Below are 115,343 nucleotides of genomic sequence, written 5' to 3' on the forward strand. Positions count from 1 at the left end.
GTCGGCGTGGAATCCGTCGGCGTGGAATCCGTCGGCGTGGAATCCGTCGGCGTGGAATCCGTCGGCGTGGAATCCGTTGCCGTGGAATCCGTCGTCGCGGGTTCGTCCGGTGGTGCGGCGGTCATGCCGGGCCTTCCTGTGCGGTGGGTTCGGGTCGCAGGGGCATCACCAGGGTGGTGAGGTCACCGTCGTCGGCGGAGCGGACCACGACCGGCTGGTCCGGTCCCGCGAGGTCGAGCATCACCTCGGGACCGACGGCCGTGCTGATCGCCGGGTGCAGCGTGGAGAGGGCGAAGTCGATCCCGATCGGGGGGCCGGTGACGGTGGCGGGGAGCGCCTCCCCCGACGAGACGGTCACCGCGGCCCCGGCCACGTCCAGCCGGACCCGGTGGTCGTGCTGCCCCTCCAGGCTGCGCACCAGCGCGTTGCGGGAGACCAGGACCCGGGTCAGCACCGGGGGCAGCGCCGCCAGCACCAGCCGGTGGTCGGGGAAGGGCTCGGCCAGGGTCCGGCACTCGCGGGCGTCGGCGTCGCCCAGGAGCAGGACGCTCCCGGGCCCCGCGCCCAGCCCCAGCCCGTGCTGGCGACGCGTCCACGGCAGCACCGGCCGCAGGTCGTCGGCGTCGAGCGTGGCCGACCAGTCGGACCCGCTCGGCCGCACCGGGACCAGCGTGCGGGTCGACAGCCGGTACCGGTCGGTCGCGGTGAGCACGACGCCGTCGGCGGAGACCTCGACGTGCACGCCGTTGAGCACGGGCAGGCCCGGCTCGTGGGTCGTCGCGGTGAGGACCTGCTCGACCGCCGTGGTGAACACCGACCCGTTCACCCGCACCGACGGGGCCGGCGGGGACGGCCGCAGGAGGGCCTTGACCGCCGCGGCCGTCTCCCGCGCCCGGTGGGCCCGGTGCGCCAGGCCGGCCACGTGGTCGTCGACGATCCGGGCGGCCTCGCGGCACCCCGGGTCGAGGACCTCGGCGATCAGCTCCAGGGGCATGTCGATCTCGCGCAGCCGGCGGATCATCACCGCGCGTTCGACCTGGTCCGGCGCGTAGTAGCGGTAGCCGGACGCCTGGTCGACGCTGGCCGGCTCGACCAGGCCCGAGTCGGCGTAGAAGCGCAGCGCGCTGGTGGTCAGCCCACTGGAGCGGGCGAAGCCGCCGATGGTGAGCAGTTCGGACTTCGGCACCCGGTCATCATCGGGTTTCAGCCAACCTGAAGGTCAAGCCCCTCCCGGTCCCGAGGCCGGTTCACCGGGCCAGGGTCTCCTCGGTCACCGCCCACAGCCGGGTCGCGGCATCCGGGTCCAGCGCGTGGGCCGCGACCCCGTGCCGGGGGTCGCCGACACCCGGCAGCGCCTCGTTACAGTCCTCGAAGTACCGCCCGCCGACGCCCTCCACCAGCGGCGAGGTGGCCAGCAGCACCGAGGTCGCCGCGCCCTGCTCCGGGGTCTTCCACCTGAAGTCGGTTGCGCCGACCTGCGCCCGCAGCCGGGTCATCTCCTCCTCGGTGACGTGCCGCTGGAGGTTGGTCATGATGCCGCCGGGCATCAGGGCGTTCGCGGTGATCCCGTCGGCGGCCCACCTCCGGGTCGCCTCGATCGCGAACAGCACGTTCGCGCTCTTGCTCTGGCCGTAGGCGGACCAGGGCTCGTAGGGGCGCCGCTCGAAGTGGATGTCGTCGAACACCACGCCGGACCGGTGGTGGGCGCTGGAGCTGACCTGCACGACCCGGGCGCCCCCGGCGGCCAGGTACCGGTGCAGCCCGGTGGTCAGCGCGAAGTGCCCGAGGTGGTTGGTGGCGAACTGGAGTTCCCAGCCCTCCGGCGTGCGGGTCTCCGGCGTCGCCATGACCCCCGCGTTGTTGACCAGCAGGTGCAGCGGGCCGTCCCAGCCGGCGACGAACGCGGCCACGGACGCCTGGTCGGCCAGGTCCAGCCGCGCCACGCGCACGTCCCCGCCGATCTCGCCGGCCACCCGCTGCCCGGCGGCGGTGTCGCGCACCGCCAGGGTGACCTCCGCGCCCGTGCCCGCCAGCGCCCGCGCCGTCTCGACGCCGATGCCGGAGGAGCCGCCGGTGACCACGGCCCGCCGGCCGCCCAGGTCGATGCCCGAGACGACCTCCGCCGCGGTCGATTCCGCACTGAACGGTGTGGTGATGCGCTCGCTCATGTTCTGCTCCGTTGTCGTCCGTTGTCGTTCGTTGTCGTACGTGGCCTTACACTGAAGCGGAGGGCCCTCCGGTACTTCCAACCTAACCGGAGGCTCCTCCGTTTTCATGGTGATCCACGTCACCCCGAGCACGAGGAGGCACCGTGTCGCGTCCGTTGCGCGCCGACGCCCGGCGCAACCGGGACCGCCTGCTGGCCACCGCGCTGGAGGCGTTCTCGACCGAGGGCGCGGACGTGGCGCTGGAGTCGGTCGCCAAGCGCGCCGGTGTGGGCATCGGCACCCTCTACCGCCACTTCCCCACCCGCGAGGCGCTGGTGGAGGCGGTCTACCGCAACGAGCTGGGCAAGCTGTGCGACGCCGTGCCCGAGCTGCTCGACACCCTGCCCCCGGACCGGGCGACCAGGGTGTGGATGGACCGGTTCGTCGACTACACGGCCACCAAGCACGGCATGGCCGACGCCCTGCGCGCGGTCATCGCCTCCGGCTCGGACCCGTACTCGGAGAGCCGTGACCTCCTGGTCGGCGCCATGGGCAGGCTGCTGGCGGCGATGGGCCGGACCGACCTGGAGCCGACCGACGTGCTGGTCACGATCAGCGGCATCGCCGGCGCGGCGACCCAGCTGGGCGCCCCCGGCAGGATGCTCGACCTGGTCCTGGACGGCCTCCGCTACCGCCCCTGACCGGCGCTCCACCTCCAACCCCCACACCCACCCCCACCACCCCGCCACACTGGTGCGGACCACGACCGAAGGAGGCCGCATGTCCAAGCTCCCCCCTCACCGGTTCGCCGGCGGGACCGCCGTCCTCACGGGCGCGGCGAGCGGCATGGGCGAGCAGATGGCGTACGGCCTGGCCAGGCGGGGCAGCCACCTCGTCCTGATCGACCGGGACGCCGAGCGGCTGGCCGAGGTCGCCGGCCGGATCCGGGGCGTCCGGGTCGACCCGGTGGTGGCCGACCTGTCCGACGTGTCCGGGTTGGACGCCCTCGCCGCCGACGTGCTCGCCCGGCACCCGCGCCCCACCCTGCTGATCAACAACGCCGGTGTCGCCCTGGGCGGCACCTTCGACCAGGTCGGCGCCGAGGAGTTCGACTGGGTGCTGGACGTCAACTTCCGCGCCCCGGTCGCGCTCACCCGGCTGTTCCTGCCCAGCCTGCTGGAGTCGCCGGGCAGCCACGTGGTGAACGTCTCCAGCCTGTTCGGGCTGATCGCCCCGCCCGGCCAGACCGCGTACTCCGCCAGCAAGTTCGCGCTGCGCGGCTTCACCGAGGCGCTGCGGCACGAGCTGGCCGACCGGGGCGTCGGCGTGACCAGCGTCCACCCCGGCGGCATCCGCACCCGGATCGCCGAGACCGCGCGCGTGGCGAGCGGCGCGAACGCGGCCGAGGCGGCGGAGGGCAGGGCGAGCTTCGCCAAGCTGCTCACCTACCCCGCCGACAAGGCGGCCGAGCAGATCCTCACCGGCGTGCGGAAGCGCAAAGGACGCGTGCTGATCGCGTGGAGCGCCGTGGCCCCGGACGTCCTGGCCCGCCTGTTCCCCACCTCGTACATGACCGTGGTCAACCGCTTCAAGCGTTGACCAACCGCGCGAGTCGTACCTCCAGACCCCGCGAGTCGTACGTCCAGACCCCCCGAGTTACACGTTCAGAACACGTCCAGCCCGCGCGAGTCGAACACTCACGCCCACCGTGTCGAACGTTCAGCCCGCGCGAGTCGAACGCTCACGACCCCCGAGTTCCACGTTCAGGTCAGCCGACGGCCCCCCGCGTGCCGGACCCACTCCCGGTGGAACCCCCGGACGTGCCGGGTCACCCGCTCCGCCGCCAGCTCGGCGTCCCCCGCCCGCAGCGCCCGCAGGATGCCCCGGTGCTCGCGGCGCAGCCGCACGGCCGTGCGCGACCAGTCCGGCAACGCCCGCACCGCGTCCAGCACCGTTCGGTGGATCGCGTCGCGCAGGGCGGCCATGACGGCGGTGTTGACGGCGTTGCCCGCCGCCGCCGTGAGCGCCACGTGGAAGTCCGCGTCCAGCAGGTGGAACGCGTCCGCGTCGAGGTCCGGCGCGTCCATGCGCACCAGCAGGTCGGCGGCCCGCACCAGCTCGGGGTGGTCGGGCGTCGCGGCCGCGGCCCGCACCGCGTGGCTCTCGATCATCACCCGCGTGTCCACCAGGTCCGCCATGGGCAACCGGCGCGTGGCCAGGTGCAGCCGCAGCGCCGACCCGAGGCCGCCCGCCGGGTCCGCGATCACCGTCGTCCCCGCGTCGGGCCCCGAGCCGACGCCGCTGCGCACCACGCCCATCGCCTGGAGCACCCGGATCGCCTCGCGCACGGTCGCCCGGCTGACCCCCAGCCCCTCGGCCAGCCGACGCTCCCCGGGCAGCTGCTGCCCGACGCCGAGCCGGCCCGCGGTCAGCTCCGACTCCACGTGCCGCAGCACCGCGTCGTACCCGGACACCGCACACCTCCTGTGGTCAGACCACACCCTGGTGTGGTCTGACCACAGAGCCTAGACTCCGCGGACGTGAGAGTCGCGCTGTTCGTCACGTGCCTGGTCGACGGCCTGTTCCCGGACGTCGGCAAGGCCACCGTCCGGCTGCTGGAACGGCTCGGCCACGAGGTGGTCGTGCCGCCGGCCCAGGCGTGCTGCGGCCAGATGCACATCAACACCGGCTACGCGGGCCAGGCGCTGCCGATCGTGCGCAACCACGTGAAAGCCTTCGAGCACGCCGAGGTGGTCGTCGTGCCGTCAGGTTCGTGCGCGGGTTCGGTGCGCCACCAGCACGCCGCGGTCGCCCGCGAGCACGGTGACGCGGGGCTCGCCGACGCCGCCGAGGACACCGCGAGGCGCACCTACGAGCTGTCGGAGTTCCTGGTGGACGTCCTGGGCGTCACCGACGTCGGCGCGTACTTCCCGCACCGCGTCACCTACCACCCCACGTGCCACTCGCTGCGCGTGCTGAGGGTGGGCGACCGCCCGCTGCGGTTGCTGGAGGCCGTGGAGGGCATCGACCTGGTCGAGCTGCCCGCCGCGGAGACGTGCTGCGGCTTCGGCGGCACGTTCGCGCTGAAGAACGCCGACACCTCCACCGCCATGCTGGCCGACAAGATGAGCAACGTCATCAGCACCCGCGCGGGCGTCCTCACCGCCGGCGACTCGTCCTGCCTGATGCACATCGGCGGCGGCCTGAGCAGGCTGCGCGGCGGCGTCCGCCCGCTGCACCTCGCCCAGATCCTGGAGCACACGCGATGAGCACGTTCCTGGGCCTGCCCACCGGCCGCGGCAACCTGACCGGCCCACCGTTCCCCGAGGCCGCCCGCGAGGCGCTCGGCAACGCGCAGCTGCGCCGCAACCTCGCCAAGGCCACCTCCACGATCCGGGCCAAGCGCGCGGCCGTCGTGGGCGAGCTGCCGGACTGGGCCGAGCTGCGCGCGGCGGGCGCGGCGATCAAGGACGACGTGCTGGCCAACCTGGACGAGTACCTCGTGCGGTTCGAGGAGGCGCTGACCGCGCGCGGCACCCACGTGCACTGGGCGCGCGACGCCGACGAGGCCAACCGGATCGTCACCGACCTCGTCACCGCGACCGGCACCCGCGAGGTGATCAAGGTCAAGTCCATGGCCACCGCCGAGATCGGCCTCAACGAGGCCCTGGCGGAGGCGGGCGTGCACGCCGTCGAGACCGACCTGGCGGAGCTGATCGTGCAGCTGGGTCACGACCGGCCGAGCCACATCCTGGTGCCCGCGATCCACCGGGGCCGGGCGGAGATCCGGGAGATCTTCCGGCGCGAGATGCCCGGCGTGGACCCGGACCTGACCGCCGACCCGCGGGCCCTGGCCGAGGCGGCGCGCGCGCACCTGCGGCGGAAGTTCCTCACGGTGGACGTGGCCGTCTCGGGCGCGAACTTCGGCATCGCGGACACCGGGTCGCTGGTGGTGGTCGAGTCCGAGGGCAACGGCCGGATGTGCCTGACGCTGCCGCGGACGCTGATCAGCGTGGTCGGCATCGAGAAGCTGCTGCCGTCGTGGCGGGACCTGGAGGTGTTCCTCCAGCTGCTGCCCCGGTCGTCCACGGGCGAGCGGATGAACCCCTACACGTCGGTGTGGACCGGGCCCACCGAGGGGCAGACGAGCCACGTGGTGCTGGTGGACAACGGCCGCACGGCCACGCTCGCCGACCCCGGGGGGCGGGCGGCGCTGCGGTGCATCCGCTGCTCGGCGTGCCTGAACTCCTGCCCGGTGTACGAGCGCACGGGCGGTCACGCGTACGGCTCGACCTACCCCGGTCCGATCGGCGCGGTGCTGTCGCCGCAGCTGACCGGCGTGGCGCGGAACCCGACGCTGCCGTTCGCCTCGTCGCTGTGCGGGGTCTGCTACGACGTGTGCCCGGTGGCGATCGACATCCCGTCGATGCTGGTGCACCTGCGGGGCAGGGTGGTCGAGTCCCGGCGCGCCACGCCCGAGTCGACCGCGATGCGCGCCCTGGCGTGGGCGATGTCGGACGGGCGGCGGTGGCGTCGGTTCGCGCGGCTGGGGCGGTTCGGGCGGGCGGCGAGCAGGCACGTGCCGCTGCCGGGGTGGTCGACGGCCCGCGACCTGCCGCAGCCGCCGCGGCAGACGTTCCGCGACTGGTGGGAGGACCGGTGAACGCGCGTGACGAGGTGCTGGCCCGGGTCCGGCGGGCCAAGGGCGGCGCGGCCGGCCCGGTGCCCCGCGCGTACCGGGCGGCGGGCTCGCGGGGGCCCGGTGACGTGGACCTGTTCGCCGAGCGCCTGCGGGACTACCGGGCGCGGGTGCGCGTGGTGCCCGCGGCGGAGCTGGGCGAGGCCGTCGCGACCGCCCTGCGCGACCGCGGCGCGCGGCGGGTCGTGGCCGCGCCCGGCGTGCCCCTGGACTGGGCGCCCGGCGCCACCCGCGCGCCGGTGGACGTGGACGCCCTCGAACGCGCCGACGCCGTGCTCACCGCGTGCCACGTCGCCGTCGCCGAGACCGGCACGATCGTCCTGGACCACGCCGCCGCCGACCAGGGGCCCCGCGCGCTGACCCTGGTGCCCGACTACCACCTGGTGGTGGTCCGGGCCGACCAGGTGGTGGCCGGTGTTCCCGACGCGGTGGCCGCCCTGGCGGGTGTGGCCACCCAGACGTGGATCAGCGGGCCGTCGGCGACCAGCGACATCGAGCTGGAGCGCGTCGAGGGCGTCCACGGGCCCCGCACCCTCGAAGTGGTGATCGCCCTGTGATCACGGTGCGTGACGGTGCGCGAATGTGGAACTCGGGGGTCCTGGACGTACGACACGGTCGGTCTGAGCGTACGACTCGCGTGGATGGGCTGGGATGTTCCAGGGGGTGGGAGGAAGTGTCCGGAATCGTGAGGAGCGCTACCATCGCACGTGCGGTCGAGAGGCGCTGCAACGGGTGACGAGCCCGCCACGCTCGGTCGCGAGCAACGGTGAAGGGCGCCTCCCAGGAGACCACGGGAGGCTTCGTGTCGGAAAACGCCCTGCGGGAGTTGCTGGACCAGCGCGTCGCCGTGCTCGACGGCGCGTGGGGCACGATGCTCCAGTCCGCCGGCCTCTCCCCCGCCGACTACCGCGGTGACCTGCTCGGCGACCACCCGCACGACGTCACCGGCGACCCGGACCTGCTCAACATCACCCGCCCGGACGTCATCCTCGACGTGCACCGCCGCTACCTGGCCGCGGGCGCGGACATCACCACCACCAACACCTTCACCGCGACGGGCATCGCCCAGGCCGACTACGGCCTGGAGGAGCACGTTCGCGAGATGAACCTGAGCGGCGCGCGGCTGGCCCGCCAGGCCGCCGACGAGGTCGGCGGCCGGTTCGTCGCCGGCTCCGTCGGCCCGCTCAACGTCACCCTCTCGCTCTCGCCGCGCGTCGACGACCCGGCCTTCCGCACGGTCGACTTCGACCGGGTCCAGGCCACCTACGCCGAGCAGATCGGCGCGCTCGCCGAGGGCGGCGTGGACCTGCTGCTCATCGAGACGATCTTCGACACGCTCAACGCCAAGGCCGCCGTGGCCGCCGCCCGCGAGGTCGCGCCCCACCTGCCGCTGTGGATCTCGGTCACCATCGTCGACCTGAGCGGTCGCACGCTGTCCGGTCAGACGGTCGAGGCGTTCTGGAACTCCGTCGCCCACGCCGACCCGCTGGTGGTGGGCGTGAACTGCTCGCTGGGCGCGGCCGAGATGCGCCCGCACGTCATGGAACTGGCCCGCCTCGCGGGCACCTACACCGCCAGCCACCCCAACGCGGGCCTGCCCAACGCGTTCGGCGGCTACGACCAGACCCCGGAGGAGACCGCCGAGCTGCTGCGCGGCTTCGCCGAGGAGGGCGCGGTCAACGTCGTCGGCGGGTGCTGCGGCACCACCCCCGAGCACGTCGCGGAGATCGCGCGGGCGGTCCGGGGCGCGGCGCCGCGCCCGGTGCCCCGCATCGGGGACCGCACCCGGTTCAGCGGTCTGGAGCCGTTCGAGATCGGTCCGGACACCGGGTTCGTGATGATCGGCGAGCGCACCAACGTGACGGGCTCGGCGAAGTTCCGCAGGCTGATCGAGTCCGACGACCACCAGGGCGCGGTGACCGTGGCGCTGGAGCAGGTGCGCGGCGGCGCGAACCTGCTGGACGTCAACATGGACGCCGACCTGCTCGACAGCGAGCGGGCGATGACCACGTTCCTCAACCTGATCGCCACCGAGCCCGAGATCGCCCGCGTGCCGGTGATGGTCGACAGCTCGCGGTGGAGCGTGCTGGAAGCCGGGCTGAAGTGCGTGCAGGGCAAGGGCGTGGTCAACTCGATCAGCCTCAAGGAGGGCGAGGAGCCGTTCCTCGCCCAGGCGCGCCGCATCCGCGACTTCGGCGCGGGCGTGGTGGTGATGGCGTTCGACGAGAAGGGCCAGGCCGACACCGCCGAGCGCAAGGTGGAGATCTGCGCCCGCGCCTACGACCTGCTCACCCGGGAGGCCGGTTTCCCGGCCGAGGACATCATCTTCGACCCGAACGTGCTGGCGGTCGCCACCGGCATCCCCGAGCACAACGGCTACGCCAGGGCGTTCCTGGACGCGATCCCGCGGATCAAGGAGCGCTGCCCGGGGGCGCGGATCAGCGGCGGCATCTCGAACCTGTCGTTCTCCTTCCGCGGCAACGACACCGTGCGCGAGGCCATGCACTCGGCGTTCCTGTTCCACGGCGTGCGCGCGGGCCTGGACATGGGCATCGTCAACGCCGGTCAGCTCGCGGTCTACCAGGACATCCCGGCCGAGCTGCTGGAACTGGTCGAGGACGTGCTGTTCGACCGCCGCCCCGACGCCACCGACCGGCTGGTGTCCTTCGCCGAGGGGGTGGCGGGCAAGGGCACCAAGCGCACCGTGGACCTGTCGTGGCGCGAGGGCCCGGTGGCCGAGCGCCTGTCGCACGCCCTGGTGCACGGCATCGTGGACTTCATCGTGGACGACACCGAGGAGGCGCGCCTCCAGGCGAAGCGCCCGCTGGACGTCATCGAGGGCCCGCTGATGGACGGGATGAAGGTCGTCGGCGACCTGTTCGGCTCGGGCCGGATGTTCCTGCCGCAGGTGGTCAAGAGCGCGCGCGTGATGAAGCGGGCGGTCGCGCACCTGGAGCCGTTCATGGACGCGGAGAGGGAGGCCGCGGGGGGCGACCCCGGCGCGCCGCGCGGCAACGGCAAGGTCGTGCTGGCCACGGTCAAGGGCGACGTGCACGACATCGGCAAGAACATCGTCGGCGTGGTGCTGGGCTGCAACAACTACGAGGTCGTCGACCTGGGCGTGATGGTGCCCGCGGCGAAGATCCTGGACACCGCGGTCATCGAGGGCGCGGACGTGGTGGGCCTGTCCGGCCTGATCACGCCGTCGCTGGACGAGATGGTGGCGGTGGCGGCGGAGATGCAGCGGCGCGGGCTGAAGCTGCCGCTGCTGATCGGCGGCGCGACCACGTCCCGGCAGCACACCGCGGTCCGCATCGCCCCCGCCTACGACGAGCCCACGGTGCACGTGCTCGACGCGTCGCGGGTGACCGGCGTGGTGTCGGCGCTGCTGGACCGGGACCGGGCCGAGGAGCTGGCCGCGGCCAACCGGGTCGAGCAGCAGCGGCTGCGCGAGGAGCACGAGACCCGGCACAGCACGCCCCTGCTGACCGTCGAGCAGGCCCGCGCCAACGCCGAGGACGTGCCGTTCGACGAGCTGCCGACGCCGGCGTTCACCGGGGTGCGCGTGGTCGAGCCGAGCCTGGCCGAGCTGCGCGGGATGATCGACTGGACGTTCTTCTTCCTGGCCTGGGAGCTCAAGGGCAAGTACCCGAGGGTGTTGGAGAACCCGGCCGCGCGGGAGCTGTTCGACGACGCCAACGCGATGCTGGACCAGATCGTCGCGGACGGCTCGCTGCGGGCCCGGGGCGTGTACGGCTTCTGGCCCGCGCACGCCGAGGGCGACGACGTCGTGGTGGACGGCGTCCGGCTGCCGATGCTGCGCCAGCAGACGCGCAAGCCGCCGAGCCGCCCCAACCGCTGCCTGGCCGACTACGTGGCGCCGGAGGGCGACCACCTGGGCGGGTTCGCCGTGTCGATCCACGGCGCGGAGGAGCTGGCGGCGACGTACGAGGCCGAGTACGACGACTACCGGTCGATCATGGTCAAGGCGCTGGCCGACCGGCTGGCCGAGGCGTTCGCCGAGCACGTCCACCTGCGGGTCCGGCGCGAGTGGTTCGAGCCGGACGCCGACCCGGCGCTGGAGGACCTGCACGCGGAGCGCTTCCGCGGCATCCGGCCCGCGTTCGGCTACCCGGCCAGCCCGGACCACAGCGAGAAGCGGGAGCTGTTCGCGCTGCTGGGTGCCGAGGAGCAGGGCACCGGGTTGACCGACTCGTTCGCCATGACGCCGGCGGCCAGCGTGAGCGGGTTGATCTTCGCGCACCCGGACTCCCGGTACTTCACGGTGGGCCGGATCGGGCGCGACCAGGTCGAGGACTACGCGCGCCGGCGGGGTCTACCGCTGTCGGAGGCCGAGCGCTGGCTGCGCCCGAACCTGGCCTACGAGCCGGAGGTCGAGGCGAAGGTTTGAGGCGAAGGTCTGAGGCGGCGGCCTGAGCCTGGGCTCTGAGGCGGCCTGAACCCGAGGTTGAGCCGGCGGTCTGAGGCGGCGCGCCGGCCCGCGCAGCAACGGGTCCTGCCTGGGGTAAATCGTTTTCCACGGCCCTGATCAGCGGTTTCCACCGCCTTGGTAAATCGTTTTCCACGGCGACGGGCCCCGCCCGGTTACCCGGGCGGGGCCCGTCGTCGGACTGCCTCAGACGGTGACCGGCTCGCGCTCGTCCACCCGGGGCTCCGCCCGCTTCGCCGCCTTGCGCTCCTTGCGCCCCTCGACCATCGAGTACAGCGTGGGCACCAGCACGAGCGTCAGCAGCGTGGAGCTGATCAGGCCGCCGATCACCACGATCGCCAGCGGCTTGCCGATGAACGCGCCCTCGCCGGTGATGCCCAGGGCCATCGGCAGCAGCGCGAAGATCGTCGCCGCGGCGGTCATCAGGATCGGTCGCAACCGCCGCCGACCGCCCTCGACCACGGCCTCGCGCACCGGCATCCCGTCCCGCCGGTACTGGTTGACCAGGTCGATCAGCACGATCGCGTTGGTCACCACGATGCCGACGAGCATCAGCATCCCGATCAGCGCGGGCAGGCCGAGCGGCGTGCCGGTGAGCAGCAGCAGGCCGATCGCGCCGGTCGCCGCGAACGGGATCGACACCAGCAGGATCAGCGGCTGCACCAGGCTGCGGAACGTGGCCACCATGATCAGGAACACGATCGCGATGGCCGCGAGCATGGCCAGGCCCAGGTCGGCGAACGTCTCGGCCTGGTCGGCGCTCACGCCGCCGATCCGGTAGGACGCGCCGCCGGGCAGGTCGAGCCCCTCCAGCCGCGAGGTCAGGTCGGCGGTCACCGCGCCCAGGTCGGACCCGGTGGCCTTGGCCGACACGGTGGTGCTGCGCGCGCCGTCGGTGCGCCGCACCTGCACCGGACCGTCCACCACGGACACCTCGGCGACCTGGCCGAGCGCGACGCCGCCGGGCAGAGGCAGGGCGCGCAGCGCCTCCACGTCGCCCGGCGCGGCGCCGGTGCGCAGCACGACCCGCTGCGGCCGCCCGTCGACCGGCAGCTCGGCCACCGGCACGCCGCGCAGCGCCTGCGCCGCGAACTGGCCGATGCTCTGGCTGCTCAGACCGCGCGCGGCGGCCGCGTCCTGGTTGACGGTGACCTGCACGCGCGGCGCGCTGACGCCCAGGTCGTTGGTCACCTCGCCCACGCCCGAGACGCCCGAGACGGCCGCCTGGACCCGGTCGGCCGCGTCGCGCAGGGTGTCCGCGTCGGACGCGGTGACCAGCACGTCGATGCTGTCGGAGGCGAACCCGGCGGCGGCCGCGCCGAAGGTGACCTCACCGGTGCCCGGCGTGCCCGCCAACCGCTCGGTGAGCCGGTCCTGCAACGCCTCCAGGTCGGTGCCCTCGCGCACGGTGGCGTTCACCGAGGTGTCACCGCTGCCGCCGAACCCGAACGCGGCCAGGCTGTTGTCCGTGCCGATGGTGACCTGGTAGGTCTCGACCTCGTCGGTCTCGGCGAGCACGCCCTCCAGCTTGCGGGCGGCGTCGTCGCGGGCGGCCAGGCTGGTGCCGGGCGGCATCTTCTGGCTGCCCTGGAGCGCGGTGCCGCCGGAGTTGTCGATGAAGTTGGTCTCCAGCGTCCCGGCCAGGCCGAGCGTGCCGCCGAAGATGAACACCGCGAGCACCAGCGTGAGCCAGCGGCGGGTGGTGGCGAACCGCAGCACCGGCACGTAGGCGCGTTGCAGCGGGCTGCGCCGCTCCTTGTCCAGCGCCGCCTGCCGGGCCCGCTCGGCGGCCTCGGGGTCCTCCGGCACGGCGGGGGGCTTGAGGAACCAGAACGCGAGCACCGGCACGATCGTCAGCGACACCAGCAGCGAGGCCAGCAGCGCCACGGTGACCGTGATGGAGAACGGTCCGAACAGCTCGCCGGCGATGCCGCCGACGAACGCGATCGGCAGGAACACCGCGACCGTGGTGAGCGTGGACGCGGTCACCGCGCCCGCCACCTCGCGCGTGCCGTCGAGCACGGCGCGCTGCTTGTCCTCGCCGTAGCCGAGGTGGCGCTTGATGTTCTCCAGCACCACGATCGAGTCGTCGACCACCCGGCCCACCGCGATGGTCAGCGCGCCGAGGGTGAGCAGGTTCAGCGACAGGTCGCCGGTGTAGAGGGCGATCAGCGCGACCACCACGGACAGCGGGATGGACACCGCCGTGACCAGGGTGGACCGCACGGACAGCAGGAACAGCAGGATCACCAGGACCGCGAACAGCAGGCCCAGCAGACCCTCGGTGGTCAGGCCGCTGATGGCCTTCTCCACCTCCGGCCCCTGGTCGAAGGCGACGGTGAGCCGCGAGCCCGCGGCCTCGCCCAGCTCGTCGAGCCGGTCGCGCACGGCGCGGGAGATCTCGACCGCGTTGCCGTCGGCGTTCATGGTGACGGTGACGCCGAGGGTGGGCTCGCCGTCGGTGCGGGTCAGCACGGTCGCGGCGGCGGGCGCGGACTCCACGCGCGCCACGTCGCCGAGCGCGACCGGACCGCCGGGCGAGGTCAGGGGCAGTCTCCGCAGGTCGTCGACCGAGGTGACGGGGCCGCCGACCTGCACGGTCAGCGTCTTGTCGGCCTCGGGCACGGTGCCCGCCGGCACCGCGGCGCCGGCCGAGGCCAGGGCGGCGGTCAGGGCCTGCGGGTCGACGCGGGCGGCGCCCAGGCGGGCGTAGTCGACGGTGACGGTGATCTCGCGCTCGCGCTCGCCGCTGACGGCGGCCTCGCGGACGCCGGGAACGGCCTCCAGCTCGGGCACGACCTCGGCGCGCAGGCGCGCGGCGGTGGCGATGTCGTCGTCACCGGAGGTCGCGGCGAGCGCGACGACGGGGATGTCGTCGGTGCCGCCCTGGGCCACGGTGGGGTCGACGCCCTCGGGCAGGCGCGGCCCGAGCCGGTTGACCGCCTGCTGCATCTGCGCGACGGCGGCGTCGATGTCGGTGCCGTAGGTGAACATCACCTGGACGGTGGCGGAGCTCTCCTGCGAGCGGGTGATCACCTCCTCGACCCCGTCGACGCCGCGCACGGCGGCCTGGATCGGCTCCGCGACCTGGCTGTCCACCAGGTCCGGGGAGGCACCCGGGTACGGCGCGACGACCACCGCGGCGGGCAGTTCGATGGAGGGGAACAGCTGCTGCTTGATCGAGGGCAGCGTCAGCACGCCGAAACCGATGACGACGAGGCTGAGCAGCCCGACGAGACCTCGGTTGGCCAGGCTGAGCCGAGCCAGCACGGACATCTTGGGCATCTCCTTGGTGGGCGGACCGGCCGGCGCGTCCTCGCGCGCGGTCCGCGGGTCGGTGCGCGAACGCTCGCACACCCCGGCTGAGAACGGGCTCAGGGTCGAACCGTTCCCATCCTCGTGACCTGCGGGAATTCCCGTCACCCAATCGTGCGCACGCACGAGTGATCTTCATCACGGAGGCCGGGGACGCGAGCGCGTCCCCGACCCCGTGGTCCGCGGCGGTGTGCCCTGCCAGACACCCGAGGTCGATTTCGGCCCCGCCGCGGACCCGCCGGCCGAGGTCCGGCCCCCGACCGCCGACTGCATTACGCGGGCGACCCGGGATCGGTTCAGCGCGTCCGGTTCAGCGCGTCCGGTCGGTGTGCCGCAGCCACAGCAGGCCCAGGACGGGCAGCACGAGCGGGACGAACAGGTAACCGCTGCCGAAGCCCGACCAGACCGTGGCGTCCGGGAACGCGTCCCGGAACACCAGGCTCGCCGCGCCGACCAGCAGCACCCCGGCCAGCTCGACCCCGCAGGCGAGGTAGGCCAGCCGCCGGGGCACCGCGCCCGCCAGCGCGACCGTCGCCACCACGTAGACCACGGCCGCGAACGCCGACAGCAGGTAGGCCAGCGGCGCCTGGTCGAAGCGCGTGGCCAGCTGCACGGCCGAGCGCGAGGTGGCCGCCAGCGCGAAGATCCCGTACACCGCGATCAGCATCCGGCCCGGACCCGACCGCGTGGTCTCCGCCAGCGCGTCACCCATGGCCGGCCCACAGCTGGTTGAGCCGCAGCACCATCACCGGCACGCTCAGGCACGCGACGGCCAGCACCCCCGCGCCCCACCGCGACCGCTCGGCCAGGGACCAGAACGCGCCCAGCGGCAGCACCACCGCCACGCCGACCAGGTAGCCGAGGAAGGTGGGCACGTCGAGCTCCCGGTCGGTGCCGACCACGTTCACGACGCCCGCGACGAGCTGCGCCAGCAGGCCGACCTCCAGCAGCACGACCACGCCGGCCAGGCCGAGGGTGGGCTTGGTGGCGAGCGTGATCGGCCGGTCGGCGACGGCCAGCACGAGCGACCACACGGCCGCGACGAGGGCCACGACCACCAGCGCGGTCGCGAGGACTTCGATCATCGGGTCTTCCCGGGGTGGTGGACCACCCGGGCAACCTACCCCGCGCGGGAGAGGGCCCCGCCGGGGCCTTCCCGCACTACGGGCTCAGCGCCTTGAGCACCTCGGCCTCGCGCCGCTCCACCACCGCCTCCGCCACCCGGGCCACCACCTCGTCGAACACCGGGTCCCGGTAGTAGTCGCCGTGCCCGCGCAGCGGCGAGGCGACCATGTCCGGGTCGGGGTCGAGGAACTCCGGGTCGCGCAACCGCACGTCGTACCCGCACCGCACGCCCCACAGCTTGTCCCCCGCGCACACCCGCTCGTCCTCGGTCGCCTCCCACGCCTCCACGGGCCCGCCCAGCGGGTCGGTCAACCGGTGCACGTTCCACCACCGGCCCTCCAGCTCCCGGTGCAGGGAGCACAGCTCGGCGTGCCCCAGGTAGTGCGGGAACAGCCGCGAGTACGCCCACTGCAACTGCGACCCGTAGGTCACCAGGCCCACCCGGCGCAGCGCCTCCGCCGCCTCGGCCTGCCCGATGTAGCGCCGCCCGTCGGCCGGGTCGGGCCGCTCGGCCTCCCGCCTCAGCAGCGCCAGCGCGGCGAAGCACACCACGCTGCCCTGGCTGTGCCCGGACAGCACGACCGCCTCCACCCCGTGGTGCCCGGCCAGCCGCACCGCCCGCGAGGTCAGCTCGATGGTCGCCCGCCCGCCGTACGGGGGCGGGCAGATCGGGTGCGCCGCGCGCGGCCAGAACGCCACCAGGTCCCACACCACGCCGACCGCCGTGCGCATCTTGCCGCTCTGCCACGACCGCAGCCCCAGCACCGCCAGCAGCACCACGAACCCGGACACCGCGAGGCTGCCCAGCCCGCCCAGCTCCTGCGCCGGCCGCGACGACAGCCAGTCGGCCAGGCCGGGCGGCGGCGTGGCCCGCCAGCCGGGGTGCGCCAGCCGCGCCAGCGCGATTCCACCGCTCGCCACCACCAGCACCCCGCCCAGCACGGCCAGGGCGCCGAGCACCCAGTGGTAGCGGAACTTCGCCGAGGCCAGCCGCCTGCTCAGGGCGACCTTGGTGACGCCGGGCCGGGTGGGCGGGCCGGGGTAGTCCTCGCACACCCCGGCGCGGACCGCCTCGCCCACCGCGTGGTGCACGCCCGACCACACGCCCACCGCGTACAGCACGGTCGCGCCGGCCAGGCCGCCCCAGACCGCCCAGCCGGGCGCGGAGGCCCACCGCAGCACCACCGCCGCGCAGGCCAGCGCGGACCCGGTCGCGAGCACGAGCGCGCTGGACACCTGCCCCACCATCGCCGCCACGACCGGGCCGAGCAGCAGCGCGAACCCGATCGCCAGCACGCCCCACAGCCCGGCCCCGAACAGGTAGCTCGTGCTCAGCCCCAGGCCCGGCCGCCCGGTCGGGGCCGGGTCGCCCAGCCACTCGACCACCCGGTAGGCCAGGCCGCCGCTGAACCCGACCGCCAGCGTGGTCGCCAGCGCCGCGACCACCGCGGCCCCGTACCCGTGCCACATCGGCCGGAACCGCGCGTCGACCGCCATCAGCTCGACCCCGCGCGGGGAGCGCCGCATCCGCGCGCACGCCGCGAACAGCGCCACCAGCAGCAGCATCGCCAGCGCGGCCAGCACGTTGGTCACCGCCTCGAACCCCGCCAGCGGCGGCGCGGGATCGGTGGGCAGCCGCCACAGGAACACGGCCGCCAACCCGGCCGTGAGCAGCAGGTAGACCGCCGCCGCCCACTTCAGCGGCCGCGTGTTGGCGGCGCGCCGGTCCGGGGAGGTGGTCACGCAGCCGACCACCCACGCCAGCAGCGGCACGGCCAGGCCGATCACCGACCACGACAGCGCGCCGTCGGGCAGCGCGGTCCGCAGCGCGCCCGCGTGCAGCACGCCCAGCACCACGCAGGACGCGGCCACGTGCGCGTCGCGCAGCACCGGCGTGCGCGGCGAGGTGTGCCAGAACGCGTAGTCGCCGAGGCTGCCGGTGTGGGTCTCCCACCGGTGGTGCGTGCCGCGCGGCTCGTACAGGAAGGTCTGCCGGCCGAACCACCACAGCACCGCGACCACCAGCGCCGGCGGCGCCGTCCCGAGCAGCAGCAGCGCCCCGAACGGCCAGTCGGCGAAGGAGTCGAGCCAGGTGTGCTCGGCCCGGCACGCCGCGGCGGCCGCGCACTGCCGCACCACCAGCTCCAGCGACACGTACCCGACGGTCGTGACGAACATGCAGGTCAGCACCAGGCCGAGGAGCCGGAGCACCGCCTCGGCGAACCGGCCCGCGCCCAGCAGCGCGTACCGGGCGAGGTTGAGCACCGCGAACGGGGCCATCAGCAGCCACAGCGCCCGGCTCGCGCCGCCCGAGGTGAACCGGCCCCAGTGGAACGCCTCGACCACCCGCTCCCGCGCCGGCCGCTCGCCGGGCAGGGTGGCGGCGGGCCGGCCCGCCCGCAGGAACCTGGCCACGTCGTCCCCCGCCACGGGGGTGGGGAACGGATCGCCCAGCACGTGCTCCGGCGGCGTGCCGGAGACGCCGTGGACCCGCAGTTCGACGACTTCCTCTGGCTTCATGCGGACACCTCCCGGCTGTTGCCTACCGGATCGCCCCCTCCGGCGAGGGCGTTTCCCCCGGGAGGCACTCGGCCGGGTGAACGGGTGACGATGAGAGCATGCCCGTGCGCGTCCGTTCGCCGATCGGGACCGGACGAGTGACGAGCCCCCACCCCGAAAGGTTGCCGACCGTGACCAAACCCGCCCGCCGCGACCCGAGCAACCTCGTCGACGCCCGGGGGTTCCGCGAGTTCGTCCGGGACGGCTGGGGCCCGGCCGACCGGACCGCGCGCGTCGCGCCCGGCGCCGCCGGTGCCGCCGCCGCGCACCGCGCCCGGCTCAGCGCCGCGCTGCCCGGCGCGCGCATCGCCGTGGCGGCCGGCTGGGCGCCGGTGCGGTCCAACGACACCGACTTCGGGTTCCGCCCCGACAGCGACTTCTCCTGGCTGACCGGCTGCTCCGCCGAGGGCGCCGTGCTGGTCATGCACCCGGTGGGCGACGGGCACGAGGCGGAGCTGTTCCTGCGCCCGCCCGCGGGCCCCGACGAGCCCGACTTCTTCGCCAACGCCCGCGACGGCGAGCTGTGGATCGGCCCGGTGCCGGACCTGGGCGCGTGGTCCGGGGCGCTGGGCGTGCGGTGCCGCCCGCTGCACGAGCTGCCCTCGGCGCTGCGCGGCAGGCTGCCCGCGGTGCACGCGACGGTGGGCGTGGACCCGCTGCTGGACGCCCTGGCCGGCGCGGACCACACGGCCGCGCTGCGGACCACGCTGGCCGAGCTGCGGCGGGTCAAGGACGACTGGGAGATCGGCCAGCTCCAAGCCGCCGTGGACGCCACGGTCCTGGGCTTCGCCGACGTCGCCGCCGAGCTGGGTACCGCGGTCAAGGGCGGTGGCGAGCGCTGGTTGCAGGGCACGTTCGACCGGCGGGCGCGGACCGCGGGCAACGGCCCCGGCTACGCCTCGATCGTGGCGGCCGGGCCGCACGCGCCGGTGCTGCACTGGGTGCGCAACGACGGTCCGGTGCCGGAGGACGCGGTGCTGCTGCTGGACGCGGGCGTGGAGCTGGACACGCTCTACACCGCCGACATCACCCGCACGCTGCCGGTGTCCGGCGCCTACAGCCCGGCGCAGCGGCGGGTGCACGAGCTGATCGAGCGCGCGTCGGTGGCCGCGCTGGCCGCCGTCCGGCCGGGCGCGGAGTACCGGGACTTCCACCGCGCGGCCATGCGCGTGCTGGCCGAGGGCCTCCACGACTGGGGCCTGCTGCCCGTGTCGGTGGACGAGGCGCTGGACCCGGACGGCCAGCACCACCGCCGCTACATCGCCTGTGGCGTGGGGCACTTCCTGGGCCTGGACGTGCACGACTGCGCGAACTCTCGCGCCGAGGCGTACCACGACGGGACGCTGGAGGTCGGCATGGCGCTGGCCGTCGAGCCGGGCCTGTACTTCCACCCGAACGACGAGACCGTGCCGCCGGAGCTGCGCGGCATCGGCGTGCGGCTGGAGGAGAACGTGGTGGTGACCCCGGAGGGCAACCGGGTGCTGTCCGCGGCCCTGCCGTCCGACGCCGCCGGGCTGGAGGCGTGGGTGGCGGCCGCCGGGCGCTGACCCGGGGTCCTACCGGCCGGGCCCGTCCTCCGGGGCGGGCCCGGCCCCTTCGCCGGGCTCTTCCGCTCCGGACTCCTCCCCACTCGGCTTTTCCGCGCCGGACTCCTCCGCGCCGGACTCCTGGCGGCGCAGCCGGACCGACGTGATGGCGTGGTGCTCCACGGCCAGCACCTCGGCGGTCCAGCCGGACACCGACACCCGGTCGCCGGGCGCCTCCGGGATGCGCCCGAGCAGCACCAGCACCAGGCCAGCGATGGTGGCGTAGTCGCCGGCCGGCGCGTCGGGCAGCTCCACCCCGATGTCGCCCAGGTCGTGCACGGGGAACGTGCCGGGCAGCACCATCGACCCGTCCGCGCCGTTGCGCACGGCCATCACGTCCCGGTCGGTCTCGTCCAGGATCTCGCCGACGATCTCCTCCAGCAGGTCCTCCAGCGCGATGATGCCGTCCACCGCGCCGTGCTCGTCGACCACCAGGCCCAGCTGCTCGCGCTCGGCCTTGAACCGGCGCAGCGCGTCGGACACCTTCACCGAGTCGGGGAACACCACCGGCGGCCTGGCCAGGTCGACCAGCTCCGCGTCGTCGTCGAGCAGGTCGCGCAGGTGCACCACGCCCACCACGTCGTCGAGGTGGCCGCCGCGGGCCACCGGGGCGCGGGAGTGGCCGGAGGCGGCCAGCTCGGCGCGGGCGGACGGCACGTCCAGCGCGGCGTCCAGGGTGACCACCGACCGGCGCGGCACCAGGACCTCGCGCAGCCGGCGCTCGTTGATCTCCAGCGCGCCGGTCATGATCATCCGCTGCTCGGCGTTGAGACCGCGCTGGGCGTGCACCAGCTCGCGCAGCTCCTCGGCCGACATCTCCTCGGACTCGGCGTCGGGCTTGCCGCCGAACACGCGCACCACCAGGTTCGTGGAGGAGCTCAGCAGCCACACCGCGGGCCGGGAGATCGTGGAGAGCACGTGCAGCGGGCGCGCCACCAGCAGTGCCCAGCGCAGCGCGTACTGCATGGCCAGCCGCTTGGGCGCCAGCTCGCCGAAGACCAGGGTCAGGAACGTCAGCACCACCGTGACCAGGGCGATCGCCACCGCGTCGGCGGCGGTGCCCAGGAACGACAGCGCCGGCACGATCGGCCGGGCCAGCGACACCGCCGCCGTCGCCGAGGCCAGGAACCCGGCCAGGGTGATGCCGATCTGGATGGTGGCGAGGAACCGGTTGGGGTCGCGCGCCAGCCGCACGAGGGTCTTCGCGCTGGGTTTCCCGTCGCGCTCCAACCCCCGCAGCTGCCCCTCCCGCAGCGAGATCAGGGCCATCTCCGACCCGGCGAACAACGCGTTGAGCAGCACCAGCACCGCGACCAGCGCGAGCGTGAATCCGTACCCGTCCACCCCCACCCTTTACCCAAACCCGGCCGAACCAGACCACCCCGGGCGCAACGTCGCTCGCGCGTTGGTCATTTCGAGTGGCACGGCTGCCGCGACGCGCCCCCGGTGGGCTACAACAAGCACGGGGAGGTCCCATGGGGTCAGGCGCGGTCCACCGGTCGTTCGTCGTCGTGGACGTCGAGAGCTACGGGGACCTGGCGCGCACGACCCACGACCGCCTCGTGCTGCGCGAGGGCATGTACCGGGTGCTGCGCGAGGCGTTCGCCGAGTGCGGGGTGCCGTGGTCGGAGGACGACGTCGACGACGCGGGCGACAGCCTGCTGGTGGTCGTGCCGCCGGAGGTGCGGAAGACCGTCCTGGCCGACCACCTGCCGACCAGGCTGGCGGCCGGGCTGCGCCGCTACAACGCCGCCCACTCCACCGGCGCGCGGATGCGGATGCGGATGGCGCTGCACGCGGACGAACTGGCCTACGACGCGCGCGGCAAGACCGCTCCGGGGCTGGTCCTGGTGCACCGGATCCTCGACGCGGCGGAGGCCAAGCGGGCGCTGCGCGACTCCACCGCGTCCCTGGTGCTGATCGTCTCCCGGTGGTTCTACGAGGCGGTGGTCAGCCAGGACCCGGCCGCCCACCCGGACGAGTACGAGCCCGTGGCGGTGGAGGTCAAGGAGATCAACGACCGGGCGTGGGTGCGCCTGGTGGACGGCCGGCCGCTCACCCCCGCCGCCCCGCCGACCACCCCGGCCGCCCCCCGGCCCCTCACCCTGACCGAGCTGGGCCCGCTGGTGACCGTGCTGCTGAAGACCACCGGCTTCGACACCAGGGAGGGCCGCGACCTGGTGCTGCGCGAGCTGCCGTTCGCCGGGGCCGTCCCGCGCCACGGCGCGGACCGGCCGGACACGGTGAGCATCGTCCGGACGTGCGCGCACTACCCGCGCGGGCTCAAGGCGCTGGTCGAGGCGATCCGCTTCTACGCCGCCGGCACCACCGAAATGGCCGAACTGGACACCCTGATGGGGGAACGGGACGACGACGTCTAGTTGTCACCGGCAGCACCGAATACCGCCATACGCACCTCTTCCGCTCCGTTTCAACGACATTACACTGAGTCATGCCGTCGAGGGTGAATCCCCCACCCGCACGGGGGACGCCCTACCTGGTGGCCAAGTCGGGAGGCTCGCTGGTGGATGAATCCACAATTCGGATCGACTCCGGTCTGGTGGACCTGACGAACGTTCCCCTCGACGCCCTGGAGGCATTCGACGACGAGGCGCTGGCGGCGTCGGCGGAGCGTTTCCTCAGACAGGTCGACCACGCCAGCAGCAGCGTGGGCGGCTACGACTCCTGACCGGCGGACCCACGCCCACGACGAGGAGCGACCACGAGGTGGCAGGCCGGAACCCCGAGCACGTGACGCCGTCGCCGACCAACCACGCGATCACCCTGGCCCAACTGGACGCCGTGGCGTCCACCGGGACGGACGACGGCACGGCGTCGCTGCTGCGCGACGTCGAGCGCACCAGGCGGTTGCTCGCACTGCGGTTGGTGCTGCGCCACGCCCGGGAGCACCCCGCCGCCGAGGGTCCGCTGCCGCCCGTCGCGGAGGCGTGGGAGTTGCTGGTCACGGCGGAGCGGGCTCGGCCGCACGCCGTCGCCGACCTCCTGTCGCGCCCGCAGGTCGGCATGTGGTCGGCGCACGTCCTGCGCCGCCTGCGCGGCCGGGTCCCCGACACCACGCCCCTCTGGTTCCACGTCGGACAGCTCCACTCCCTGGCGGTCGCGGCCGGGGCAACCGCAGAATTGCGCTTCGCGATGACCGTCCCGCTGTGGGAGGGCACGGCCGTGCTGCCCGGTCTGGGTTCCGCGCGATTATCACCTTCGTCCGGATGGGGCCACGGCACGGTGATGTCGGACGCCTCGGGACTCACCGCGAAAAGGGACGACGGCTCGGTCCACGCCGTGGAATTGATTCCCATCCGCGTTTTTCCGGATGGGGGTGGTGCGGCGACGCCGCGCATCCACCTGGACGACACCGGGCCATACCGGGGATTGGCGGTGCCCGAACCCCCCGACGCATTGTCCGGGCCGTCGTTGGAGAGGTGGCGTGAGGTGCTCGCGGAGGCGTGGGCGCTGTTGGGGCGCGACCACCCGCACCGGGCGCGGGAGCTGTCCGCGGGCCTGTCGGTGATCACCCCGCGCCCGGCGGCGTACCGCTTCCGGCCGCACAGCGGGTCGGTCGGCGACGGCTACGGCGCCGCCATCATCTCCGAGCCGCACGACGCCGTGCAGCTGGCCGTGACGATGGTGCACGAGTACCAGCACAGCAAGCTGAACGCGATCGGTCACCTCGTCCCGCTGACCGGCGTCGACCCGGCCACCACCTGCTACGCGCCCTGGCGCGACGACCCCCGCCCCGTCTCGGGCCTCTACCAGGGAGTTCACGCATTCCTGGCGGTGGCGGAGTTCTGGGCGCGGCAGCGCGAGCAGGCGAGCGGGGCGGACGCCGCCCTGGCGCACTTCGAGTTCGCCCTGGTCCGGGCGCAGGTGACCGGGGCGCTGGACGACCTGCGCCGCCGCCCCTCGCTGACCGACCTCGCCAGGCGGTTCGCGGACCGCCTGGCGGAGCGGCTGTGGGCGCTGCGCGACGCCGACGTCCCCGCCGGGCTGCTGGCCGCCGCGGAGACGGCGATCCTGGACCACCGGGCCGCGTGGCGCGCCACCCACCTCCACCCGGTGCGCGACCACGTGCTGGGGTGCGTCGAGCGGTGGTCCGCCGGCGCACCCGCGCCGGCCTCGGCGCCGCCCTCCCCCGTCGTGCCGGACCGGGCGCCGCCCAGGCTGGACGCCAAGGCGATCCTGACCCGGGTCCTGATCTCCGGCCGGGCGGCGTTCGACGCGATGCGCGCGGACCCGACGGGCGACGTGCGGAAGGTCGGCACGGACGTGACCGACGCGGATTTCGCCCTGGTGACCGGGGACCACGGCGGAGCACGCGCCGCGTACGAGGTGGAGCTCTCCGCCGGACCCGGCAGGCCGGGCGCGTGGTCGGGGTACGGGCTCGCGCTGCGCGCCCTGTCCCCCGGTCCGGCGCCACGGGTGCTGCTCGAACAGCCGCACGTCGTGCGCGCGGTGCGCGCCGAGCTGGCCGCGCGCGGGGAAGCGCCCGACGTGGCGCGCCTGGCCGCATGGCTGGGGAACGGGGACGACCCGGTCGCGTGACCACCCCGCGCCCGATCCCGTTCCTCTCAAGCGGAATTGGTATCGTCGGACCGGGCGAGGTCGGACGACGCGCTTCGCGGCGCGCCGCCCGACCGTTCACCTGAGCAGCAGGTCGATGATCAGCCCGATCACCGTGACGACCTGCGCTGTGACACCCAGCAGGACGACGGCGCGGTCAGAGCGGCTACTCCGGCCGCGTCGTCGTTTCCTACCTCGCCCAGGGCGTTTTCCGCCCGCCTGAGCCACTGCGACCTCCGCCGACGGTCCTGTGCGGGGGGTGTCGGCCATTCCCCACCCGATCGTCGTGGAGAAGGGTCGACAGCGCCTCGGTGCCGGGGCACCGCACGGTCGGCGCGGTGGTGACCGCGGTACTTCCTCTTGTCCGCGGGGACGAGCCGGACCGGCGCCCGCCCCTGGTGCACCTCGTCGATCACGCCATGGCGCTCACAACGGCATCGGGTCGATGTCGCAGTTGGCCCGTGCCCGGCGCTCGTCCAGGTGGGCGATCACCGGGTGGCGGTCGCCCAGCCGGTCGCGCAGGGCGTCCAGGGTCCGCTGGTGCAGGGCGTCCGCCTCCTCCTCCCGCCCGAGCGAGCGGAGGTCCTGGGCGAGGTTCGCCTGGCAGGTCAGCGTGGTCGGGTGGTCCGCGCCGAACACCTCGACCGCCCGGCGCAGCACCTCGCCGCCCAGCTCGAACGCCCGCTGCGCGTCACCCGCGTCGTGCAGGTCGCTCGCCAGGTTGATCGTGGTGATCAGGGTGAACGGGTGGTCGGGCCCCAAGCGGGCGCGGAAGCTCTCCAGGGTGGTCTCGTCGAGTTCCCGCGCGCCCTGCGGATCGCCCGCCAGCCGCCGCAGGATCGCCACGTTGACCGCGGCGGCCAGGGTGTGCGGGTGCTCGGGACCCAGCGTCTTCGCGTACCGGATCAGGGTTTCCTGGGCCAGCTGCGCGGCCTTCCCGTGCCGACCGAGGTGGCGCATCTCGATGGACTTGGCCAGCGCGGCCGCGAGCGTGTCCGCGTGGTCGAGGCCGTACCGCAGCTTCAGGCCCTCGAAGGCGGTGTCCGCCGCCGCCATCGCGCCCTCGTGGTCGCCCGCCTTGCGGCGCATCGCCGCGAGGTGGCGCACCGCGCGCAGCTCCATCGGGTTGAGCGGCCGCTCCTCGCTCTGGCGCTGGTAGGCGCGCACGATCTCCTCGTGCTCGACGCGGGCCTCGTGGTAGTCGCCCAGCTCGCGCTTGTCGAGGGTGAGGCTGATCTGGGTGATGAGCGCCATCTCGTGCTCCTGGCCGTACATCTGGACCTTGCGGTCCCAGGTGTCGACGTCCAGCGCGTAGGCCGACCGGTAGTCGCCCGCGAGGCGGAGGCTCACCCCGAGGTTGTGCGCCTCGACCAAGGTCACCGGGTCGTCGTCGCCCAGGTAGCGGACGCAGAGTTCGTAGTTGCCCCGGGAGAGCTCCAGCGCGCCGGGGAAGTCGCCCTTGGCCCGCTTGTCCGCGCCCACGGCGCGGATCGCCGCGATGGTCTCCTCGTGCTCCTCGCCGAAGACGTCGCGGTGCCGCTCCACGAGGACCTGGTTGAGGGACGCCGCTTCGGCGTAGAGCCCCTGCACCCACAGCATGAAGCCGTACCAGCGACCCATCCGCAGGGTGTCCTGGTGCTCCTCGCCCAGGCGCTCGACCCAGATCCGGTAGATCCGCTCGGACAGCTCCAGACTCCGGTTGTGCTCGCCCCAGCGGTAGAGGAACTGCACCTGGTTGTAGAGCAGCGCCCGAACCCCTTCGGACTCGCACTCGTAGGCGTCGGACGCGGCCAGGTGGGCGCTCAGGTCGGCGTACTTGCGCCAGCTGTCCGGCTCGTTGGGCGACTCCGGGTCGTTCGCGGCCAGCATCTGGTGGGCGGCGTGGCGCATGGTGGCCCGCTCGTCCTCGTTCATCTGGCTGATGAGCACCGCCTGGACCAGGCGGTGCAGCTCGATCGAGTTCGTCCGGTGGTCGACGCGCACGAGGGCGAAGCGGTGGATGTCGCGGATCGCCTCGCTGAGCCGCAGGCGGTCGCGCAGGACGCGCGACAGCTCCGGCGGCACGTCGACGATGTTGCGGCTGTTGTAGGTGAACATCGTGCGGTTGATCGGTTCCGGGGCCAGGAACGCGCACATCTGGAGCAGCCGCAGCGCGGAGGGGTTCTTGCGCTTGAGCTCGCTGAGGGAGAGGTCCCACATCGCCGCGACCGACTTGGGGTAGTCGAGCGTCGTGGTGACGTCGAGCAGCTCCAGCTGCTTCTCCGCCAGGAGCTCCAGGTACTCGGCGGCGGGCATGCCGGTCTCCACGCGCCACGCGGCCGCCTGCGCGACGGCCAGCGGCAGGTCGCCCAGCGCCTCGGCCAGCCGGCCGGCGTCCACCTCGGTGAGGTCGGGGTCGCGGCGGCGCAGCAGCTGCACGCTCTCGGCGCGCCGGAAGACGTCGACCTCCAGGGGGCGGGCGACGCTGAGCCACTGGGAGTTGCGCGAGGTGACCAGGATGCGTCCGGTGCCGCCGGTCGGCAGGTAGCGCTGGACGGCGCCGGGGCTGTCGGCGTTGTCGAAGATGAGCAGCCAGTTGGCGGGGACCTTGGGGTGGCTGCCGCTGCGCAGGGCGTCGAGCACCTGCTGCACGGCGACGTTGGCCTCGGAGCCGACGTTGAGCTCCAGCCGCTGGCCCAGCTCCACCAGCGAGTCCACGATCTTGACCGAGCGCTCCGCCGGGATCCACCACACGACGTCGAACTTGGCGCGGTTGCGGTAGGCGTACTCGATCGCCAGCTGCGACTTGCCGACACCGCCCATGCCGTGCAGCGCCTCCGGGAGCACCGCGGCGGTCGAGCCGCGGACCAGCCGCCGCCCGAGCTCCTCCAGGAGGTCCGTCCGCCCGGTGAAATTCGGGTTCCGGGGTGGCAGGCCACCAAAAACGGGCGCGGTGAGGCTCTTGCTCCTTTCTTCGCGGTCGACGGTCGAGGTCACGTCTACTCCTCCTGCGTTTCGCTGGTCACCATCAGCCCCCGTTCGAACAAGTGTTCGATCACGCTCATCCGAATGCAAGACTCCAGTGCCGTCTTTTTTACCGCGATCACCGCGGGCCGGGAACGCCGGGTCCATCGGAGTGGAATAGCGCAGGTAAATACCCGACAGGGCCCGGTGCACCGCCCGGTCCACCTCGACCACGTGGCGGGGCGCCGCGATGACGGTACCCACGGCCCGCACCAATTCCTCGTCCGCGGACAAGGGCGTCGCGGCGATTTCCGGCTCGTGCTCGTGCAGGTATTCGCGCACGAGTCGGAACACCCGTTCGGTCTCGCTGCGGCGGCCGTGCGCCAGCAACTCCTCGCGGACCCCCTCGACCGCGAAGTCGAACCTCGCCCGGCCCGGGTCGACGCGGGCGTCCCGGGCCGGCGGCACCACCAGGGGACCGCCCAGGAACTCGGCGACGGCGGCCGGGCCGGCGTCGGGGAGCAGGTGCTCCTGGATGCGCGCCAGCAGCGCCACCTCCAGCGGGGCCGTGGCGAAGTGCACGGCCAGGGCGGCCGCGGACCTCGACGCGGACGCCCGGTAGGCCGCGACCAGCCGCACGGCGGTGAGCGGCTCGCCGCGGCGGGCCGGTTCGACCCCGGCCGGGTCCGCCCCGGCGGGCACGAGGGCCGCGCCCGCGTCCGTCCAGCCCGTCGCGGCGGTGAGCTCGGCCCACCTCCGCAGCCCCGGCAGGTCGAGCCCGGTGAAGCAGACGGGCACCACGTCGCCGAGGTCGTCGTACAGGCCGGGCACGTCCGCCTGGGGTGCCCACTCCTGGGTGGTGTTCGGCGCTCCCGGCTCGGGGGCCCTCAACCGCACCCGGTGCAGGTCGAGGCCGGTCCGGCGGGCCATCGACCAGGACAGCGGGCTGGCCACGGCCACCGAGTGCGCGGCGCCCAGCTCGCGCAGGCCCGCCCACGCCGGGCCGGACCGCCAGCCGGGGTCGACGGCGTCGGTGAACACGAGCACCAGGGGCCGGCCGGCGGGCTCCAGGACGTGGCCCGCGTCGGGGTCGCGCAGCGCCACCCGTCCCGTCTCGTCGGGGCCGAAGGCGCACGTGGTGACGGAGCCGAACACGCCCGACCCGCGCAGGGCCCCGACGACGTCGTCGACGGTGGGGGCCCAGATCGCCATGGCGGGACCGTCGTCGACCGCCACCACCAGCCCGTGCGCGCGGCCGACGAGCGGCGCGAGCGCCTCCCGCACCCGGTCGGGGGTCCACCCGGGGGCGCCCGGACCGGTCGCCGCTCTGCCGTCGGCGCCCTGATCGAGCGCGCCCACGGTCACCGCCTCCCGGATCGACGGGGCGATTGACGCGAATATTCACCTGAATCAGTCATCATCGACCGCGGCGAGCCGCACACCCCGCAAATCCGCATCGAACAGGCTGTCGTCCCACCGCGCTCGCGGCTCGTCCGCGCGGGCGGTCGCGGTGAATAGGCGACCGATAAATCCCCGGTATCCGCCGCGCGTCGGTGGGACATGCCTCAGATCCCTCCCTGCGAACCCCACCCGTAGGTCAGCGGTTCCGGTAGACGCTCTGCGTCATCCCACAATACGGCAAGACTGCGACCCGCGTGGGGCTCAACCGCGTTACGCGAACGCAACGCCTCGGTGCGCAACTCGGCCAACCGGTGGGGCAGCCCGTGCACCCCGCCCGCCTCGAACATCTCGGTCACGGCTTCCCGAAAACGCGGGTTCGAGCAATCCTCGCGGTCCCAGATGATGATCGGGATACCCGCGCGGAACGCCAGCGCCGCCTCCTGCCAGGCCCGGCTCCGGCGGTCGCCCGGGGGTTCGCTGAGCACGAGCGACACGATCGAGGTGTCCTTCAGCTCCACCGCCATGCCGGTGAGGTCCCAGCCGCCGTTGGCGTCGCTCCAGTACAGCCTCGGCGGGACCTGCTCGCCCGACATCGTGCTCCAGCGCTGCTTCCACGCCAGCCAGTAGCGCTGGGCGCGCATCCGGTCCAGGCTGCGCACCACCACCGGGTGATCCATCGCCAGGGGGACGGCGATGTCGGACAGCGACGCCTTCCGCCAGAACTCCACCGGGGTGTTGATCATCTCCCACGGCAGGGTGAACTCGACCACGATCGCGCTGACCCGCGCGCCCGCGGCCGTGGTGCCCAGCTCGACCTCCAGCTCCGCGATCACGGTGTCGACCTCGGCCTCCAGGTCCGCCCGGTGGACCTGGGCGTCACCGCGGCGGGCGGTGTTCCCGCCGGGGCCGCTCCCGTCGGACCCGGCCCAGTACCGCCAGTGCGAGAACACGACCTTCTCCGGGTCGTCCGGGGCGGGGTCGACCTCGAACACCAGGTGCACCACGTCGGCTTGCCGGGCACCGGGCTCGGCGCGCCAGTCCGCCCGCTCCACCAGGTCCGTCACCTCGAACCGCTCCGCCCACCGCCAGTTGTACCGCCGCAGCTCGTCGGCCAGCGCGCTGTCCCCGACCCGGCCGGCGAGGCAGTCCACGAACACCATGGCGGGCGGCAGCGCGTCCGGGCCGGCGTTGTGGTCGGCGAGGTGGAGGAACACCGACCACACCGACCGGCACCGCGCCGGCATGTCGTCGCAGCGGCCGGCGCTGGCGACGGCGGCCAGCCGGCGCAGCAGGCGCAGCTCCTCGGCCGGGTCGTCGGCCAGCCGCACGGACCGCAGCACCTGCGCGAACCGGTCCCAGTCCCGTGCGGGCAGCGCCCGGCAGGCCGTCCACTCGTCGCCGAGGTCGAGGATCAGGGCGATCTCCGGCGCGTGGGGCTCCAGCACCGACAGGCAGTCGACCAGGGCGGCCAGGCCGCCACCGCGGCGGCAGCACCAGCGGACGAGGCCCAGCAGCTGGAGGTGGGCCTCCTGCCCCTCCAGGGGCACCGACTCGCCGAAGAGGTCCGAGAGCAGACCCACCAGCATCGCCCGCCCGCGTTCGGTGCGCAGGCACTCGCAGCGCTCCAGCGCGGAGACCAGGTCGCCCTGCAAGCGCAGCTGGGCGGTGCCCGCACCGAGATCCGTGACCATGCGACCATCCCCCGTCCACCGCAGAAGCCGGATCGCGACGAGCGTCGACGAAGGAGGGATCGTCGCCCCCCGCTCACCGCAGGAGCAACTGTTCCACACCGAACAGGGGCCATTTCCGCAAAATGCGGTCACACCGCCGCCGGGTGCCGGGCCGACAGGGCGCGGCCCGTGGTGGTCAGCTCGGTCGCCACGCGGTCCACCGCCGCGGTGAACCCGGGTGCGTCGCAGTTCCAGTCGTCCAGCCTGACCAGCAGCCAGCACCGCCAGGCGTCCACCAACCGGGCGAACACCTCGGTTCCCTGCGGGGTGAAGCGGTACCGACCGCCGTCCTCGACCACGTAGCCGCGGGTCTGGAGCTGGCGCGCCACCGGTTCGAACACCCCCGCCGGCACCCCGGTCTCCTCGGCGAGGCGGTCGAGGTCGGCCGCGCCGCCGGCCACGCTCTGCCGGAACACCCGGACCACCAGCCACGCCTGCGCGTGGGTGAGCGGGACGTCCGACGCGGTGAGCACGTCGGGCGTGGGGTCGCGCCGCTCCCGGCCGACGACCAGGGCGACGAGCTTCTCCAGCTCCCGCTCGGAGTTCCAGGTCCGGGGCTCGCCGAAGTTGTCGCCGACCTCGTTCGCGGCGGCGCGCGCGGTGTCCCGCAGCGGCACCTCCCGCAGGAACAGGGCCACCACGAACGCGACCGCGGCCACGGGCGCGGCGGACAGGAACACCGTGTGCAGGGTGTCGGCGTAGGCGGCGATGATCGGGGCCTTCTGCTCGACCGGCAGGGCGTGCAGGGCCTGGACGTCGGTCGCGACGCGCGGGTCGACGCCGGGCGGGACCGCGGTGGCCAGGCGGTCCGGCAGGTTGCCCGCGTAGATCGTGCCGAAGACCGCCACGCCGAACGAGCTGCCCAGGGTGCGCAGGAAGCTGACCCCGGACGTGGCCACGCCCAGGTCCTCGTAGCTGCTGGTGCTCTGCACGACCACCATGGTCACCGGCATGCACATGCCCACGCCCAGGCCGAGCACGAGCATGGAGACCGACGCCTCCCAGAACGTCGTGCCGACGCCCAACCGGGACAGCAGGAGCATCCCGGCGACCATGAGCAGGCTGCCGACCAGCGGGAACACCCGGTAGCGGCCGGTCTTGCCGATGATGGTGCCGGTGGTGACCGACGCCGCCAGCAGGCCGACGACCAGCGGCAGCATCTCCAGGCCCGACCGGGTGGCCGACGCGCCGTGCACGTACTGGAGGTATGTCGGCAGGAACGTGACGCCGCCCAGCATGGCGAAGCCGACGACGAAGCTGAGGATCGTGCACACGGTGAACACGCGGCTGCGGAACAGCCGCATGGGCAGCATCGGCTCCTCGGCGCGCAGTTCGACGAGCACGAACGCCACCAGCGCGGCCACCGAGCCCACGACCATCCACAGGATCGTCGGGGAGGACCACGGGTACTCGACCCCGCCCCACGAGGTGACCAGCGTGAGGCCGGTGGCGGCCAGGGCGATCAGCAGGATGCCGGCGTAGTCGACGCGCGGGCGGGCGGTGGTGCGACCGGTCGGCAGCGCGACCGCGGCGACCGCGAGCACCACCAGGCCGAGCGGCAGGTTGACGTAGAACGCCCAGCGCCAGCTCAGGTGGTCCACGAACAGACCGCCGAGCAGCGGCCCGACGACCGTGGCCACGCCGAACACCGCGCCGATGAACCCCTGGTACTTGCCGCGCTGGGCGAGCGGCACCACGTCCGCGATGACGGCCGCGGAGGTCACCATCAGCCCGCCCGCGCCCAGGCCCTGCACCGCGCGCGCCAGGATCAGCCACGTCATCGAGTCGGCCCAGCCGCACAGGAACGAGCCGACCAGGAACAGCGCGACGCTCGCCAGGAACGCCGGTTTGCGCCCGAACAGGTCGCCGAACTTGCCGATCAGCGCGGTCATGATCGTCTCGGCGAGCAGGTAGGAGGTGACCACCCACGACAGGTGGCCACCGCCGCCCAGGTCGCCGACGATGGTCGGCAGCGCGGTCGCCACGATGGTCTGGTCCAGCGCGGCGAGCAGCATGCCGAGCATGATCACCGCGACGACGGCGTTGCGCGCGCCCCGGCGGACCCCGGTTCGTTCGGCCTGGTGGACCACGGCGGACCTCCCGGGTGGACCATAGGGCGCTCACCCGGCCGCCGCCCGCGCACGTTCACCCGGCCGGGTGAGACCCTCCCGGCTCAGTAGGCCATGAACAGGATCTCGTCGCGCGAGTAGTCGTGCCCCGGGTGGTTCTCCTTGAGGTGCTGCTGGGTCTTCGCCACGAGGTCGTCCTCGTCCTGGCCGATGATGCGCTCACCGCACGGACAGGTGATGTTCGTCTTCATCGCTTCCTCCGCTGGAGATCACGTCACCCCGGACTCTACTGACGGCGGGCCGGGGACGACGGCGGTTCCGCACTTGCCGCCCCACCCAAACCCCCCAAACCGCGCGAGTCGTACGCCCAGGACCACCGTGTCGTACGTCCAGGACCCCCGAGTTCTACGTTCGCGCACACCGTCGTTGCCCGACCAAGCCCGCCGAGGGGTACCTGAACGTTGAATTCGGGGGTCCGGAACGTACGACACGGTGGGTCTGGACGTACGACTCGCGCGGGGTGGTCGGGCCCGATCGTGGAAGGCCGCAGATTTGCGGGGGCCGCGCCGGACCGCGGTCCTAACGTCGTTCCTCACCCAGGAGGAGGAACGACGTGGCGGCCGGTGAGGCCCGCCCGTGGGGGCCTTCCGACGGCACCGGGTTGAGACCCGTCCGGGTCGTGTGGGTCAGATGACGCAGAACTCACGGCAGACCCGCTGTCACGCTGGTGGACGGCACCGGGTCGAGGTACGGGACCACGGGAGGGACGGTTCATGTCGGGCCACTCCGAGCCAATGCACTCCTCCATCGTCTCGGTGGACATCGCCGACTCCAGCGCGGAGACCCGGCGGACCCCGCACAAGGTGCGGATGGTCGAGGGGTTGCACGACTTCCTCCGGGAGTCCTTCGCCGCGGCGGACATCGCCCCGGACAGGTGCGACTTCCTCGACCGCGGGGACGGCTGGCAGATCCTGGTGAACGCCTCGGTCCCGAAGATCCGGCTGGCCGACAGGTTCGTCCACGAGCTGAAGAACCGGCTGCTGCGGTACAACTCGGTGGCCAACGAGGAAGCCACCCTGCGGCTCAGGATCGCGCTGCACTACGGGGAGGTCACCACGTTCGGCGTCTCCCACGTCTCCAAGGCGGTGGAGCACGCGACCCGGATCCGGGACGCCCCGTTCGTGAAGCACAAGCTCAAGGAATCGGGGTTCGTGCTGGCCCTCGTGGCGTCCGACGACTTCTACGGGAACGTCATCCACGAGGACGCGGTCGCCAGCCAGCAGGACTTCGAGCCCTTCTCCGACGTGGTGCGCGACGGCACCATCGGCGCCTGGTTGTGCCTGTTCGGCAGCGGGACCCCGAGGCCGTCGACACCGCGCCGCGCCGCCCCCGGCGGGGCCGTCGAACCCGCGCCGCTCGACATCCCGCCGGACGAGGACGACCGGGCGTTCAACCTCGTCCGGGCCGTCGTCGTGCACGGCGCGCCGGACGCGACGACCCGGCAGGACCGCACCACCGCCCCCGTGCTCCACGGGCCGCCGGGGTCGGGTCGGACGCGGTTCGCCCGGCTGGTGTGCGGGGAGCTGGAGGCCAAGGGGCAGCCGAACGCCCTGCTCACCGAGGAGACCGGTCACCGCTCCCGCCCGGTGCCGGACCTGCTGCTGGAGGCGGCGGTCAGGCTGGTCGACGGCGGGGGCCGGTGGGACTTCGCCGGGTTCCTGGGGTGCTGCGCCGTGCTGTTCAAGGTCCTGCCCGGTCGCGCGGGCGCCGACGCGCTGATCGCGGAGCTGGCCTCGCCCACGGCGATGTCGGCGGCCCTGCACGAGCTGCTCGTGAAGAGGCAGCTCACCGCGTGGGCCCACGTGGTCCCCGTGCTGACCTCCCGCCTCACCGGGCGGAACTGGCTCGGTCTGCGGCCGAGGTTCGACCGGGCCGTCCGGCCCGCCGAGCTGCGCGAGGTCGACGCCCTGTCCCGCCGCGACGTCCCGGAGGCCCACGCCGAGGTCGACGACATCGTGCTGCGGTCGTTCCTGACCGACCTCGACGCGCACGCGAACGCGCACGCCAAGCCGAAGCTGGTGGACCCGGTGGTCGTGGTGGACGACCCCGTCGGGGCCACCGCCCTGGTGCGGACGTGGGGCAGGGTCGTGACGAGGGCCCGGCCGGCCCGGATGACCCTCGTCGCGGTGGGCGATCGCGAGCTGGTGGACCGGCTGCGGTCGACCGGCCGCGCGGCGGTGCTCGACGACGGCCCGGACGGGGGGCGGCCCGGCGGCGGGGAGCCCTCCTCCGGTGGGGCGTGGACCCCGCTGCCGCTGTCCGGGCTGACCGAGTCGCAGGTGCGGCGCGTGGCCGCCGGCGCGGGGGTGCCCGAGGAGCTGCGGGAGCCCGTCGCGCACGACGTGCTCGCGGTGACCGCGGGCCACCTGGAGGCGACGGTCGAGCTGGTCCGGGCCGCCGCGGTCACGCCGGAGGACGTCCGGCCCGCCCGGCTGCTCGGGACGCGGCCTCCCGGCAGGTCCGTCCCCCTGTCGGAGTACCTCCTGGACCGGCTGCTCCAGAAGAAGGTCGACAAGGCCGACGACGCGGTGACGTGCGCGGCGGCCAGGAACCAGGCGGAGGCCGCCGCGCTGATGAACGACGGGATCCTCCGGGAGAGGACCCGGGCGTTCACCCCGGCGGTGTGGCCGTGCGACGGGCCGGCCGGGACGCGGACGATGCACCCGCTGGCCCGGTTGCTGCTGCTGCGGCGGTTGGCGGAGCGGCCGGCGGACGCGCCGGACGGGTGGAGCGCCGTGTTCACCCGGCTCGCCGGGTCCGCGGAACGCCGGCGGGACGAGGCGGGCGCCCTGTACCACGGGTACGCCTCCGGGGACGTCGACCGGGTGGTGGCGGAGCTGGAGGAGCGCCTGGTGAACGGCTCGGGACGGCGGTGGCTGAGCCTGGTCGAGACCGTCGCGACCTGCCCCTGCCCGCCGGGCGAGGACCACGACGCCGCCTCCCGCTCGCCGGTCGGGGCGCTGGTGGCGGCGTGGCGCGCCACCAACGACCCGCACCTGGTGGACCGGTGGGCGGACCACCACGCGCAGACCGCCTCGCACCTGAGGCAGGTCGCGGGCCAGGCCCAGGACGGGCACATGGCGTTCCTGGAGGCCGCCGAGTGGCACGAGGAACGAGCGCGCAGGCAGCCCCACCGCCCCAACCCCTGAAGACGGAAGAGGACGTGCCGTGACCCGAGTGGAGATTCCCGACGCCCGCCCGAGGTGGACCGCGCGACGGGTGGTCGCCTGGTGCGCGGCGGCGGTCGTGGTCGCCGCCGCGATCGTCGTGTGGGCCTGGCCCTCGCACGAACCGGTCTGCGACGACCAGGTGGGGCTGACGCCGGTCGACGGCCAGTGCGTCGGGGTCGCCGACACCGATCGGGTGTACGACTTCGGCCACGAGGAGCTGCGCGACGTCGCGGTGCGGTTGCGGGAGGCGAACGCCGGGGCGAGGCAGGACGACGAGCACCACGTGGGCATCGCGGTGCTGCTCAACCTGACGCCGGGCGACCACGCGATCGAACCGCCGACGCAGCTCCGCAAGCAGCTCGAAGGCGCGCTGCGGGCCCAGGCCGCCCACAACGAGGACCGCGGCCACCTCCCCCGGGTCGAGTTGCTGCTGGCCAACGCCGGTGACGGGTTCGAGCACTGGCCGAAGGCGGTCGAGGAGCTCCTCCGGAGGCGCGACACCCCGGACAACCTGGTCGCGGTCACCGGGTTCGGCCAGAGCCTGACGAAGGTGACCGACGCCATCCGGGCCCTGGCGAAGGAGAAGGTCCCCATGGTCGCCTCCACCCTGACCTCCAGCACGTTGCAGGGCATCCGGGGGCTGCTCCGCCCCGCGCCGAACAACTCGCAGCAGGCCGTGGTGGCGGCCGAGAAGGCCGCGGAGATAGCCCGCGGGAAGCTCTCGCGCAGGGGCGTTCCCGGGACCGGGAGCACCGCGGCCCCGCTACCGGGCGCCTCGACCGGCCCGGAGAAGCCGAAGGCCGTCATCATCACGGACGAGAAGGAGGGCGACCCCTACCCGAGCGACCTCAAGGAGACCTTCGAGGTCGAGTTCGGCCGCCTGGGCGGCCAGGTGGCCGATCCGCTGTTCTACAACAGCGGGCTCGGGGAGGTCAGCGGCACGTTCCGGAACCACTGGCTCAACATCTGCTCGGAGAAGGCCGAGGTCATCTACTTCGCCGGGCGCGGTCTGCACCTCAGCGCGTTCGTGGGTGCGCTGAGCGACGTCTACTGCGACATCGCCCCGGACCTGGTCGTGCTGAGCGGGGACGACAGCCCCACGGAGGACCAGGTCGCCGGGAAGAACTTCACCGAGGCGCTCGACAAGGGCATCGAGATCATCAACACCGAACTCGCCCCGCCGGACCTGTGGGAAGCCCTGGACCTGGTCCGGGCGAAGCCCGAGGGCTCGATCCCCCCCGACGCGATGACCGACGCCGGCGTCGAGCGCTTCCTGGGACCTCGGGACGGGGCGTCGGCGGCGCAGCCGGCGGACGACGGCGAGGTCCTGTCCTACGACGCCGTGTTCACCGCGACGACGCTGGTGCAGAACGCCGTGGAGCCGGACCGCAAGGAGGCCGTCACCGCCCGGGACGTGTGGGCGGTGATCGACTCGATCAGGGACTTCACCGCCGTCCAGGGCGCCAGCGGGCGGTTGTCCTACGACACGCAGGGCAACGCCGTGCGGAAGACGGTGTTCCTGATGAGCCGCACGGCGGAGGGGCACGAGCTGGTGGACGTCCGTTGACGGGACGGCCGGGGAGCGCCCCGGTGGGCCTCCGCGAGCCGCGGCGGCGGGGCTCGCGGCCCGACCCCCGGCCGGGAGCCGGCGGTCCTGCGGAACACCGCACCGCCGACCGGGTGGTGCGCGGCCCGGTCGGCTAACGGCGGGGCGGGCGTGGCGAACTCACCGGGTGCCGCCCCACCACCGGTCGTCGAGGGAGACGAAAACCATGATGTCGTCGAGACCGCTCCGCCGCGCCGCGGCGCTCCTGTCGGTCCTGGCCGCCGCGGTGGCCACCGCGTCGGTCGCCGCGCCCGCGCACGCGGCCGGGTTGGACCAGGTGTGCGTGGGCACCGAGGTGACCACCTTCGACCCGCCGCTGACCCTCACCGCGCGGCCGACGACCGTCACCGTCAGCGGCGTCTACACCACCTGCACGAACCCGGGCGCGGTCACCGCCACCTACGCCGAGACGTTCCCGCTCACCGCGTCCTGCCTGGCGCTGTTCGACTCCGGGTCGGCGCTGCGCACGTTCACCTGGGGCGGGACGGAGGCGCCCAGCACGTTCCAGTACAACGTCACCTCCAGCGCCGTGGCCGGTCAGGTCGTGGTGACCAACACCGGGGTGATCACCGCGGGCGGGTTCGCGCCGGCGGGCGCGGAGCAGGTGATCACCCTGGTGACCCCGAACGTCCTCCAGTGCCTGGTCGGCGGGGTGGCCTCCGTGTCCGGGCCGACCACCCTCACCGTGCACGGCGCCTGACCGCCGTCACCAGCGGATGTCGCCCAGGTCCTCCAGCGGCGCGCGCTCGTCGGCCGACGACGGCACGACGAGCGCGTCCGCGGTCCGCACCGCGTCCGGGAAGGCGAACCCGCACCGCTGCTCCACCTCGGCCACCCCGACCTGGAACACCCGGAACTCGTCCAGCTCCAGCGATTCCAGCTGGTTCAGGTTCTGGGTGAGCAGGAACGCCCGCGCGGTGAGCGCGCCGCCCGAGGCGAACACGACCACCTTCCAGTACTCGCGCGGCAGGGCCACGCCGCGGAAGACCCGGTCGTCCGCCCGGAACACCGGGCCTCCGTAGACGCTGACGCGCAGGCGGTCCGCCTCGGCGTCGGCGAGCACCGCGTCCTCCAGCCTCCCCCACAGGCCCCGCCGGGAGCTCTGGTTGAAGTCGTCCACCTGCGGGGTGATGTTGGTGAAGAAGAACGAGTCGACGTTGGCCCGCTCCGCGTCCGGTCCCCACAGCAGGTCCGCGCGCCGCGCCAGGTGGCCCCGGTCGAGCCGGTTGTCCCGGTAGAGCTCGTCGCCGACCTGGTGCTCGGCGGGCACGCGCGGGTCGAGGACGAACGGGATGCCGGTGCGGCTGATGTCCCGGAGGTCGCCGCCGTCGATGTTCCAGGCCACCCAGTACGCGAAGCGCCGGGATTTCGACTGGGCGAGGGAGAAGTGGGTGTAGTCGATCACCGGCACGCCGTCCAGCTCGACCGCGTCGGCCCGCGCCCGCTCCCCCAGCACCGGCAGACCGACCGCCGTGCCCGGGAAATCCGCGCCGAGGAAATTCGGGTCGAAGCCGGGCCGCGACGCGGGGCGCTCCGGGTGCGCGGTCCCGGGCGGCGTGAGCGAGATGCCCAGCTTCTCGAACACCGAGCCGGGCAGGCACGCCAGCGCGTGCTCGTCCGGGCTGTCCGCCGCCTCGCCGGCGAAGTGCAGGCCGGCCAGGGTCCGGCCCGGCTTGCCGTTGGCGGACCTGAACACCCAGGCCGCGCCCGAGTCGCCGCCCCGGCTGATCTCGCCGTCGGGGGCGGGCTTGGCGCGGTCGGGGCCGATCTCGAAGCACCCGATCTCGCGCGGGCCGACGCCGGGCCCGTAGTCGATCTCGGCGAGCACGTCCACGCGCCGGACGACGCCGTGCGTCACACCGGTCGTGCGGCCGCTCTTGACGACCTTGTCGCCCAGGTCCGGCTCGCCGAGCCGGTCCACGGCGACGCCCAGCCCGTGGATGTGGGCGGCGAACCCGCGGTCCTCGACGGTGGCGATGGCGCAGTCGCCCGCCGCGCCCAGGTGCGACCGGACGAGCCGGCCGAGGCGGTTGCGCCCGGTGCGGTTGTCGTCGTGCGCGCCCGGCTGCACCACGTCGTCGCCCAGCGCGCCCTGCGGGCCGTGCAGGACGTGCCAGTTGCTCAGCACGTAAGGGGTGCCGTCCTCGCGGTCGTGCACGACGCAGCCGACGGTGCCCGCGGACACCCGCACGTGCCCCACGCTCACGCCGGGCACCACGGGGTCGACGCGCGTCTTGCGCGGGTCGACCTCCGCCTCCTCCAGCACCCGGAACTCCACGCGGTAGTCGCGCTGGAGCACGTCGGTGGGCACGGCCACGCCGTCCACCTCGACCGCCTCGGGCAGCGGCGCGGTGCCCAGCGCGGCCAGCTCCTCCGGCGCGGCCTTCCGCCGCACGGTGAACTGGACCGCGACCTCGCCGGTCACCCGGCCGCCGGTCACCTTGTGGCCGATGCCGATGGACGTCACGTTCGGGTCGCGCAGGTAACCGGCGCCTTTCGCGCGGACGAACTGCCGGAGCGACCGGGGTGTCCCGTTCTTCTTCCTGGCCATGAGCGGCGTCCCCCTGGTGTGCGCGCGTCGGTGGCCTTGCTGTCGAAGTCCCCCGAACGAGCGTTAGCCCGAACTCGGCGTGGTCAACCGTTTGGCCCAACAGGGGGACCCGAACACGACGGAGGTGTGACCAACCACTGTTCGGCCCTGCCGCGCGTTCCGTCCGGCGTGCTGTTGTGCAGGGGCGAGTTCCCCTGAAAGTCGGCCACCGGCCGACCCCTGCTCTAGGAGGAGCCATGAGGACCAGACACGTCGTGGTGGCGAGCGCGCTGTTAGCCGGGCTCGTCGCACCGCCCGCGCACGCGGCCGCGCCGGTGCTCTACAGCGGGCACCCGGACGCGGTCGCCGACAGCTACATCGTGGTGCTCAAGCGGCACGAGGACCTGGCGGCGACGCGCACCGCCGTCCGGGGCGTCACCCGCACCTACACCACGGCCCTGGCGGGCTTCGCCCTGCGCGCCGACGCCGCGACCGCCCGCCGCCTGGCCGCCGACCCGCGCGTCGACTACGTGGCGCAGGACCTGGAGGTGGACCTCTCGGCGCAGGCGCTCGGGGTGCAGCCCGCCCCGCCGTCGTGGGGGCTGGACCGGATCGACCAGCGCGCCCTGCCGCTGGACACCCGCTACCACTACGCCAACACCGCGTCGGACGTCCGGGCCTACGTCTTCGGCACCGGCATCCGCTACACGCACCAGGAGTTCGACGGCGCGGCCGTGCCGGGCCTGGACACGATCGGCGGCGTCACCCCGCCGGGCAACGACTGCAACGGGCACGGCACGCACATGGCGGGCATCATCGGCGGCCGCACCACCGGCGTGGCCAAGGACGTGACCCTGGTGTCCGTGCGGGTGCTCAACTGCCAGGGCTCCGGCTCGTACTCGCAGATCATCCAGGGCATCGACTGGGTGACCAGGGACGCGGCGGCCGGCGGGCGGCGGGCGGTCGCGCTCATGACGCCCGGCGGGGCGCGGCACCAGGCGTTCAACGACGCCATCACCGCCTCGATCAACGCGAACGTGCACTACTCGGTCGTGTCCGGCGGCTCCAACGCCGACGCGTGCGCGTACTCCCCCGGCAGCACCCCGCTCGCCACGACCGTGGGCGCGACCGACGCCAACGACAACCGGGCGAGCTTCTCCAACCACGGCAGCTGCATCGACGTGTGGGCGCCGGGCGTGAACATCACCTCGGCGTGGGGCACGTCGGACACGGCGTACTCGACCATCAGCGGCTCGGCGGCGTCCGCGCACGCGGCGGGCGCGGCGGCGCTGTGGCGGCACCGCTTCCCGGGCGACTCGGCGGTGCAGGTGGGTGCCGCGCTGAGCGCCAACGCCACGCCGGGCGTGGTCGTCAACCCCGGCGCGGGTTCGCCCAACCTGCTGCTGTTCACGGGCATGATCCCGGTGTGACGGCGCGCGGCCGCGGCGCTCGACCGGGCGGGCGCCGGGGCCGCACGGACCTGGGCACACCACACCCGCAACACGAAAACTATTACACAACCAGGTGAATCACGCGCTTCTGCGCGGATCGGGTGATTCCCGCTGAATGCGCCTCGCCGGCAACCGTGTGACACCGCGGTCGCGAGGAGGGCTCGGTTCGTCACAGGCATGATGTCGAGCACTTCCGCGGCGACACCTGATTCGTCGAACAGCGTTCCGCCCGAAGGCGCCGGCCGGATCCGGTTTGAGCCCGATCGCGCCGGGGTAATGCACTCGGGTGACCTCGACGCGCCCGCGCCCGGCAGGCAGGAAATGTGCCCGGACCTGCGCTTCCGGTCCCGGTCGTGCCAGATCGGACCCGCTGCCGGCGGGTCGGCGGAACCCCCGCGCGGGGAGCGCGTCGGCACCGCCGGCGCCTGTTCCGCCGAGGTTGCGTCCCAGTGGGGATCGTCACACGGCTTTGTAACGACGAGGTCAAAAGGCCGGTCCGTGTCATCTACGGTGGGTTGTCGTGCCAAGATTCCTGGTTATGGCCCCACACGTCCCTGATCTCAGCGACGGTGCCGCGCACATCCGGCCCCGTCGGCGTGTACGCGGACCGATCCCGGGATCGACGAGGTGGATCCGGTTGTGACCGCTGATCTGAGCGGAAGTGCCGAGCGGACGGAACTGCTCCCTCCCCGGCAGAGCGCGTGGCTGACGCTGGTCCGGCAGGTGCCCCCGCGGGTGCTGCGACCGGGCGTGCTCGGCGCTGTGCTGATCACCTTCGGCGGGCTGGGCGCGGGCGCGGTCGTCCGCCGGGACCCGCTGCTGAGCGGCACGTTCCTCAACGCGATGCGCTACGGCCACGGGCACGACCTCGCCTTCGCCGTCCTGTTCGCGGGACTGGCGCTGATGGTGGTGTCGTGGGTCCGGCTCGGCCGCCTGGTGCGCACCGGGCGGATCGGCGGCCGGGCGGTGGCGCTGACCGCCGCGGCCTGGACCGCGCCGCTGGTGATCGCACCCCCCCTCTACAGCCGGGACGTCTACAGCTACCTGGCGCAGGGCGCGGTCGCGCTGCGCGGGTTCGACCCCTACGCGACCGGCGCGTCGGCGCTGGACCTGCCGCTGAGCGGGAACGTGGCCGGGCTGTGGCAGGACACGCCGTCGCCCTACGGCCCGCTGTTCCTCCTGCTGGCCAAGACCACGGTCGCCGTGGTCGGCGACAACGTCATCCTCGGCGCGATCCTCATGCGCCTGGCCGTGCTCGCCGGGCTGGTGCTGCTCGCCTGGGCCATCCCGGGCCTCACCCGCCACCTCGGCGGGCGCGCCCCGGTCGCCCTGTGGCTGACCGTGGCCAACCCGCTGGTGGTGGCCGTGGGCATCGGCGGCGCGCACAACGACATCCTGATGGTCGGCCTGATGGCCGCCGGGGTGCTGCTGGTGCTCGACCGCAGGCACCTGCTCGGGTTCGCGGTGATCGCCCTGGCCGCCGCGGTGAAGGCCACGGCGCTGCTGGTCGCCCCGTTCCTGGTGTGGGTGTGGGTGGCGCGGATGTCGGGCCCGGCGCGGCACCGCTTCCTCAAGGGGGCGGCCGCCGGCGGCGCCGCCTTCGCGGTCGTCTTCGCCCTGTCCACGGTGGTGGCGGGCGTCGACCTGGGGTGGATCGACGTGCTGCGCTCCCAGACCCCGCTGCTGACCTGGATGTCGCTGCCCTGCGCGGTGGCGGAGCTCAGCTACCACGCGGTCGGCCGCCACGTCGGCGTGTTCACCTACGAGGGCTTCCTGGGCTTCTTCCGGTCGGCCGGCATGTACCTGCTGGTCGCCGTGCTCGTCCGCCAGTGGTGGCTGGCCAGGGAGGGCGGCGCGGAAGCGGTCCGGCGCGCCGCGATCGCCCTGCTCGCCGCCTCCGTGCTCGCCCCGTCGGTGCTGCCCTGGTACTTCACCTGGGCGCTCGCGCTGGCCGCGGTGTTCGCCTGGCAGGACAGGTGGCTGGCCGTCGCCGCGGGCGTCTCGGTGTGGATGGTGCTGGTCACCCTGCCCGACGGCACGATCGTGGCCCGGTGGACCTACGGCTCGATGAACCCGTGGGTGTGGTGGCCCTACCTGGCCCTGACCGTGCTGGTCGGCGTGTGGGTGGGCCGGGCGCTGCTCCAGCGCGAGCCCGAACCGGCGCGCGGCGCGGCCGCCGGGGCGGCGTCGCCCGGGGTCTGCCTGCCCGGCGTGGACCTCACCGGGGTGGACCTGAAGGACCTGGCCGACCTGAAGAAGATCGACTTCCAGGACGCGGGTTTCCGGGACGTGGACTTCCGGGACGTGGACTTCCGGGACGTCGACCTCGACGAGGTGGCCGAAGCCCGGCGGCGCGGGGGCACCGGTGGCTGATCGGGTGCGCGCGGCCGAGGAGAGGGTGCTCGGGTTCGCGCCGCTGGTGCTCGTCCTGTCGCTGGGCTGGTACGCGTGGCGGCTGGGCAACCCGGCGGACTGGGGCATGATCGACCTCAAGGTCTACTGGAGCCTCGCGCCGAACCTGCTCAGCGACCAGCTCTACTCGGTCAACATGCCGTTCACCGCGGACTTCCCGCTGCCGTTCACCTACCCGCCGTTCGCGGCGCTGGCGTTCCTGCCGGTGTCGGCGCTGCCGTGGCTGGCCGCGCGGATCCTGTGGCAGGTGCTGTCGCTGGTCTGCCTGTGGTGGCTGGTCCGCACGTCGCTCGGGCTGCTGGCCTCCCGCGCCGGGCAGCCCCACGACGCCACCTGGTCGCGCCGGGCGCTGCTGTGGACCGGGCTGGCCCTGTGGTGCGAGCCGGTGCGCAAGACCCTCGACTTCGGGCAGATCAACCTCGTGCTGGTCGCGGGCACCTTCGCGGCCCTGGTGGCGACCCGCCAGGCGGTGGCCGGCCTGGGCGTCGGCGTCGCCGCCGGGCTGAAGCTGACCCCCGCGATCTCGGGGCTGTACTTCCTGGTCACCCGCAGGTTCGCGGCCGCGGCCTGGTCGGTGGCGGGGTTCGCGGTCACCGTGGCGCTGGGCTTCGCCGCCTCGGCGGGCGACTCGTGGCGCTACTGGTTCGAGCTGCTCGGCGCGGCCGACCGGGTGGGCCCGGTGGGCTCCGCGATCAACCAGTCGCTGCGCGGCGCGCTCTCGCGCACCCTCGGCCACGACGTCGGCACGTCGTGGCCGTGGCTGCTCGCGGTGGCGGTGTCCGCGGTGCTGACCGGGTTCGCCCTGCGCGCCGCGGTCCGGGCCGGCGACACCCTGATCACCGTGGTGGCCGTGCAGCTGTTCGGGCTGCTGCTCTCGCCGATCTCCTGGAGCCACCACTGGCTCTGGGTCATCCCGCTGGTGCTGTGGCTGGTCCACGGCGTGCCGGGTCGGGGGTGGCGGGCCGTCGCCCTCGCCGCGGCCTGGGTGGTCGTGACCGGCGCGGACCTCATCACGTTCCTGATCGACCAGCAGCCGTCCATCTGGGAGATCCCCCGGCCGTGGCCGCTCGCCGCGCTCGGGTGGGCCTACCCGGCGCTCGGGCTGCTCACCCTCGCGGTGGTGCCGAGGCTGCTCCGCGGGGGTGGGCAGGCCGGCGCGACCCCCGTCCCGACCTCGAAGGCCGAGCGCAGTGCCCTCTGACCCGTCCGCCCCGGTGATCTGGGAGCGGCGGCTGCTGGCCGTCGCGCCGTGGCTGCTGATCGCCTCCGCGCTCGTCCGCACCTGGACCATCGTCACCGGGTTCGGCAACGAGACGATCGACCTGTACGTGTACTGGGCGCTCGCGCCGCACGTGCTGGAGGGCGACCTCTACCAGGTCACCTCGCCGCACTCGCCGCCCGACTTCCCGCTGCCGTTCACCTACCCGCCGTTCGGCGCGCTGGTGTTCCTGCCGATGACGTGGCTGCCGTGGGTGGCGGCGCAGTGGACCTTCCGGCTGCTGTCCGGGCTGTGCCTGTACTGGCTGGTGCGGGTGTCGCTGCGCCTCGTGGCGGGCCCGGGGTGGACCGCGGAGCCGAGGGTGTGGCGGCGGCGGGCGATCCTGTGGACCGCGGTGCTGCTGTGGCTGCAACCCGTCTACCACACCTTCGAGTTCGGGCAGATCAACCTGGTGCTGGCGGGTGTGGTGCTGGCCGCCATGGTGGCCCGGGACCCCCGGGTCGCGGGCGCGGGGATCGGGCTGACCGCGGGTGTGAAGCTGGTGCCCGCCATCTCCGGGCTGTACTTCCTGGCCACGCGCCGGTTCGCCGCCGCGGCGTGGTCGGTGGTGGCGTTCGCGGTGAGCGTCGCCCTGAGCTTCCTGGTGGACGCGGAGCAGGCCAGGCGCTACTGGTTCGAGCTGCTGGGGGCGGCCGACCGGGTGGGCCCGGTCGCCACCGCGCACAACCAGTCGCTGCGGGGCGCGCTGTCCCGGACCCTCGGCTACGACGTCGGCATGTCGTGGCCGTGGATCGTGGCCGCGGTGGTGTCGGTGGTGGTGGCCGGGCTCGCCCTGCGGGTGGCGGTGCGGGCGCGCGACGCGCTGCTCGGGGTGCTGGTGGTGCAGTTCCTGGGGTTGCTGCTGTCGCCGATCTCGTGGGACCACCACTGGGTGTGGGTGGGCGCGCTGCTGATCTGGCTGGTGCACTCGCGGGTGGTGCCGTGGGTGCGGTGGACGCTGCTGGCGCTGTGGTGCCCGATCATGTTCTGGGACCTGATCGCCTTCCAGCTCGACCGGCAGCCGACGATCTGGACGATCAGCCGGCCGGGGTGGCTGTCGCTGGTCGGCTGGGCCTACCCGGCGTTCGCCCTGCTCACGCTGGCGGCGATCGCCTTCGTGCTCAAGGACCGCCTCGGCGGTGACCGCGGACCGGCCTCGGCGGAGGTCGACGGGCTGGACGGCGCGAAGGCCGCCTAGGTCGCGCGGGTCGCTCAGGTCGCGCGGGCCGCGGGCCCGGAAATGTCGTACCCCGCCGGCAGGATCAAGAACGGGGGTCCCCTCTCGCGGGGGACCCCTGTTCGGCATCGCCCACCGGCCCCGAGGACCACCATGACCGACATCGCCCTGTTCCACCACGCCCAGGGCCTCACCCCCGGCGTCCACGCCTTCGCCGACCGGCTGCGCGCGGCGGGCCACCGGGTCACCGCGCCGGACCTGTTCGAGGGCAGGACCTTCACCACCGTGGAGGACGGCGTCGCCCACGTGGAGGAGATCGGCGTCGACGTGGTCGTGCGGCGCGGCGCCGACGCGGTGGCCGGCCTGCCCGAGCGGGTCGTCTACGCGGGCTTCTCGCTCGGGGCCATGCCCGCCCAGAACCTCGCCCAGACCCGCCCCGGCGCGCTCGCCGTCCTGCTCTACCACGGCGCGGTGCCCGCCACGGCCTTCTCCCCGTCCTGGCCGGCCGGGGTGGCGGTGCAGGCGCACGTCAACGACGAGGACGCCTGGGGCGACCTGGGCGTGATGCGGGAGCTGGTCGGGCTGGTGCCCGACGCCGAGCTGTTCACCTACCGCGGTTCGGCGCACCTGTTCACCGACAGCAGCCTGGAGGCGTACGACGCCGACGCCACCGCGCTGGTCGTCGAGCGCAGCCTCGCCCTGCTCGCCCGCTGGTCCTAGGGCGTCCGGACCACGATCGGCGCCGGCGCCGGGTACCGTGGCCCACCCCGTTCTTACAACGATGTAAGCGATTCGGTGGAACCGACTACCATCCCGGTCGTTACCGGGAACCGAGTTCGGGGAGGCGCTGGTTGGCCACGCTCAAGGACGTCGCCGCGTTGGCGGGCGTCTCGGTGAAGACGGTGTCGAACGTGGTCAACGGCTACGCGTTCGTGAAGCCCGAGAACCGCAGCCGGGTCGAGCAGGCGCTCGCCGCCACGGGCTACCGGCCCAACCTGGGCGCCCGCAACCTGCGCCGCGGCCGGACCGGCTTCCTCGCCCTGGTGCTGCCGGAGCTGGTGGTGCCCTACTTCGCGGAGCTGGCGAACCTCGTGCTCGGCGCGGCGCAGGAGCACGAGTGGAACGTGCTGATCGAGCAGACCCGGGGCACCCGCGACGGGGAGCGCGACACGCTCGCCGCCCTCGGCCCGCACATGATCGACGCCGCGATCGTCAGCCCGGAGGCGCTGGAGGGGCGCGACTTCGGCGAGCTGGCGCCCGGCATCCCGGTGGTGCTGCTGGGCGAGCACCACGTGGACGTGCCGTTCGACCACGTCGGCATCGACAACGTGGCCGCCGCGCGCGAGGCCGTGGCGCACCTGGTCTCCCTGGGCCGCACCCGGATCGCCGCCATCGGCGCGCACCCCCACCGCGGCACCGCCGCGCAGCGCCTGACCGGCTACCGGCTCGCGCTGGCCGAGGCGGGCCTGCCGGTGCGCGACGAGCTGGTCGCGACCGCGCTGAACTACCACCGCCGGGACGGCGCGGAGGCCATGGCGCGGTTGCTGGCCTCCCCCGAGCCGCCGGACGCGGTGTTCTGCTTCAACGACCTGCTGGCCGTGGGCGCGGTGCGGGCGGCCGCCGAGCGGGGCGTCCGGGTTCCGGACGACCTCGCTGTCGTAGGCTTCGACAACACCGAGGAGGGTGCCTACAGCCTCCCCTCGCTGACCACGGTCGCACCGGACAAGGCGGCTATCGCGCACGCCGCGGTGGACCTGCTGCGCCGGCGCGTGGACGACACCGAACGGCCGCCGGAGCACGTGCGGACGCCGTTCACGCTGCGGGTGAGGGAGAGCACGGGTGACGCGTGACGGGGTGTTCGAGGCTCCGGGCAGGATCAACCTCATCGGTGAGCACACCGACTACAACGACGGGTTCGTGCTGCCCATCGCCCTGTCCCACTCGGTGCGGGTGCGGGCCCACCGGCGCGACGACGGCGTGCTGCGGACGGCCTCCCGGCAGGTCGGCGGCACCGCCGAGCTGAGCGTGGCGGACCTGCGGCCGGGCGCGGTGACCGGGTGGGCCGCGTACGTGGCGGGCGTGGTGTGGGCGCTGCGCGAGGCCGGGCACCCGATCGGCGGGTTCGACCTGCTGGTGGACGGCACCGTGCCGCCGGGCGCGGGGCTGTCCTCGTCGGCGGCCCTGGAGAGCGCCACCGCGCTCGCGGTGACCGAGCTGTCGGGCATCGCGCTGGACCGCCGGGAGCTGGCGCGGATCGCGCAGCGGGCGGAGAACGAGTTCGTCGGGGTGCCGTGCGGGATCATGGACCAGTCGGCCTCGCTGCTGGCGTGGGAGCGGCACGCGCTGCTGCTGGACACGCGGACGCTGGCGGTCGAGCACATCCCGTTCGACCCGGTGGCGGCCGGGCTCGCGCTGCTGGTCGTGGACACCAAGGCGCCGCACCGGCTGGTGGACGGCGAGTACGCGGCCCGCCGCCGCGACTGCCACCGGGCCGCCGAGCTGCTGGGCGTGGCCGCGCTGCGCGACCTGGTCGGCGAGCCCCGCGACCTGCCCGAGAAGCTGGTGCCGAGGGTGCGGCACGTGGTGGGCGAGAACGCGCGCGTGCTGGAGGTGGCGGACCTGCTGCGGGCGGGCCGCGTCCACGAGGTCGGGCCGGTGCTGACCGCCTCGCACGAGTCGCTGCGCGACGACTTCGAGGTGACGGTCCCCGAGCTGGACGTGGCGGTGGAGGCGCTGCTGCACGAGGGCGCGCTGGGCGCCCGGATGACCGGCGGCGGCTTCGGCGGCTGCGTCATCGCCCTGGTCGAGGAGGCGGCGGCCGACGCCTGCGCGGCGGCGGTGCGCTCGGCCTTCGCGGGCCACGGCTACACCGAGCCCGAGAGCTGGACCGCCACCGCCGCCGGCGGCGCGCGCCGGGTCGTGGAACCGCCCGGCTAGGCCGGCGCGAGCCGGGCCGGGGACCCGCCGTCGGCGGGCCGGTCGAGCGGCAGCACGTCGCGCAGGGGCTTGAGCACGGTCTGCTCGGCGTGGCCCGAAGTCGTGGGCACCGAAGACGGGTGCACCGAAGGCTGGGCCACCGAAGGCTGGGCCACCGGGGACGGGGGCACCGGTCGCGGCCTGAACACCGTCGGGTCCGGGTCGACCTGCGGCACGACCGGCGTCGGCGGCGCGGCCGGCACCGGCACCGGGACGGCCGCCAGGTAGGACTCGGGGAACTCCACGTCCACCGACACCTCGTCGCCGCCGATCTCGCGGGTGATCCACGGCCCGGTCTCCACGAGCTGCTTCAGCGTCCTCACGTGCAGGCCGTTGACGCGCTGGAGGTACCACTCGTCCGGCGGCAGCTGCCCCGTCCGGCCGGCCAGGCGCGCCTTGACCTCCTTCACCCGCTCCCACAGCACGGCGGTCAGCGCCGCCCGGTCGTACGGCCCGTCCAGGCCGTCGCGCAGCCGCGCCTCGACGCCGCGCGCCACCCCGTCCTCGTCGGGCATGAGCATGGTGGTCCAGGCCCGCGACTTCTCCCGGTACTGGAGCTGCTGCATCAGGCCCTCGTGACCGGAGAAGTCCGACGCGCGGAACTGCCTGCCCCGCCACCGCGAGCGCAACGCGCCCGCCAGCGACAGCGCGCTCTTCACCCCGGTGTTCAGGCCGCGGCCGGGCCAGAAGTGCAGCGAGTTGGCCGCGTCGCCGATCAGGAACCCGAACGTGGCCGGGCCGAGCTGGGCGGTGAAGCGGGCGTTCTGCGTCATGCTCAGGTTGAACATGGTGACGCCGAGGATGTCGCGCGGCGCCGCGCCGAAGAACCGCACGCCCTCCAGGACCCGCGGCCACAGGAACGACAGCCGGTCGACCGAGGGCTTGAAGACCGCGCGGTGCCGGTCGCAGGCGAACCGGTCGCCGCGCGGCAGCATCGTGCAGCGGTAGGTGCGGATGCAGTCGACCGGGCTGTGCTCGCCGATGGCCACGATCTCCGAGGCTTCCTCGGCGGTCAGCCGCATGTTGATGAACCCGCCGCCCAGGGAGTTGAACAGGTACCGGTTCTGGCTGACCGTCAACGGCACCGTGTGCTCGTCGGGGAACACGCCCTTGACGCGGATGCCCAGCACGGTCTCCACCAGCTGCTCGCCGTCGACCGAGTAGAAGTCCCGGTCGGGCTTGCCGAAGTGGTCCTTGAGCCGGTCGCGGGTCGGCGAGTTCGCGCCGTCGGCGACGACCAGGATGTGCGTGTCGCCCCACGCCGCCGGGACCTCGTAGCGGCCGGGCACGAGTTCGACGCCGTAGACGTCTTGGGCCATGTCCAGCAGGCAGTCCTCGACCCACCGGATCCGGACGTTGCGCGGGCGGCCCTTCGCCGCGGGCGAGTCCGGGCCCAGCGGCCACATCTCCCCGAAGCGGCCCTCGGTGAACAGCCGCTCCTGCACCCGGTGCGGCAGCGTCGACCACACGTTGCTCTGGAGCGTCACCACCTGCTCGCGCCGGAAGTTGCCCTCGGCCTGCCCCAGCCACACCACCCGGTCGCCCTGCCGCCGCCACCGCCGGTCGTGGACGCGGACCTCGACCTGGTCGCCCATCATCGCCCGCAGCGCGCAGGCGAAGGACAGCCCGACCGGGCCACCGCCCGCCACCACCACGCGCAGGGGCTCGCGGTCGCCCGGCAGCGGGTCGAGCCTGGGGAACAGACCGGTCGCCCAGTCCCCGGCGGGGGTCCCGGCCGGCCGCCGCGGCATCCTGATCAACGTGGTCCTGGCTTCGGCCTCGGTCACGACCGGTTCCCCCTCAAGGATGGTCATCGGGTACTTCTCCAACACGTACGGTGATCCAAAATGGTTCACCCGGTGTGTTGACGCGCCAGAGGCCCTTCCAGATACACCCTGTCGGCGGTTTTTTCACCCAACCCGCCACGGACCGTCAAGCGTCGAGGGTGATCATGCCCTTCGCCCGCGACCGGACTCCGCCGAGGCATCCCGGCCCGGGTCCTCCGCCGCCGACGCCGCCCGCAGCGGGCCGGCGCGGCGCGGTGGTCGTCCGCCGCGGCCGGCTCGCCGGCGTCGAGCCCGGTCGTCCGATGTGGACGAACCCGGGTCGCGGCGCCCCGGACCCGCCTGTCCGGTTCCCCGGCGGGGAACCCGTCGCGGCCGCTGCCCGCCGGGCGTGCGCCCACCCCACGGGCCCGCTACGGCATCCCGTCTTGCCGTGCCCCGTCGCCCACCCGGATCCACCGCGCGTACACGCGTCGATCACCTGTTGGGTGTAGGCAGGGGCCCGCAGAAGTTTCGGCAGCGTTCTTCCCGGCCCTGCACCGAAGGAGTGCCGATGTCCCCGTTGACCCGACGAGCGCTCATCGCCGGCGGCGTGGCGAGCGCGGGCGCGACGATCCTCGCGCCCGCCGTCGCGAACGCCCTGGCCTACCCGTTCACCCTGGGCGTCGCCTCCGGCGAGCCCGCGCCGGACGGCTTCGTGATCTGGACGCGCCTGGCGCCCAGTCCGCTCGCCGCCGACGGCCTGGGCGGCATGGCGGCCGACCCGGTGACCGTCGAGTGGCAGGTCGCCACCGACAACCGGTTCACCCAGGTCGTGCGCAGCGGCTCCACCGTCGCGACGCGCGACTGGGCGCACAGCCTGCACGTGGAGGTGACCGGCCTGCAACCCGGCCGCGAGTACTCCTACCGGTTCCGCGCGGCCGGGCACATCTCGCCGGTCGGCCGCGGCGTGACCGCGCCCGCCCCCGGCACCAGCCCGGCGCTGACCATGCTGTTCGCCTCCTGCTCGCACTACGAGGAGGGGTACTTCACCGCCTACCGGCGGATGGCCGAGGAGAACCCGGACCTGGTCCTGCACCTGGGCGACTACATCTACGAGGGCGCCGCGACCACCACCCGGGTGCGCGGGTTCGCCCCGTCGGCGGAGATCACCGGCCTGGCCGACTACCGGGTGCGGCACGCGCAGTACAAGACCGACGTGGACCTCCAGGCCGCGCACGCCGCCGCGCCGTGGCTGGTCGTGTGGGACGACCACGAGGTGGAGAACAACTACGCCGACCTGGTGCGCGCCAACACCTCCCCCGCGGGCGACTTCCGGGCGCGCCGCGCGGCGGCGTACAAGGCCTACTACGAGCACATGCCGCTGCGGCCGGCGCAGCGGCCGGTGGCGGAGGACATGCAGCTCTACCGCCGGGTGCGCTGGGGCGGCCTGGCCACGTTCCACATGCTCGACACCCGGCAGCACCGCGCCGACCAGGCGTGCGGCGACGGCACCAAGGTCTGCGCGGACGCCGACGACCCGGCGCGCACCCTCACCGGCGCGACCCAGGAGGCGTGGCTGCTCGACGGGATGCGGCAGCGGCTGGGCACCTGGGACTTCCTGGGCCAGCAGGTGTTCTTCGCGCAGAAGCTCGCCTCGGCCGACGGGGCGAGGTCCATGGACTCCTGGGACGGTTACACCGCCAACCGGGACCGGCTCCAGCGCGGCTGGGACTCGGCGGGCCTGCGCAACACCGTCGTGCTGACCGGCGACGTGCACCGGTCGTGGGCGGCGGACCTGCTGCTCGACTACGACGCCCGGGACCGGGTGATCGGCACCGAGCTGGTCACCACCTCGATCACCTCGGGCGGCGACGGCAACGCCGCGGACAACGGCCTGTCCGCCCTCAACCCGCACGTCAGGTTCTACAAGAACCTCCGCGGCTACGTCCGCACCCGGACCACCTCCACGCGGGTCGACGTCGACTTCCGCTTCGTCGACCGGGTCACCACCCGCGACTACCCGGTCCGGACCCTCCAGAGCTACGTCGTCGAAGCGGGCAACCCCGGATTGCAGGCGCCATGAAGAAGATCATCCCCCTGGTGTGCGGGCTCCTGCTGCTGGGCGCGGGCACCGCGTCGGCGGCGGCCACGTGGACCACGGCCAACAGCACCGCGACCGGCGACCAGGACAACGCCGCGGTGGCCGCGGTGCGCAACGGCTGGACGGCCGTCGTATGGGAGGACGACCGCGACGCCGCCACGCCCACCGACCCGGTGCACAGCGACGTGTGGGTACGGCTGTTCAAGGACGGCGCGTCGCGCTACGAGAAGAAGCTCTCGGCGGGCGGCAGCGGCGACTGGCGGCACGTGCGGCCGGACGTGGCCCTGCACGACGACGGCACCGCGGTCGTGGTGTGGGCCGACGACGCCGACGGCAACGGCTACTACAACATCCAGGTGCGGGCGCTGTCGGCCACCGGCGCGGTGACCGGCTCGGCGCGGGCCAACGCGAGCGCGGACGGCCAGCAGCTCGCCCCGGCGGTGGCCGCCGACCCCGACACCGCCGGGTTCGCGGTGGTGTGGGAGGACCGGCAGACCGGCGCGGAGCCGACCGTGCGGGCCGCCGGGTTCGCGTCGGTGACGTCGAAGACCTACGAGGTGCGGGTGAACGACGCGGGCGGCACGCACCAGCGGCCCGACGTGGCCGTGGGCGCGGCCGGCAACGCGGTCGTGGTGTGGGACGAGGACGGCGACGGCAACGGGTTCTTCAACATCGGCCGCAAGGTCCTGACCCCGGCCGGCGGGGTGAAGCTGGCGCAGGGCACGGCCAACGCCGCCGGTGACGGGCAGCAGCGGCGCCCGGTGGTGGCGGCGAACTTCAACGGCGACTTCGCGGTGGCCTGGGAGACCGACCACCCGGGCGTCGCCGCGGTGGCCGCCCGGTCGTTCACCGCCGCCGGGGTGCCCCGGACCGCCGCCGACACCGTGCTGGCCGACCCCGACCAGGCCGGGACGGACCCGCGGATCGGCCTCGACGACCAGCTGAACGTCGTGGTGACCTGGGTGCGGGCGCAGGACGTGGTCACGCAGGGCCTGAACCCGGACGGCACGGTCGAGGGCAGGCTGCCGCGGCAGGCGACCGTCTCGACCGCCACCGGGCGGCAGGACGAGCCGGCGCTGGGCGTGGACGCGTGGGGGCGGATCACCGTCGCCTACACCGACGACCAGGACGGCAACGGGTTCGACCAGGTCTACCTGGGCACCGGGCTGGTCAACAGCACCTGGTGACCCCGGTGTCCCGGGCAGCCGCGCGCGGTCCCTAGTGGAGGACCAGGGAGACGCCGGTGGCCGTGACCACCACGGCCACCACGGCGTCCAGCACCCGCCACGCCGAGGGCCGGGTGAACGTGCCGGACAGCCGGCGCGCGCCGAAGCCCAGGCCCCCGAACCACAGCGCGCTGGCCGTGATCGCCCCGGCCGCGAACCACCACCGGTCGGCGCCGAACCCGGTGGACGCCGTGCCCAGCAGCAGCACGGTGTCCAGGTAGACGTGCGGGTTGAGCCAGGTCAGCGCCAGGCACGTGGCGATCACCGCGGACGCCGCCCCGCCCGGTTCCAGCGCGGCCGGTCGCAGCGCCCGCCGCGCGGCCAGCACGCCGTAGCCGACCAGGAACGCCGCGCCGACCCAGCGCACCACCTCCAGGGCCGCGGGCCACGCGGTCAGCGCCGCCCCGACCCCTCCCACGCCGAGCAGGATGAGCAGCGCGTCGGAGCCCGCGCAGATGGCCACGACCGCCGGCACCTGCCGGCGCAGCACGCCTTGCCTGAGCACCAGGGCGTTCTGCGCGCCGATGACGACGATCAGGGAGAAGCCGGTGCCGAGTCCGGCGAGCAGCGCGTGCATCACGCCTCGACGGTAGGAACCGGGCTCGATGAAGACCAGCTAAGTTTCCTTCAGTATCGTTAGCGGCCGTGATGCTCGATCCGGAGTGCGTGCGCACCCTGCTGGCCGTCGTGGACGAGGGCACGTTCGACGCTGCGGCCAAGGCGCTGCACGTCACGCCGTCCGCGGTCAGCCAGCGCGTCAAGCAGCTGGAGCAGCGCACCGGCCGGGTGCTGCTGGTGCGCTCCAAGCCCGCTCGGCTGACCGACTCCGGCGTGGTGGTCGCCCGGTACGGCAGGCAACAGGCGCTGCTGGACCGGGACGCCCGCGAGGCGCTGGGCCTGGTCGAGGACCCGACGCCGATCCCGGTGGCGGTGAACGCCGACTCGCTGTCCACCTGGTTCCGCCGCGCGGTCAAGGAACTGGCCGGCGACGAGGGCCTGGTGTTGGCCGTGCGGCGGGAGGACCAGGACCACACCACCGACCTCCTGCGCCAGGGGCTGGTCGTGGCCGCCGTGACCTCGTCGCCGCGGCCGGTGCAGGGGTGCCGGGCCTTCCGGCTGGGCAGCATCCGCTACCACGCGGTGGCCGCCAGGGCGTTCGCGCGGCGCTGGGCGGACCGCCCGCTGCACGAGGCCCCGGTCGTCGTGTTCGACGCGAAGGACGACCTCCAGGACGCGTTCTGCCGCGGGCTGACCGGACGCGACGCGTCGGCGCGCCGCCACCACCTGCCGGACGGGCACGTGTTCGAGGACGCCGTGGCGGCGGGCGCGGGCTGGGCGCTGCTGACCGAGCACCAGGTCAGGCGGCACCGGGGCCTGGTGCGCCTGGCGCCGGACCGCCCGGTGGACGTGCCGCTGCACTGGCAGCAGTGGAAGCTCGACTCGCCGCCGCTGGCGCGGGTCGCCGCCGCGGTCTTCCGCGCGGCGGCGGCGGAACTGCACTGACCCGGACTGCACTGACCCGGCCGGTCCGGGACGGCGGTACCGGGGGGTGCGCCGCGCCGGCGCGGCGCACCCCCTTTCGTTGGTGGCCGGTCGTCACGGCTCTCCCATCACGTGACAACCGGCCCGAGAACCGCGTGGCACTTCGTCCTCCCACCGCGGTCAAGACGTGAACACCGAGCGTGCCGTGCCGGGGCCCCTCGTCCCGGGAACGCTCCCCAGATCCGACGTCCGAAATCGGCGGCTACTGTGTCCCGCGGCACAGGCCGGTGTCAAGCACCTCGCGCGACGGTGTGACCGGACCGCAACCGGGCCGGTCCGTCCGCGAGGGAACCTCATGTGCGGACCACAGTGGACCGCAGGTCAGACCAGCCTGACCTCGACCCCGCGCTCGCGGAACCGGCGCACGTCCTCGGGGGCGGCGTCGACGTCGGTGACCAGCACGTGGACGCCGCTGATGGGGTACGCCTCGGCGAACGCGCGGGCCCCGATCTTGGCGGAGTCGGCCACCACGACCACGCGCCGGGCGCGGGTGGCGAGCATCCGGTTCACGTCCGCCTCGCCCTCGTGGTGGGAGTAGGCGCCCGAGTCGGGGTCGATCGCGTCCACCCCGAGGAACGTCACGTCGAGGCTCAGCTCGTTGATGATCTTCCCGGCGAGCGGGCTCATCAGCTGGTAGGTCTGCGGCCGCGCCACCCCGCCGGTCACCACCAGCTTCACCTGCGGCCGCACGGCCAGCTCGGTGGCGATGTTCAGCGCGTTGGTGACCACGGTGACCAGGCCGTCGCCGTCCGCGCCGCCGAACTCCGCGCTGGTGGCGAGCGCGCGGGCCACCTCGGTGGTGGTCGTGCCGCCGTTCATGCCGACCACCGCGCCCGGCGTGACCAGCCCGGCCGCCGCCCGCCCGATGCGCTGCTTCTCCCCCTCCCGCCGCACCGTCCGGTAGCGCAGCGGCAGGTCGTAGGCGACCGCGTGGGCGACCGCCCCGCCCCTGGTCCGGGTGAGCAGCTGCTGTTCGGCCAGGTGGTCGAGGTCGCGGCGGATGGTCGCGCCGGAGACGTCGAGCTCGACGGCGATGTCGTCCACCTCGACCCGCCCGCGTTCGGCCACGAGCTCCAGCAGTGCGTTCAACCGGTCGTAACGGTTCACGCGGCACCTCCCGCACCCCAGGCACCGCACAGTACCGATTCCGGGACGCCGGGCGGAACGGTTCAGAAGGCGGTACCGCCCCGCCCCGCGTCCCGGTCGGGCCGGGGTCAGCAGATGCTCTGGCTCGTGTTGACCAGGGTGTTGTTGCGGAACGTGGTGTTGTTGCCGCACGGGCTCTCGCGGATGGCCGAGTTCGACACCCGCAGGTTCTGGATGACGATGTCGCTGGTCACCGGGAACTCGCTGCGCGCCGCCAGCCGGATGTCGCCGGGACCGGAGACGGTGCCGCTCTGGGCGGCGATGTTCACGTTGTAGCAGTTCTCGATCAGGATGGCGTTGCTGCCGGTGTTGGCGATGTCGACCCGGTCGATCTGGAGGCCGCCGCTCTCCGAGACGCAGAAGATGCCCCGGCCGCCGCCGCGGGCGATGACCTGGCCGACCCGGACGTTGATCGGGTAGCTGCTGCCGACGCGGCCGTTGCGGTTGGCGGTGCGGAAGGCGGCGTAGCCGGTGCCGGTGCCCGCGTTCTCCGCGTCCACGGTGCCGACGGTGGCGTTGATGGTCTGGTTGAGCAGCAGGCCCGACTCGCCGACGCCGCGCGCCACGACCGTGCCGATGGTCAGGCCGTCCACGCCGTAGGTCTCCACGGCGTGCGAGCTGGCGCCCTGCACGTAGGCGTAGTCGATGCGGACGTTGCGGGTCCACTGGCTGGTGTCGCCGCGGTTGTCGATGCGCACGCCGAGGCCGCGCGACAGGCGCATGTTCACGGTGCCGATGACGACGTTGGTGACGTTGCGCATGAAGATGCCGTAGACCGGCGTGCCCGTGAGGGTGAGGTTCTGGACCTCGATGTCGCGCACGCCGCGCGCGTACACCGGGGCGTAGTCGCCCGAGCCGGAACCGGTGACGTTGATGGTGCCGCACAGGTCGATCGTGGTGTAGCTGCGCATCGAGTACCGCTCGCCCGCCGGGATGGAGCCGGAGGCCCGGACGACGATCCGCTCCTTCGAGGTGCGGTTCGCGGTGAGGCTGTCGTTGGCGGCCTGGAGGGCGGCGCGCAGGCTGTTGCCGGTGTAGACGGTCCGGCTGCCGTTCCGGGCGGTGAAGCTGCTCCCGGAACCGGTGACCTCGGCGTTGTACGAGCCGTCGCCGCAGGCGGCCTGCGCCTGGGGTGCGGTGGCGACCTGGAGGAGCGCCGCGGTCAACGCTGACACGGCGAGCAGAGCTTTCATCGGGGTCTCCTGCATCGGTTTGGTAAGCGCTTTCCTACATGGCGGCGGATGTCCTCTGGGGTTTTCGGTGGTGGAGGTTCTCGTCGGGGAAGGTTCTCGTCGGGGGGTTGGCGGCGGTCCGTCGGGGGACGACGGACCGCCACCGAAAACCGCGGGCGCGGCGGCACGAAGCGCCGACCACGCCTGGGAGCGTTCCCAGAACGGTAGTAGACCGGATGGGCGGTGCGCCGTCAAGGGCTCGGGCGCGCCCTCGACGGCGCGGTGGGTCACGCCCGCCGCTTGGTCCACACGTCGTAGGCCACCGCCGCGAGCAGCACCAGGCCCTTGACCAGCATCACCCGCTCGCTGGGCGCGCCGATCAACGACATGCCGTTGTTGATCACGCCCATGATCAGGCCGCCGGTGATCGCGCCGACCACCTTGCCCACGCCGCCCTGCACCGCCGCGCCGCCGATGAACGCCGCCGCGATCGCGTCCAGCTCGAACGAGGTGCCCGCGGTGGGCCCGGCCTGGTTGAGCCTGCCCGCGAAGATGATGCCCGCCAGGGCCGACAGCACGCCCATGTTGACGAACACCCAGAAGGTCACCTGCTTGACCTTCACGCCCGACAGCGTGGCCGCCTGGAGGTTGCCGCCGATGGCGTAGACGTGCCGGCCGAACACCGACCGGTCGGCCATCACGGAGTAGCCCATCGCCAGCACGGCCAGCAGCACCAGCACCCACGGCAGGTTGCGGAACCGGGCCAGCTGCACCACCACGGCCAGCACGACCGCCGCCGCCAGCACGATCTTGAGCACGAACACCGGGAACGGGTCGACGACCTGCCCGTAACCCAGCCGGGCCTTGCGCTTGCGCCACTGGGTGAACGCGAACCCGGCCACCACCGCGACGCCGACCAGCAGGCTCACCAGGTCCGCGCCGCCCAGCGGGCCCAGGCCGACGTTGCCCAGGTAGCCGGAGGTGAAGCCGTTGGCCAGGGTGCGGATCTGCTCCGGGAACGGCCCGATGCCCTGGTTGCCCAGCACGGTCAGGGTGAGCGCGCGGAACACCAGCATGCCCGCCAGCGTGACGATGAACGCCGGGATGCCGAAGAACGCCACCCAGTACCCCTGCGCCGCGCCGATCACCGCGCCCGCGGCCAGCGTGATCAGCACCGCGAGCCACCACGGCACGCCCAGCTGCACGGTCAGCACCGCGCAGACCGCGCCCGTCAGCGCCACCACCGACCCGGCGGACAGGTCGATGTGGCCGCCGATGATCACCAGGATCATGCCGATGGCCAGGATCAGCACGTAGGAGTTCTGGACGATGATGTTGGAGATGTTCTGCGGCTGGAGCAGGGCGCCGTCGGTGAGCACCGCGAACAGCGCCACGATCAACGCGAACGCCACGTAGATGCCGGACTGCCGCATGTTGACGGCGAACCGCCGCTGCGGTCGCGCCTGCTCCGGGAGCGGGGTCGGCGCGGTCTTGGTGGTCATGAGGTCTGTCCCTGGGTCATGTGCTGCATCAGGCGTTCCTGGGTGGCCTCGGCACGGGTCAGCTCACCGGTCACGCGGCCCTCGGCCAGCGCGTACACCCGGTCGCACAGGCCGAGCAGCTCCGGCAGCTCGGAGGAGATGACCAGCACCGCGCGCCCCTGGTCGGCCAGTTCGTTGATGATCGAGTAGATCTCGTACTTCGCGCCCACGTCGATCCCGCGCGTGGGCTCGTCGAGGATGAGCACGTCCGGCTCGGTGAACATCCACTTGGCCAGCACGACCTTCTGCTGGTTGCCGCCGGACAGCGTGCCGACCCGCGTGCCCACGCCCGAGGTCTTGATGTTCATCGAGCGCCGGAACCGCTCGGCGACCGAGAACTCCTCGTTCTCGTTCACCCAGCCGCGCCTCGCGAGCTTGCCGAGCCCGGCCGCGGAGACGTTGCGCTTGACGTCCTCGACGAGGTTGAGGCCGTAGCGCTTGCGGTCCTCGCTGACGTAGGCCAGGCCGTGGCGGATGGCCTTGCGGACGGTGCGCGTGTCGATCTCGCGCCCGTCCTTGACCACCCGCCCCGACACGTCGACGCCGTAGGAGCGGCCGAACACGCTCATCGCCAGTTCGGTGCGCCCCGCGCCCATCAACCCGGCCAGGCCGACGATCTCGCCGCGCCGCAGCACCAGGTTGGCCCGGTCCACCACGACGCGGTCCGGCTGCGACGGGCTGTGCACGGTCCAGTCCTCGATCCGCAGCACCTCCTCGCCCACCCGGGGCGTGCGCGGCGGGAAGCGGTGCTCCAGGTCGCGGCCGACCATGCCCGAGATGATCCGCTCCTCGTCCACCTCGCGGGCTGGCAGCGTCTCGATCGTGCGGCCGTCGCGCAGGATGGTGATGCTGTCGGCGATCCGCTTCACCTCGTTGAGCTTGTGCGAGATGATCACCGAGGTGACGCCCTCGGCGCGCAGGCCGTCGAGCAGGTCGAGCAGGTGCGCGGAGTCGTCGTCGTTCAGCGCCGCGGTCGGCTCGTCCAGGATGAGCAGCCGGACGTCCTTGGCCAGCGCCTTGGCGATCTCCACCAGCTGCTGCTTGCCCACGCCCAGGTCGTGCACGGGCGTCGTGGGGTTCTCCCGCAGGCCCACGCGGGCGAGCAGCTCGCCCGCCGCGTGGTTGGTGCGGTTCCAGTCGATGAAGCCCCGCTCGGCCCGCTCGTTGCCCAGGAACAGGTTCTCCGCGACGGACAGCTGGCCGCACAGCGCCAGCTCCTGGTGGATGATCACGATGCCGCGGCGCTCGCTGTCGCGCACGCCGCCGAACGAGCAGGGCTGCCCCTCGAAGACGATCCCGCCCTCGTAGGACCCGTGCGGGTGCACGCCGGAGAGCACCTTCATCAGCGTGGACTTGCCCGCGCCGTTCTCGCCGCAGATGGCGTGGATCTCACCGCGCCGCACGGCGAGCGAAACGTCGCGCAGCGCGGTGACCCCGCCGAACCGCTTGGTGATGCCGCGCATCACCAGGATGTCGTCGGACATGCCCCGTACTACCTCAGCTGGTCTTCGGTGTAGTAGCCCGAGTCGACCAGGACCTGCTTGTAGTTGTCCTTGCCCACGATGACCGGCTCCAGCAGGTACGACGGGACGACCTTGACGCCGTTGTCGTAGTCCTTCTCGTTGTTGACCTCGGGCTTGCCGCCCTTGAGCACCGCGTCGGCCATGTCCACGGTCACCTCGGCCAGCTCGCGGGTGTCCTTCTGGATGGTCGAGTACTGCTCACCGGCGATGATCGACTTCACCGAGGCGACCTCGGCGTCCTGGCCGGTCACGATCGGGTAAGGCGTGGTGCCGCCGCCGTAGCCGTTGCTCTTCAGCGCGGACAGGATGCCGATGGACAGGCCGTCGTAGGGCGACAGCACGCCCTGCACCAGCGCGCCGCCCTGGTAGCTGGAGGTGAGGATGTCCTCCATGCGCCGCTGGGCGGTCGCCGGGTCCCACCGCAGGATGGACACGGTGCGGAAGTCGGTCTGCCCGCTCCTGACGACCAGGGTGCCCTTGTCGATGTGCGGCTGGAGCACCGACATCGCGCCGTTGAAGAAGAACGTGGCGTTGTTGTCGTCGGGCGAGCCCGCGAACAGCTCGATGTTGACCGGTCCGGTCGCGGTGCCGGGGCTGCCGTCGGCGTTGACCACCTCCAGCCCGGTCAGCAGCGAGGTCGCCTGCTGCACGCCGACCTTGAAGTTGTCGAACGTGGCGTAGTAGTCCACGTTCGGGCTGTTGCGGATGAGCCGGTCGTAGGAGATGACCGGGATCTTCGCGTCGGCGGCCTGCTGGAGCTGGCTGGTCAGCGCGGTGCCGTCGATCGAGGCGACGATCAGCAGCTTGGCCTTCTTGGTGATCTGGTTCTCGATCTGGTTGGCCTGCGTGGGGATGTCGTTCTCGGCGTACTGGAGGTCGACCTGGTAGCCCTTCGCCTCCAACGCCTTCTTGATGTTGTCACCGTCGTGGATCCAGCGCTCCGACGAGCGGGTCGGCATGGTCACCCCGACCAGCGCGTCCTCGGTGGAACCGCTCTGCTGGTCGACGGTCTTCTCCGTCGACCCGCAGGCGGCGAGCAGCAAACCGGCCGCGGCGATGGCGGCGATCCGCGGAAACCTCATTGTTTCTCCCTCTCCCTGTGGTGGCGCGCGCTAGCGCAGGCCCTGCGCGAGCCGGAAGTACGCCTGGTTCCAGCGCAGGCGGTCGGCGAACGACGCCGTGGTCGTGTCCCGGTCGATGACGACCAGCTCGGTGCGGACCATCTGCGCGAAGTCGTTCAGCGTCTCCGCGCCCACGGCCTGCGTCATCACCGTGTGGTGCGGGCCGCCGGCGGTCAGCCACGACTCGGCGGAGGTGGACAGCGACGGCGCGGGCTTCCACACCGCGCGCGCCACCGGCAGCCTCGGCAGCGGCTCGTCCGGCGGCACCACCTCGACCTCGTTGGCCACCAGGCGGAACCGCTCCCCCAGGTCCGCGAGGCCGACCACGACGGCGGGGCCGGGGGCCGCGTCGAACACCAGCCGCACCGGGTCCTCCCGGCCGCCGATGCCCAGCGGGTGGATCTCGCAGCCGGGGCGGTCGGCGGCGATGGTCGGGCAGACCTCCAGCATGTGCGCGCCCAGGATCTTGGGCTCGCCGGGGCCGAAGTGGTAGGTGTAGTCCTCCATGAACGACGTGCCGCGGCCCGTGCCCGTGCCCATCGCCTTGACCGCGGCCAGCAGCGCCGAGGTCTTCCAGTCGCCCTCGCCGCCGAAGCCGTAGCCGTCGGCCATCAGCCGCTGCACGGCCAGGCCCGGCAGCTGCCGCAGCCCGCCCAGGTCCTCGAAGTTCGTGGTGAACGCGCCGAAGCCGCCGTCGGTGAGGAACCGGCGCAGGCCCGCCTCGACGCGCGCCGCGTAGCGCAGGGAGTCGTGCCGGTCCCCGCCCTTGGCCAGCTCGGGCGCGAGCCGGTAGGTGTCGGCGTAGGCGGCGACCAGCAGGTCGATCTCGTCGTCCGGCACCGCGTCCACGACCTCGACCAGGTCGTTGACGCCGTAGGTGTTGACGCTGACGCCGAACCGGAGTTCCGCCTCGACCTTGTCGCCCTCGGTCACCGCGACACCACGCATGTTGTCCCCGAAACGGGCCAGCTTCAGCCCGTTCAGGTGGTGGTGGCCCGTGGCCGCGCGGACCCAGCCGTCGATGCGCTCGGCCAACCGGGGGTCGCTGGCGTGACCCGCGACGGTCTTGCGCGGCACGCCCAGCCTGGTCTGGATGAACCCGAACTCGCGGTCGCCGTGCGCGGCCTGGTTGAGGTTCATGAAGTCCATGTCGATGGTCGCCCACGGCAGCGCCTCGTTCAGCTGCGTGTGCAGGTGCAGCAGCGGCTTGCGCAGCACGTCCAGCCCGGTGATCCACATCTTGGCGGGCGAGAACGTGTGCATCCAGGCGATCACGCCGATGCACGTGGGGTCGCTGTTGGCGGCCAGCATCACGTCGCGGATCGCGGCGGTGTCGGTCAGCACCGGCCGCCACACGATCTCGGCGCAGATGCGCCCCGACCCCGTGAGCATCCGCTGGATCTGCTGCGACTGCTGGGCGACCTGTTCGAGCGTGTCCGGGCCGTAGAGGTGCTGGCTCCCGGTCAGGAACCAGACCTGCGGCTTCGCAGCGGCAGAGGACATGCGGAGCTCCCCTCGTGGGCTCATTGCCCGTAGACGTTCTGGTAGCGGGCGTGCAGGCGGTCGACGTGGTGCTGCTCGATCGGGTCGGGCCTGCCCAGCTGGTGCGCGAAGTGCACGGTGCGCGCCACGTCCTCCAGCATCACCGCGGCCTTGACCGCCGCGCGGGCGTCCTTGCCGACGGTGAACGGGCCGTGGTTGCGCATCAGCACCGCCCCGGAGCGGCTGGTGCGCAGCGTCTCCACGATGCCGCGGCCGATCGAGTCGTCGCCGATGAGCGCGAACGGCCCCACCGGGATCTCGCCGCCGAACTCGTCGGCGATCATGGTGAGCACGCACGGGATCGGCTCGCCCCTCGCCGCCCACGCGGTGGCGTAGGGCGAGTGGGTGTGCACCACGCCGCCCACCTCGGGCATGTGCCGGTACACGTAGGCGTGCGCGGCGGTGTCCGAGGACGGCGCCAGGTCGCCCTCGACGAGGGTGCCGTGCAGGTCGGTGACGACCATCGCCTCGGGCCCCAGCTCGTCGTAGGACACCCCCGACGGCTTGATCACCATCAGGTCCCGGTCGGGCACGCGGGCCGAGACGTTGCCCGCCGTCCAGATCACCAGCTCGTAGCGGACCAGCTCCCGGTGCAGGTCGGAGACCGTGCGGCGCAGGTCGTCCAGGACCGACATCTAGTCCTCCCCCTTGGCGGCGCGGCGCAGGGCCTTGAGCCGGTGCATGACCTCGTTGGCGCCGCGCCCGAAGTGGTCGTGCAGCTCCTGGTACTCGACGAACAGCCGCTCGTAGGCCGCGACGTGCTCCGGGACCGGCCGGTAGACGCCGCGCCGGACCGAGCCCATGGCCCCGGCCGCCGCGCGGATGTCCGCGTACGCGCCCGCCGCGACCGCGGCGTGCATCGCCGAGCCGAGCGCCGGGCCCTGCTCGGAGCCGATCACCGACAGCGGCAGGTCCAGCACGTCGGCGTAGATCTGCATCAGCAGCCGGTTCTTCACCAGGCCGCCCGCGATGACCAGCTCCGTCACCGGGATGCCCGCGTCGGTGTAGGAGTCCACGATCACCCGCGTGCCGTAGGCGGTGGCCTCCAGCAGCGCGCGGTAGGTGTCCTCGGCGCGGGTGGCCAGGGTCTGGCCCAGCACCAGGCCGGACAGCTCGTGGTCGACCAGCACCGACCGGTTGCCGCTGTGCCAGTCCAGCGCGACCAGGCCGTGCTCGCCGATGCGCTGCCGCCCGGCCAGCTCGGTCAGCAGCTCGTGCACGGAGATGCCGCGCTCGCGCGCCTGCTCGTGGTACTGCGGGGGCACGTTGTGGTCGACGAACCAGGCGAAGATGTCGCCGACGCCGCTCTGGCCCGACTCGTAGCCCCACAGGCCGGGCACGATGCCGCCCTCGACCACGCCGCACATGCCGGGCACCTCGCGCAGCACGTCGGCGTTCATCACGTGGCAGGTGCTCGTGCCCATGATCGCGACCATCTGGCCGGGCTCGACGGCCCGCGCGGCCGGCGCGGTGACGTGCGCGTCGACGTTGCCCACGGCCACCGCGATGCCCTCGGGCAGGCCGGTCCAGGCCGCGGCCGCCGCGGTGAGCGACCCGGCCCGGTCACCGAGCCGGCCCAGCGGGTGGTCGAGCTTGTCGGCGACGAAACCGGCGAAGTCGGGGTTGAGCGCTTTGAGGAAGTCGGTGGACGGGTAGCCGTCCTGGTGGATGCCCTTGTAGCCGGCCGTGCACGCGTTGCGCGCGTAGGTGCCGCACAGCTGCCAGACGATCCAGTCGGCGGCCTCGACCCAGTGGGCCATCGCCGCGTAGACCTCGGGGGCCTCCTCCAGCAGCTGGAGGCCCTTGGCGAACTCCCACTCCGAGGAGATCAGGCCGCCGTAGCGGGGCAGCCAGGTCTCCCCGCGCTGCTCGGCCAGCTGGTTGATCCGGTCGGCCTGGCCCTGGGCGGCGTGGTGCTTCCACAGCTTGACGTAGGCGTGCGGCTCGCCCGCGAACTCCGGCAGCTCGTTGAGCGGCGTGCCGTCCTCGGTCGTGGGGACCATCGTGCACGCGGTGAAGTCCGTGCCGATGCCGATCACGTCGGCCGGGTCGACGCCCGCGTCCGCGATGGCCGCCGGGACGGCGGTGCGGAGCACGTCGACGTAGTCCCGGGGCACCTGGAGGGCCCAGTCCGGGGGCAGCGGGCGGCCGTCGGGCAGCGCCCGGTCCAGCACGCCGTGCCCGTAGTCGTGCACCGCCGTGCCCAACTCGGCGCCGTCCCGCACCCGCACCACGACCGCGCGGCCGGACAACGTGCCGAAGTCGACACCCACCACCAACGGTTCACTCGCCATGTGAGGGAGTGTTATCGCTAACATTCACCGCGTCAAGACCCGCCCGCAACGTGCCCTTAACAGCCAGGTGAACGTGCACAACGAAGACGTGCCGCGGGCTGCGGCCACCAGGTCAGCCTAGGCGGCCGAACACCGTTCGAGGAACACGAAAAAGTTGCGCGCCCGGCTCGCCCCGGGCGCGCTCCTCACGGGCGGGTTTTTTCAGGCGGGCGGCGCGACGCTGTCCCTCGTCACCAGGGCCGGCGCGATGGTGCGCTGCGAGGCGCCCACCTCGCCGTCGCCGACCTGGGCCAGCAGCAGGCCCAGCGTCTCCCGGGCGACCGCGTCGAAGTCGGGGCGGATGGTGGTCAGGGGCGGGATGAAGTAGGCCGCCTCGGGCACGTCGTCGAAGCCGACCACGCTGACGTCGCGCGGGATGTTGCGGCCGCGTTCGCTCATCGCCCGCAGGATGCCCAGGGCCAGGTGGTCGTTGGCCGCGAAGATCGCGGTGACCTCCGGCATCCGGGCCAGCATCTGCCCGGCCCGGTAACCCGAGGCGGCGCTCCAGTCCGCGGGCACCAGCGGCGGCACCTCCAGGTCCGCCGCCTCCAGCGCCGACCGCCAGCCGCGCACGCGGCCCGCGCTGTCGAACCAGTCCGGCGGGCCCGAGACGTGCCACACCGTGCGGTGGCCCGCGTCGAGCAGGTGGCGGGTGGCCGCGAAGGCGCCCGCCGCCTGGTCGACGGTGACCAGCGGCGTGGACCGCTCCGGGTCGCCGTCGACGGTGACCAGCGGGATGCCCGCGGAGACGGCGCCGACCGCGTCGTTGGCCGACGCGGTCGGCGCGATCACCACTATGCCCGCCACCCGCTGGTCGCGGTGCCGCTCCACGGCCGCCGAGATGGACGCGCGGTCCAGCACGTTCACCCGGCCCACGCTGACCGCGAACCCGGCCTCGGCCGCGGCCTGCTCGAACGCCCCGAGCAGCGAGGCCGGCCCGTACAGGGTGGAGTTCTGCGCCACCACCCCGATGAGCTGGGAGCGGCCGGTGACCAGCGCGCGGGCCGCCTTGTTGGGCCGGTAGCCCAGCTCGGCGATCGCCGCCCGCACCCGCAGCCGCGTCTGCTCCCGGACGTTGGGATGTCCGTTCAGCACCCGCGACACCGTTTGGTGCGAGACCCCGGCGAGCCGGGCGACATCCGTCATCGCGGGATCGCGCGAGGTCTTCTGCTCCACTACCGCCCCATCTCTGCTCATGGCCGTGCACCTTTGATGTTAGCGATAACACGTGTTCTTCGCCGAAAAGGCGCCTGGTTCATTGTCCACCAGGGACCGTCCCCCGCCGGGCGGATGTGATCAGCCGAGCCGGAAAGTCGCCCGCTCGCGCGCCCTCCGGTCGTGGCCGGGCCTGGCGACCACCAACCGCCCGGACCCGTCGTGCGCCACGTAGGCCGACCGGTCCGCCGCCAGGCGCAGCGACACCCCGTCCCGGTCGGCCAGCCCCGCCACCCTCGTGAACGAGGCGGCGCGCCGGTAGGCGTCCGTGCCCTCGTTCGGGTCCAGCCGCAGCGAGGCGCCGTCGAACCGGACGTAGCGGGTGGGGTGGTTGACGGACTGGATCGACGTCGTGCCGGAGCCCAGGAAACCCGGCTCGAACCGGAACTGGGAGTCGGCCGGCTCGCGCACGTTGCCCTCCACCCGGAGGCGGTAGGCGAAGTGGCGCACGTGCAGCCCCGGGGAGTCCAGTGGGGACAGGCGCACGATCGGGCCGCCCTTGCCCACGGGGACGCCGAAGCTCGGCGTGCCGTCGTCGTTCCAGTGCAGCCGCTGCACGCGGGTGTGCCGGTTGGGGTCGAACAGCGGGTCGCCGGTGATGTCGCGGTAGTCCCGGGCGTGGTAGACCAGCACGTCCTGGTCGCCGACGGTGGTGAACGAGTTGTGCCCCGGCCCGTACTGGCGGGTGGCGTCGTTCGTGGTGAAGACCGGCGTGGGCGTCTTGGTCCACGACCGCGCGTCGAGCAGGTCGGCGTTCTCGTCGGCGGTGAGCAGGCCCATGCAGTAGCGGGCGTCCGTGGCACTGGCCGAGTAGGTGACGAACACGCGGCCGTTGCGGACCAGCACCGCCGCGCCCTCGTTCACCCGGAAGCCCTGGACCTCCCAGTCCAGCGTGGGCACGGCGATGCGCACGGGCGCGGTCTTCAGCGCCAGCGGCGAGGCCATCTCCGCGATGTAGAGGTTGCTGTTGGTGTTGATGCCCGGTTCGCTCTGCGCCCACAGGAAGTAGCGCCGGCCGCGGTGCTCGAACGTGGTGGCGTCGAGGGTGAAGGTGTCCCAGGCGGTGACCATCCGGCCGCGCAGCACCCAGCCGCCCGCGCGGGGGTCGGCGTCGGCCGACTCCAGGACGTAGGTGCGGATGCGGAAGGGCTGGTCGGAATCGCCCGCGGCGAAGTAGATGTACCACTTGCCGTCGATTCGGTGCAGCTCCGGCGCCCAGATGTAGCCGCCCATGGCGCCGGACGCCGGGCGTCGCCAGACCGTGGTCTCCTCGGCGCCGGCCAAGCCGTCCAGGGTCGGCGCGCCGCGCACCACGACGCGGTCGTACTCCGGCACGGAACCGGTCAGGTAGTACGTGCCGTCCGTCGGGCGGGTGATGAACGGGTCGGCGCGCTGCTCGACCAGGGGGTTGCGGGTGGTCAACGCGGGTCCGTTCGGGTCGCCGCCGGACCGCGCCCGCGGCTCGGCGGAGGCGGCGGTCACCGACGCGGGCAGGGCGCCCGCCACGGCCAGCGCGCCGCCGACGCGGAACAGCGATCTGCGGTCGAGGGACCTGCGGTCGGACGAGCTGCGGTCGGACGAGCTGCGGTCGGGCATCAGGGGAACTCCAATCGGGGGCGGCTCCGCCGGTCACTTGATCGAGTGATCATGGAGAACCCGGAGCCCTTTTCGAACACTTGTTCGATACCGTGGCACCATGACGAATTCACCGCGTGTCCAGGGGTTTTCATCGCCGCTTGTCCTTGACGCGCAAGAAGGTCACGGAGTGCGGCGGGAAGGTGTGCGTGAACGATCCGGAGACCCGCACCTGCGCCTTGCGCGTCCTGATGGGTTGGGTGTGCTCGGTGTTCACGTCGTCCGGCAGGCCCTCCAGCACGGTGGCTTCGGCAAAGGGCAGGACCCTGGTGTTCCGGCCGAGGTCGACCCTGGTCCTGGCGGCGTCGGCCTGGGCGTTGACCACCTTGACGATCAGGTCGCCGGTCCTCTCGTCCCGGGTCACCACCTGGCGGAAGGGCTCGGGGGCCTGGCTCGCCTCGTCGGTGAACTCGGCCCAGAGCCGCCCGTCGATGAAGAGCTTCACGGTGCGGTCGCGCACCTCGACGCGCAGGTCGTAGGTGCGGCCGGTCTCGATGGTGGTGTTGTCGGAGTGGAAGACGCGGGACTGGTTGCCGCCGTCCACCGCGGACCGGGTGTTGTTCCAGCCGCCGAGGTTCCAGAAGTACGGGTTGCCGGCGCCGTTGACGGCGAAGGGGATCAGGAAGCCCTCGCTGCCGGACAGCTTGGTGGCCTTGACGCTGAAGGTGAAGTCGGTCCAGCTCGGGTCGCCTGCGGTGACGAGGGGGTTCGTGGCGGTGGCGTCGGACTGCACGTAGGCGCCGTCCTGGACGCCCCAGCGGCCGTAGCCGTTGCCGGTCCAGTTGCCCGCGTCGCCGGAGAAGTCGTCGGCGAACAGCTCCCGCCCGTCCGCGGAGGTGACCTCCACGTCGTCGTAGGCCACGGAGGTGGCCCAGGAGGAGAGCCCGATGGCGCCGGTGATCGGGGAGGGGCTCCAGGGCGTGCCGGAGGCCGTGCTGGGCACCACGTGGTCGCCCACGTTGGTCATGAAGAGCTTCTGCACCTCGTAGGAGGCCGAGCCCCAGGAGGCGTGGTTGTTGAACCAGATCATGTCCGGCCGCCACTGCACGTAGTCCTCGTTGGACAGCAGCGGCGCGTAGGAGGCCAGCTCGACCACGTCGGCGTTGCGCTCCAGGCCGGTCATGAAGGCGGCCTCGGCCAGGGCGTTGTAGAAGCGGTTGTCCTGGGAGGCGTACTCGCCCAGGAAGACCTTGGGCCCGGTGCGGTCGTAGCCGTCGTACCGGTCGTTGTTCTCCAGGAACCAGTTCGGGCTGTTGTAGTAGTGCTCGTCGACCATATCGACCCCGGCCTCGCGGTTGAGCTGCCAGAGCCGGTCGAAGTTGGCGCCGGTGTCGTCGGGCCCGGAATTGCCGATGATCGTGATGTCCGGGTACCTCGCCTCGATCGCGGCGCGGAACCGGGTGAAGCGCTCGAAGAACTCGTCGGCCAGGTTCTCCTCGTTGCCGACCCCGAGGTGGGTGAGGTTGAACGGCCTCGGGTGCCCCATCTCCGCGCGCTTGCGGCCCCAGGTCGAGTCGACCGGGCCGTTGGCGAACTCGATCAGGTCGAGCGTGTCCTGGATGTGGCGCTGGAGCAGCACCGGGTCGTCGGTGGCGCGGTTCTGGCCGCAGCCGGTCACCAGGGCGGGCACCACGGGCAGCGGCATCGCGCCGATGTCCTCGGAGAACTGGAAGTACTCGTAGTAGCCGAGGCCGTAGGACTGGTTGTAGCCCCAGAAGTTCGCGTTGGTGGCGCGCTGCTCGACCGGACCGATGGTGTCCTTCCACTGGTAGGAGCGCTTGCGCTCCCAGTTGGAGGACTCGTCGTAGCCGTAGTGGCTGCCGGTGTTGACCAGGCAGCCGCCGGGGAAGCGCACGAACCCGGGCTCGAGCGCGGCGATCTTCTCGGCGAGGTCCCTGCGCAGGCCGTTGGACCGGCCCTTGAAGGTGTCCTGCGGGAAGAGGGAGACCTCGTCCAGCCGGAGCGTGCCCGTGCCCCCGCCGGTCAGCAGGAGGCGGCCGGTGGTGGAGGACTCCCGCGCCTTGAAGGTGCCGGTGTACCTGGTCCAGCCGTCCCCGCGCACCCGGAGCCTCAGCTGCGCGGCGAGGTCCTCGCCGGCCGGGTCGGTCAGGCCGACCTCCAGCGGGGTGCCGGTGGCCTGGTCCGTGCGGGCCCAGACGGAGAAGTCGTACCGCTTGCCCTTCTCCACGTTGATGCCGGAGTTGTACCCGGCGTTGATGAGGCCGGCCGGCAGGCCGACCCGGAGGTAGTTGCGGTTGCGCTCGTTCAGGCGACCGTCGTCGTTGACCACGTCGAGGGCGCCGCCGGTGGGCGCCCACCCGGTGAACGGGGTGTAGCCGGCGTTGTCGGCGGTGCTGTACTCGAACGACCGGTTCTGCACCAGCTCGGCGTACAGACCGCCGTCGGCGGCGCGGTTGATGTCCTCGAAGAAGACGCCGTACATGGTGTCCTCGATCGAGGCGCCCTTGCCGCTCGGGTCGATGGTGAGGGTGTAGTCGGTGTCGGCCGCCGCACCCGAGGCGGGCACGGCGACGAGCAGACCGGCGACGAGTGCCGCGGTCATCACTACGCGGGACATGCGTGCTCCAGGGAGATCAGGGAAAAGCAACGCGTACTTCTCGGTCGGGCCCGCCTCCGGGCACGGACCGGGTGGGGCCGTACCGGGTCGAGCGTGGACAGGGTCAGCGGCGGCGGAGTCTGGGGCGGCGGAGTCTGGGGCGGCGGAGTCTGGGGCGGCAAGATCTGCGGTAGCGGGGATTTGCCGGCCGTCGAGGCACGGCGGCCCGGAGAAGCCGGCAACCCCGGACCTCCGACCACCCACCAGGCCGGTCGTCCCGATGCCGGCGCCTCGACTGCACCGACACCGACACCAGGGTCGGCCCAGCCCCGGCACCAGCCCGGCCCCACTCCGGCACCAGCGTCAGTTCCGGCTCCGGCTCCGGCCGGCTCCGACTCCGGTACGGCCGACCCGGTCTCAGCCCGAGCCCGAGCCGGCCCTAGTCCGAATCGAGCTTCGAGGTCACATGCGGCCGGGCTCCGGGGACAGGAGTCGGGTGTGCCACGCGGGTGGCGGGGGTGCCGCCTCCCGCGAAGCACCGGCCGTACTCCGCAGGGCGCGGCAGCGTCCTGCGGAGTACACCCGGGCCCCGCGAGGCACGCTCGGTGCCGCCGCGCAACGCCTACCGCGCCACGCAGGGGACCGCCAGTACCCCTGCGGAACGCCGGTCGGGTCCCGTGGCTCACCGCTCGTGCCCCCGGGAGCTGGGGGTGCGGCCGGTCGCGTCGTGGATGTCGGTGCGACCGGCCGCGGATCGGGGTGGAGGTGGTGGTGTCGGGGGGCGGGTCGTCGGGTCAGGGGTGGGCGGCGCGGACCCGGTCGAGTTCGGCCTTGGTCACCGGCAGCACGGTGCCGTGCCGCGGCCGGCTGGGCAGCTCGTAGCCGGTAGCGGGCCGCCACTGCCCTGAGGCGAGGTCGGTGGTCTCGAAGGGGACGTAGCCGCGACCGCCGAACTCGTCGATGAACAGGTACCACCTGTCCTCGGTGTTGGACTTGAACACCGTCGGGCCCTCGCCCTGGTTGATCGAGCCCTTGCCGATGCAGTCGGCGACGAAGTCGTAGGAGGTGTCGCGCAGCCGGGTCGACTTCTCGGCCAGGATGAACTTGCTGCACGGGGTGGTGGAGGTGTTGTTCCGCTCGTCCTTGGTGAAGCGGTAGAACTCCGCGCCGTGCCGGATCACGGTCGAGTCGATGACCGAGTAACCCGGGTCGACCCAGACCTCCGGCTCGGTGAAGGTGCGGAAGTCCCGCGTGGTCGCGTAGAGCATCTTGTTGTAGGTGTTGCCGGTGTGCTGCGGGTCGTCCACGGCGTAGAGCTTGGAGGCCCAGAAGACGACGTACGCGCCGATGGACTCGTCGTAGTACGCCTCGGGCGCCCAGGTGTTGCCCGCCGTCTCCGGTGATACCCGCACGTGGCGCTGCTCCGACCAGTTGACCAGGTCGGTGGACTCCCACACCTCGATGTGGCGGCTGCCCCTGCGCTGCACCAGGTCCCAGTTGCCGTTGCCGTGCATCTTCAGGTCGGTGGCGATGAGGAAGAACCTGTCGCCCTCCGGCGACCGGATGATGAACGGGTCGCGCACGCCCCCGTCCCCCAGAGAGGAGGTGAGCACCGGCTTGCCGCCGTTGAGCTCGTCCCACTTGAGCGCGTCGTTGCCGCGGCTGGCGGCGAGGTGCACCTGCTCGCCGGTGGCGGTGCCCTCGCCGGTGAAGTAGCCGAACAGGTAGCCCTCGTAGGGCTGCTGCCGCGGCAGCGGCGTCACCGTGACGGAGAAGAGGCGGACGGCCTTCCGCTTGCCGCTCTCGACCACCGCCAGGAGGAGCACCCGCTCCGGGCGCTCGCCGTGGGCGGGGCGGGTGACCTCGCCGGTCTCGGTGATCACCTTCTTCTTCGTCGTCTTCCACGTCACGCGCGTGCCGTGGAGGCCGGTGGTGGGCAGGGTGATGTTGCCCCGGATGTCCTGCGGGTTCCACACCGCCAGGGCGGCGGCTGCCTCGTCGACCTTCCGGCGGTCGGTCAACTCGGGGAGCACGGTGACCGGGAACCGGCGGGTCTGGTCGGCGACGCTCGCGGTCAGGGCGAGCGTGACCGGGCGCTTGCCGGCCGCGGGGCGGGTGACGACGCCTTGATCGGTCACGTGCCGCGGGTCGCTCGACCGCCAGCCGATGGCCGAGCCGTACGGGCCGGTGGTGGGGAGGGTCAGGTTCGCGGTGACGGCGGCCAGGTCGCCGAGGTCGAGGGCGGCCAGGTCGCGGCGGGCCTTCTCCTCGACCGGGACGAAGCCGAGGTCGTGGGCTTCGGCGGCGGTGAGGGCCCGGTCGTACAGGCGGAAGTCGCGGACGGCGCCCTTGAGGTGGCGGTCGCCGCGGTAGACCGAGCGGCCGAGGTGGTTGGCCGTGGTGCTGCCGTTGCCGATCATCGCGGGGGTGGTGGTGACGCCGGTGTTGCGGGCGACCTCCACGCCGTCCTCGTAGAGCACGGCGGTGCCGTCGGCGAGGGTGTAGGTCAGCGTCTTCCACACGCCCCGGGCGAGGTCGCGGCCCGCGGTGGTGGTCTGCTCGGTGGACCAGTTGCCGGTGGCGATGGAGGTCCGGTAGGCGTTGCCGGTGGTGAAGAGGTAGCCGTTGCCGGAGCTGCCCGAGGAGTTGCCCAGGCCCCAGATGAAGTAGGGGGTGGCCTGGTCCGGTGCGAGGCGGACCTGGACCGAGACGCTGACCTCGGTCAGGCCGCGCAGGAGGTGGTCGGGCAGCTTCACGTGGCCGTCGGTGCCGCCGAGCTGGAGGCCGTCCGGGCCGGCGGGGGTGGCGTCGCCGAGGACGGTGGCGTCGCGGCCGGCGCCCGAGGCGTCCCGGGCGACGGTTCCCGCCGTCTCGGTGAGCGGGTAGTGCGCGGCCAGGCCGTCGGTGGGACCGTCGGCGGTGGCGGCGGGACCATTGGCGGCGCCGGCGGGGCCGTTGGCGGCGGTCGGGTCGGCGCCGGCGGGGGTGCCGCTCGTCATCGCGGCGACGAGGGTCGCGATGAGGACCGTCGCGATGGTGCGTGGACGGTGGCGAAGGGAGAACATGGGGCGTCGCTCTCGTCGTCGAGCGCGGGGTTCACCGCGCGGCGTGAACAGGACGGCCGGGGGTCGACGTGCGCTGAGTCACAAAAGTGAGCGCTAACATATGTCCGTCTCTCCAAACATGTCAAGCGCATGAAGTTGACGCTTCGTGGGGGTTGACGTGACGATTGTGAGCGTTCACTCTTGTGGCCCAGGTGACCACCGTCACGCGGTTCGCCGACCCCGCCAGTGTCTCGGTTTCACACGGAGGAAGACCAGTGCTCAAGAAGATCGCGACCGCCGCCAGCGCGGTCCTGTTGGCCGCGCTGACCGCGTGCGGCTCCGGAGGGTCCGGGAACGCGGGGTCGTCGGGCGCCGACGACGGCAAGATCACCATGGGCTTCGCCCAGGTGGGTGCCGAGAGCGGGTGGCGCACCGCGAACACGAAGTCGGTGCAGGACGAGGCCGCCGCGGCGGGCGTCGAGCTGAAGTTCTCCGACGCGCAGCAGCGGCAGGAGAACCAGATCAAGGCGATCCGGTCGTTCATCCAGCAGAAGGTGGACGTGATCGCCTTCAGCCCGGTGGTGGAGACCGGCTGGGACACCGTGCTGCTGGAGGCCCAGCGGGCCGACATCCCGGTGATCCTGACCGACCGCGCGATCGACTCGGAGGACACCTCGCTCTACAAGACCTTCCTGGGCTCCGACTTCGTCGAGGAGGGCAGGAAGGCCGCCGAGTGGCTGAAGGAGAACGCCGGCGACGCGACCAACGTCGTCGAGCTCCAGGGCACCACGGGCGCGGCCCCCGCGATCGACCGCAAGGAGGGCTTCGAGAAGGCCATCGAGGGCACGAACCTCAAGGTCGTGGCCTCGCAGACCGGTGACTTCACGCGGTCGGGCGGCAAGCAGGTCATGGAGGCGTTCCTGAAGTCCGTGCCGGACATCGACGTGGTGTACGCGCACAACGACGACATGGGCCTGGGCGCGATCGAGGCGATCAAGGCGGCGGGCAAGGTGCCCGGCAAGGACATCAAGATCATCACCGTGGACGCGGTGAAGGACGGCATGACCGCGCTGGCCGCCGGGGAGATCAACTTCATCGTCGAGTGCAACCCGCTGCTGGGCAAGCAGCTGATGGAGCTGGCGAAGAAGGTCGTGGCGGGCGAGGAGGTCCCGTCGCGGGTGGTGACCGAGGAGACCACCTTCACCTCCGAACAGGCCAAGGCCGCGCTCCCCGAGCGCAAGTACTGACTTTCCAGACCGCGGTCCCCCGCCACCCTCCGGGTGTGGTGGCGGGGGACCGCACCCAGCCGTGCGAGGGGAGTTGTCCGGTGACCGAGCCGGTCGTCGACATGCGGGGCATCTCGGTTGAGTTCCCCGGCGTGAGAGCCCTGGAGGAGGTGGATTTCCGGCTGTTCCCGGGTGAGGTCCACGCCCTGATGGGCGAGAACGGGGCGGGCAAGTCCACGCTCATCAAGGCGTTGACCGGGGTTCACCGCCTCGCGGCGGGCGAGGTCCGGTACGCGGGCGAGGTGGTCTCGTTCGGCGGGCCCGCGCAGGCCCAGGCGGCCGGGATCAGCACGGTGTACCAGGAGGTCAACCTCTGCTCGAACCTGACCGTCGCGGAGAACATCCTGCTCGGCCGCGAGCCGCGGAAGTTCGGCCGGATCGACGGTCGAGCCATGCGCGGGCGCTCCGCCGAGCTGCTGGCGCGCATCGGGCTGGACGTCGACCCCGCGTCGGTGCTGGGCAGCCACCCGATCGCGGTGCAGCAGCTGGTGGCCATCGCGCGGGCGGTGGCGGTGGACGCGCGGGTGCTGGTGCTGGACGAGCCGACCTCCAGCCTGGACGCCGACGAGGTCGCGGAGCTGTTCCGGATCATCCGGGTGCTGCGCGACGAGGGCGTGGCGGTGCTGTTCGTGACGCACTTCCTGGAGCAGGTCTACGAGATCTCCGACCGGATGACCGTGCTGCGCAACGGCCGCCTGGTGGGCGAGCACCTGACCGCGTCGCTGAGCCGCATCGACCTGGTGTCGGCCATGCTGGGCCGCGAGGTCGGCCTGCTGGAGGAGATCGAGCGCCGCTCGGGCACGCCCGGTGAGCCGCTGCTGGTGGCCGAGGACCTCGGGCGCAAGGGCTCGGTGGAGCCGTTCGACCTGACCATCCGGGCGGGCGAGGTGGTGGGCCTGGCCGGGCTGCTGGGTTCGGGCCGCACCGAGGTGGCGCGGCTGCTCTACGGCGCGGACAGGGCCGACTCGGGCCGCGTGCTGGTGGACGGCGAGCCGCTGAACCTGCGCGGACCCCGGTCGGCCATCGCGGCGGGCATCGCGTTCTCCTCGGAGGACCGCAAGGCCGAGGGCGTCGTGGCGGACCTGAGCGTGCGCGACAACCTGATCCTGGCCCTCCAGGCGGCCCGCGGCTGGGCCCGGCCGGTGCCGCGCAAGGTCGCCGACGAGCTGGTGGCGAAGTACATCGAGGCGCTGGACATCCGGCCGGCCGACCCGGAGAAGGTGGTCGGCGACCTGTCCGGCGGCAACCAGCAGAAGGTGCTGCTGGCGCGGTGGCTGGTGACCGAGCCCCGGCTGCTGATCCTGGACGAGCCGACGCGCGGCATCGACGTGGGCGCGAAGGCGCAGATCCAGAAGCTGGTGGCGGACCTGGCCACCGAGGGGATGGCGGTCGTGTTCATCTCCGCCGAGCTGGAGGAGGTGGTCCGCATCTCCGACCGGGTGGTGGTGATGCGCGACCGGAAGATGGTGGCCGAACTGGGCGGCGACGCCGGCGTGGACGACGTGATGGAGCTGATCGCCGGTCACGTCGACGAGCCCGCCGAGGCCCGGGTCGTCGTGGCGCCGATCGACAAGGCGGTGGCCTCGTGAGGAACCGACTGCTCTGGCCGGCCCTGGCGCTGGCCGCCCTGCTGCTGCTGAACGTGGTGTTCACGCCGACGTTCTTCGCGCTGCGGATCCAGGACGGCGCGCTGTTCGGCAGCCTGGTGGACATCCTGCGCAACGGCGCGCCGACGCTGCTGATCGCGCTGGGCATGACGCTGGTCATCGCCACCCGCGGCATCGACCTGTCGGTGGGCGCGGTGGCGGCCATCGCGGGCGCGGTGACGTGCACGCACATCGCCTCCGGCGGCAACCCGTGGGTCGCCATGGGCCTGGCGCTGGCGCTGTGCGCGGTGCTGGGGCTGTGGAACGGCTTCCTGGTCTCGGTGCTGGGCATCCAGCCGATCATCGCCACCCTGGTGCTGATGACGGCCGGGCGCGGGGTGGCGATGCTGATCACCGAGGGCCAGATCATCACCGTGGACTCCCCCGTCTACCGGCAGGTGGGCGCGGGCTTCCTGGTGCTGCCGATCGCGATCCTGATCAGCCTCGCGGTGCTGGGCCTGGTCGCGCTGGCGACCCGGCGCACGGCCCTGGGGATGCTGATCGAGTCGGTCGGCGTGAACCCGGAGGCGTCGCGGCTGGCGGGCGTGCGGTCGCGCACGATCATCTGGACGGTGTACGTGTTCGCGGCGCTGTGCGCGGGCGTCGCCGGGCTGATGATCAGCTCCAACGTGAGCGCGGCGGACGCCAACAACGCCGGGCTGTGGATCGAGATGGACGCGATCCTGGCGGTGGTCATCGGCGGCACCTCGCTGGCGGGCGGCCGGTACTCGCTGACCGGCACGCTGCTGGGCGCGCTGATCATCCAGACGCTGACCACGACGGTCTACACGGCCGGCATCGCGCCGGAGATCACGCTGGTGTTCAAGGCGGTCGTGGTGATCGCGGTGTGCCTGGTGCAGGCACCGGTCAGGATCCGGGTGAGGCGAGGGGTGGCGCTGCGATGACGGCGACGACGGCCGGGGAGAAGACGACCCCGAGGGCGCCCGCGCCCGGCGGCCTGCGGCGGGTGCCCTCGCGGTTCCTGCCGGTGATCGCGACGTTCGTGGTGTTCGTGGCGACGTTCGGCGTCGGCTCGGTGCGCTACGAGGGGTTCGCGTCCGGGCAGGTGGTGGCGAACCTGTTCATCGACAACGCGTTCCTGATCGTGCTCGCGGTCGGCATGACCTTCGTGATCCTGACCGGCGGCATCGACCTGTCGGTGGGCTCGGTGGTGGCGCTGTCGACGATGATCGCGGCGGCGGCCCTGCGCGCCGGGTGGCCGCCGCTGCTGGTGGTGCTCGCGGTGCTCGCGGCGGGCTCCGGCCTCGGCCTGGCGATGGGCTGGGTGATCCACCGGTTCGGCGTGCAGCCGTTCATCGTGACCCTGGCGGGCATGTTCCTGGCCCGCGGCCTGTGCTTCGTGATCAGCGTGGAGTCGGTGTCGATCAAGGACCCGGCGTTCCGCTCGCTGGCCACCGGCACGATCGAGCTGCCCGGTGGCGTGACCATCACCTACGGCGTGGTGATCGCGCTGGTGGCGGTGCTGGCCGCGGTGTACGTGCTGCACCTGACCCGGTTCGGGCGCACGGTGTACGCGGTGGGCGGCAGCGAGTCCTCGGCGCGGCTGATGGGCCTGGCCACCACGCGCGTCAAGATCGGCGTGTACGTGATCAGCGGCTTCTGCTCGGCGCTGGCCGGCCTGCTGTTCAGCCTCTACATGCTGTCCGGCTACAGCCTGCACGCGGTGGGCATGGAGCTGGACGCCATCGCCGCCGTGGTGGTGGGCGGCAGCCTGCTGTCGGGCGGGGTCGGCTTCGTGGTCGGCTCGGTGGTGGGCGTGCTGGTGCTGGGCACGATCCAGACGCTGATCTCGTTCGAGGGCACGCTGTCCTCCTGGTGGACCAAGATCGTGATCGGGGCCCTGCTGCTGGCGTTCATCGCGCTCCAGCGGGTCATCGTGCGGCGGAGCTAGCCGCCCGACCCGGAACTCCCCCGAAGGCCGTCCGCTTCCCGCGGGCGGCCTTCGGCGTGCGTCTGATGTGTTGACTTTCACACATCCGGTCTGTAACTCTTCGAGCGCACTGCGCAAAAAATCGACAAGCGGACGGAACTTATCGACAACTCGGAAGTTCCCCCTGCTTGCGGCTCCCCCTGCACCGCCCCACGAGAAGGGCCGGCACCGATGTCATCGACGACACGTGCTCGTTCACGCCTAGCCGCAGCACTGCTCGCACTGTCCCTGACCGCGTTGACCCTGGTCTCCCCCGCCGCCCAGGGCGCGCCCTCCACCGCCCTGGTGAACGACGGCGACCGGGACACCTACTGGCAGACCGACTCCCTCCCCCGGACGGTCGGCCTCGACCTCGGCGCGCCCACCCGGATCGACCAGGTCCGGCTGTCGGTGCCCGAGCACTGGGGCGAACGGCGGCAGACCCTCAGCGTCCGGACCAGCCTGGACGGCAAGGGCCTGGCCACGCTCGTGCCCTCCGGCACGCACACGTTCAGCCCCGCCGCCGGCAACCAGGTGACGTTCGACGTCGACCCGACCCTGGCCCGCTACGTGCAGGTCGAGGTGACCGGCAACAGCGCCGACGACGGCGCGCAGCTGGCCGAGATCGACGTCCGCCGGGTCGTCGACGCGCAGGCCCTGCTGCCCGCCACCTACACCGCGAGCAGCCACAGCGACGTCTACCAGCCGGGCAACGCCGGCGACGGCAACCAGGCCACCTACTGGGAGAGCTCGAACAACGCGTTCCCGCAGTGGCTGCGGGCCGACCTCGGCGCGGCGCTGAAGGTCGACCGCGTGGTGCTGAAGCTGCCCACCGCGAACTGGAGCTCCCGCACCCAGACGCTGGCCGTGCAGCACAGCGCGAACGGCACCTCGTTCAGCGACCTGGTGGCGTCGGCCCAGTACACGTTCAACCCCGCCTCGAACAACACGGTGACCATCCCGTTCACCGCGACCACGACGCGGTACCTGCGGCTGCTGATCACCGGCAACACCGGCTGGCCCGCCGGGCAGATCTCGGAGTTCGAGGTGCACGGCACCTCCGGCGGCGACACCCAGGCGCCCAGCGCGCCGACCAACCTGGCGTACACGACGCCGCAGTCCGGGCAGATCCGGCTCACCTGGTCGGCGGCCGGCGACAACACCGGGGTCACCGGCTACGACGTCTACGCCAACGGCCAGCTGCGCACCAGCGTCGCGGGCACCGTGCTGGCCTACACCGACACCCAGCCCGACGGCGTCGCGGTCAGCTACCACGTGATCGCCAAGGACGCGGCGGGCAACCAGTCGCCGCCCAGCAACACCGTGACCCGGCCCGGGTCGGGCGGCAGCGGCCAGAACCTGGCCAAGGGCAGGCCGATCACCGCCAGCTCCCACACGTTCACCTTCGTCGCGGCCAACGCCAACGACGACGACCTGAACACCTACTGGGAGGGCGCCACCTACCCGAACACGCTCACCACGCAGCTCGGCTCCAACGCCGACCTCAGCTCCGTGGTGGTCAAGCTCAACCCGTCGACCGCGTGGGGCCCCCGCACGCAGAACATCCAGGTGCTGGGCCGCGAGCAAAGCGCGTCCGGCTTCACCAGCCTGGTCCCGGCCCGGGACTACGCGTTCAACCCGGCCTCGGGCAACTCGGTGAGCATCCCGCTGTCCGGCCGCGTCGCGGACGTGCAGCTGCGCATCACCGCCAACAGCGGCGCGCCCGGCGGCCAGGTCGCCGAGTTCCAGGTGTTCGGCGTGGCCGCGCCCAACCCGGACCTGACCGTCACCGGCACCTCGTTCACCCCGGCGAACCCGGTCGAGAGCGCCGCGGTCACGCTGTCGGCCACCGTGCGCAACGCGGGCACGGCGGCGTCCGGCGCCACCGACGTGACGTTCTTCCTCGGCACCCAGTCCGTCGGCACCGCCCAGGTGGGCGCGCTGGCGGCGGGCGCGTCCGCGACCGTCACCGCGGACATCGGCGCGCGCGGCGCGGGCTCCTACGAGTACACCGCCAAGGTCGACGAGACGAAGAAGGTCGTCGAGCAGAACGAGGCCAACAACGCCCGCGTGCACCCGTCCGCGCTGGTGATCACCCCGGTGCCCAGCTCGGACCTCGTCGGCACGATCAGCTGGTCGCCCGGCAACCCCTCCAACGGCCAGAGCACGACCTTCACCGCGGTGATCCGCAACGACGGCAGCATCGCCTCCGCCGGCGGCGCGCACGGCGTCACGCTGACCCTGCTCAACGCCTCCGGCGGGACGGTGCGCACGCTGACCGGCAGCTTCACCGGCACGCTCCAGCCCGGCCAGTCGAGCCCGCAGGTCAACCTGGGCTCGTGGACCGCCGCGAACGGCAACTACACCGTGCGCACGCAGGTCGCGGTGGACGCCAACGAGATCGCCGCGCGGCAGGGCAACAACCTGTCCAACCAGCCGCTGTTCGTCGGCCGCGGCGCGAACGTGCCGTGGCAGCACGTCGAGGCCGAGGACGGCGTGACCGCGGGCGGCGCGCAGAAGATCGGCCCGAACCGCACCATCGGCGACCTCGCCGGCGAGGCGTCCGGCCGCCGCGCGGTGACGCTGAACAGCACCGGCGCGTCCGTCGAGTTCACCACCGGCGTGTCGACCAACACCCTGGTCACCCGCTTCTCCATCCCCGACGCCCCGGGCGGCGGCGGGATCAACTCCACGCTCAACGTCTACGTCAACGGCACGTTCCACAAGGCCATCGACCTGACCTCGCGGCACATCTGGCTCTACGGCAACGAGGCCAACCCGGGCAACTCGCCGAGCGCCGGCGGACCGCGGCACATCTACGACGAGGCCAACGTCGTGCTCAACGGCACGTTCCCGGCCGGCACGAAGATCAAGCTCCAGAAGGACGCGGCCAACACCACCACCTACGCCGTCGACTTCGTCAACTTCGAGCAGGTGGCGGCGCAGGGCAACCCGGACCCGGCGCGCTACACAACGCCCACCGGGTTCGGCCACCAGGACGTGCAGAACGCGCTCGACCGGTTCCGCATGGACACCACCGGCACCCTGCTCGGCGTCTACCTGCCGGCGGGCACCTACACCACCGCGCAGAAGTTCCAGGTGTACGGCAAGCCGGTGCGCGTGATCGGCGCCGGGCCGTGGTTCACCAGGTTCGTCGTGCCGAGCACGCAGGAGAACACCGACGCGGGCTTCCGCGCCGAAGCCTCCGTCAACGGCTCGACGTTCAGCGGGTTCTCGTTCTTCGGCAACTACGTGTCGCGGATCGACGGCCCCGGCAAGGTGTTCGACTTCAGCAACGTCGCCAACATCACCATCGACAACATCTGGGCCGAGCACATGGTGTGCCTCTACTGGGGCGCGAACACCGACTTCATGACCATCAAGAACTCGCGCATCCGCAACATGTTCGCCGACGGCATCAACATGACCAACGGCAGCACGGACAACCTCGTGCAGAACATCGAGGCGCGCTCGACCGGTGACGACAGCTTCGCGCTGTTCTCGGCGATCGACGCGGGCGGCGCGGACGAGAAGAACAACATCTACGAGAACCTGACGTCCCTGACGCCGTGGCGCGCGGCGGGCCTGGCGGTGTACGGCGGCTACCTCAACACCTTCCGCAACATCTACGTGGCCGACACGCTGACCTACTCGGGCGTCACGATCAGCTCGCTGGACTTCGGCTACCCGATGAACGGCTTCGGGCCCGAGCCGACCACGTTCAGCGGGATCACGCTGGTGCGCACCGGTGGCCACTTCTGGGGCGCGCAGACGTTCCCGGCGATCTGGATGTTCTCGGCGTCCAAGCCGTTCCGGGGCATCCGGGTCAACGACGTGGACATCATCGACCCGACCTACAGCGGCATCATGTTCCAGACCAACTACGTGGGCGGACAGCCCCAGAACCCGGTCCAGGACACGGTGTTCACCAACGTCTCGATCTCCGGGGCGCGGCTCAGCGGTGACGCGTTCGAGGCCAAGTCGGGCATCGGCATCTGGGTCAACGAGATGCCGGAGGCCGGTCAGGGCCCGGCGGTGGGCTCGGCGACGTTCAACAACCTGCGGTTGAGCAACAACCAGGAGAACATCCGCAACCGCACCACCACCTTCACCCTCAACATCAACCCGTAAGCGCGACGACCCCGCGTCCCCCGGTGGCCACGGCCGCCGGGGGACGCGGTCGTCTCACCCGTGCAGGCCCAGCTCGGCGGTCAGCCGCTCCCACTCGGGCACCTGCCCCGGCCGCAGCACGAAGCCGCAGGGTTGGCCGGCAGCTCGACCGAGGGCCAGTGCGCCGCCACCGGGGGCGGTTCGGGCGGGGGCGGTCCGGGCAGAGGACGCAGGCGGCTCGGGCGGGTGGCGGAACCAGGAGCGGAAGTCCACGCGCGCATCATCCCCGACGGGCCCGATCCGTCACGGTCCGACCAGGCATTTTCCGGACAACCGTCTCGAAGAGCGCTCTCACCGACCCTGGTGACGAGGTCTGGACCAACTGCGAAGCTTCCTCACGAGAGCACTCTCACACCTCTCCTCCCTGCATCAGGAGCTGTCGTGAGATTGGTCGCGCAGTGCTGCGCGGCGGTGGTGGCCGCCGCGTTCGTCGTCGTCCCCGCCGCCCAGGCCGCACCGGCCGCCGACCCCCTGCACGTCGCGCTGGAGCGGGACCTGGGCTGGGACCCGGCGCGGGCCGCCGTCCACCAGGCCGCCGAGTCCGCCTCCGTGCCGGTCGAGCGGGCGCTGAGGGCGCGCCTGGGCGACCGCTTCGGCGGGGCCTGGTACGGCGACGACGGGCTCCGGGGCGGCGACCAGTACGTCATCAACGGCAACACGCTGTGCTCGGTCGGCTTCTCGGTGAACAACGGCGGTTTCGTCACGGCCGGGCACTGCGGCGGCACGGGCAGCCCCACGCTGGGCCACAACAACGTCGCCCAGGGCACGTTCGCCGGCTCCTCGTTCCCGGAGAACGACTACGCCTGGGTGCGGACCAACGCCAACTGGACCCCCACCCCCTACGTGAACAACCACTCGGGCGGCAGCGTCGCGGTGGCGGGCTCGCAGGAGGCGGGCGTCGGCGCGTCGGTGTGCCGCTCCGGCCGCACCACGGGCCGGCGCTGCGGCACCGTCCAGGCCAAGAACGTCACCGTCAACTACTCGGGCCGCCTGGTCCACGGCCTGACCTCGACCACCGCGTGCGCCGAGGGCGGCGACTCCGGCGGCGCGTGGCCGGCGGGCAACCAGGCGCAGGGCGTCACCTCGGGCGGCTCGGGCAACTGCTCGTCCGGTGGCACCACGCTGTTCCAGCCGCTCAACGAGATCCTCGGCGTCTACGGCCTCCAGCTGACCACCACGGGCGGTGGCGGCGGCGCCGGCCGGATCATCGGCTACCAGGACAGGTGCGTCGACGTGCCGAACAGCAACGCGGTCGAGGGCCGGCGGCTCCAGGTGTGGGACTGCAACGGCACCGCCGCGCAGAACTGGGCCTTCCCCGGTGACGGCACGGTGCGGGCGTTCGGCCTGTGCATGGACGTGGCGTGGGGCTCGCGCGACAACGGGGCCGCGATCCAGCTGGCCCGGTGCTCCGGCAACCCCGCCCAGCAGTTCGTGCTGAGCGGCGCGGGCGACCTGGTCAACCCGCAGGCCAACAAGTGCGTGGACGTCACCTCCTGGGGCGGCGGCGGTACGCCGCTCCAGCAGTGGGGGTGCACGGGCGGCGCGAACCAGAAGTGGCGGCGCGCCTGATCCGCTGACCGGTGGCGGTGTCGCGGGACCGACCGCGGCACCGCCACCGCCGATCGGGTCGGGACCGCCACCGCCGATCGGGTCGGGACCGCCGAACCTCCCCCGGCGGTACCGGATCCACGACGGCGTGAAGACGTCCGCACCGACGGGTGACGGTCGCGCCACCGCCCCCGCGGTGCCCCTACCTTCGGTCGGGACCCGCCGGGCCCGGCGGGGTCCGGGGAGGACACGCCGCCATGACCGCGACACCGACAGCCCGCCGCACGGTCGGCGCCGCCACCTCGCGGGGCCCGAACCGGCCGCGCAACGCCGACGCCCACGCCCACCACGTCCACCACGGCGTGCTCGCCGCCGCGGTCGTCGACGGCACCGGCTCCGGGCGCGAGGTGGTCGAGTTCGCCGCGGTGGCGGCCACCACCGCGGCCCGGGTCGCCGCCCGGCGGACGCCGGTGCTCGGCCTCGTCGCCGCCGCCGAGGCGTGGACCGAGCCGCTCTCCGACGCACCGGGGCCCGACGGCGCGGTGGTGGTCGCGTCGGTCCGCCCCGGCGGCCACTGGCGCATCGCGTGGGCCGGCGACAGCGCCGCCTACGGCCTCAAGGACGACGGCGCGCTGCGCCGCTTCACCTCGCCCCACACGGTCGGCGAAGAGCTGCGCCGCGCCGGCGCGGCGGAGGCCGAGGCCGCCGCCCACGACCACCAGCTCCTGCACAGCCTCGCCCGCGTCCCGGTCGGCGGCGTCGAGGGCGTCGAGGCGATCGCCCGCCTGCTGGTGCTGGCCTCCGACGGCCTGAAGCTGCCGCCCGGGGACTTCGCCGCCCTGCTCGCCGGGCACGGGCACGACCCCGGGCACTGCGCCGAGCTGCTCGTCGAGGCCGCCCGCGAGCACGGCAGCCGCGACGACGTCACCGTGCTGGTCCTGCCCTACCCCGGAACCGGAGCGGTGCCCGAGCCCGAGCCCGAATCCGAGGAGAGGAGGTGACCATGTCCCCCGACGAGCCGCGGAAGCCGGACGACGACGACCCGCGCAACCCCCCGCCCGACGAGAGCCCGACCGGGAGCCTGCCCCGGATCCCGGGGTAGCCGGTCCGGCGGTGCCGGGACGAGCGGTGGGGCCGCGGGACGGCTCCCGAGGCCCCGCCGCACCCGGTCCCGGCACTGGGGTGGGGCGGTGGACCGGGTCCGGCAGGTACGCGAGACGACGACGAGGCCGACGTCCCGCACCGGATGCACCACCGGTTCATCCCCGAGCACGGCTTGCGCCCGACCGGCAGGCAGGCACCACGAGGTCTACCTGAGCGATCTCCGCCGGGTCGCGCCCGAGAAGCTGCGCACGATCCTCCGGCAGCCCGTCGCCACCGCCTGGCCGGGCCCTGCCCGACCGGCCTGCCTGACCGGGCCCCGCCCGACCGGACCCCGGCCTGACCCGGCCCCACGGGAACGGCCCCCGGCGGAAACCGCCGGGGGCCGTCGTCACACGGGGACGGGAGGGGTCAGGCCGGGGTTCAGCCCGAGACCTTGCCCACGCCCGCGCCGCTCTGCACGGTCGACTTCACGCTGCTCGCCGAGTCCAGCGCGTAGGAGTACGGGATCGACTTGACGCTGCCGCCCTGGTCGCCCGAACCCGAGTTCACGAAGTGGTTGTTGCGCGCCACCAGGTTGGCCGGGTCGGAGCTGCCCTCACCGCGGTGGAACGGGTCCTCGGTGTTCTCGAAGTAGTTGCCCTCGACGAGGACGCCCGCCTCCTCCGTCGAGGCGACACCGTAGGAGGTCACCCCGCCGTAGTAGTTGTTGTAGACGTGCACGGGGTTGCCGAAGCGGACCCGCGGGTGGCGCTGGCCGGTGCCGTCGAACCAGTTGTGGTGGTAGCTGACCCGCAGCTTGCCGCGGTCCTCGCCACCGTTGTCGTCGCTGTGGCCCAGCAGCATGGACTTGTCGTGGCTGCTGATCTTGTTCCACGAGATCGTCACGCAGTCGGACGCGCGCTTGACGTCGATCGCACCGTCGTAGCCGTTGGACAGGCTGTTGTGGTCGATCCAGACGCGCGTCGAGTACTGGACGTTGATCGCGTCGTCCTTCCAGTTCCTGAAGTTCAGGTTCCGGATGATGACGTTGCTGGCCTCCGACACGTTCAGGCCGTGGCCGGTGATCGTGGCGCCCGAGCCGACGCCGATGATCGTCTTGTTGGACGCCACCTTCGTCATGCTGGACAGCGTGATGCTGCCGGAGACCCGGATGATCGAGGTGGTGCTGGACTTGGCCGCGTTGATGAACGCGGTCGCGTCGCTGCCGACGTTCACCGTCGTGCCACCACTACCACCGGTGGTGCCGCCGCACTGCGTGGCCCAACCCTCGAGGTTGAACGAGGCGGCGTTGGCCGACGGGGCCACCATGACGGCGGTGGCGACGAGGGCCGTGGCCGCGAGCAGCGCACGGGATGACTTGCGGGACATGCGGTTTCCTCCATACGACTGTGGATGGAAAAGGAACCGGCGGCGGTACTCCTGGCGGCGGTGGTCCTGGCGGCGGTGGTCCTGGCGGCGGTCGCGGGCGTTACACCGTGATCACCACCTCTCGACGGTGTGCTTGCGGATGTGCTCGACGTCGAACTCGTCACCCAGTCCGGGAGAGGTCGACGGGGAGACGAAGCCCTCGTCGTCGAGCGGGTCGGCGAGCGCGAGCCGGTGGGGCGGCACGCGGTCGAAGTCGTGGAGCGGGTGCAGCAGGCCGCGCTCGTACCAGCGGCCGTTGTCGGTGCCGCCCAGCACGGCCAGGCTGGCGGCGCCGTCGCCGTGGATCTCGCAGTCCATGTTGAACGCCTCGGCCAGGTGCAGGGCCTTGAGCGTCGGCGAGATGCCGCCCACGTCGGTGGGCCCGGCGCGGAGGATGTCGCACGCCCCGGAGGTCACCCACTCGGCGCGGCTCAGGTGCTTGCCCCACGCCACCTCGGGCCCGATGACCGGGATGGACAGCTGCTCGGACAGCCACCGGTAGGAGCTGATCGACGCCTCCTCCATCGGCTCCTCGAACCAGTAGTAGTCCAGCTGCTCCAGGGCGCGGCCCAGCTCCAGCGCCTCGGTGCGCGAGTACCAGTGGTTGGCGTCGAGCATGAGCGCCACGCCCGGACCCACCGCCTCGCGCACGGCCTCGCAGGCGGCGATGTCGGCCCGCACGTTCGGCGCGCCGGGCACCGGCGGCATCCAGGTGTGCAGCTTGATCGCCCGGTACCCGCGCGCCACCAGCTGCTCGGCGAACCCGGCGTAGTCGCCGGGGGTCGACAGGCCGCCGGGGATCTCGTCACCGCACATGGTGCTGGCGTAGGCGGGGATGCGGGAGCGGGCGCCGCCGATGAGCTTCCACACCGGCAGCTCGGCCCGCTTGCCCACCAGGTCCCACAGCGCGGTGTCGACGTAGCCCAGCGCCCGGTCGGTGAACCGGCCGTGCGAGCCGCGCTGCTTGCGGGCCATCCTGCGCCACAGCAGCTCGCGGTCCCAGGGGTCGGCCCCGATCAGGACGGGCTTGACGATCGACTCCAGCACGGCGGGCCGCAGCTGGTCGGGGTGCGCCTGCACGCGGCCCACCACGCCGTCGGAGTCGGTGATCTCCAGCACGGCCTCGCGGATCTCGTGCTCGGCGCTCGGGTGCCGGTGCCCGTGCGGGTCCACCGCGGTCCACGCGGTGGTCGTGAACACCGACACCTCGACGCGCTCGATCATTTGCGGTCCTCCCACTCCTTCTGCGCCTCGGTGAGCTTGGCCGCCATGTCGTCGAGGAACTGCTGGGCGCTCAGCTCGCCGAGGAGCACCTTCTGGTACTGGGGCTCGCTGTCGGTCTTGGTGATCGAGGAGTACTGCGGCAGGTAGACCGGCGCGGGCACGAGGACGGTGGCGGGGTCCTCCAGGACGCCGAGCGCCATCTTCACGTGGGCGGCCTCGTCGATCCAGGCCGCGCCGCGCACGTCGGTGTTGGCCGGGATCTGGCCGACCTTCTCGTTCCAGTAGCTGTTGGACTCGGCGGAGGTCAGGAACTCGGCGAACTTCCACGCCGCGTCCTGGTTCTCGCTGTTCTTGAACACCGCGAAGCCGTCGGTCGGGTTGGGCACGACGGTCCGCTTGCCGCTGGGGCCGACCGGCAGCGGGATCGCGGCGACCTTGTCGCCGAGCGCCTTGGTCACGTCGCTGTAGGAGCCCAGGTTGTGGTGCATCATCGCGACCGAGCCGCCGGTGAACTGGGCGATCATCTGGGTGAAGCTGTTGTTGACGTCGGCCTCGGGCGTGGCCTTCTTGTAGAGCTTCGCGACCTTGTCGACCAGCTCGGCGTTGGCGCCGTCGCCCAGGGTGCTCCGGCCGTCCTTGAAGAACTCGTCCACGCCGGAGTACGCGTACGCCTCGGTGATCAGCTGGAACACCGAGCCGGCGCCGCCGCGGATGGTGTAGCCGTACCTGTTCGCGCCCGTGTCGGTGAGCTCCGTGGCCGCGGTGACGAACTCGTCCCAGGTCTTCGGCGGCTCGATGCCGGCGTCCTGGAACCAGTCGGTGCGGTACCAGATGATGTCCATGTTGGCGGAGGACGGAACGATGTAGAGCTTGCCGTCCGGCGCGGTCTGGCGGACCGTCTCCACCAGCGAGGGCAGCAGCTTCTCCTTCAGCGGCCCGCCGTTGATGCGGTCGTCGAGGGGGACCAGCGCCTCCTGGCCGACCAGGTGCGCGAGGTACGAGGTGGTCACGCCGCCCACGTCGGGCGTCTCGCCGCCGGCGATGGCGGTGTCGTACTTCTGCTGCACCGACGCGCTGGGGATGCCGACGTACTCGACCTTGATGGTCGGGTTCGCGGCCTCGAAGCGCGTGATGAGCTCCTTGTAGATGGGCTCGCGGGCGGGTCCGCCGTTGTTGTCCCAGAAGGTGATGGTGACGTTCCCGTCGTTCCCCGCACCCCCCTCGGACGAGCAGGCGGACAGCGCCAGCGCGGCAGCGGCCACGGCGACCAGCAGTTTTCTCATGATGCTCCTATCCCTTCACAGCCCCGGCACTGAGCCCCTGCACCAGGAACCGCTGCACGACGGCGAAAACCAGGACCACCGGCACGGCCGCGACCACGCCACCGGCGGCGAGTGCTCCGAAATCGGTGTTGAACTCACCCAGCGTGTAGCTCAGGCCGACCGGCAGGGTGAACTTGTCCTGCCTCGTCGCGAACATCAGCGCGAACAGGAAGTTGTTCCAGGCGCCGATGAACGCGAACGACCCGACCGCCACCAGGGCGGGCTTGAGCTGCGGCAGGACGACCGCGAAGAACGCCCGCAGGCGCGAGCAGCCGTCGACCATCGCGGCTTCTTCCAGCTCCACGGAGATGTTGCGGATGAACCCGGCCATCAGGATCAGCGACAGCGGCAGCTGGAACGCCACCTCCGCGATCACCAGGCCGGTGATGCTGTTGAGCAGCCCGAGGCCCTTGAAGATCACGAACAGCGGGATCAGCATCATCGCGCCGGGGATGAACTGGCTGCACAGCATGGCCAGCAGGAAGACCCGCTGGCCGCGGAACCGGAACCGCGCCAGCGCGTACCCGCCCATCACCGACAGCACGGTCACGAACACGAGCACGCCCAGGCCCATGACCACGCTGTTGTAGAAGAAGACGCCGAACCCGATGTCGTTCCACACCGTGTCGAAGTGCTCGAACGAGATGGGCCACGGCACGAGCTGCGTCGAGCCGGCCGGCCGCACCGCGAACACCAGCATCCAGTAGAACGGGACGAGCGTGAACAGCAGGTAGAGCACGAGCGGCACGTGGATCATCCACGGCTTGCCCGGCTCCTCGGCCACCGCGCGGCGGCGGCGGCGCCGGGTCGGCGGCTTCGCGTGCGTGGTGTCGACGACCTCGCGCACCAGGGTGTCGGTCTTGCCCAGCGTCTCGGTCATGCCCGACTCCCGAACTTCGACACCCGCAGGTACACGATCGAGAAGAACAGCAGGATCAGGAACCCGGCCACGGTGAGCGCCGAGCCGTACCCGAAGTTGTGCGAGTCGACGGCCTGCCGCGCCACGTACAGCGGCAGGGTCGTGGTCTGGTTCGCCGGCCCGCCGCCGGTCAGGGTGTAGATGAGGTCCACGTTGTTGAACTCCCACACCGCGCGCAGCAGGGTGGACAGGATGATCGCGTCCTTGAGGTGCGGCAGGGTGACGCTGGTGAAGCGCCGCCACCGGCTCGCGCCGTCCACGGACGCCGCCTCGTAGAGGTCCTTGGGGATGCTCTGGAGGTCGGCGAGCAGCAGGATCGCGAAGAACGGCACGCCGCGCCACAGCTCGGTCACCACCAGGGCGTCGAAGACCGTGTCGGGGTTGCCCAGCACCGAGGTGCCCGGCGAGCCGATGCCCCACTCCGAGAGGACCTGGAAGATGCCGGTGGACGGGTTGAGCAGCAGGATCCAGATGCCCGTGGTGAGCACGCCCGAGACCGCCCACGGCGAGAACACCAGCGCCCGCGCCACGCCGCGCCCGACGAACGTCTCGTTGACGATCAGGGCGAGGACCAGGCCGAGGAGCAGCTGGAGCCCGACCTCGACGAGCACCCACTTGGCGCTGAACGCGAGGCTCTGCCAGAACAGCGGGTCGTCGAACAGCATCTGCTTGAAGTTGTCGAGACCCGCGAAGCCGTTCTTCCACGGCTGGGTCACGTTGTAGCGCTGGAGGCTGTAGTAGACGACGCTGGCGATGGGGTAGACCAGGAACACCGCCATCAGCAGCAGCGTCGGCGCGATGAGCGCGTAGGGCGCCCAGGTGCGTGTCCTCATGCGGGGATCCAGTCGCCGAGGTACGCGCGGACGGTGTGCTGCCGGGCCTGCTCGGCGGTGAGCTGGGGCCGGTCGGCGCCGGTGCCGGCGCCCGGACCGGAGTTGCGGTACTCGGCGAACCGGGCCCCGCGCCACGGGAAGCCGGACATGTCGGTCCACGGGGCGGCCTTGACCGCGGCGGGCAGCCTGGTGTCTCGGATGACGACGGAGCCGATCGCGTCGGGGTCGCCGCCGGGGTGCCACGGGCGGCCCAGGTAGTAGGAGCCGTCGGGGGCGTCGCTGGTGATGGTCGAGTTCACGACGAGGAAGCCGTGCGGGTTGTCGCGGCGGGTGCTCGCGGCGGTGACGTACCCGGCGGGCTCGCCGTCGCGGTGCAGCGCGTGGATCCTGACCTGGTCGAACACGGCGGTCGCGCGGCCGAAGACGAAGTCGACGTCGCCGACGATCTCGCAGCCCCGGTAGTACTGGCGGGCCCGGGTGTCGGCGGACCTCGTGTCGGCGTACAGGGTGTCCTGGTGGCCGAGGAAGCGGACGCGGTCGTAGTACTGCCGGTCGCCGGTGGCCTTGACCGCGACGGCCTGGGTGGCGGTGATCTCCGGGTGCGCCGCCCGGTCGAAGGAGTTGCTGAACGTCAGGTCGCGGGCGGTGAAGCCGTCGGCCTCGATGGTGGCCGTGGCCGAGCCCGTGGTGCCGTGGGTGGTGCCGTCGGGCTTCGGGGTACCGCCGGCGTTGTCGTAGTCGATGACCACGTCGCGGGCGGTGCCGGTGGAGCCCTTGAGGGTGAGGTCCCGCTTGGTCGCGGGGACCCGGAGGACCTCGCGGTAGACGCCCTTGCCGAGGGTGATGGTGGTGCCGGCGGGCGCGGCGTCGACGGCGGCCTGCACGGTGTCGAAGTCGGTGCCCTTGGCGACGTGGTAGCGCTCGCGCTGGAGCGCGCCCGCCCTGAGGTTCTTGATCCGGTGGGTGGGCTCCAGGCCGCGGTTCAGCGTGGGCGTCCACCCGGCGTCGCCGGAGAGCCGCGCGGTCGGGTTGGCGGCGTTGAAGGCGGCCAGCACGTCGACCGGCCTGCCGTCGACCAGGGTGCCGGTCTCGGTGATGGCGGTGCCGCCCCAGTTGTGGATGAGGTCCTCGACGGAGCCGCCGCCGCCGAGCTTGACGTAGTTGTTCTCCACGTACAGGGCGGACTGCACGCCCACGCCCCAGGCGTAGACGAACGTCGGGCCGGGCTCGTAGAGGTTGTTGTAGACGTGCACCTGGCCGAAGCGCACGCGCGGCAGGCGTTCCTCCACGTTGCGGAAGACGTTGTGGTGCACGGAGACGCGCAGCTTGCCCGGGTCGGTGGTCGAGGTGTTCGACGAGCCGATGAGCATCGTCTTGCCGTGGTCCTCGAACAGGTTGTGCGACGCGGTGACCAGGTCGGTGCCGTTGGTCATGTCCAGCGAGCCGTCGTGCTGCTGGAACGGGCGCCCGAAGTAGCTCGGCGCGGCGCTGTCCGGGTGGGGCTGGTCGGTGAAGGTGTTGTGGTCGACCCACACGTTCGTGGCGCGCTGGAGGGACACCGCGTCGTAGGCGGAGTTCCAGTTGCCCTCGGCGCCGTCGGTCGGGTCCCACTGCGGGAAGCAGTCGCGGGTGTCGCGGAAGGTGAGGTTGCGGACGATCACGTTGCTCGCGCTGTGGATGCGCAGGCTCGCGCCCGTGATGCCCGCGCCGCGCCCGTCTCCGACGATCGTGGTGTCGCTCCCCACCGGGAAGCCGATCGCCGCCAGTTGCCGCTGCGCGGACGCGGCGCGGGCATCTTCCAGCGGGCCGCTGGGTTCGCTGTCGCGTCCCCAGACGGCCGGGTCGTAGGCCGCCAGGTAGGCGGGCAGGGTGTATCCGTCGACCGCGTAAGAGGTGCAGTCCTGGCGCACGTCGATGACGCCCCGGACTTTGATCAGGCGCGGTGCGGGCGCCGCCAGCGCGGCCCGCAATTCCGCGGCCGTGCGCACGACGTGCTCCGTTGTCGCTTTCGACCCACCGGTGGTCCCGGTACCGCTCGACGCCCAGCCGTTCCCGGGCTCCAGGACCTGTCTGCCCAGGTCGGGACCTGCTTGCGCGGCTGCGGGCACCAGCGCGCCGAGGGCGCAGGCGAGTACTAGCGCAGAACTGATAATCCGCATGTCGAGGGGCCTTCCCCGGCGAGTTCGTTCATATCCGTGAACGCTATCCAGAAGTGCGAACAGAGTATTACGAAAGTGTTCGGCACACGTCAACGACGTAACCTGGTTCGATGTGCGTTCGACGGTCCGTTTCGACGATTCGTCGAATTCGAGTCGAATTCGAGTGGCCGGGTGCGGGCGGGCGGGTCGGGCGGCGGTCGGGAACTCCGCGAGCCGGTAGGACCGGACAGCAGGACTGCCCGGAGCGGTGGGCGCGGGGCCGCCCCGTCCGCCGGTACCACCCGCAGGCACCCCCGGTCCGCGCCGCGCGGGACCGACCGGGACATCACTCGGTGGCCGCCCGGCGGTGACCTCCGGTCCACGCCGCGCGCGGGACACCACATCCGGTGGCCGCCTGGCGGGTGGCCCCCGGTCCGCGCCGCGCGGAGCCGACCGGCCCCACCCGGGGGCACCCCAATGGCCCCGTGCGCCCGGGTCCGGCCCGCCCCACACTGGGGAGTCCGGAGACCACCGCGTGCCGGGAGGCGCCCGTGACACCGTCGACCCCCGCCGCGCCGCCGGGACCCGGGGCACCGCCGGGCGTCCCCCGCCCGAGCGGGCCGCGGTGGTAGGCGGGGCCACGGCGGCGGTGGAGCGGCTCGTCGCCCGGTGGGCGGCCGCCGACGCCGCGGGCGCGGGCCGGTTGTTCGCCGACCGGGTGCGGTGGTGGGCGGTGCCCGTGCCGGGCGCGCCGTGGCCGGAGGCGGTGCGCTCGCCGCGCGAGGTCGAGGCGTTCTTCCTCGCCTTCCTCGGCGCGTTCGAGCTGACCGGCGTCACCACCGGGCGGCTGGTGGCCGCCGGGGCGGACGCCGTGCTGACCGGGCAGCTGCACGCGCGGGTGCACGTGAGCGGCGAATCCCGGTCCTTCGACTTCGCCCTGGCGGTGTCCGTCCGGAACGGCCTGATCAGCGACTTCCGGTGGTACGCCGACACGTTGGCGCTCGCCCGCGCGCTGGGGACCGCCGGTGTTCCGCCGGTATCACCGGATTGGCCGCACGGATCGGTGCCAGGATGACGATCGCGACCGATCGCCGAGGAGAGGTGCCGCCGTGCCGGACGAGCCCCGACCGATCAGCGACCTCCTGCCGGAGCTGCGCCGAGGGCGCGGGTTGACCCAGCACGACCTGGCGTCGCGGCTCCACGCGGCCTCCGGCAACGCCAGCGTCACCCGCGAGGAGGTGTCCCGGTGGGAGCGCGGCAAGCGCATCCCCGGTCCGTACTGGCGGGCCTGGCTGGGTCGGGTGCTCGACACCCCGGCGCGCGAGCTGGAGCGGGCGGCGGCGGTGGCCCGGTGGACCCGCAGACGGCGGTGACGACCCGCGACGAGCTGCTCGCGGCGGCGGCCGAGGTGTTCGAGCGCGACGGGTACGTGCGTGCCACGGTGGACGACGTCTGCCTCCGGGCCGGGGTCACCAAAGGCGCGCTGTACGGCCACTTCAGCTCGAAGAAGGCGCTCGCGGTGGCGCTGGTGGAGGCGCACGCCCGGGAGTGGGCGCGGGCGCGCGAGCGACTCCAGCGCGTGCACCGCAGCCCGTTGCAGGTGCTGGTGGACCTCGGGTACGCGGCGGACGACCCGGCGGTGCGGCGGCTGGTGTTCCGGTCGCCGGTGTCGGAGGAGGTGGCCGAGCGGCAGCTCGCGCGGTGGCGCTCCACCGTGCACGACCTGCTGCGGGGCGCGGCGGCGCGCGGCGAGCTGCGCGAGGACGGCGACCTGCCGGCGCTGGCGGAGGGGCTCGTGGCCGAGCTGGTGGGCGCGCACCTGGTGGGCATGGGGGTGGACGCGGCCGACGCGGTGACCCGGGGCCTGGTCCGGGTCTGGCGGTCCTGGCTGCCCGCCGTGGTGCGGCCGGAGGTGTGGGCGGGGTTGCGCGTCGAACCACCGCGTTGACCTCTCGTGCACGGAAAACTACTCTGTGTCACAGCACCGAAGCCGTGGAGGACCCGCGTGAACGATCCGGCCCGGGGAGCCCGCACCAGGGCCGCCCTGGTCGCCGCGAGCATCGAGCTGTTCGACCGCCAGGGCTACGAGGCCACGTCGCTGGAGGCCGTCTGCCGGCACGTCTCGGTGACGAAGGGCGCGCTGTACCGGCACTTCCCGTCCAAGCAGGCGCTCGCGGTCGCCGTCGTCGAGGAGTACTTCCGCCGCTGGCACGACGTGCGCGCCGAACTGGAGGGCGGCGGGGCCGGGCCGCTGCGCACGCTGGTCGCCCTGACCGAGCGGATGGGCCTGCTGGTGCGCGAGGACCGGACCGTGCGGGTCGGGGTGCGGCTGCTCTACACCAGCGAGCTGTTCGACCTGGTGGCCGGCGTGCACTTCGCCTGCCTCGCGGCCGTGGTGCGCGACCTGCTGGACCGGGCCGCGGCGGCGGGCGAGGTCGTGGCGGACGCGGACGTGCGCGAGGAGGCGGAGGGCTTCACCGCGGCCGTGGTCGGGGCGCAGGTGGTCTCGGTGGTCACCGCGCGGGGCGGGCGGCCGGTCACGCCGTGGCGGCGCAGGCTCAGCAGGCTGGCCACCCCGGCGGCGCTCGTCCCGGCGGCCCTCGTCCCGCCGGTACCCCTGCCCGCGACACCCGCCGCCGGTCGGGCGGACCCGGCCGCGAGCGCCTGAGACCGCACCGTCCCCTCCGCACCGTCCCCTCCGCACCATCCCTTCCGCACCATCCCCTCCGCACTGTCGCGTTGCGACTCCGACCTGGGAACGCGTGCCCGCAACGCTTCCGGCCGGTTCAGCCGGCGAGCACCGGGTACTGCACGGTGACGTCCTGCGCCAGCGCGGCCTTCACGTGGCGCGAGACGTCGTCCGCCAGCACCTCGTGGGCGTCGGCCTCGATGCCGTCCAGGGCGAGGTCCGCGACGTGGCGCGGGTCGCTCTTGGGCGCGGTGACGTCCGAGGTCATGTCGGTGTCGACGTAGCCGACGTGCAGGCCGGTGACGCGGATGCCGCGCGTGCGCAGGTCCAGGCGCAGCGAGTTGGTCTGGGACCACAGGGCGGCCTTGGAGGCGCTGCAGGAGCCGCCGAGGGCCGCCCAGGACAGGGCGGAGGCGACGTTGAGCAGGTGGCCGCCGCCGTTGCGCTCGATCACCGGGACGAAGGCGCGGGTGACGTTGAGCGGGCCGTAGAAGTTGGTCTCGAACTCGCGGCGGACGTCCTCCACCGGGGAGTCGAGGAAGGACGCCTGGACGAGCCCACCCGCGTTGTTGACCAGGACCGTCACGTCGTCGGCCTCGCGGGCGGCCGCCGCGACCGAGTCGGGGTCGGTCACCTCCAGGGCGAGCGGGACGGCGTCGGGGTGCGTGACCGTGCGCGGGTCGCGGGCGGTGTACCAGCTGTTCGAGAGCAAGGACGACCTGATCGCGGCCAGCCTGGACCGCCGCGGCCCGGCCTACGACGCCCTGCTGCTCCCACGGCGGGCGGCGCCCCGCGCGACCGCGTCCTGCACGTCTTCCGGGCCCAGGACGCCCTCACCGGGACGCCGGACTACCGCGGCTGCCCGCTGGTGGCCACGGCGGTGGAGCTGAAGGACCCCGGGCACCCGGCCAACGCCGTGGCGCGCCGGTTCAAGCAGGGCCTGACGGACTTCTTCGCGGCGGAGGCGCGTGCCGCCGGCGTCGCCGACCCGGACACCCTGGCCGCCCAGCTGACCGTGGTCTTCGACGGCGCTTCGGACTGCGCGGTGGTCCGGGCCGAGCCGCTGGCCGGCCTGGGCGTCCGCACCGCGACGGCGCTGCTGGACGCGGCCGGGGTGCCCTGACCGCCGACGCGGCCGGGACACCCGGGCGGATCACGCCTGCTCGCGGCGCTCCGCTCGCCCCGCGGCCGGGCGGAACCGCCGGAGGAACCCGGCGAGGCGGCCCGGCGCAGCGGGGCGCTCGTCGACCGGAGCGGCCCCGGGAGGGGCCGGGCGGGCGGTCCGGGCGGCGGACTCGCGCCACTCCCCCACCACGTGCTCCACGTCGAACGGCATCAGGTTCAGCGGCGGGCCGGACATCGGCTTGCGGATCGCGTCCTCGATCCGGGCGTTGATCCCCGCCAGGATTCGCCGCACCTCGGCCTCCGACGACGCCCGCCCGGCCGCCTCCCGCGCCGCCGCGGCCTCCTTGCGCAGCAGCAGCGTGGGCGGCAGCGCGGTGCCCTCCTCGCGGCGCAGCTTGTCCTTCACCCACCACAGCTCGTCGTGGGGCTCCCGCAGGCCGCCCAGCGGCTTGCCGGCGCCCGGCAGGTCGTCGAACTCGCCGCGCTCCTGCGCCTCGCGGATCTGCCGCTCGATCCAGCCCTCGAAGCCCACACCGGCGGGTTTGCGCTCGGTCACGTCCACCACCCCCACCTCCGAAGGTACCGAAGGCGGGACCGGCGCTCAGCGCGCGAGCCGGGCCGCCCTGTCCACCAGGTAGCGCTGCTCGGGCGTGCTCGTCGTGCGGGCGGCCGCGATCCGGTAGTGCCGCACGGCCGCGTCCGCGTCGCCCGCCATCTCGTCCAGGTGGGCGCGCACGGCGTCGAGCCGGTGGTGGCCGGGCAGCCGCGGCTCCAGCTCGTCGACCAGCGCCAGGCCCGCCGCCGGGCCGTGGACCATGGCCACGGCGACCGCCCGGTTCAGCGACACCACGGGGTTGCCCGTCATGCGCTCCAGCAGCCCGTACATGCCCAGGATCTGCGGCCAGTCGGTGTCCTCGGCGCGGCGCGCGTCGTCGTGGAGCGCCGCGATCGACGCCTGCACCTGGTACTCCCCCACGGCGCCGCGCTCGACCGCCTCGGTGATCAGCCCGACCCCCTCGACGATGAGCGCCTGGTCCCACCTCGCCCGGTCCTGCTCGGCCAGCGGGACCAGCGAGCCGTCGGGCCGGGTGCGGGCGGGGCGGCGGGCGTCGGTGAGCAGCATCAGCGCCAGCAGGCCGGCCACCTCGCCGTCGGCGGGCAGCCGGGCGTGCAGGAGCCGGGCCAGGCGGATGGCCTCGCCGGACAGCTCGGTGCGGTGCAGCGAGCCGCCCGCGCTGCTGGTGTAGCCCTCGTTGAAGATCAGGTAGAGCACGTGCAGCACGGACCGCAGGCGGGACGCCCACTCCTCGGCCCCCGGCGGGGCGAAGCGCGCCCCGCGCAGCTTCTGCTTGGCCCGGCTGATCCGCTGCGCCATGGTGGCCTCGGGCACCAGGAACGCGCGGGCGATCTCGGCGGTGGTCAGGCCGCCCACCGCGCGCAGGGTCAGCGCGATGGCCGAGGCGGGCGTGAGGTCCGGGTGGCCGCACAGGAACAGCACCACCAGCGTGTCGTCGTGGTCCACCACGTCGCCGGGCGGCGGTTCGCGGAAGACCGCCAGCTCGCGGCGGCGTCGGGCGGCCTCGCTGCGGACCAGGTCGGTCATCCTGCGTTCGGCGACCCTGGTCAGCCAGGCGCGCGGGTCGTCCGGCAGGCCGTCGACCGGCCAGTGCCGCGCGGCGGACAGCAGCGCCTCCTGCACCGCGTCCTCGGCCAGGGCGAAGTCGCCGCGGCGGCGCGCGAGCGCGCCGAGGACCCGCGGCGCGCACTCGCGCAGCAGGTCCTCGACGACCCGGCTCACAGGTCGGGCGCCGCGGGGGCCGACATCAGCTCACGCACCTCGATCGGCTGGCCGAGCGGCACGCCGTTCGGGCCGGGCGCGGCGGACGCCTTCGCGGCGATCTCCAGCGCGCGCTCCGGCGTGGTGTCGACCAGCCAGTAGCCCGCCAGCAGCTCCTTGGACTCCGGGAACGGGCCGTCGGTGACGACGGGCGCGCCCGTGCCGGTGGCCGTGACCCGCTTGGCCAGCTCCGGACCGGACAGTCCCTGGGCGTCGACCAGCTCGCCGTTGCCGGCCAGCTCCGCGCCCAGGTCCTGCTGGTAGGTGATGTGCGCGGCGATGTCCTCGGGGGCCCACCGGTCCATGGGGGTGTCGCAGGTGGCGCTGGGGCCGTAGTTCATCAGCAGCAGGAACTTCGCCATGTCGGACTCCTCGGTGCGGTTCGCGCCCATCTTGGCGCTCACCCCCACTGACGGAGCCGGCGGCGGCTTCTCTACACGCCCGATCGTGAGCTGGGTCACCTCACGGGGGTGGTGGTGCGCGGGGTCGCCAGCGTGCTGCCGACGACCCCGCGCCCCGGTTCAGGCCGACGAGCAGGTCGGCACGGGGTTCCAGCCGGTCGCGTCGCCGGTGCCGTTGAACCCGGCGGTGACGGAGCCCGCGGGCGGGACGGACCCGTTCCACGCGGTGTTGGTCACCGTGACGGCGCGGCCGCTCTGGCTGAAGGTGCCGTTCCAGCCCTGGGCCACGGTCATGCCCGCGCCCAGGTCGAAGCGCACCGACCAGCCGCGGGCCGCCGACGTGCCCGAGTTGCGGAAGACGACCGTCGCCGAGAACCCGCCCGGCCACCGGTTGCCGATCCTGACCTCGGCCGCGCACGTCCCGCCCGGCGGCGTGGTGGTCGTGGTCGTGGTGGTCGTGGTCGTCGTCGTGCTGGTGGAGGTGGGCGTGGTGCCGTTGAGCGCGGACACCACGGCCGGGATCCACCGGTCGGCGATCTTGCGGTCACCGGCGGCGTTCGGGTGCACGCCGTCGTAGGTGTCGCTCCCGGTGGCGAACCCGGTCCACTGGTCGACCACGGTGATCGGCGACCGCGCGGTGGACTTGCCCGCCGCCCAGCCGGGGATCGCCGCGTTCAGGTCGACCACCCGCTGGGGGCACTCGGCGCAGGCGCTCGCCGCCATCGGGATGATCTTCGCGACGATGATCCTCATCGACGCGTTGTTGGCGCGCATCTGGTCCACCAGCTTGGAGTAGGCGGCCAGGATGGTCGCCGTGGACCGGTTGCTCCACACGTCGTTGGTGCCGAAGTGCATGAGCACCACGTCCGGGTCGGCGGTGTCGAGCCAGCCCACGAGCTGGTTCTGGTCGGCCACCGCCGTCACCAGCGCGCCGCCGTGGCCCTCGTTCTCGCCGTCGTAGGCGAAGCCGCAGCCGTCACCGGCGCGGGTGCCCACGAAGTCGATGTTCGTGTGCCCGGCCGCGCGCAGGTCCCGGTCCAGCAGCGCGCGCCAGCAGCCCGGCGATCCGGTGATCGAGTCGCCGAGCGGCATGATCCGCGTCGGGGCGGCGGCCTGGACGGACGCCTGCCCCGGCACGGTCACGAGGAGCCCCACCACCGTGGCGAGCGCCGCGAGCAGCGCCCCCACCGCGATCTTCCTCGACATCGTCATCCCCCTAGGCCGCGGTGCAGCTGGAGCCGTTGAGGGTGAACGCCGTGGGCGCGGCGTTGGTGCCGTTCCACGAGCCGATGAAGCCGAAGCTGACCGAGCCGTTCACCGGGATGGTCCCGTTGTAGGCCACGTTGGTCGCGCTCAGCGCGCTGCCCGACTGGCTCGTGGTGGCGCCCCAGGACTGCGACACGGTCTGGCCGTTGGCCCAGGTCCAGCGCAGCGTCCAGCCGCTGACCGCGGCGGTGCCGGTGTTGGCGATCTTCACGTCGCCCTGGAACCCGCCCTGCCACTGGCCGGCGAGCCGGTAGGTGACCGCGCAGCCCGCCGGGCCGCCGCCACCGGTCTGGGTGGTGACGTTGACCGAGGTCGAGCGGGTCGAGCGGTTGCCCGCCGCGTCGCGCGCGTACACCGCGAAGGTGTAGGTGGTGGCCGCGGACAGGCCCGTGACGGTCGTGCTGGTGGTGGCGGAGCTGCCCGCCGCCGTCTCGGTGGTGCCGCTGACCCGGACCACGTCGTAGCCGACCACGCCGACGTTGTCGGTGGCCGCGCCCCAGGTGAGCGTGGCGGAGCTGGAGGTCACGCCGGACGCGGACGGGGTGCCGGGCGCGCTGGGCGGGGTGGTGTCGGTCGGGTCGCCGCCACCGCCGTAGACGCTGGCCTCGCGGGAGGTGGCCTTGATGCCGTTGGCGCCGTTGACGGCCCGCTGGCCCCAGCTGGTCAGCTGGGAGGCGTTGAAGCCGGTCACCATGTCCAGGTACTCGACGCCGCCGCCGTTGCCGGACCACGACCAGGCCAGGTAGCCCAGCCTGAGCTGCTGGGTGGTGGCGAAGATGGTGTCCTCGTCGGGGTTGCCGTCGCTGTGGTCGAAGCCGAACTCGCCGACCACGATCGGCAGCTTCGCCGAGACGAACCGGTTGAGGTAGTCGTTGATCTCCGCCGCCGTGTCGAACACGCCGTACATGTGGATGGAGAACACGGTGTTCTTCCGCGGGTCGGCGCTGAACACCGACTGGGCGTTGTCGCGCATGGTGAAGGCCCAGTCCTGGCCCCAGTTCGGCGCGTCGACCATGATCGTGTGCTCGAAGCCCGCCGAGCGCAGCGAGGTGATGGCGTCCTTGGTGGCCTGGGTCCACCCGGTGTAGCCGGTGTTGCCCCACGGCTCGTTGCCGATGTTGAGGATGACGTACTTCTCCTGGCCGGCCATGGCCGTCTGGACGCTCTTCCAGTACTCCACGGCGCGGGCCAGGCTGACCGCGCCGCTCTGCTCCTGGTAGCCGGTGGTGTCGTGCACCTCCAGCACGCAGATGAGCTTGTTGGCCTTGCACTGGGCGATGACGTTGCTGACGTCGGAGGCGTCGTTGCGGGTCCACCGGTCACCGCTGGAGAGGACGACGCGGACGGTGTTGGCGCCCGTGGCCTTGATGTCCTTCAGCGCCTGGGTGGTGCGGTCCAGGTACCAGGTGTGCGCGTGGTTGACGCCGCGCATCACGAAGTCGTTGCCGTTGGCGTCCAGCAGGCGCCCGTTGTTGACGGTGAAGCCGGCGGCCGCTTGGGCCGGCACCACCGTCAGCAGTGAGAGGACCAAGGCGGCGACGGCTGCGCCGGCCAAGGCGAATCGCTTGCGCATGGGTGTACCTCGCGGAGTTGTCGACACTGACATTGCGAGCGCAGGGCAGCGCGCCCGCCCGACGGGCGGACACCCACACCAAAGCAATTAACCGCTTAAGTGTCAACGGGCAGTTTTGCGCAAAGCGGCAGGTCAGCGGCCTTTTTGGGCAGGCCGCAGCGGAACTGGGAACGCTCCCAGACGCGAGCCTAAGTGTGCCCCGAACGGGCCTCCCGCGTCTAGGCCGGGATGACGGTCGGTGGGCGGCGGGCGGCGGAGGGCCCGCGCGGCTCCGCCTGGTGCTCGACCGCGCCCGCGCCAACCGCAGTGGGCGGCGGCGGGCGCGGAGGGCCCGCGCGGGGCGGGCGCGGCGGGGGGCGGCGGCCGTGCGGGCTTGGGAGCGGCGCGAGGCGGCGGCGAGGCGCTGCGGGGGGGGGGCAGGGCAGGGCGCGCGGGTGAGGCGGGGCAGGCCGAGGGAGGGCAGGCTGAGGGAGGGCGGCGCGGCGCAGGCGAGGCAGGCCGGCGCGGGGCGAGGCGGCGCGGCGCGGGGCAGGGCGGGGCAGGGCGGCGCGGGGCAGGGCGCGGGTGAGGCGGCGCGGGGCGGTCCGAAACGATCTGCGGCCGGCCTGCGCGCAGCCGACCCGCGCGCCTTCGGCGGGAACCCCACCCCCCGGGAACCCGCCCCCGAACCCGCCGCCCCGAAACCCTCAGCCGGCGGGCGCCTGCCCCGTGCTCGACCGCGGCACCAGCTCCGGGTCCGAGGTCTTCACCTGCTCCACCGGCCCGCCCCCGATGACGTCCAGCAGCAACCGCACCGCCGCCGCCCCGCGCTCCGCGATCGGCCGCCGCACCGCCGACAGCGCCGGCCGCACCAGGCGGCACAGCGCGGAGTCGTCCCAGGCGACCAGCGACAGCTGGTCCGGCACACCCAGTCCCAGCTCGTGCGCCACCCCCAGCGCGGACACGGCCATCACGTCGTTGTCGAACACCAGCGCGGTGGGCGGCGCGGCGCCGGTCAGCACCCGACGGGTGACCCGGGCTGCGGCCTCGTCCGAGTAGTCGGCGTGCACCACCCGCGCCTCGCCCAGCCCGAGCCGGGCGGCGGCCGTGGTGAAGGCGCGCGACCTGGTCTGGGTGTGCACGAACCGGGTGGGCCCCGCGACCCGCACGATCCGCCGGTGCCCGAGCGCGACCAGGTACTCCAGCACCTCGTCCACGGCCGTCTCGTCGTCGGTCCACACGCACGGGACCTCCGGCTCCACCGGCTCCCCGAGCACCACGGCGGGCAGCCGCAGCTCCCGCACCAGCTCCACCCGCGGGTCGTTCTGCACCAGGTCGACCAGCAGCACGCCGTCGACCCGCCGCTCGCCCCACCACCGCCGGTAGGCCGCCAGCTCGGCCGCGGCGTTGTCGGTGACCTGGAGCAGCAGCGAGGTGGGCCCGCCCGCGAGCGCGCCCTGGATGCCCGAGATGAGCTGCATGAAGTACGGCTCGACGCCGATCACCCTGGCCGGCCGGTCCACGACCAGGCCGATGGCGTTGGCGCGGCCGTCGCTGAGGGAGCGCGCCGCGCTGCTGGGCACCCAGCCGAGGCGGTCGGCGATGTCCATGATGCGGCGGCGGGTGGGTTCGGAGACGCCCGGCCGGTTGTTGAGCGCGTAGGACACCGCGCCGGTCGACACGCCGGCCGCCTTTGCGATGTCCGAGATGGTCGGACGCTTAGCTCCCACCGCGCCTCCTCGCTCCGTGATCATGAGTTTAGACCGCTGTTGAGACAGAGCGCCCCGGTAGGGTGATTAAGCGCTTAACTGATCTTGGGGAAAGGGGACCACCGTGCCCTGGTTCGACCTGTCCGAGCGGGAACTCGCGACCTACCGCACCGCCACCGCCGAGCCGGAGGGCCTCGACGGCTGGTGGCGGGCCCGGCTGGAGGAGGCCAGGTCGGCCGCGCTGCCGCCGGTGCTGACCCCGTACGCCGCCGACGTCTACGGCCCGCTGCCGGTGTGGGACGTGGAGTTCTCCGGTTGCGGCGGCGACCGGGTGCGCGGCTGGTACCTCCGGCCGGCCGGGTCCGGGGAGGTCGAGCTGCCGACCGTGGTGAGCTACATCGGCTACGGCGGCGGGCGCGGGCTGCCCTCGGAGCACGTGCTGCTGCCCGCCGCCGGGTACGCGGTGTTCGTGATGGACACCCGCGGCCAGGGCGGGCGCTGGACGCTGGGCGCCACGCCGGACTCCGGGTTCGCCGGCCCCGAGCACCCCGGCGTGATGACGCGGGGCATCGCCTCGCCCGAGACCTACTACGTGACGCGGCTGATGGTCGACGCCGCCCGCGCGGTGGAGGTGGCCGCCTCGCTGGACGGCGTGGACGCGACCAGGCTGGCCGTGTCCGGCGGCAGCCAGGGCGGCGGGCTGGCGCTGGCCGCGGCGGCGCTGAACGGCGACGCGGTCCGGGTGTGCCACGCGGACGTGCCGTTCCTGTGCGACTTCCAGCGGGCGGTCACCCTCACCGACGCCGAGCCGTACGCGGAGATCTCGAAGTTCCTGGCCCAGCACGTGGAGCTGATCCCGCGGGCCCTGGACACCCTGCGGTACGTGGACGGCGCGCTGCTGTCGCGCCGGATCACCGCCACGTCGCTGCTGAGCGTGGGCCTGATGGACGAGGTGTGCCCGCCGTCCACGGTGTACGCGGCGTACAACGAGATCACCGCGCCGAAGGAGATGGCGGTGTTCCCGTTCAGCGGGCACACCGTGCCCCGGGTGCACGACGAGCGGAGGCTGCGCCACCTGCGCGCGCACCTCTGACCGGGGGCGCGGGGGGACCGCCCACGACCCGGTCACCGGCGGACCGCGAGGGGGCCACCGCCATAGCCCCCTCGCGGCCGCCTGGTCGGTGGACTCGGCAGCTCTCCGGGGACCCCGGCAGCTCGGCCCGGGGTCCCTGCGTCCACGACCAGCCCGTGGCGGTCGTCAGCCGGCCGTGACCGGGGTGACCAGCACCCGGTCGTGGCCGACGACCCGCTGCTCGCCCGTCACCTGGATCGACCGCTCCCAGCGGATGTCCTCGCTGGAGCAGCCCACCAGCAGCACGAGCTCGCCGGTCTCCACGACCCGCCGGCCGTCGCGGCCGGTGAACGAGGTGCGGTCGGCGTGCAGCCGGAAGGTCACCCGCCGCTGCTCGCCCGCGTCCAGCTCGACCCTGGCGAAGCCGACGAGCTGGCGCACCGGCCGGGTCACGCCGGCCACCGGGTCGTGCAGGTACAGCTGGACGACCTCGGCGCCGGGGCGCGACCCGGTGTTGCGCACCAGGCACGAGACCTCGACCTCGCCGTCGCTGGGCAGCTCGTCGCCCGAGGCGAAGTCCGACAGCTCGAACGAGGTGTAGGACAGGCCGTGGCCGAACGGGAACAGCGGCGTCGGGTCGACGGAGCTGATGCCGCCCTTGGCGCCCAGCTTCGGGTGCAGGTAGGTGGTCGGCTGCCCGCCGGGGGTGCGCGGCACCTGCACGGGCAGCTTGCCCGAGGGGTTCACCCGCCCGCTGAGCACGCCGGCCACCGCGCCCGCGCCCTCCTCGCCCGGGAAGAACGCCTGCACCGCGGCCGCCGGCCGGTAGGAGCCCAGCGCGTACGGGCGGCCGGCCAGCAGCACCAGGACCACCGGCTTGCCGGTGGCCAGCAGCGCGTCGAGCAGCTCGCCCTGCACGCCGGGCAGCGACAGGTCCTCCGCGTCGCAGCCCTCGCCGGAGGTGCCGCGGCCGAACAGCCCGGCCAGGTCGCCGAGGACGGCCAGCACGACGTCCGCGTCCCGCGCCGCGTCGACCGCCTCGGCGATGCCCGTCCGGTCGTCGCCGGAGACCTCGCAGCCCTTGGCCGTGCTCACCGCCGCGTCCGGGAACTCCTTGCGCACGGCGGCCAGCAGGGTGTCCATCTCCACGCCGAGCGCCACCTCGGGGTGGTGCACGCCGACGTGGTTGGGGAAGGAGTAGCAGCCCATCATGGACAGCAGGTCGTCCGCGCACGGCCCGACCACGGCCAGCCTCGCCGGCGCCGCCAGCGGCAGCACGCCGGAGGCGTTGTCCAGCAGCACCACGGACCGCTCGGCCATGGTGCGGGCCAGGTCGCGCAGCGCGGGCGGGTCCAGGTCGATCGGCTCGCCGCGCAGCACGGCGGGCGAGTCGGGCTCCCAGCCCTCGTCCAGCAGCCCGAGTTCACACTTCTGGGTGAGAACCCGGGTGACCGCGCGGTCCACCAGCCCCTCGTCCACCTCGCCCGAGCGCACCAGCTCCGCCAGCGGCTCGCCGTAGCAGCGCACGCTGGGCAGCTCCACGTCGATGCCGGCGGCCAGGGCCAGCGCGGCGGCCTCGCCGGGCGAGCCGGCCACGCCGTGCGTGGTCTCCAGGAAGGACACCGCGAAGTAGTCGGCGACGACCACGCCGGTGAAGCCCCACTGCTCGCGCAGCAGGTCGGTGAGCAGGGTGGGGTCCGAGGCGGGCGGCACGCCGTCCACCTCGGCGTAGGAGTTCATCACCGAGCGCGCGCCGCCCAGGCGCAGGGCCATCTCGAACGGCGGCAGCACCACGTCGGCGAACTCACGCGGTCCCATGTGGACCGGCGCGTGGTTGCGGGCGGCGCGCGAGGCGGAGTAGCCCGCGAAGTGCTTCAGCGTCGCCACGATCCCGCTGGACTCCAGGCCGCGGGTGTAGGCCGCGCCGAGCAGGCCCACCAGGTACGGGTCCTCGCCGATGGTCTCCTCGGTGCGCCCCCAGCGCGGGTCGCGGGTCACGTCGAGCACCGGCGACAGCCCCTGGTGGATGCCGAGGTCGCGCATCACGCGGCCCACTTCGCGCGCCATGACCTCGACCGACTCGGGGTCGAAGGACGCGCCCCAGGCCAGCGGGACCGGGAAGACCGTGGCCTGCCAGGCGGTGAAGCCGGCCAGGCACTCCTCGTGCGCCATGGCCGGGATGCCGAACCGGTTGTTGGCCACCAGCCTGCGCTGCGTCTCGGCCAGCACCTTGGCGCCCACCGCCGGCTCCACCGGCCCCGTGCCGAACACGCGGGTCAGCTGCCCGAGGCCGGGCTTGGTCAGCTCGTCCCACGGGGGCAGCGGCTCGGCGAACTCGTGCTGCGCGGGCGCGACCTCCTCGCCGTCGGAGATGCCCACCCAGACGCCGACCAGCTGGGCCAGCTTCTCCTCCAGGGTCAGCTCGGCCAGCAGGGCGGCGACGCGCTCCCCGGTCGGCTTGCCGGGATCGGCCCAGGGGTTCAGCACGGTGGCTCCTTCGTTGACGATCGGACGACGAGTTCGGTGGCCAGCTCGACGCGCTCGGTCTCGACCGGTCGGCCCGCGATGAGGTCCGCGAGCATCCGGCCGGCGTGCCGGCCCATCTCGGTCAGCGGCTGGCGCACCGTGGTGAGCGCGGGCGACGACCACACGGCGACCGGTAAGTCGTCGAACCCGACCACGCTCAGGTCCCCGGGCACGGACAGCCCGGCGACGCGGGCGGCCTCGATCACGCCCAGCGCCTGCTCGTCGTTGCCGGCGAAGACCGCGGTGGGCCGGTGGGGCTGCGCCAGCAGCTCGGCGGCGCGCCGGAACCCGCCCTCGTGCCTGAAGTCGCCGTTCTTGACCAGCTCGGGGTCGAACGGGATGCCCGCGCGGTCCAGCGCGGCGCGGTAGCCGTCGACCCGCGCGCGGCTGCACAGCATCCCGGCCGGTCCGCCGATCACCCCGATGCGGCGGTGACCGAGCCTGATCAGGTGCTCGGTGGCCGACAGGCCGCCCGCCCAGTTGGTGGCGCCGACGCTGGGCACGTTCGGCTGCGGCAGGTCGACGGGGTCGATCACCACCACCGGGATGCGCGAGTCGGCCAGCACCCGCCGGTCGGCGGCGGTCAGCTGCGAGGTCACCAGGAGCGCGCCCGCGCGCCTGGCCTCCACCAGCGACGCCGCCCAGGAGGCGTGGTGGCGCGGCTTGTCGGTGGAGGACACCACGACGTGCAGCCCGGTGTCGACGACACCGCGGATGATCTCCACCGCCCAGGGGCTGTCCAGGGCGGTGAACACGAGGTCGACCAGCATGTGCCCCGAGGCCCGGCGGGACCCAACGGGCACGTAGTCGTACTCGGCGAGGAGCTGCCGCACACGAGCCCTGGTCTCCGCGCCGACGTCGTCCTTCCCGTTGAGGACTTTGGACACCGTCGGGAGGGACACCCCCGCTGCAGCAGCGATCGTGGCCAACGTGGCTCGACGCATGGGCCGATAGTATCGAAACTCGATCGAAACACAAGAGTGACCCTTTGACGTGCGTAAACGCGACTCCGTCTCAGTTCAGAGTGAGCCTTGACACGCGTTCGACACCCGTCTAGGTTCTCCGCAAGTCGTGGATGTTTCGAAATGTTTCGAGCCACGAACATTTCCGCAGCGTGGCAGAAGGGTGGCGGTTGCATGTCCCGCCGATCATGGACGCGTCCCCTCATGGCGATGGGGCTCGTCGTCGCGGCAGCAGTGGCTTCCGCGTGCGGCTCCTCCGGACCGGCCGAGTCCGGCGCGGGGGAGATCAAGGTGTGGGCCCTGGAAGACCCGGTGCTCAACCCGATCGAGCAGAAGTCGATCGACTCCTTCAAGGCCCAGGGCGGCAACGCCTCCCTGGAGACCTTCGGCAACGACCCGTACAAGCAGCGGCTCCGGGTCGCCATCGGGTCCCCGCAGGCCCCTGACCTGTTCTTCAACTGGGGCGGTGGCAACCTCAAGGAGTACGTCGACGCCGGCAAGGTCGCCGACCTGACCGCGCTGCTCGACGAGAACAAGGCCGTCAAGGACAAGTTCATCCCCAGCGTCCTGGACGGCGCGACGCTCGACGGCAAGATCTACGGCGTGCCGATGCGCGGCATGCAGCCGGTCCTGCTGTTCTTCAACAAGAAGGTGTTCGCCGAGGCCGGCGTCGAGGCGCCGAAGACCTGGGACGACCTGCTCGCGCTGGTCGACACCTTCAAGGGCAAGGGCATCACCCCGATCGCCCTGGCCGGCACCCAGGCGTGGACCGAGCTGATGTGGGCCGAGTACGTGCTCGACCGCTTCGCCGGCCCCGAGGTGTTCAAGAAGATCCGGGACGAGGGCCCCCAGGCGTGGAAGGACCCGACCGTGGTCGAGTCCCTGTCCAAGCTCAAGGAGCTGATCGACCGGGGCGGCTTCGGCACCAACTTCGCCTCCGTCGGCTACGACGCCGGTGGCGCGTCGACCATCCTGGCCCAGGGCAAGGCGGCCATGCACCTGATGGGCTCCTGGGAGTACACCAACCAGCTGGGTCAGAGCCCCGACTTCGTCAAGGCGGGCGACCTGGGCTGGGTGGCGTTCCCGACGATCGAGGGCGGCAAGGGCGACCCTTCGAACCTGGTCGGCAACGTGAGCAACTTCTACTCGGCCACCTCCGGGTCGAAGAACCTGGACGCGGCGAAGAAGTTCGTCACCACCACGCTGCACGAGGACTCCTACATCGACGCGCTGGTCGCGGCCGGTGACGTGCCGCCCGTGGTGGGCGCGGAGGAGAAGCTGAAGGCGGCCGACAACGCCGACTACACGACCTCCATCTACCAGATGGTGCTGGACACGAAGAACTTCCAGCTCTCCTGGGACCAGGACCTGCCCGCCGACGACGCCACGTTCATGCTGACCCAGCTCCAGGAGTTCTTCCTGGGCAAGGTCTCGCCGCAGCAGTTCGTCGACGCGGTGGCCGCGCGCTGATGTCCTCCCAGCGACCTTCGGGCTGGTACGCCGCACCGGCGTTCGCGTTCTTCGCCCTGTTCGCGGCGCTGCCCATGGTGCTCGTGGTCTACCTGAGCTTCACCACCTGGGACGGCCTGGGAACTCCCGAGATCAGCGGGGCCGACAACTGGACCCGGTTGATGGAGGACGGCGAGGCCCACGCCTCGGTGGGGCGGACCGTGCTGCTGATGGTCGTGTCCTGGCTCGTCCAGACCCCGATCGCGTTGCTGATCGGGGTCTGGGCGGCCGGCAAGGAGCGGTCCCGCGCGGTGCTCAGCTCGATCTTCTTCCTGCCCCTGCTGCTGTCCACGGCGGCGATCGCGCTGCTGTGGCAGGTGCTGCTCGACCCGAACTTCGGCGCCTTCGTCGGCGGTCCGCTGTTCCTGGGTGACACCGAGATCGCGATCTACACCGTGGTCTTCGTGATCTCGTGGCAGTACATCCCGTTCCACACCCTGCTCTACCAGGGTGCGGCGCGGGCCATCCCGCCGTCGCTGTACGAGGCGGCGACCATCGACGGCGCCTCGCGGTTCGGGAAGTTCCGGAACATCACCCTGCCGCAGCTGCGGTACACGATCGTGACGTCGTCGGTGCTCATGCTGGTCGGTTCGCTGACCACGTTCGACACCGTGCTGATCCTGACCAACGGCGGACCGGGCACCGCGACCCGCATCCTGCCGCTGCACATGTACATCACCGGCTTCAGCGGTTTCGAGATGGGCTACGCGAGCGCGATCGCGGTCGTGCTGGTCGTGCTCGGCACGGTGCTGTCGGTGGCGGTCATGCGCTGGAGCGGGTTCCGCGCGATGAGCAGCCAGCAGGAGGGGTCGTGAAATCTCGTCCGAACTGGCTCGCCGGGTTGTTCTCCCTGGCGTGGCTGGTCCTCGTCCTCGGCCCGCTGGTCTACCTGATCACGGTGTCGCTGCGCACCCGCACCGAGTACCTCGGCAAGAGCGCGTGGTCGGTCCCCGAGGCGCTGACGCTCGACAACTACAAGACGGTGCTGACGGGCGGGTTCGGCCAGTACCTGCTCAACAACGTGATCGTGACCGCGGCGACGGTGGCGATCGTCGTGCTGATCACCGTGCCGTGCGCCTACGCGGTCGCGCGGAGCAACGCGCGGTTCGTGCAGCGCGGGTTCACCCTGCTGCTGATCGGCCTGGCGATCCCGGCGCAGGCGACGATCATCCCGGTGTACCTGCTGATCACCCGGATGCACCTGTACGACACCCTGGCCGCGATCATCCTGCCCACGGCGGCGTTCGCGCTGCCGGTGGCCACGCTGGTGATGACCAACAGCCTGCGGGAGGTGCCCCGCGAGCTGTACGAGGCGCAGGCGATCGACGGCGCCGGCCCGTTCCGGGTGCTGGTGTCGCTGGTCCTGCCGCTGGCCAGGCCGGCGATCATGACCGTGGTGGTCTACACGGCGCTCAACGCCTGGAACGGGTTCCTGTTCCCGCTGGTGCTCACGCAGTCCGAGTCGTCGCGCGTGCTGACCCTCGGCCTGTGGGACTTCCAGGGGCAGTTCGGCACCAACGTGCCGGCGCTGCTGGCGGCCGTGACGCTGTCCGTGCTGCCGATCTTCGCGGTGTACCTGTTCGGGCGACGGTTCCTGCTGAGCGGCCTCACGGCTGGCTTCGGCAAGTAACCGACCACCGCACCGGTCCCGCGGCGGCGCGGGGCCCCGCGCGCCAGGGGCGTGGCCGTTCAACCTCTCTCCCGACGGCCACGCCCCGCCGCGCGCATTGACACTTTCGAAAAGCAATTCGACAATTTCGGCCACTATGTATCCCGCAGAGTGAGCCACACCGCTCCCCGATCACCATATTGACCGGACTTCTCCCGGTGCTGCTGCCGTAGACTGCGGCCCATGCCGACGAAAGCCCAGCCAACCCCGGATGGCACCGCCACGAGCAAGATCACCATCGCGGACATCGCCGCCGAGGCCGGGGTGTCGGTACCGACAGTTTCGAAGGTCATGAACGGCCGGGCGGACGTCGCACCGCACACGCGGGAAAAGGTCGAGGCGATCATCCGCCGCCACGGTTACCAGAGGCGGTCGGACGAGCGGTCGCGGCGGTCCAACCTCGTGGAGCTGATGTTCCACGAGCTGGAGAGCGCCTGGGCGCTGGAGATCATCCGCGGCGCCGAGCAGGTGGCCGCCGAGAACGGCCTGGCGCTCGTGCTCAGCGAGTCCCAGGGCCGGCTCACCCCGGGCCACGGCTGGCTGGAGGGCGTGATCGCCCGCAAGCCGCTCGCGGTGATCTCGGTGTTCTCCGACCTGACCTCGCAGCAGCTGGCGAAGCTGCGCGCCCGCGACATCCCGGTGGTGGTGGTCGACCCGATCGGCGAGCCGCAGCTGGAGACGCCGTCCATCGGCGCCACGAACTGGAACGGCGGCCTGACCGCCACCCGGCACCTGATCGAGCTGGGGCACCGCCGGATCGCCATGATCGGCGGCCCGGAGCGGGTGCTGTGCAGCCGCGCCAGGGTGGACGGCTACCGCGCCGCGCTGGAGACCGCGGGCCTCGCGGTCGACCCGACCCTGGTCCGCTACGGCGACTTCCACGTGGAGTCCGGCCGCGCGCAGTTCGCCCAGATGCTGGAGCTGACCACGCCGCCCACCGCGGTGTTCGCGGGCTCGGACCTCCAGGCGCTCGGCGTCTACGAGGCCGCCCGCGCCGCCGGCCTGCGCGTGCCCGAGGACCTGAGCGTCATCGGTTTCGACGACCTCCCGGTCGCCCAGTGGGTGGGCCCGCCGCTGACCACGGTCCGGCAGCCGCTGCAGGACATGGCCGCGGCGGGCACCCGTCTCGCCATCACGCTGGCGCGTGGTGAAGAGCCCGAACACCGCCGAATCGAGCTTGCCACCACGCTCGTGGTGCGGCAGAGCACCGCACCGCCGCGCTGACGAGCCGTCTTTCCTTCCTCCCCCTCAGTGGTGGTGACCCGGCGCCTGGGTGTAGACGCAGCCCTCCGCCTCGGCGGCCACGGTGTGGCCCACCTCGTCGTCGGGGGTCACCGGGGTGCACCGCAGTTGGTGCAGGCCCAGCAGCTCCAGGCCGAGCGTGCCGCTGAGCGCGAAGCCGTTGCCGAAGCCGAAGTCCGGGTCGTCCAGGACCTCGCCGCTCGACAGGGCCCCCTGCCAGGCGCGCTGGAAGTCACCCAGCCCGTCGCGCCGGAACACCACCAGCCCGAGCCGCTCGTAGGGCCCCGCCTGGCACGTCGCCCACTCCGTCACGTACGGCGCGTAGAGCGCGGCGCGCAGCGGGCCGACGAAGTCGTGGAACTCCTCCATCGTCCGCGGTTGCGCCTCGTCGCACTGCCCGGTCTTCTCGTGCACCCAGTCGGCCACCTCGACCGGGTTCGCCAGGGGCGGCCCGAGGGCGTTGGCCGCCAGGTCGGTGGAGCCGGTGGAGCCGGTCGCCCCGGACGAGCAGGCGACCGACCCCACCAGGAGCGCGGCCAGGGCCGCGCAGCGCGCCAACATCAGGCCGTGGCGCACGAAGCGCCGTTGAGGGTGAAGCCGGTCGGGGTGGCGGGCGTTCCCTGCGACGTCCCGTTGAACCCGAAGCTCACCGACTGACCCGGCTGGAGGTCCTGGTTCCAGGCGGCCCCCTTCGCGGTGGCCTTGCCGCCGGACACGGCGACCTGCGCCGACCACGCCTGGGTGATGCCCTGACCGGAGGGCACGTCCCAGACCAGCTCCCACGCGGTGACCGCGGTGGTGCCGGTGTTCCGCACCGACACGGCGGCGGTGAAGCCGCCGGACCACGAGCTGCCCACGCCGAAGGTCACCGAGCACGTGCCCGGCGGGGTGCCGGTGCCGCCGCCGCTCGTGCGGACCGAGACGACCGCCGACGGGGTGGAGGTGTTGCCCGCCGCGTCCCGCGCCACCACGTAGAACTGGTAGGCGGTGTCGGCGGTGAGGCCGGTGACCGTGGCCGTGGTACCCGAGCCGGAGGCCACCTGGACGTCGTTCGCGCCCGCCTCCCGGAACACCTGGTAGGAGGCCACACCGGTGTCGTCCGAGGACGCGGCCCAGCTCAGCGACACGGAGTTCGCCGTCGCCGTCGCGGTCGGCGTGCCCGGCGCGCTCGGGGCCCGGGTGTCACCGCCGGTGCCGCCGCCGCTGAAGTTCACGTCCGAGCAGCTGTAGAACGCCTCGGGGCTGTCGCTGCGCTGCCAGATCGAGTAGATGACGTGGCGGCCGGATTTGTTGGGCAGGGTGCCGCTCCAGGCGTACTCGCCGCTGCCCAGCGGCGGGTTGGTGACGCTGTCGAACGGCGCGGGCTCCAGGTCCGACCACTTCAGCGGCTGGGTGACGTCGAAGCCGTCCCGGGTGACGTACTGGTCCCAGCGACCGGGGTGCGGCGCCCAGGCGTTGTACTTGAAGGTGATCCGCGCGCCCGCCTGGAGGTTGGTCACGGGCCAGTCGGCGCGCGCCAGGTTGTAGGCGTCGTACTTGGTGGTCGGGCCG

Annotated in this window: 85 protein-coding genes (1 of these 85 running past the window's edge); 40 read left to right on the forward strand and 45 right to left on the reverse strand. The window is 72.8% G+C overall.

All coding sequences use genetic code 11. The features are described from left to right. Positions 1 to 121: 121 nt before the first annotated feature. Together Q5530_RS20005 and Q5530_RS20010 are read right to left on the reverse strand one after the other, a co-directional pair. Positions 122 to 1,186 carry a MerR family transcriptional regulator gene (locus Q5530_RS20005; protein WP_415364200.1) on the reverse strand — a complete coding sequence of 355 codons (1,065 nt, stop codon included), beginning with the start codon at positions 1,184 to 1,186 and terminating at the stop codon, positions 122 to 124. A 61-nt stretch (positions 1,187 to 1,247) separates the two neighbouring features. Continuing rightward, positions 1,248 to 2,168 carry an SDR family NAD(P)-dependent oxidoreductase gene (locus tag Q5530_RS20010; RefSeq protein WP_415364201.1) on the reverse strand — a complete coding sequence of 307 codons (921 nt, stop codon included), beginning with the start codon at positions 2,166 to 2,168 and terminating at the stop codon, positions 1,248 to 1,250. Between the two features lie 143 nt (positions 2,169 to 2,311). Between Q5530_RS20010 and Q5530_RS20015 the strand changes: the two genes are divergently transcribed. Both Q5530_RS20015 and Q5530_RS20020 read left to right on the forward strand, forming a co-directional pair. Next, the gene (locus tag Q5530_RS20015; RefSeq protein WP_415364202.1) at positions 2,312 to 2,848 is read left to right on the forward strand and encodes a TetR/AcrR family transcriptional regulator; all 537 of its coding nucleotides are present in this window, start codon (positions 2,312 to 2,314) and stop codon (positions 2,846 to 2,848) included. Positions 2,849 to 2,927: 79 nt separating this feature from the next. Continuing rightward, entirely contained in the window at positions 2,928 to 3,746 is an 819-nt protein-coding gene (locus tag Q5530_RS20020) for an SDR family NAD(P)-dependent oxidoreductase (protein ID WP_415364203.1), read from the forward strand. A 164-nt stretch (positions 3,747 to 3,910) separates the two neighbouring features. Here Q5530_RS20020 and Q5530_RS20025 read toward each other — a convergent pair whose 3' ends face one another. Beyond that, a complete protein-coding gene (locus Q5530_RS20025; protein ID WP_415364204.1) occupies positions 3,911 to 4,621 on the reverse strand; it encodes a FadR/GntR family transcriptional regulator in 711 nt (236 codons plus the stop codon). 66 nt (positions 4,622 to 4,687) lie between these two features. Between Q5530_RS20025 and Q5530_RS20030 the strand changes: the two genes are divergently transcribed. The 4 genes from Q5530_RS20030 (at position 4,688) to metH (ending at position 11,257) form a co-directional block, all read left to right on the forward strand. Next, a complete protein-coding gene (locus tag Q5530_RS20030) occupies positions 4,688 to 5,416 on the forward strand; it encodes a (Fe-S)-binding protein (protein WP_415364205.1) in 729 nt (242 codons plus the stop codon). After that, on the forward strand, positions 5,413 to 6,810 hold the full coding sequence (locus Q5530_RS20035) for a LutB/LldF family L-lactate oxidation iron-sulfur protein (RefSeq protein WP_415364206.1): 1,398 nt from the start codon (positions 5,413 to 5,415) through the stop codon (positions 6,808 to 6,810). The genes Q5530_RS20030 and Q5530_RS20035 overlap by 4 nt, the downstream gene beginning before the upstream one ends. Continuing rightward, a complete protein-coding gene (locus Q5530_RS20040; RefSeq protein WP_415364207.1) occupies positions 6,807 to 7,403 on the forward strand; it encodes a LutC/YkgG family protein in 597 nt (198 codons plus the stop codon). Before Q5530_RS20035 ends, Q5530_RS20040 begins: the two co-directional genes overlap by 4 nt. A 245-nt stretch (positions 7,404 to 7,648) precedes the next feature. Beyond that, positions 7,649 to 11,257 (forward strand): methionine synthase, encoded by a 3,609-nt coding sequence (gene metH, locus Q5530_RS20045; RefSeq protein ID WP_415364208.1) that lies wholly within the window; start codon positions 7,649 to 7,651, stop codon positions 11,255 to 11,257. A 225-nt stretch (positions 11,258 to 11,482) separates the two neighbouring features. Here metH and Q5530_RS20050 read toward each other — a convergent pair whose 3' ends face one another. From Q5530_RS20050 to Q5530_RS20065, 4 genes are all read right to left on the reverse strand, one after another. Beyond that, the gene (locus tag Q5530_RS20050) at positions 11,483 to 14,572 is read right to left on the reverse strand and encodes an efflux RND transporter permease subunit (protein ID WP_415364209.1); all 3,090 of its coding nucleotides are present in this window, start codon (positions 14,570 to 14,572) and stop codon (positions 11,483 to 11,485) included. Between the two features lie 349 nt (positions 14,573 to 14,921). Continuing rightward, a complete protein-coding gene (locus tag Q5530_RS20055) occupies positions 14,922 to 15,323 on the reverse strand; it encodes a hypothetical protein (protein ID WP_415364210.1) in 402 nt (133 codons plus the stop codon). Next, the gene (locus Q5530_RS20060; protein ID WP_380635350.1) at positions 15,316 to 15,696 is read right to left on the reverse strand and encodes a hypothetical protein; all 381 of its coding nucleotides are present in this window, start codon (positions 15,694 to 15,696) and stop codon (positions 15,316 to 15,318) included. Before Q5530_RS20060 ends, Q5530_RS20055 begins: the two co-directional genes overlap by 8 nt. Positions 15,697 to 15,772: 76 nt before the next feature. Then, positions 15,773 to 18,256 carry a hypothetical protein gene (locus Q5530_RS20065; RefSeq protein WP_415364211.1) on the reverse strand — a complete coding sequence of 828 codons (2,484 nt, stop codon included), beginning with the start codon at positions 18,254 to 18,256 and terminating at the stop codon, positions 15,773 to 15,775. Positions 18,257 to 18,426: 170 nt separating this feature from the next. Between Q5530_RS20065 and Q5530_RS20070 the strand changes: the two genes are divergently transcribed. Then, on the forward strand, positions 18,427 to 19,842 hold the full coding sequence (locus Q5530_RS20070; RefSeq protein WP_415364212.1) for an aminopeptidase P family protein: 1,416 nt from the start codon (positions 18,427 to 18,429) through the stop codon (positions 19,840 to 19,842). A 9-nt stretch (positions 19,843 to 19,851) separates the two neighbouring features. Here the strand turns inward: Q5530_RS20070 and Q5530_RS20075 are convergent, their stop codons facing one another. Then, positions 19,852 to 21,225: a hemolysin family protein gene (locus tag Q5530_RS20075; RefSeq protein ID WP_415364213.1), complete on the reverse strand. Its 1,374-nt coding sequence runs from the start codon at positions 21,223 to 21,225 to the stop codon at positions 19,852 to 19,854. A gap of 131 nt (positions 21,226 to 21,356) precedes the next feature. Here Q5530_RS20075 and Q5530_RS20080 point away from each other — a divergent pair, with 131 nt between their 5' ends. From Q5530_RS20080 to Q5530_RS20090, 3 genes are all read left to right on the forward strand, one after another. Beyond that, a complete protein-coding gene (locus Q5530_RS20080) occupies positions 21,357 to 22,262 on the forward strand; it encodes an effector-associated domain 2-containing protein (RefSeq protein WP_415364214.1) in 906 nt (301 codons plus the stop codon). A gap of 119 nt (positions 22,263 to 22,381) precedes the next feature. Then, positions 22,382 to 22,570: a hypothetical protein gene (locus tag Q5530_RS20085; RefSeq protein ID WP_415364215.1), complete on the forward strand. Its 189-nt coding sequence runs from the start codon at positions 22,382 to 22,384 to the stop codon at positions 22,568 to 22,570. 38 nt (positions 22,571 to 22,608) lie between these two features. Further along, on the forward strand, positions 22,609 to 24,441 hold the full coding sequence (locus Q5530_RS20090; RefSeq protein ID WP_415364216.1) for an HEXXH motif domain-containing protein: 1,833 nt from the start codon (positions 22,609 to 22,611) through the stop codon (positions 24,439 to 24,441). A gap of 444 nt (positions 24,442 to 24,885) precedes the next feature. Here the strand turns inward: Q5530_RS20090 and fxsT are convergent, their stop codons facing one another. From fxsT to Q5530_RS20110, 4 genes are all read right to left on the reverse strand, one after another. Continuing rightward, positions 24,886 to 28,761, reverse strand: coding sequence for an FxSxx-COOH system tetratricopeptide repeat protein (gene fxsT / locus Q5530_RS20095; RefSeq protein WP_415364217.1), 3,876 nt, complete (start codon positions 28,759 to 28,761; stop codon positions 24,886 to 24,888). A 206-nt stretch (positions 28,762 to 28,967) separates the two neighbouring features. Beyond that, on the reverse strand, positions 28,968 to 30,494 hold the full coding sequence (locus Q5530_RS20100; protein ID WP_415364218.1) for an effector-associated domain 2-containing protein: 1,527 nt from the start codon (positions 30,492 to 30,494) through the stop codon (positions 28,968 to 28,970). A gap of 128 nt (positions 30,495 to 30,622) precedes the next feature. Continuing rightward, a complete protein-coding gene (locus tag Q5530_RS20105) occupies positions 30,623 to 32,557 on the reverse strand; it encodes a DHA2 family efflux MFS transporter permease subunit (protein ID WP_415364568.1) in 1,935 nt (644 codons plus the stop codon). A gap of 149 nt (positions 32,558 to 32,706) precedes the next feature. Then, the gene (locus Q5530_RS20110) at positions 32,707 to 32,853 is read right to left on the reverse strand and encodes a hypothetical protein (RefSeq protein ID WP_380635365.1); all 147 of its coding nucleotides are present in this window, start codon (positions 32,851 to 32,853) and stop codon (positions 32,707 to 32,709) included. Between the two features lie 543 nt (positions 32,854 to 33,396). Here Q5530_RS20110 and Q5530_RS20115 point away from each other — a divergent pair. The 3 genes from Q5530_RS20115 to Q5530_RS20125 all read left to right on the forward strand — a co-directional run bounded on the left by Q5530_RS20115 (position 33,397) and on the right by Q5530_RS20125 (position 38,138). Then, positions 33,397 to 35,811, forward strand: a complete 2,415-nt coding sequence (locus Q5530_RS20115; protein ID WP_415364220.1) for a hypothetical protein — start codon at positions 33,397 to 33,399, stop codon at positions 35,809 to 35,811. A gap of 19 nt (positions 35,812 to 35,830) precedes the next feature. After that, on the forward strand, positions 35,831 to 37,399 hold the full coding sequence (locus tag Q5530_RS20120) for a hypothetical protein (RefSeq protein WP_415364221.1): 1,569 nt from the start codon (positions 35,831 to 35,833) through the stop codon (positions 37,397 to 37,399). A gap of 205 nt (positions 37,400 to 37,604) precedes the next feature. Next, entirely contained in the window at positions 37,605 to 38,138 is a 534-nt protein-coding gene (locus tag Q5530_RS20125) for a hypothetical protein (RefSeq protein ID WP_415364223.1), read from the forward strand. 6 nt (positions 38,139 to 38,144) lie between these two features. Here the strand turns inward: Q5530_RS20125 and Q5530_RS20130 are convergent, their stop codons facing one another. Continuing rightward, a complete protein-coding gene (locus tag Q5530_RS20130) occupies positions 38,145 to 39,989 on the reverse strand; it encodes a DNA/RNA non-specific endonuclease (RefSeq protein ID WP_415364225.1) in 1,845 nt (614 codons plus the stop codon). 236 nt (positions 39,990 to 40,225) lie between these two features. On the opposite strand from Q5530_RS20130, the gene Q5530_RS20135 reads away from it, so the two are divergent. The 7 genes from Q5530_RS20135 to galK all read left to right on the forward strand — a co-directional run bounded on the left by Q5530_RS20135 (position 40,226) and on the right by galK (position 49,203). Further along, positions 40,226 to 41,398 (forward strand): S8 family peptidase, encoded by a 1,173-nt coding sequence (locus Q5530_RS20135; RefSeq protein ID WP_415364226.1) that lies wholly within the window; start codon positions 40,226 to 40,228, stop codon positions 41,396 to 41,398. 660 nt (positions 41,399 to 42,058) lie between these two features. Next, positions 42,059 to 43,792 carry a polyprenol phosphomannose-dependent alpha 1,6 mannosyltransferase MptB gene (gene mptB / locus Q5530_RS20140; RefSeq protein ID WP_415364228.1) on the forward strand — a complete coding sequence of 578 codons (1,734 nt, stop codon included), beginning with the start codon at positions 42,059 to 42,061 and terminating at the stop codon, positions 43,790 to 43,792. Further along, positions 43,785 to 45,032, forward strand: coding sequence for a mannosyltransferase (locus Q5530_RS20145; RefSeq protein WP_415364229.1), 1,248 nt, complete (start codon positions 43,785 to 43,787; stop codon positions 45,030 to 45,032). Before mptB ends, Q5530_RS20145 begins: the two co-directional genes overlap by 8 nt. Then, the gene (locus Q5530_RS20150) at positions 45,022 to 46,287 is read left to right on the forward strand and encodes a glycosyltransferase 87 family protein (RefSeq protein ID WP_415364230.1); all 1,266 of its coding nucleotides are present in this window, start codon (positions 45,022 to 45,024) and stop codon (positions 46,285 to 46,287) included. Before Q5530_RS20145 ends, Q5530_RS20150 begins: the two co-directional genes overlap by 11 nt. 132 nt (positions 46,288 to 46,419) lie before the next feature. Beyond that, positions 46,420 to 46,986 carry a dienelactone hydrolase family protein gene (locus tag Q5530_RS20155; protein WP_415364231.1) on the forward strand — a complete coding sequence of 189 codons (567 nt, stop codon included), beginning with the start codon at positions 46,420 to 46,422 and terminating at the stop codon, positions 46,984 to 46,986. A 131-nt stretch (positions 46,987 to 47,117) separates the two neighbouring features. Continuing rightward, complete coding sequence (locus tag Q5530_RS20160; RefSeq protein WP_380635383.1) at positions 47,118 to 48,116, forward strand: LacI family DNA-binding transcriptional regulator; 999 nt, start codon at positions 47,118 to 47,120, stop codon at positions 48,114 to 48,116. Then, on the forward strand, positions 48,106 to 49,203 hold the full coding sequence (galK, locus tag Q5530_RS20165; RefSeq protein WP_415364233.1) for a galactokinase: 1,098 nt from the start codon (positions 48,106 to 48,108) through the stop codon (positions 49,201 to 49,203). Before Q5530_RS20160 ends, galK begins: the two co-directional genes overlap by 11 nt. On the opposite strand, the gene Q5530_RS20170 is transcribed toward galK, so the two are convergent. Next, complete coding sequence (locus Q5530_RS20170) at positions 49,200 to 51,056, reverse strand: hypothetical protein (protein WP_415364234.1); 1,857 nt, start codon at positions 51,054 to 51,056, stop codon at positions 49,200 to 49,202. The two genes, galK and Q5530_RS20170, sit on opposite strands and share 4 nt — an antisense overlap. 523 nt (positions 51,057 to 51,579) lie before the next feature. On the opposite strand from Q5530_RS20170, the gene Q5530_RS20175 reads away from it, so the two are divergent. Beyond that, positions 51,580 to 53,091 carry an alkaline phosphatase D family protein gene (locus tag Q5530_RS20175; protein WP_415364235.1) on the forward strand — a complete coding sequence of 504 codons (1,512 nt, stop codon included), beginning with the start codon at positions 51,580 to 51,582 and terminating at the stop codon, positions 53,089 to 53,091. Continuing rightward, positions 53,088 to 54,296, forward strand: coding sequence for a hypothetical protein (locus Q5530_RS20180; RefSeq protein WP_415364236.1), 1,209 nt, complete (start codon positions 53,088 to 53,090; stop codon positions 54,294 to 54,296). The genes Q5530_RS20175 and Q5530_RS20180 overlap by 4 nt, the downstream gene beginning before the upstream one ends. 31 nt (positions 54,297 to 54,327) lie before the next feature. Here Q5530_RS20180 and Q5530_RS20185 read toward each other — a convergent pair whose 3' ends face one another. Continuing rightward, complete coding sequence (locus Q5530_RS20185) at positions 54,328 to 54,912, reverse strand: LysE/ArgO family amino acid transporter (protein ID WP_415364569.1); 585 nt, start codon at positions 54,910 to 54,912, stop codon at positions 54,328 to 54,330. Between the two features lie 71 nt (positions 54,913 to 54,983). Between Q5530_RS20185 and Q5530_RS20190 the strand changes: the two genes are divergently transcribed. Beyond that, complete coding sequence (locus Q5530_RS20190; RefSeq protein WP_415364571.1) at positions 54,984 to 55,838, forward strand: ArgP/LysG family DNA-binding transcriptional regulator; 855 nt, start codon at positions 54,984 to 54,986, stop codon at positions 55,836 to 55,838. Between the two features lie 360 nt (positions 55,839 to 56,198). On the opposite strand, the gene Q5530_RS20195 is transcribed toward Q5530_RS20190, so the two are convergent. The 12 genes from Q5530_RS20195 to Q5530_RS20250 form a co-directional block, all read right to left on the reverse strand. Next, positions 56,199 to 56,984, reverse strand: coding sequence for a DeoR/GlpR family DNA-binding transcription regulator (locus Q5530_RS20195; RefSeq protein ID WP_415364238.1), 786 nt, complete (start codon positions 56,982 to 56,984; stop codon positions 56,199 to 56,201). 107 nt (positions 56,985 to 57,091) lie between these two features. Beyond that, positions 57,092 to 58,216: a hypothetical protein gene (locus Q5530_RS20200; protein ID WP_415364240.1), complete on the reverse strand. Its 1,125-nt coding sequence runs from the start codon at positions 58,214 to 58,216 to the stop codon at positions 57,092 to 57,094. Positions 58,217 to 58,482: 266 nt separating this feature from the next. Then, positions 58,483 to 59,697, reverse strand: a complete 1,215-nt coding sequence (gene mmsB, locus Q5530_RS20205; RefSeq protein ID WP_415364242.1) for a multiple monosaccharide ABC transporter permease — start codon at positions 59,695 to 59,697, stop codon at positions 58,483 to 58,485. Further along, positions 59,694 to 61,220: a multiple monosaccharide ABC transporter ATP-binding protein gene (gene mmsA / locus Q5530_RS20210; protein ID WP_380635397.1), complete on the reverse strand. Its 1,527-nt coding sequence runs from the start codon at positions 61,218 to 61,220 to the stop codon at positions 59,694 to 59,696. The genes mmsB and mmsA overlap by 4 nt, the downstream gene beginning before the upstream one ends. A gap of 8 nt (positions 61,221 to 61,228) precedes the next feature. After that, positions 61,229 to 62,341 carry a multiple monosaccharide ABC transporter substrate-binding protein gene (gene chvE / locus Q5530_RS20215; protein ID WP_415364244.1) on the reverse strand — a complete coding sequence of 371 codons (1,113 nt, stop codon included), beginning with the start codon at positions 62,339 to 62,341 and terminating at the stop codon, positions 61,229 to 61,231. Between the two features lie 30 nt (positions 62,342 to 62,371). After that, positions 62,372 to 63,883, reverse strand: a complete 1,512-nt coding sequence (gene araA / locus Q5530_RS20220) for an L-arabinose isomerase (RefSeq protein ID WP_380635401.1) — start codon at positions 63,881 to 63,883, stop codon at positions 62,372 to 62,374. 20 nt (positions 63,884 to 63,903) lie between these two features. Continuing rightward, complete coding sequence (locus tag Q5530_RS20225; RefSeq protein ID WP_380635403.1) at positions 63,904 to 64,557, reverse strand: L-ribulose-5-phosphate 4-epimerase; 654 nt, start codon at positions 64,555 to 64,557, stop codon at positions 63,904 to 63,906. Beyond that, entirely contained in the window at positions 64,558 to 66,216 is a 1,659-nt protein-coding gene (gene araB, locus Q5530_RS20230) for a ribulokinase (protein ID WP_415364246.1), read from the reverse strand. Between the two features lie 201 nt (positions 66,217 to 66,417). Beyond that, complete coding sequence (locus Q5530_RS20235) at positions 66,418 to 67,452, reverse strand: LacI family DNA-binding transcriptional regulator (protein ID WP_380635407.1); 1,035 nt, start codon at positions 67,450 to 67,452, stop codon at positions 66,418 to 66,420. A gap of 99 nt (positions 67,453 to 67,551) precedes the next feature. Continuing rightward, complete coding sequence (locus Q5530_RS20240; protein WP_415364247.1) at positions 67,552 to 69,066, reverse strand: family 43 glycosylhydrolase; 1,515 nt, start codon at positions 69,064 to 69,066, stop codon at positions 67,552 to 67,554. A 130-nt stretch (positions 69,067 to 69,196) separates the two neighbouring features. Then, positions 69,197 to 71,683: an alpha-L-arabinofuranosidase C-terminal domain-containing protein gene (locus tag Q5530_RS20245; RefSeq protein WP_415364249.1), complete on the reverse strand. Its 2,487-nt coding sequence runs from the start codon at positions 71,681 to 71,683 to the stop codon at positions 69,197 to 69,199. A gap of 773 nt (positions 71,684 to 72,456) precedes the next feature. Beyond that, a complete protein-coding gene (locus Q5530_RS20250) occupies positions 72,457 to 74,727 on the reverse strand; it encodes an immunoglobulin-like domain-containing protein (protein ID WP_415364251.1) in 2,271 nt (756 codons plus the stop codon). A gap of 254 nt (positions 74,728 to 74,981) precedes the next feature. Here Q5530_RS20250 and Q5530_RS20255 point away from each other — a divergent pair, with 254 nt between their 5' ends. The 5 genes from Q5530_RS20255 to Q5530_RS20275 all read left to right on the forward strand — a co-directional run bounded on the left by Q5530_RS20255 (position 74,982) and on the right by Q5530_RS20275 (position 83,699). Continuing rightward, positions 74,982 to 75,953 carry an ABC transporter substrate-binding protein gene (locus Q5530_RS20255; RefSeq protein ID WP_415364252.1) on the forward strand — a complete coding sequence of 324 codons (972 nt, stop codon included), beginning with the start codon at positions 74,982 to 74,984 and terminating at the stop codon, positions 75,951 to 75,953. Between the two features lie 101 nt (positions 75,954 to 76,054). Beyond that, positions 76,055 to 77,581 carry a sugar ABC transporter ATP-binding protein gene (locus Q5530_RS20260; RefSeq protein WP_415364573.1) on the forward strand — a complete coding sequence of 509 codons (1,527 nt, stop codon included), beginning with the start codon at positions 76,055 to 76,057 and terminating at the stop codon, positions 77,579 to 77,581. Next, positions 77,578 to 78,543 (forward strand): ABC transporter permease, encoded by a 966-nt coding sequence (locus Q5530_RS20265; protein ID WP_415364254.1) that lies wholly within the window; start codon positions 77,578 to 77,580, stop codon positions 78,541 to 78,543. The genes Q5530_RS20260 and Q5530_RS20265 overlap by 4 nt, the downstream gene beginning before the upstream one ends. Beyond that, positions 78,540 to 79,550 (forward strand): galactofuranose ABC transporter, permease protein YjfF, encoded by a 1,011-nt coding sequence (gene yjfF, locus Q5530_RS20270; RefSeq protein ID WP_415364256.1) that lies wholly within the window; start codon positions 78,540 to 78,542, stop codon positions 79,548 to 79,550. Before Q5530_RS20265 ends, yjfF begins: the two co-directional genes overlap by 4 nt. A gap of 276 nt (positions 79,551 to 79,826) precedes the next feature. Then, entirely contained in the window at positions 79,827 to 83,699 is a 3,873-nt protein-coding gene (locus tag Q5530_RS20275) for a discoidin domain-containing protein (RefSeq protein WP_415364258.1), read from the forward strand. Between the two features lie 54 nt (positions 83,700 to 83,753). Here Q5530_RS20275 and Q5530_RS20280 read toward each other — a convergent pair whose 3' ends face one another. Continuing rightward, positions 83,754 to 83,951 carry a hypothetical protein gene (locus Q5530_RS20280; RefSeq protein ID WP_415364259.1) on the reverse strand — a complete coding sequence of 66 codons (198 nt, stop codon included), beginning with the start codon at positions 83,949 to 83,951 and terminating at the stop codon, positions 83,754 to 83,756. 168 nt (positions 83,952 to 84,119) lie between these two features. On the opposite strand from Q5530_RS20280, the gene Q5530_RS20285 reads away from it, so the two are divergent. Both Q5530_RS20285 and Q5530_RS20290 read left to right on the forward strand, forming a co-directional pair. Then, positions 84,120 to 85,307 carry a ricin-type beta-trefoil lectin domain protein gene (locus tag Q5530_RS20285; RefSeq protein WP_415364260.1) on the forward strand — a complete coding sequence of 396 codons (1,188 nt, stop codon included), beginning with the start codon at positions 84,120 to 84,122 and terminating at the stop codon, positions 85,305 to 85,307. 236 nt (positions 85,308 to 85,543) lie between these two features. Continuing rightward, the gene (locus Q5530_RS20290) at positions 85,544 to 86,287 is read left to right on the forward strand and encodes a PP2C family protein-serine/threonine phosphatase (RefSeq protein ID WP_415364261.1); all 744 of its coding nucleotides are present in this window, start codon (positions 85,544 to 85,546) and stop codon (positions 86,285 to 86,287) included. Between the two features lie 523 nt (positions 86,288 to 86,810). On the opposite strand, the gene Q5530_RS20295 is transcribed toward Q5530_RS20290, so the two are convergent. The 6 genes from Q5530_RS20295 to Q5530_RS20320 all read right to left on the reverse strand — a co-directional run bounded on the left by Q5530_RS20295 (position 86,811) and on the right by Q5530_RS20320 (position 94,083). Further along, on the reverse strand, positions 86,811 to 87,758 hold the full coding sequence (locus tag Q5530_RS20295; protein WP_415364262.1) for a pectate lyase family protein: 948 nt from the start codon (positions 87,756 to 87,758) through the stop codon (positions 86,811 to 86,813). 111 nt (positions 87,759 to 87,869) lie between these two features. Beyond that, complete coding sequence (locus tag Q5530_RS20300; RefSeq protein ID WP_415364263.1) at positions 87,870 to 89,021, reverse strand: enolase C-terminal domain-like protein; 1,152 nt, start codon at positions 89,019 to 89,021, stop codon at positions 87,870 to 87,872. Continuing rightward, positions 89,018 to 90,304, reverse strand: coding sequence for an ABC transporter substrate-binding protein (locus Q5530_RS20305; RefSeq protein WP_415364264.1), 1,287 nt, complete (start codon positions 90,302 to 90,304; stop codon positions 89,018 to 89,020). The genes Q5530_RS20300 and Q5530_RS20305 overlap by 4 nt, the downstream gene beginning before the upstream one ends. 7 nt (positions 90,305 to 90,311) lie before the next feature. After that, positions 90,312 to 91,223, reverse strand: coding sequence for a carbohydrate ABC transporter permease (locus Q5530_RS20310; RefSeq protein WP_415364266.1), 912 nt, complete (start codon positions 91,221 to 91,223; stop codon positions 90,312 to 90,314). Continuing rightward, entirely contained in the window at positions 91,220 to 92,095 is an 876-nt protein-coding gene (locus Q5530_RS20315) for a carbohydrate ABC transporter permease (protein ID WP_380635435.1), read from the reverse strand. Before Q5530_RS20315 ends, Q5530_RS20310 begins: the two co-directional genes overlap by 4 nt. Continuing rightward, positions 92,092 to 94,083: a pectinesterase family protein gene (locus Q5530_RS20320; RefSeq protein WP_415364268.1), complete on the reverse strand. Its 1,992-nt coding sequence runs from the start codon at positions 94,081 to 94,083 to the stop codon at positions 92,092 to 92,094. Before Q5530_RS20320 ends, Q5530_RS20315 begins: the two co-directional genes overlap by 4 nt. Before the next feature lie 685 nt (positions 94,084 to 94,768). On the opposite strand from Q5530_RS20320, the gene Q5530_RS20325 reads away from it, so the two are divergent. From Q5530_RS20325 to Q5530_RS20340, 4 genes are read left to right on the forward strand one after another with little or no spacing between them, the layout of a single operon-like run. Further along, complete coding sequence (locus Q5530_RS20325) at positions 94,769 to 95,308, forward strand: nuclear transport factor 2 family protein (RefSeq protein ID WP_415364269.1); 540 nt, start codon at positions 94,769 to 94,771, stop codon at positions 95,306 to 95,308. 34 nt (positions 95,309 to 95,342) lie between these two features. Further along, the gene (locus Q5530_RS20330; protein ID WP_344035596.1) at positions 95,343 to 95,606 is read left to right on the forward strand and encodes a helix-turn-helix domain-containing protein; all 264 of its coding nucleotides are present in this window, start codon (positions 95,343 to 95,345) and stop codon (positions 95,604 to 95,606) included. Next, positions 95,585 to 96,181, forward strand: a complete 597-nt coding sequence (locus Q5530_RS20335; protein ID WP_415364270.1) for a TetR family transcriptional regulator — start codon at positions 95,585 to 95,587, stop codon at positions 96,179 to 96,181. The genes Q5530_RS20330 and Q5530_RS20335 overlap by 22 nt, the downstream gene beginning before the upstream one ends. A 57-nt stretch (positions 96,182 to 96,238) precedes the next feature. Next, entirely contained in the window at positions 96,239 to 96,901 is a 663-nt protein-coding gene (locus Q5530_RS20340) for a TetR family transcriptional regulator (RefSeq protein ID WP_415364271.1), read from the forward strand. A 118-nt stretch (positions 96,902 to 97,019) separates the two neighbouring features. Here Q5530_RS20340 and Q5530_RS20345 read toward each other — a convergent pair whose 3' ends face one another. After that, the gene (locus tag Q5530_RS20345) at positions 97,020 to 97,634 is read right to left on the reverse strand and encodes an SDR family oxidoreductase (RefSeq protein WP_415364272.1); all 615 of its coding nucleotides are present in this window, start codon (positions 97,632 to 97,634) and stop codon (positions 97,020 to 97,022) included. Between the two features lie 168 nt (positions 97,635 to 97,802). Here Q5530_RS20345 and Q5530_RS20350 point away from each other — a divergent pair, with 168 nt between their 5' ends. Beyond that, positions 97,803 to 98,045 carry a hypothetical protein gene (locus Q5530_RS20350; RefSeq protein WP_415364273.1) on the forward strand — a complete coding sequence of 81 codons (243 nt, stop codon included), beginning with the start codon at positions 97,803 to 97,805 and terminating at the stop codon, positions 98,043 to 98,045. 30 nt (positions 98,046 to 98,075) lie between these two features. On the opposite strand, the gene Q5530_RS20355 is transcribed toward Q5530_RS20350, so the two are convergent. The 6 genes from Q5530_RS20355 to Q5530_RS20380 form a co-directional block, all read right to left on the reverse strand. Continuing rightward, positions 98,076 to 98,603: a DUF1992 domain-containing protein gene (locus Q5530_RS20355; protein WP_415364274.1), complete on the reverse strand. Its 528-nt coding sequence runs from the start codon at positions 98,601 to 98,603 to the stop codon at positions 98,076 to 98,078. Between the two features lie 45 nt (positions 98,604 to 98,648). Then, positions 98,649 to 99,845: an RNA polymerase sigma factor gene (locus tag Q5530_RS20360; protein WP_415364275.1), complete on the reverse strand. Its 1,197-nt coding sequence runs from the start codon at positions 99,843 to 99,845 to the stop codon at positions 98,649 to 98,651. Beyond that, on the reverse strand, positions 99,842 to 100,288 hold the full coding sequence (locus tag Q5530_RS20365; RefSeq protein ID WP_415364277.1) for a YciI family protein: 447 nt from the start codon (positions 100,286 to 100,288) through the stop codon (positions 99,842 to 99,844). Before Q5530_RS20365 ends, Q5530_RS20360 begins: the two co-directional genes overlap by 4 nt. A gap of 117 nt (positions 100,289 to 100,405) precedes the next feature. Continuing rightward, positions 100,406 to 101,491: a cellulose binding domain-containing protein gene (locus Q5530_RS20370; RefSeq protein WP_415364279.1), complete on the reverse strand. Its 1,086-nt coding sequence runs from the start codon at positions 101,489 to 101,491 to the stop codon at positions 100,406 to 100,408. Positions 101,492 to 101,501: 10 nt separating this feature from the next. Further along, complete coding sequence (locus Q5530_RS20375; protein ID WP_415364281.1) at positions 101,502 to 103,124, reverse strand: cellulase family glycosylhydrolase; 1,623 nt, start codon at positions 103,122 to 103,124, stop codon at positions 101,502 to 101,504. Between the two features lie 686 nt (positions 103,125 to 103,810). Beyond that, complete coding sequence (locus Q5530_RS20380) at positions 103,811 to 104,833, reverse strand: LacI family DNA-binding transcriptional regulator (protein WP_380635463.1); 1,023 nt, start codon at positions 104,831 to 104,833, stop codon at positions 103,811 to 103,813. 103 nt (positions 104,834 to 104,936) lie between these two features. On the opposite strand from Q5530_RS20380, the gene Q5530_RS20385 reads away from it, so the two are divergent. Next, positions 104,937 to 105,905: an acetylxylan esterase gene (locus tag Q5530_RS20385; RefSeq protein WP_415364283.1), complete on the forward strand. Its 969-nt coding sequence runs from the start codon at positions 104,937 to 104,939 to the stop codon at positions 105,903 to 105,905. Positions 105,906 to 106,070: 165 nt separating this feature from the next. On the opposite strand, the gene Q5530_RS20390 is transcribed toward Q5530_RS20385, so the two are convergent. Together Q5530_RS20390 and Q5530_RS20395 are read right to left on the reverse strand one after the other, a co-directional pair. Then, positions 106,071 to 108,371 carry a glycoside hydrolase family 3 N-terminal domain-containing protein gene (locus Q5530_RS20390; protein WP_415364285.1) on the reverse strand — a complete coding sequence of 767 codons (2,301 nt, stop codon included), beginning with the start codon at positions 108,369 to 108,371 and terminating at the stop codon, positions 106,071 to 106,073. Further along, positions 108,365 to 109,354 (reverse strand): LacI family DNA-binding transcriptional regulator, encoded by a 990-nt coding sequence (locus tag Q5530_RS20395; RefSeq protein WP_380635470.1) that lies wholly within the window; start codon positions 109,352 to 109,354, stop codon positions 108,365 to 108,367. The genes Q5530_RS20390 and Q5530_RS20395 overlap by 7 nt, the downstream gene beginning before the upstream one ends. A gap of 228 nt (positions 109,355 to 109,582) precedes the next feature. On the opposite strand from Q5530_RS20395, the gene Q5530_RS20400 reads away from it, so the two are divergent. From Q5530_RS20400 to Q5530_RS20415, 4 genes are all read left to right on the forward strand, one after another. After that, entirely contained in the window at positions 109,583 to 110,842 is a 1,260-nt protein-coding gene (locus Q5530_RS20400; RefSeq protein WP_415364287.1) for an extracellular solute-binding protein, read from the forward strand. Further along, a complete protein-coding gene (locus tag Q5530_RS20405) occupies positions 110,842 to 111,696 on the forward strand; it encodes a carbohydrate ABC transporter permease (protein WP_380635474.1) in 855 nt (284 codons plus the stop codon). The genes Q5530_RS20400 and Q5530_RS20405 overlap by 1 nt, the downstream gene beginning before the upstream one ends. Beyond that, complete coding sequence (locus Q5530_RS20410; RefSeq protein ID WP_415364288.1) at positions 111,693 to 112,511, forward strand: carbohydrate ABC transporter permease; 819 nt, start codon at positions 111,693 to 111,695, stop codon at positions 112,509 to 112,511. Before Q5530_RS20405 ends, Q5530_RS20410 begins: the two co-directional genes overlap by 4 nt. Positions 112,512 to 112,733: 222 nt before the next feature. Beyond that, on the forward strand, positions 112,734 to 113,774 hold the full coding sequence (locus tag Q5530_RS20415; protein ID WP_380635477.1) for a LacI family DNA-binding transcriptional regulator: 1,041 nt from the start codon (positions 112,734 to 112,736) through the stop codon (positions 113,772 to 113,774). Between the two features lie 24 nt (positions 113,775 to 113,798). Here the strand turns inward: Q5530_RS20415 and Q5530_RS20420 are convergent, their stop codons facing one another. After that, entirely contained in the window at positions 113,799 to 114,368 is a 570-nt protein-coding gene (locus Q5530_RS20420) for a hypothetical protein (RefSeq protein WP_380635479.1), read from the reverse strand. Beyond that, on the reverse strand, positions 114,353 to 115,343 hold the 3' portion of the coding sequence (locus Q5530_RS20425; protein WP_415364290.1) for a lytic polysaccharide monooxygenase. Its footprint extends 302 nt past the window's final position; the window shows 991 of its 1,293 coding nt (coding positions 303-1,293); its start codon lies beyond the right edge, outside the window; its stop codon occupies positions 114,353 to 114,355. The genes Q5530_RS20420 and Q5530_RS20425 overlap by 16 nt, the downstream gene beginning before the upstream one ends.

Source organism: Saccharothrix sp. BKS2, from assembly GCF_047689505.1.
In the GTDB taxonomy this organism is placed as follows: domain Bacteria; phylum Actinomycetota; class Actinomycetes; order Mycobacteriales; family Pseudonocardiaceae; genus Actinosynnema; species Actinosynnema lopnurensis.

Coding starts and splice junctions, on each gene's coding strand:
- Q5530_RS20010 (WP_415364201.1), bottom strand. CDS start 2,168: ATGAGCGAGCGCATCACCACACCGTTCAGTGCGGAATCGACCGCGGCG.
- Q5530_RS20020 (WP_415364203.1), top strand. CDS start 2,928: ATGTCCAAGCTCCCCCCTCACCGGTTCGCCGGCGGGACCGCCGTCCTC.
- Q5530_RS20035 (WP_415364206.1), top strand. CDS start 5,413: ATGAGCACGTTCCTGGGCCTGCCCACCGGCCGCGGCAACCTGACCGGC.
- Q5530_RS20050 (WP_415364209.1), bottom strand. CDS start 14,572: ATGTCCGTGCTGGCTCGGCTCAGCCTGGCCAACCGAGGTCTCGTCGGG.
- Q5530_RS20055 (WP_415364210.1), bottom strand. CDS start 15,323: ATGGGTGACGCGCTGGCGGAGACCACGCGGTCGGGTCCGGGCCGGATG.
- Q5530_RS20060 (WP_380635350.1), bottom strand. CDS start 15,696: ATGATCGAAGTCCTCGCGACCGCGCTGGTGGTCGTGGCCCTCGTCGCG.
- Q5530_RS20065 (WP_415364211.1), bottom strand. CDS start 18,256: ATGAAGCCAGAGGAAGTCGTCGAACTGCGGGTCCACGGCGTCTCCGGC.
- Q5530_RS20080 (WP_415364214.1), top strand. CDS start 21,357: ATGGGGTCAGGCGCGGTCCACCGGTCGTTCGTCGTCGTGGACGTCGAG.
- Q5530_RS20100 (WP_415364218.1), bottom strand. CDS start 30,494: ATGGTCACGGATCTCGGTGCGGGCACCGCCCAGCTGCGCTTGCAGGGC.
- Q5530_RS20105 (WP_415364568.1), bottom strand. CDS start 32,557: ATGCTCGGCATGCTGCTCGCCGCGCTGGACCAGACCATCGTGGCGACC.
- Q5530_RS20110 (WP_380635365.1), bottom strand. CDS start 32,853: ATGAAGACGAACATCACCTGTCCGTGCGGTGAGCGCATCATCGGCCAG.
- Q5530_RS20115 (WP_415364220.1), top strand. CDS start 33,397: ATGCACTCCTCCATCGTCTCGGTGGACATCGCCGACTCCAGCGCGGAG.
- Q5530_RS20125 (WP_415364223.1), top strand. CDS start 37,605: ATGATGTCGTCGAGACCGCTCCGCCGCGCCGCGGCGCTCCTGTCGGTC.
- Q5530_RS20130 (WP_415364225.1), bottom strand. CDS start 39,989: ATGGCCAGGAAGAAGAACGGGACACCCCGGTCGCTCCGGCAGTTCGTC.
- Q5530_RS20135 (WP_415364226.1), top strand. CDS start 40,226: ATGAGGACCAGACACGTCGTGGTGGCGAGCGCGCTGTTAGCCGGGCTC.
- Q5530_RS20155 (WP_415364231.1), top strand. CDS start 46,420: ATGACCGACATCGCCCTGTTCCACCACGCCCAGGGCCTCACCCCCGGC.
- Q5530_RS20170 (WP_415364234.1), bottom strand. CDS start 51,056: ATGACCATCCTTGAGGGGGAACCGGTCGTGACCGAGGCCGAAGCCAGG.
- Q5530_RS20175 (WP_415364235.1), top strand. CDS start 51,580: ATGTCCCCGTTGACCCGACGAGCGCTCATCGCCGGCGGCGTGGCGAGC.
- Q5530_RS20180 (WP_415364236.1), top strand. CDS start 53,088: ATGAAGAAGATCATCCCCCTGGTGTGCGGGCTCCTGCTGCTGGGCGCG.
- Q5530_RS20185 (WP_415364569.1), bottom strand. CDS start 54,912: ATGCACGCGCTGCTCGCCGGACTCGGCACCGGCTTCTCCCTGATCGTC.
- Q5530_RS20190 (WP_415364571.1), top strand. CDS start 54,984: ATGCTCGATCCGGAGTGCGTGCGCACCCTGCTGGCCGTCGTGGACGAG.
- Q5530_RS20200 (WP_415364240.1), bottom strand. CDS start 58,216: ATGAAAGCTCTGCTCGCCGTGTCAGCGTTGACCGCGGCGCTCCTCCAG.
- mmsB (WP_415364242.1), bottom strand. CDS start 59,697: ATGACCACCAAGACCGCGCCGACCCCGCTCCCGGAGCAGGCGCGACCG.
- mmsA (WP_380635397.1), bottom strand. CDS start 61,220: ATGTCCGACGACATCCTGGTGATGCGCGGCATCACCAAGCGGTTCGGC.
- chvE (WP_415364244.1), bottom strand. CDS start 62,341: ATGAGGTTTCCGCGGATCGCCGCCATCGCCGCGGCCGGTTTGCTGCTC.
- araA (WP_380635401.1), bottom strand. CDS start 63,883: ATGTCCTCTGCCGCTGCGAAGCCGCAGGTCTGGTTCCTGACCGGGAGC.
- Q5530_RS20225 (WP_380635403.1), bottom strand. CDS start 64,557: ATGTCGGTCCTGGACGACCTGCGCCGCACGGTCTCCGACCTGCACCGG.
- araB (WP_415364246.1), bottom strand. CDS start 66,216: ATGGCGAGTGAACCGTTGGTGGTGGGTGTCGACTTCGGCACGTTGTCC.
- Q5530_RS20235 (WP_380635407.1), bottom strand. CDS start 67,452: ATGAGCAGAGATGGGGCGGTAGTGGAGCAGAAGACCTCGCGCGATCCC.
- Q5530_RS20240 (WP_415364247.1), bottom strand. CDS start 69,066: ATGCCCGACCGCAGCTCGTCCGACCGCAGCTCGTCCGACCGCAGGTCC.
- Q5530_RS20245 (WP_415364249.1), bottom strand. CDS start 71,683: ATGTCCCGCGTAGTGATGACCGCGGCACTCGTCGCCGGTCTGCTCGTC.
- Q5530_RS20250 (WP_415364251.1), bottom strand. CDS start 74,727: ATGTTCTCCCTTCGCCACCGTCCACGCACCATCGCGACGGTCCTCATC.
- Q5530_RS20260 (WP_415364573.1), top strand. CDS start 76,055: ATGCGGGGCATCTCGGTTGAGTTCCCCGGCGTGAGAGCCCTGGAGGAG.
- yjfF (WP_415364256.1), top strand. CDS start 78,540: ATGACGGCGACGACGGCCGGGGAGAAGACGACCCCGAGGGCGCCCGCG.
- Q5530_RS20290 (WP_415364261.1), top strand. CDS start 85,544: ATGACCGCGACACCGACAGCCCGCCGCACGGTCGGCGCCGCCACCTCG.
- Q5530_RS20295 (WP_415364262.1), bottom strand. CDS start 87,758: ATGTCCCGCAAGTCATCCCGTGCGCTGCTCGCGGCCACGGCCCTCGTC.
- Q5530_RS20300 (WP_415364263.1), bottom strand. CDS start 89,021: ATGATCGAGCGCGTCGAGGTGTCGGTGTTCACGACCACCGCGTGGACC.
- Q5530_RS20305 (WP_415364264.1), bottom strand. CDS start 90,304: ATGAGAAAACTGCTGGTCGCCGTGGCCGCTGCCGCGCTGGCGCTGTCC.
- Q5530_RS20310 (WP_415364266.1), bottom strand. CDS start 91,223: ATGACCGAGACGCTGGGCAAGACCGACACCCTGGTGCGCGAGGTCGTC.
- Q5530_RS20315 (WP_380635435.1), bottom strand. CDS start 92,095: ATGAGGACACGCACCTGGGCGCCCTACGCGCTCATCGCGCCGACGCTG.
- Q5530_RS20370 (WP_415364279.1), bottom strand. CDS start 101,491: ATGTCGAGGAAGATCGCGGTGGGGGCGCTGCTCGCGGCGCTCGCCACG.
- Q5530_RS20375 (WP_415364281.1), bottom strand. CDS start 103,124: ATGCGCAAGCGATTCGCCTTGGCCGGCGCAGCCGTCGCCGCCTTGGTC.
- Q5530_RS20395 (WP_380635470.1), bottom strand. CDS start 109,354: ATGCGTCGAGCCACGTTGGCCACGATCGCTGCTGCAGCGGGGGTGTCC.
- Q5530_RS20400 (WP_415364287.1), top strand. CDS start 109,583: ATGGGGCTCGTCGTCGCGGCAGCAGTGGCTTCCGCGTGCGGCTCCTCC.
- Q5530_RS20405 (WP_380635474.1), top strand. CDS start 110,842: ATGTCCTCCCAGCGACCTTCGGGCTGGTACGCCGCACCGGCGTTCGCG.
- Q5530_RS20415 (WP_380635477.1), top strand. CDS start 112,734: ATGCCGACGAAAGCCCAGCCAACCCCGGATGGCACCGCCACGAGCAAG.